Source organism: Collinsella sp. AM12-1 (assembly GCF_003472325.1).
GTDB lineage: Bacteria > Actinomycetota > Coriobacteriia > Coriobacteriales > Coriobacteriaceae > Collinsella.
Genome location: NZ_QRLS01000006.1, coordinates 1 through 115,343 on the forward strand (window position 1 = coordinate 1; position 115,343 = coordinate 115,343).

At 59.0% G+C, this 115,343-nt stretch carries 101 protein-coding genes, 6 tRNA genes, 1 rRNA gene and 1 riboswitch (1 of these 109 running past the window's edge); of the genes, 84 read left to right on the forward strand and 24 right to left on the reverse strand.

Annotated features, from left to right (window positions below):
* Positions 1-160: 160 nt before the first annotated feature.
* From rrf to uvrB, 4 genes are all read left to right on the forward strand, one after another.
* Positions 161-276 (forward strand): 5S ribosomal RNA (rrf, locus tag DW136_RS04125).
* Between the two features lie 193 nt (positions 277-469).
* Positions 470-1,111 (forward strand): dephospho-CoA kinase, encoded by a 642-nt coding sequence (gene coaE / locus DW136_RS04130; protein ID WP_117584264.1) that lies wholly within the window; start codon positions 470-472, stop codon positions 1,109-1,111.
* A complete protein-coding gene (locus DW136_RS04135; protein ID WP_117584265.1) occupies positions 1,104-1,685 on the forward strand; it encodes a lytic transglycosylase domain-containing protein in 582 nt (193 codons plus the stop codon). The genes coaE and DW136_RS04135 overlap by 8 nt, the downstream gene beginning before the upstream one ends.
* Positions 1,686-1,736: 51 nt before the next feature.
* Positions 1,737-3,977 carry an excinuclease ABC subunit UvrB gene (gene uvrB, locus DW136_RS04140; RefSeq protein ID WP_118289138.1) on the forward strand — a complete coding sequence of 747 codons (2,241 nt, stop codon included), beginning with the start codon at positions 1,737-1,739 and terminating at the stop codon, positions 3,975-3,977.
* A gap of 51 nt (positions 3,978-4,028) precedes the next feature.
* On the opposite strand, the gene DW136_RS04145 is transcribed toward uvrB, so the two are convergent.
* The 3 genes from DW136_RS04145 to DW136_RS04155 form a co-directional block, all read right to left on the reverse strand.
* A complete protein-coding gene (locus tag DW136_RS04145; RefSeq protein WP_117716936.1) occupies positions 4,029-5,669 on the reverse strand; it encodes an NAD(P)/FAD-dependent oxidoreductase in 1,641 nt (546 codons plus the stop codon).
* 79 nt (positions 5,670-5,748) lie between these two features.
* Positions 5,749-7,020, reverse strand: coding sequence for an NAD(P)/FAD-dependent oxidoreductase (locus DW136_RS04150; protein ID WP_117584268.1), 1,272 nt, complete (start codon positions 7,018-7,020; stop codon positions 5,749-5,751).
* Positions 7,021-7,851, reverse strand: a complete 831-nt coding sequence (locus tag DW136_RS04155) for an Mrp/NBP35 family ATP-binding protein (protein WP_117584269.1) — start codon at positions 7,849-7,851, stop codon at positions 7,021-7,023.
* A gap of 259 nt (positions 7,852-8,110) precedes the next feature.
* On the opposite strand from DW136_RS04155, the gene uvrA reads away from it, so the two are divergent.
* From uvrA to nrdD, 35 genes are all read left to right on the forward strand, one after another.
* Positions 8,111-10,990 carry an excinuclease ABC subunit UvrA gene (gene uvrA / locus DW136_RS04160; protein WP_118289139.1) on the forward strand — a complete coding sequence of 960 codons (2,880 nt, stop codon included), beginning with the start codon at positions 8,111-8,113 and terminating at the stop codon, positions 10,988-10,990.
* Between the two features lie 134 nt (positions 10,991-11,124).
* Entirely contained in the window at positions 11,125-11,625 is a 501-nt protein-coding gene (gene ybaK, locus DW136_RS04165) for a Cys-tRNA(Pro) deacylase (RefSeq protein ID WP_117584271.1), read from the forward strand.
* A gap of 3 nt (positions 11,626-11,628) precedes the next feature.
* Positions 11,629-13,929, forward strand: coding sequence for a murein biosynthesis integral membrane protein MurJ (gene murJ, locus DW136_RS04170; RefSeq protein ID WP_233505719.1), 2,301 nt, complete (start codon positions 11,629-11,631; stop codon positions 13,927-13,929).
* A gap of 6 nt (positions 13,930-13,935) precedes the next feature.
* Positions 13,936-15,888: an excinuclease ABC subunit UvrC gene (gene uvrC, locus DW136_RS04175; protein WP_117630012.1), complete on the forward strand. Its 1,953-nt coding sequence runs from the start codon at positions 13,936-13,938 to the stop codon at positions 15,886-15,888.
* A gap of 352 nt (positions 15,889-16,240) precedes the next feature.
* The gene (locus tag DW136_RS04180) at positions 16,241-17,854 is read left to right on the forward strand and encodes an ABC transporter substrate-binding protein (RefSeq protein ID WP_117584273.1); all 1,614 of its coding nucleotides are present in this window, start codon (positions 16,241-16,243) and stop codon (positions 17,852-17,854) included.
* Between the two features lie 155 nt (positions 17,855-18,009).
* Positions 18,010-18,966: an ABC transporter permease gene (locus DW136_RS04185; protein WP_055251823.1), complete on the forward strand. Its 957-nt coding sequence runs from the start codon at positions 18,010-18,012 to the stop codon at positions 18,964-18,966.
* A 3-nt stretch (positions 18,967-18,969) separates the two neighbouring features.
* The gene (locus tag DW136_RS04190; protein WP_035138893.1) at positions 18,970-20,985 is read left to right on the forward strand and encodes a dipeptide/oligopeptide/nickel ABC transporter permease/ATP-binding protein; all 2,016 of its coding nucleotides are present in this window, start codon (positions 18,970-18,972) and stop codon (positions 20,983-20,985) included.
* Positions 20,986-21,813, forward strand: coding sequence for an ABC transporter ATP-binding protein (locus DW136_RS04195; protein ID WP_089573612.1), 828 nt, complete (start codon positions 20,986-20,988; stop codon positions 21,811-21,813).
* Between the two features lie 80 nt (positions 21,814-21,893).
* The gene (locus DW136_RS04200) at positions 21,894-22,871 is read left to right on the forward strand and encodes an acetylxylan esterase (protein ID WP_117584274.1); all 978 of its coding nucleotides are present in this window, start codon (positions 21,894-21,896) and stop codon (positions 22,869-22,871) included.
* Positions 22,864-23,715 carry an acetylxylan esterase gene (locus DW136_RS04205; RefSeq protein ID WP_117584275.1) on the forward strand — a complete coding sequence of 284 codons (852 nt, stop codon included), beginning with the start codon at positions 22,864-22,866 and terminating at the stop codon, positions 23,713-23,715. The genes DW136_RS04200 and DW136_RS04205 overlap by 8 nt, the downstream gene beginning before the upstream one ends.
* Positions 23,716-23,783: 68 nt before the next feature.
* Entirely contained in the window at positions 23,784-24,704 is a 921-nt protein-coding gene (locus DW136_RS04210; RefSeq protein ID WP_035138887.1) for a dihydrodipicolinate synthase family protein, read from the forward strand.
* Between the two features lie 173 nt (positions 24,705-24,877).
* Positions 24,878-25,843 (forward strand): ROK family protein, encoded by a 966-nt coding sequence (locus tag DW136_RS04215; RefSeq protein ID WP_117584276.1) that lies wholly within the window; start codon positions 24,878-24,880, stop codon positions 25,841-25,843.
* A gap of 140 nt (positions 25,844-25,983) precedes the next feature.
* Positions 25,984-26,670, forward strand: a complete 687-nt coding sequence (locus DW136_RS04220) for an N-acetylmannosamine-6-phosphate 2-epimerase (RefSeq protein ID WP_022094877.1) — start codon at positions 25,984-25,986, stop codon at positions 26,668-26,670.
* Between the two features lie 100 nt (positions 26,671-26,770).
* Complete coding sequence (gene rapZ / locus DW136_RS04225) at positions 26,771-27,691, forward strand: RNase adapter RapZ (RefSeq protein WP_022094878.1); 921 nt, start codon at positions 26,771-26,773, stop codon at positions 27,689-27,691.
* Between the two features lie 6 nt (positions 27,692-27,697).
* Positions 27,698-28,627 (forward strand): DNA-binding protein WhiA, encoded by a 930-nt coding sequence (gene whiA, locus DW136_RS04230; RefSeq protein ID WP_099431435.1) that lies wholly within the window; start codon positions 27,698-27,700, stop codon positions 28,625-28,627.
* Between the two features lie 193 nt (positions 28,628-28,820).
* The gene (gene gap / locus DW136_RS04235; RefSeq protein WP_022094880.1) at positions 28,821-29,846 is read left to right on the forward strand and encodes a type I glyceraldehyde-3-phosphate dehydrogenase; all 1,026 of its coding nucleotides are present in this window, start codon (positions 28,821-28,823) and stop codon (positions 29,844-29,846) included.
* A 140-nt stretch (positions 29,847-29,986) separates the two neighbouring features.
* A complete protein-coding gene (pgk, locus tag DW136_RS04240; protein ID WP_099431437.1) occupies positions 29,987-31,177 on the forward strand; it encodes a phosphoglycerate kinase in 1,191 nt (396 codons plus the stop codon).
* Positions 31,170-31,937, forward strand: coding sequence for a triose-phosphate isomerase (gene tpiA, locus DW136_RS04245; RefSeq protein ID WP_089572945.1), 768 nt, complete (start codon positions 31,170-31,172; stop codon positions 31,935-31,937). Before pgk ends, tpiA begins: the two co-directional genes overlap by 8 nt.
* Before the next feature lie 5 nt (positions 31,938-31,942).
* Positions 31,943-33,496: a 2,3-bisphosphoglycerate-independent phosphoglycerate mutase gene (gpmI, locus tag DW136_RS04250; protein WP_118289140.1), complete on the forward strand. Its 1,554-nt coding sequence runs from the start codon at positions 31,943-31,945 to the stop codon at positions 33,494-33,496.
* A 164-nt stretch (positions 33,497-33,660) separates the two neighbouring features.
* Positions 33,661-33,915 carry a preprotein translocase subunit SecG gene (gene secG, locus DW136_RS04255; RefSeq protein ID WP_006236144.1) on the forward strand — a complete coding sequence of 85 codons (255 nt, stop codon included), beginning with the start codon at positions 33,661-33,663 and terminating at the stop codon, positions 33,913-33,915.
* A gap of 290 nt (positions 33,916-34,205) precedes the next feature.
* On the forward strand, positions 34,206-35,882 hold the full coding sequence (locus tag DW136_RS04260; protein WP_117584278.1) for an ABC transporter substrate-binding protein: 1,677 nt from the start codon (positions 34,206-34,208) through the stop codon (positions 35,880-35,882).
* A gap of 157 nt (positions 35,883-36,039) precedes the next feature.
* Positions 36,040-37,077 (forward strand): ABC transporter permease, encoded by a 1,038-nt coding sequence (locus DW136_RS04265; protein WP_089572952.1) that lies wholly within the window; start codon positions 36,040-36,042, stop codon positions 37,075-37,077.
* A 14-nt stretch (positions 37,078-37,091) separates the two neighbouring features.
* Positions 37,092-38,027 (forward strand): ABC transporter permease, encoded by a 936-nt coding sequence (locus DW136_RS04270; RefSeq protein WP_117584279.1) that lies wholly within the window; start codon positions 37,092-37,094, stop codon positions 38,025-38,027.
* 2 nt (positions 38,028-38,029) lie between these two features.
* Positions 38,030-39,121 carry an ABC transporter ATP-binding protein gene (locus DW136_RS04275; RefSeq protein ID WP_117564867.1) on the forward strand — a complete coding sequence of 364 codons (1,092 nt, stop codon included), beginning with the start codon at positions 38,030-38,032 and terminating at the stop codon, positions 39,119-39,121.
* Positions 39,122-40,150 (forward strand): ABC transporter ATP-binding protein, encoded by a 1,029-nt coding sequence (locus tag DW136_RS04280; RefSeq protein WP_118289141.1) that lies wholly within the window; start codon positions 39,122-39,124, stop codon positions 40,148-40,150.
* Positions 40,151-40,743: 593 nt separating this feature from the next.
* Positions 40,744-40,833: transfer RNA gene (locus DW136_RS04285), tRNA-Leu, on the forward strand.
* A gap of 59 nt (positions 40,834-40,892) precedes the next feature.
* Complete coding sequence (locus DW136_RS04290; protein ID WP_118289142.1) at positions 40,893-43,238, forward strand: GAF domain-containing SpoIIE family protein phosphatase; 2,346 nt, start codon at positions 40,893-40,895, stop codon at positions 43,236-43,238.
* Positions 43,239-43,316: 78 nt separating this feature from the next.
* Positions 43,317-44,063 carry an anti-sigma factor antagonist gene (locus tag DW136_RS04295; protein ID WP_118066018.1) on the forward strand — a complete coding sequence of 249 codons (747 nt, stop codon included), beginning with the start codon at positions 43,317-43,319 and terminating at the stop codon, positions 44,061-44,063.
* Positions 44,064-44,168: 105 nt separating this feature from the next.
* A tRNA-Gly gene (locus tag DW136_RS04300) sits at positions 44,169-44,244 on the forward strand.
* Positions 44,245-44,278: 34 nt separating this feature from the next.
* Positions 44,279-44,352, forward strand: a tRNA-Cys gene (locus DW136_RS04305).
* Positions 44,353-44,394: 42 nt separating this feature from the next.
* Positions 44,395-44,470, forward strand: a tRNA-Gly gene (locus DW136_RS04310).
* A gap of 522 nt (positions 44,471-44,992) precedes the next feature.
* Positions 44,993-46,726: a glycoside hydrolase family 13 protein gene (locus DW136_RS04315; RefSeq protein WP_233546535.1), complete on the forward strand. Its 1,734-nt coding sequence runs from the start codon at positions 44,993-44,995 to the stop codon at positions 46,724-46,726.
* Positions 46,727-46,868: 142 nt separating this feature from the next.
* Positions 46,869-46,944 (forward strand) — tRNA-Gly (locus tag DW136_RS04320).
* A gap of 3 nt (positions 46,945-46,947) precedes the next feature.
* Positions 46,948-47,022 (forward strand) — tRNA-Val (locus tag DW136_RS04325).
* A gap of 633 nt (positions 47,023-47,655) precedes the next feature.
* Entirely contained in the window at positions 47,656-49,878 is a 2,223-nt protein-coding gene (gene nrdD / locus DW136_RS04330; RefSeq protein WP_118289143.1) for an anaerobic ribonucleoside-triphosphate reductase, read from the forward strand.
* 39 nt (positions 49,879-49,917) lie between these two features.
* Here nrdD and DW136_RS10110 read toward each other — a convergent pair whose 3' ends face one another.
* Entirely contained in the window at positions 49,918-50,187 is a 270-nt protein-coding gene (locus tag DW136_RS10110; RefSeq protein WP_118289144.1) for a hypothetical protein, read from the reverse strand.
* 116 nt (positions 50,188-50,303) lie between these two features.
* Between DW136_RS10110 and nrdG the strand changes: the two genes are divergently transcribed.
* From nrdG to folB, 4 genes are all read left to right on the forward strand, one after another.
* Complete coding sequence (gene nrdG / locus DW136_RS04340) at positions 50,304-50,885, forward strand: anaerobic ribonucleoside-triphosphate reductase activating protein (protein WP_118289145.1); 582 nt, start codon at positions 50,304-50,306, stop codon at positions 50,883-50,885.
* Positions 50,886-50,951: 66 nt separating this feature from the next.
* Positions 50,952-51,509, forward strand: a complete 558-nt coding sequence (gene folE / locus DW136_RS04345; protein ID WP_118289146.1) for a GTP cyclohydrolase I FolE — start codon at positions 50,952-50,954, stop codon at positions 51,507-51,509.
* A gap of 2 nt (positions 51,510-51,511) precedes the next feature.
* Positions 51,512-52,093: an HD domain-containing protein gene (locus DW136_RS04350; protein ID WP_199580163.1), complete on the forward strand. Its 582-nt coding sequence runs from the start codon at positions 51,512-51,514 to the stop codon at positions 52,091-52,093.
* Between the two features lie 43 nt (positions 52,094-52,136).
* A complete protein-coding gene (folB, locus tag DW136_RS04355; protein ID WP_199580165.1) occupies positions 52,137-52,622 on the forward strand; it encodes a dihydroneopterin aldolase in 486 nt (161 codons plus the stop codon).
* Positions 52,623-52,628: 6 nt separating this feature from the next.
* Here folB and DW136_RS04360 read toward each other — a convergent pair whose 3' ends face one another.
* Together DW136_RS04360 and DW136_RS04365 are read right to left on the reverse strand one after the other, a co-directional pair.
* The gene (locus DW136_RS04360; RefSeq protein WP_158571435.1) at positions 52,629-53,405 is read right to left on the reverse strand and encodes a M48 family metallopeptidase; all 777 of its coding nucleotides are present in this window, start codon (positions 53,403-53,405) and stop codon (positions 52,629-52,631) included.
* 74 nt (positions 53,406-53,479) lie between these two features.
* Positions 53,480-54,493 carry a dipeptidase gene (locus tag DW136_RS04365; RefSeq protein ID WP_118289148.1) on the reverse strand — a complete coding sequence of 338 codons (1,014 nt, stop codon included), beginning with the start codon at positions 54,491-54,493 and terminating at the stop codon, positions 53,480-53,482.
* Between the two features lie 120 nt (positions 54,494-54,613).
* Here DW136_RS04365 and DW136_RS04370 point away from each other — a divergent pair, with 120 nt between their 5' ends.
* The 3 genes from DW136_RS04370 to DW136_RS04380 all read left to right on the forward strand — a co-directional run bounded on the left by DW136_RS04370 (position 54,614) and on the right by DW136_RS04380 (position 56,505).
* The gene (locus DW136_RS04370) at positions 54,614-55,042 is read left to right on the forward strand and encodes a peptidylprolyl isomerase (protein WP_035138874.1); all 429 of its coding nucleotides are present in this window, start codon (positions 54,614-54,616) and stop codon (positions 55,040-55,042) included.
* Positions 55,043-55,045: 3 nt separating this feature from the next.
* Positions 55,046-55,624 (forward strand): urease accessory protein UreE, encoded by a 579-nt coding sequence (locus DW136_RS04375; protein WP_118289149.1) that lies wholly within the window; start codon positions 55,046-55,048, stop codon positions 55,622-55,624.
* 83 nt (positions 55,625-55,707) lie between these two features.
* Positions 55,708-56,505, forward strand: a complete 798-nt coding sequence (locus DW136_RS04380) for an HAD-IIB family hydrolase (RefSeq protein ID WP_158571436.1) — start codon at positions 55,708-55,710, stop codon at positions 56,503-56,505.
* 15 nt (positions 56,506-56,520) lie between these two features.
* On the opposite strand, the gene DW136_RS04385 is transcribed toward DW136_RS04380, so the two are convergent.
* From DW136_RS04385 to DW136_RS04405, 5 genes are all read right to left on the reverse strand, one after another.
* A complete protein-coding gene (locus tag DW136_RS04385) occupies positions 56,521-56,901 on the reverse strand; it encodes a Fur family transcriptional regulator (protein ID WP_172677978.1) in 381 nt (126 codons plus the stop codon).
* 61 nt (positions 56,902-56,962) lie between these two features.
* Entirely contained in the window at positions 56,963-57,373 is a 411-nt protein-coding gene (locus DW136_RS04390) for an acylphosphatase (protein WP_117583885.1), read from the reverse strand.
* A gap of 2 nt (positions 57,374-57,375) precedes the next feature.
* Positions 57,376-58,482, reverse strand: a complete 1,107-nt coding sequence (locus DW136_RS04395; protein WP_118289151.1) for a Gfo/Idh/MocA family protein — start codon at positions 58,480-58,482, stop codon at positions 57,376-57,378.
* A 75-nt stretch (positions 58,483-58,557) separates the two neighbouring features.
* A complete protein-coding gene (rnhA, locus tag DW136_RS04400; protein ID WP_118289152.1) occupies positions 58,558-59,094 on the reverse strand; it encodes a ribonuclease HI in 537 nt (178 codons plus the stop codon).
* A gap of 48 nt (positions 59,095-59,142) precedes the next feature.
* A complete protein-coding gene (locus DW136_RS04405; RefSeq protein WP_118289153.1) occupies positions 59,143-60,045 on the reverse strand; it encodes a LysR family transcriptional regulator in 903 nt (300 codons plus the stop codon).
* A 273-nt stretch (positions 60,046-60,318) separates the two neighbouring features.
* On the opposite strand from DW136_RS04405, the gene DW136_RS04410 reads away from it, so the two are divergent.
* The 3 genes from DW136_RS04410 to DW136_RS04420 all read left to right on the forward strand — a co-directional run bounded on the left by DW136_RS04410 (position 60,319) and on the right by DW136_RS04420 (position 63,108).
* Positions 60,319-61,629 (forward strand): O-acetylhomoserine aminocarboxypropyltransferase/cysteine synthase family protein, encoded by a 1,311-nt coding sequence (locus DW136_RS04410; protein WP_118289154.1) that lies wholly within the window; start codon positions 60,319-60,321, stop codon positions 61,627-61,629.
* A gap of 312 nt (positions 61,630-61,941) precedes the next feature.
* Positions 61,942-62,715, forward strand: a complete 774-nt coding sequence (locus DW136_RS04415) for a hypothetical protein (RefSeq protein WP_118289155.1) — start codon at positions 61,942-61,944, stop codon at positions 62,713-62,715.
* A gap of 186 nt (positions 62,716-62,901) precedes the next feature.
* Complete coding sequence (locus DW136_RS04420; protein ID WP_118289156.1) at positions 62,902-63,108, forward strand: hypothetical protein; 207 nt, start codon at positions 62,902-62,904, stop codon at positions 63,106-63,108.
* 108 nt (positions 63,109-63,216) lie between these two features.
* On the opposite strand, the gene DW136_RS04425 is transcribed toward DW136_RS04420, so the two are convergent.
* Both DW136_RS04425 and DW136_RS04430 read right to left on the reverse strand, forming a co-directional pair.
* Positions 63,217-64,131 (reverse strand): ketopantoate reductase family protein, encoded by a 915-nt coding sequence (locus DW136_RS04425; RefSeq protein ID WP_233546536.1) that lies wholly within the window; start codon positions 64,129-64,131, stop codon positions 63,217-63,219.
* Positions 64,132-64,252: 121 nt separating this feature from the next.
* Positions 64,253-65,023: a cyclase family protein gene (locus DW136_RS04430; protein ID WP_118289158.1), complete on the reverse strand. Its 771-nt coding sequence runs from the start codon at positions 65,021-65,023 to the stop codon at positions 64,253-64,255.
* Between the two features lie 162 nt (positions 65,024-65,185).
* Between DW136_RS04430 and DW136_RS04435 the strand changes: the two genes are divergently transcribed.
* From DW136_RS04435 to DW136_RS04460, 6 genes are all read left to right on the forward strand, one after another.
* On the forward strand, positions 65,186-66,376 hold the full coding sequence (locus DW136_RS04435) for an aldo/keto reductase (RefSeq protein ID WP_118289159.1): 1,191 nt from the start codon (positions 65,186-65,188) through the stop codon (positions 66,374-66,376).
* Positions 66,377-66,467: 91 nt separating this feature from the next.
* Positions 66,468-67,487: a Gfo/Idh/MocA family protein gene (locus DW136_RS04440; RefSeq protein ID WP_118289160.1), complete on the forward strand. Its 1,020-nt coding sequence runs from the start codon at positions 66,468-66,470 to the stop codon at positions 67,485-67,487.
* 144 nt (positions 67,488-67,631) lie between these two features.
* Entirely contained in the window at positions 67,632-68,498 is an 867-nt protein-coding gene (locus DW136_RS04445) for a deoxyribonuclease IV (protein WP_118205958.1), read from the forward strand.
* A gap of 147 nt (positions 68,499-68,645) precedes the next feature.
* On the forward strand, positions 68,646-69,506 hold the full coding sequence (locus DW136_RS04450) for an ABC transporter substrate-binding protein (RefSeq protein WP_117583895.1): 861 nt from the start codon (positions 68,646-68,648) through the stop codon (positions 69,504-69,506).
* A 140-nt stretch (positions 69,507-69,646) separates the two neighbouring features.
* Positions 69,647-70,984, forward strand: coding sequence for an ABC transporter permease subunit (locus DW136_RS04455; protein ID WP_233502381.1), 1,338 nt, complete (start codon positions 69,647-69,649; stop codon positions 70,982-70,984).
* 12 nt (positions 70,985-70,996) lie between these two features.
* Entirely contained in the window at positions 70,997-71,749 is a 753-nt protein-coding gene (locus DW136_RS04460) for an amino acid ABC transporter ATP-binding protein (protein ID WP_055251428.1), read from the forward strand.
* A 116-nt stretch (positions 71,750-71,865) separates the two neighbouring features.
* Here the strand turns inward: DW136_RS04460 and DW136_RS04465 are convergent, their stop codons facing one another.
* Positions 71,866-72,285, reverse strand: a complete 420-nt coding sequence (locus DW136_RS04465) for a flavodoxin (RefSeq protein ID WP_118289161.1) — start codon at positions 72,283-72,285, stop codon at positions 71,866-71,868.
* Positions 72,286-72,331: 46 nt separating this feature from the next.
* Positions 72,332-73,036, reverse strand: a complete 705-nt coding sequence (locus DW136_RS04470; RefSeq protein ID WP_117735785.1) for a DUF3793 family protein — start codon at positions 73,034-73,036, stop codon at positions 72,332-72,334.
* Between the two features lie 174 nt (positions 73,037-73,210).
* On the opposite strand from DW136_RS04470, the gene DW136_RS04475 reads away from it, so the two are divergent.
* Positions 73,211-73,594 carry a heavy-metal-associated domain-containing protein gene (locus tag DW136_RS04475; RefSeq protein ID WP_117635436.1) on the forward strand — a complete coding sequence of 128 codons (384 nt, stop codon included), beginning with the start codon at positions 73,211-73,213 and terminating at the stop codon, positions 73,592-73,594.
* Positions 73,595-73,620: 26 nt separating this feature from the next.
* Here DW136_RS04475 and DW136_RS04480 read toward each other — a convergent pair whose 3' ends face one another.
* Both DW136_RS04480 and DW136_RS04485 read right to left on the reverse strand, forming a co-directional pair.
* A complete protein-coding gene (locus tag DW136_RS04480; RefSeq protein ID WP_233502621.1) occupies positions 73,621-74,046 on the reverse strand; it encodes a hypothetical protein in 426 nt (141 codons plus the stop codon).
* Positions 74,039-75,544, reverse strand: a complete 1,506-nt coding sequence (locus DW136_RS04485) for a DNA repair protein (RefSeq protein WP_118289162.1) — start codon at positions 75,542-75,544, stop codon at positions 74,039-74,041. Before DW136_RS04485 ends, DW136_RS04480 begins: the two co-directional genes overlap by 8 nt.
* Positions 75,545-75,770: 226 nt before the next feature.
* On the opposite strand from DW136_RS04485, the gene DW136_RS04490 reads away from it, so the two are divergent.
* The 15 genes from DW136_RS04490 to DW136_RS04560 all read left to right on the forward strand — a co-directional run bounded on the left by DW136_RS04490 (position 75,771) and on the right by DW136_RS04560 (position 91,528).
* Positions 75,771-76,295, forward strand: coding sequence for an iron-containing alcohol dehydrogenase (locus tag DW136_RS04490; protein WP_233546539.1), 525 nt, complete (start codon positions 75,771-75,773; stop codon positions 76,293-76,295).
* 198 nt (positions 76,296-76,493) lie between these two features.
* A complete protein-coding gene (pgi, locus tag DW136_RS04495) occupies positions 76,494-78,188 on the forward strand; it encodes a glucose-6-phosphate isomerase (RefSeq protein ID WP_117564424.1) in 1,695 nt (564 codons plus the stop codon).
* Between the two features lie 236 nt (positions 78,189-78,424).
* Positions 78,425-79,267: a Cof-type HAD-IIB family hydrolase gene (locus DW136_RS04500; RefSeq protein WP_118289164.1), complete on the forward strand. Its 843-nt coding sequence runs from the start codon at positions 78,425-78,427 to the stop codon at positions 79,265-79,267.
* Positions 79,268-79,331: 64 nt separating this feature from the next.
* Complete coding sequence (locus DW136_RS04505) at positions 79,332-79,991, forward strand: HAD family hydrolase (protein ID WP_369831830.1); 660 nt, start codon at positions 79,332-79,334, stop codon at positions 79,989-79,991.
* A 150-nt stretch (positions 79,992-80,141) separates the two neighbouring features.
* On the forward strand, positions 80,142-80,885 hold the full coding sequence (locus DW136_RS04510; protein WP_118289166.1) for a GntR family transcriptional regulator: 744 nt from the start codon (positions 80,142-80,144) through the stop codon (positions 80,883-80,885).
* A 218-nt stretch (positions 80,886-81,103) separates the two neighbouring features.
* Positions 81,104-82,567, forward strand: a complete 1,464-nt coding sequence (locus tag DW136_RS04515; protein WP_118289167.1) for a YfcC family protein — start codon at positions 81,104-81,106, stop codon at positions 82,565-82,567.
* A gap of 9 nt (positions 82,568-82,576) precedes the next feature.
* Entirely contained in the window at positions 82,577-84,160 is a 1,584-nt protein-coding gene (locus DW136_RS04520) for an amidohydrolase (protein WP_118289168.1), read from the forward strand.
* Position 84,161: 1 nt separating this feature from the next.
* Entirely contained in the window at positions 84,162-85,013 is an 852-nt protein-coding gene (locus DW136_RS04525) for a sugar phosphate isomerase/epimerase (protein ID WP_117629752.1), read from the forward strand.
* Positions 85,014-85,075: 62 nt separating this feature from the next.
* Complete coding sequence (locus tag DW136_RS04530) at positions 85,076-86,044, forward strand: SIS domain-containing protein (RefSeq protein WP_022094440.1); 969 nt, start codon at positions 85,076-85,078, stop codon at positions 86,042-86,044.
* A 13-nt stretch (positions 86,045-86,057) separates the two neighbouring features.
* Positions 86,058-86,921 (forward strand): PfkB family carbohydrate kinase, encoded by an 864-nt coding sequence (locus DW136_RS04535; RefSeq protein ID WP_035138847.1) that lies wholly within the window; start codon positions 86,058-86,060, stop codon positions 86,919-86,921.
* Positions 86,922-87,042: 121 nt separating this feature from the next.
* Positions 87,043-87,843, forward strand: coding sequence for a fructoselysine 6-kinase (frlD, locus tag DW136_RS04540; protein ID WP_117637477.1), 801 nt, complete (start codon positions 87,043-87,045; stop codon positions 87,841-87,843).
* A 26-nt stretch (positions 87,844-87,869) separates the two neighbouring features.
* Positions 87,870-88,730 (forward strand): amidohydrolase family protein, encoded by an 861-nt coding sequence (locus DW136_RS04545; protein WP_233546537.1) that lies wholly within the window; start codon positions 87,870-87,872, stop codon positions 88,728-88,730.
* A 2-nt stretch (positions 88,731-88,732) separates the two neighbouring features.
* Positions 88,733-89,161 (forward strand): secondary thiamine-phosphate synthase enzyme YjbQ, encoded by a 429-nt coding sequence (locus DW136_RS04550; protein WP_117735290.1) that lies wholly within the window; start codon positions 88,733-88,735, stop codon positions 89,159-89,161.
* Between the two features lie 33 nt (positions 89,162-89,194).
* On the forward strand, positions 89,195-90,004 hold the full coding sequence (locus DW136_RS04555) for a BtpA/SgcQ family protein (RefSeq protein ID WP_118289170.1): 810 nt from the start codon (positions 89,195-89,197) through the stop codon (positions 90,002-90,004).
* Positions 90,005-90,010: 6 nt separating this feature from the next.
* Entirely contained in the window at positions 90,011-91,528 is a 1,518-nt protein-coding gene (locus DW136_RS04560) for an FGGY-family carbohydrate kinase (RefSeq protein WP_118289171.1), read from the forward strand.
* An 81-nt stretch (positions 91,529-91,609) separates the two neighbouring features.
* On the opposite strand, the gene DW136_RS04565 is transcribed toward DW136_RS04560, so the two are convergent.
* Together DW136_RS04565 and DW136_RS04570 are read right to left on the reverse strand one after the other, a co-directional pair.
* The gene (locus tag DW136_RS04565; protein ID WP_118289172.1) at positions 91,610-92,392 is read right to left on the reverse strand and encodes a TatD family hydrolase; all 783 of its coding nucleotides are present in this window, start codon (positions 92,390-92,392) and stop codon (positions 91,610-91,612) included.
* A 13-nt stretch (positions 92,393-92,405) separates the two neighbouring features.
* On the reverse strand, positions 92,406-93,203 hold the full coding sequence (locus DW136_RS04570; protein WP_118289173.1) for a ThiF family adenylyltransferase: 798 nt from the start codon (positions 93,201-93,203) through the stop codon (positions 92,406-92,408).
* Between the two features lie 459 nt (positions 93,204-93,662).
* Between DW136_RS04570 and DW136_RS04575 the strand changes: the two genes are divergently transcribed.
* From DW136_RS04575 to ettA, 3 genes are all read left to right on the forward strand, one after another.
* Positions 93,663-93,941, forward strand: coding sequence for an autorepressor SdpR family transcription factor (locus DW136_RS04575; RefSeq protein ID WP_118289174.1), 279 nt, complete (start codon positions 93,663-93,665; stop codon positions 93,939-93,941).
* Positions 93,934-94,638 (forward strand): SdpI family protein, encoded by a 705-nt coding sequence (locus tag DW136_RS04580; RefSeq protein WP_118289175.1) that lies wholly within the window; start codon positions 93,934-93,936, stop codon positions 94,636-94,638. The genes DW136_RS04575 and DW136_RS04580 overlap by 8 nt, the downstream gene beginning before the upstream one ends.
* A gap of 184 nt (positions 94,639-94,822) precedes the next feature.
* On the forward strand, positions 94,823-96,502 hold the full coding sequence (gene ettA, locus DW136_RS04585; protein ID WP_118289176.1) for an energy-dependent translational throttle protein EttA: 1,680 nt from the start codon (positions 94,823-94,825) through the stop codon (positions 96,500-96,502).
* A 103-nt stretch (positions 96,503-96,605) separates the two neighbouring features.
* Here ettA and DW136_RS04590 read toward each other — a convergent pair whose 3' ends face one another.
* Complete coding sequence (locus DW136_RS04590) at positions 96,606-97,913, reverse strand: hypothetical protein (protein ID WP_118289177.1); 1,308 nt, start codon at positions 97,911-97,913, stop codon at positions 96,606-96,608.
* A gap of 139 nt (positions 97,914-98,052) precedes the next feature.
* Positions 98,053-99,015 (reverse strand): hypothetical protein, encoded by a 963-nt coding sequence (locus DW136_RS04595; protein WP_118289178.1) that lies wholly within the window; start codon positions 99,013-99,015, stop codon positions 98,053-98,055.
* Positions 99,016-99,150: 135 nt separating this feature from the next.
* Between DW136_RS04595 and DW136_RS04600 the strand changes: the two genes are divergently transcribed.
* The 9 genes from DW136_RS04600 (at position 99,151) to DW136_RS04640 (ending at position 110,565) form a co-directional block, all read left to right on the forward strand.
* The gene (locus DW136_RS04600; protein ID WP_233546538.1) at positions 99,151-99,459 is read left to right on the forward strand and encodes a hypothetical protein; all 309 of its coding nucleotides are present in this window, start codon (positions 99,151-99,153) and stop codon (positions 99,457-99,459) included.
* Positions 99,460-99,774: 315 nt separating this feature from the next.
* Positions 99,775-100,611: a PRD domain-containing protein gene (locus DW136_RS04605; protein ID WP_118289179.1), complete on the forward strand. Its 837-nt coding sequence runs from the start codon at positions 99,775-99,777 to the stop codon at positions 100,609-100,611.
* 281 nt (positions 100,612-100,892) lie between these two features.
* A complete protein-coding gene (locus tag DW136_RS04610; RefSeq protein WP_118289180.1) occupies positions 100,893-102,317 on the forward strand; it encodes a PTS transporter subunit EIIC in 1,425 nt (474 codons plus the stop codon).
* Between the two features lie 72 nt (positions 102,318-102,389).
* Entirely contained in the window at positions 102,390-103,271 is an 882-nt protein-coding gene (locus DW136_RS04615; protein WP_118289181.1) for a Nif3-like dinuclear metal center hexameric protein, read from the forward strand.
* 446 nt (positions 103,272-103,717) lie between these two features.
* Complete coding sequence (locus DW136_RS04620; protein WP_118289182.1) at positions 103,718-105,721, forward strand: NAD(+) synthase; 2,004 nt, start codon at positions 103,718-103,720, stop codon at positions 105,719-105,721.
* Positions 105,722-105,839: 118 nt separating this feature from the next.
* Positions 105,840-107,003 (forward strand): pyridoxal phosphate-dependent aminotransferase, encoded by a 1,164-nt coding sequence (locus DW136_RS04625; RefSeq protein ID WP_117745888.1) that lies wholly within the window; start codon positions 105,840-105,842, stop codon positions 107,001-107,003.
* A 201-nt stretch (positions 107,004-107,204) separates the two neighbouring features.
* Positions 107,205-108,155, forward strand: a complete 951-nt coding sequence (locus DW136_RS04630; protein ID WP_089573042.1) for an L-lactate dehydrogenase — start codon at positions 107,205-107,207, stop codon at positions 108,153-108,155.
* A 133-nt stretch (positions 108,156-108,288) separates the two neighbouring features.
* Positions 108,289-109,449 carry an Mbeg1-like protein gene (locus DW136_RS04635; RefSeq protein ID WP_118289183.1) on the forward strand — a complete coding sequence of 387 codons (1,161 nt, stop codon included), beginning with the start codon at positions 108,289-108,291 and terminating at the stop codon, positions 109,447-109,449.
* Positions 109,450-109,560: 111 nt separating this feature from the next.
* A complete protein-coding gene (locus tag DW136_RS04640; protein ID WP_117583913.1) occupies positions 109,561-110,565 on the forward strand; it encodes a nucleoid-associated protein in 1,005 nt (334 codons plus the stop codon).
* 245 nt (positions 110,566-110,810) lie between these two features.
* Here DW136_RS04640 and dapD read toward each other — a convergent pair whose 3' ends face one another.
* Genes dapD through dapA form a run of 3 tightly spaced genes read right to left on the reverse strand, consistent with a single transcriptional unit; the run spans position 110,811 to position 114,612 of the window.
* The gene (gene dapD, locus DW136_RS04645) at positions 110,811-111,530 is read right to left on the reverse strand and encodes a 2,3,4,5-tetrahydropyridine-2,6-dicarboxylate N-acetyltransferase (RefSeq protein ID WP_117790643.1); all 720 of its coding nucleotides are present in this window, start codon (positions 111,528-111,530) and stop codon (positions 110,811-110,813) included.
* Positions 111,531-111,569: 39 nt separating this feature from the next.
* Positions 111,570-112,310: a 4-hydroxy-tetrahydrodipicolinate reductase gene (gene dapB, locus DW136_RS04650; protein ID WP_199577049.1), complete on the reverse strand. Its 741-nt coding sequence runs from the start codon at positions 112,308-112,310 to the stop codon at positions 111,570-111,572.
* The gene (gene dapA, locus DW136_RS10115) at positions 112,303-114,612 is read right to left on the reverse strand and encodes a 4-hydroxy-tetrahydrodipicolinate synthase (protein ID WP_118289184.1); all 2,310 of its coding nucleotides are present in this window, start codon (positions 114,610-114,612) and stop codon (positions 112,303-112,305) included. The genes dapB and dapA overlap by 8 nt, the downstream gene beginning before the upstream one ends.
* 65 nt (positions 114,613-114,677) lie before the next feature.
* Positions 114,678-114,846: riboswitch (Lysine riboswitch) on the reverse strand.
* 146 nt (positions 114,847-114,992) lie between these two features.
* On the opposite strand from dapA, the gene DW136_RS04660 reads away from it, so the two are divergent.
* Positions 114,993-115,343, forward strand: the 5' end (the start) of a protein-coding gene (locus DW136_RS04660; RefSeq protein WP_118289185.1) for an amidohydrolase. Its footprint extends 837 nt past the window's final position; the window shows 351 of its 1,188 coding nt (coding positions 1-351); the start codon lies at positions 114,993-114,995; its stop codon lies off the right edge, out of view.

Here is a 115,343-nt window from a genome sequence, read left to right on the forward strand (position 1 = left end):
GCCCGAGCTCTTCCGGAACCGCACCTCGCGGCCCGCGGGACTTAGCGCTTGCGCGGTCCGGGCACGAGGATGCCCCCGAGTCACCTTTCCTATGCGCCATGCGGCCCCCAGGGCACGTGTATGCGATACCGGACACCGTAACGGTGGGCGCCGCCCACCGGTCAGCGGCCAGAGCATGGGGGGCACGCCCGGTCCCGTTCCGAACCCGGAAGCTAAGCCCCATCGCGCCGAGAGTACTGCGGGGTGAGCCCGTGGGAGGCCAGGGCGCCGCTGACCGGTGGACGGCACCGAGCCGTCATCGAGATTGAAGGAGGGGGAGGCCTCGCGGCCTCCCCCTTTTTTGCGTTTAATAGAGAGCTGTAATACAAGAACTCGCCTTCGTTTAGCTTGTCTTACTGTTTGGCTGTATTTTGAGTCCTTCTTTTGTATTTGCGCGATAATAACTCCCATTGGCGTTAGGGAGGACTTGATGTTTACCGTTTTTGTCTTGGGCAATATTGCTTCGGGTAAGTCGACTGCCTGCCGCTATCTCGAATCTCATGGCGCCATGCTTATCGATCTGGATGAGCTTGCCAAATCGCTGTACGTGCCGGGGTCGGATATCGTCAATGCTCTTGCTGAAGAGTTTGGCTGGGATATTTTGGACGAGGAGGGCGGCGTTCGACGTAACATCCTCGCTTCTCGAGCTTTTGTCTCTCCTGATGCGGTTGCAAGGCTCAATAGCATTGTGCACCCCGTTCTCGTTGAGCAGCTTTCGCTGAGGATTCTCGATCCTGTCTGCTGTACGGTTTCGTCTCCCCGCTATCCCTTCGCTGCGGTCGAAGTATCTGCTCCGACTGGCTTTGAGGACGCCTTTGGCCTTGCGGATGAAATTATGGTTGTTAGTGCTCCTTTGGCGGTCCGTCGCGAACGTGCCATTCACCGTGGTATGGAGCCATCCGATTTTGATGCTCGCTGCGCTTGCCAACCCGATGAGTCTTCGCTTTGCCGTCTCGCCACAACCGTGATTGATAACGCAGCGGGCGACAACACGCTCTTTGAACAACTGGATGCATGGCTTGCTCGCCATGGCCTTATGGACGCTACGAATAAGGGGGCGACAGATGCCTAAGACGCGTTTCTTTACGTGGTATCGCTTTGTGCCGCTGGCTCTCGTTTTCGTCTTTGGCCTTATCTCGCTCGTTTACTCGTGTGCTCCCGCCGCTTTCTTTAAACCGCTTTATCCGATTGACTATGAGGCGTATGTAAAGCAGTCCAGTATTTCGCATAATCTCGATCCGTATCTGGTGTGTGCCGTCATCAAGTCGGAATCAAACTGGGATCCCGAGGCGGAATCCAACCAGGGCGCCCAAGGTCTCATGCAGCTTATGCCTGAAACCGCTCAGGATATGATCGCCAAGGGCCTTGTCGACGGGGACGAGTATTCTGCCGATAACCTGAATGACCCCGCTACGAATATCGAATTTGGGTGCGCGTACCTCTCGTACCTGCTGACGTATTTCAATGGCTCGACGGATAGTGCTATTGCTGCTTACAATGCCGGAATGGGCAATGTCGATGGGTGGGCGCAGCAAAACACATCGCTCCACAACGCGATTACCTTCCCCGAGACACAAGCCTATTTGATTCGTGTCAATAATGCCTGGGTTCGCTATAAGACCCTCTATCCCGACCGGTTCGTATAGGACTATGCCTGCCGCCTGCGTATACTGCAGATATATGAGTTAGGAGTATCCATGGCGGATTTTGAAGTTGAGCGTGTTGGCGGAGAGCTCAAACGTTTTGGCGTTGAGGGCTCTGATGTGCCGTTTAAGGTCGTGTCTCCCTATGAGCCTGCAGGTTCCCAGCCGAAGGCCATTGAGTCGCTTGTGAAGGGTGTGAGGGACGGAGACCGCTATCAGGTTTTGCTTGGCGTGACCGGTTCGGGCAAGACCTTTACCATGGCCAAGACCATCGAAGCTCTCGGTAAGCCAACGCTGGTCATGGCCCCCAACAAAACCCTCGCCGCACAGCTTGCGAGCGAGCTCAAAGAATTCTTTCCCAACAACGCTGTGGTCTACTTCGTCTCGTACTACGACTATTATCAACCCGAGGCATATGTACCGCAGAGTGATACGTATATCGAGAAAGACTCGTCGATTAACGAAGAGGTCGAGATGTTGCGCCATCAGGCGACAGCATCGTTGCTTTCTCGACGCGATGTGATTGTCGTCGCATCGGTCTCGTGCATCTATGGCATCGGTTCTCCCGAGGACTATGCGGGCTTGGCACCAAACGTCGATAAGAAGGTGCCGCTCGAGCGCGATGACTTTATCCATGCGCTCATCGACATTCAATACGACCGTAATGACTATGACCTGGCGCGTGGTACGTTCCGCGTACGTGGCGATGTCGTCGATGTGTATCCGCCCTATGCGGAGCACCCGTTGCGGTTTGAGTTCTTTGGCGACGAGGTTGAGCTGATTGCCGAGATCGATGAGGTTACCGGTGAGATGTTGCGTGAGTACGAAGCGATTCCCGTGTGGCCGGCTTCGCACTACGTGACCGAGAAGCCAAAGGTGAAGGCGGCCCTGAAATCGATCAGCGAAGAATGCGAAAAGCGCGTGGCGGAGCTCAAAGCGACCGACAAGTTGCTCGAGGCACAGCGCCTGCAGCAGCGGACCGATTATGACCTCGAGATGCTCGAGACGATGGGCTTTTGCAACGGCATCGAGAACTACTCGCGCCATCTGGATGGACGTAAACCGGGCGAGCCGCCGTTTACCTTGATTGACTACTTTCCCAAGGACATGCTCTGCATCATCGACGAGAGCCATGTGACGGTGCCGCAGATTCGCGGTATGCACGAAGGCGACCGATCGCGTAAAGTGACCCTGGTGGAGCATGGTTTTCGCCTGCCCTCGGCGCTCGACAACCGTCCGCTTCGCTTCGATGAGTTTGAGGCGAGGATCCCGCAGTTCATCTACGTTTCGGCTACGCCGGGTGACTATGAGTTGCGCGTGAGTCAAAACGATGTTGAACAGATTATTCGACCGACCGGCCTGCTCGATCCCAAAATCGACGTTCGTCCGGTCCGAGGCCAGATTGACGATCTTGAGGACGAGATTCGCGAGCGCGTGGCCCGCAAGGAGCGCGTGCTGGTGACCACGCTGACCAAGCGCATGGCCGAGGATCTGACCGATCACCTGCTCGATGCCGGCATTAAGGTCAACTACATGCACTCCGATACGGCGACGATGGACCGTGTCGAGATTCTGCGAACGTTGCGCGAGGGCAAGATCGATGTTTTGGTTGGCATCAACTTGCTTCGCGAGGGTCTGGATCTTCCCGAGGTCTCGCTGGTGGCAATTCTCGATGCCGATAAGGAAGGTTTCTTGCGTAACCGCCGTTCGCTGATTCAGACGATTGGCCGTGCGGCCCGCAATGCCAACGGCGAAGTCATCATGTACGCCGACGTCGTGACCGATTCGATGAAAGAAGCCATCGAGGAGACGCAGCGCCGTCGTGAGATCCAGATGGCCTACAACGAAGAACACGGCATTGTGCCCAAGACGGTGCACAAGGCCATCAACGATATTTCGAGCTTTATTGCCGAGGCCGAAAAGACCGTGGGGTCCAAGGGACGCTCGAAGGGCGACTCTCTGGGCCATGGTGCGTTCTATACACCCGATGAAAACGGCGAGGGCGAGGTGCCAGAGACGGTGACGCCTGAACAGACGCTTACCGAGCAGCTGGAAGGGCTGCCGCATGACGAGCTGGTGCGGATCGTCGAGACCATGGAAGAAGACATGCGTAATGCCTCCGCCGCCATGGACTTTGAGGAGGCGGCGCGCCTGCGTGATGCCGTCGTTCAGATTCGGGCGATGCTCGAGGGCGCGCCCGAGGACGAAACGATTGAGCGCCTGCGCTCGCAGGCCCGCAAGGGTTCCACGTTCGCTTCGGGCAGAAAACGCCAGGGCGCGCGATTTAAGAAATAGGGTACAGGCCCCGCGCTTCTCGTTGAGCTCGGGGTCTGTGTCTTTAGTGTGCTAGAGGTCTGCAATCAGGGCTTCGGCGCACCGGATGCCATCAGTGGCGGCGCTCATGATGCCGCCGGCATATCCTGCTCCCTCGCCGCAAGGGTAGAGGCCTGGAGTCGCCACGGCGTGACACGCGCGATCTCGGGTGACGGTGACCGGGGAGCTCGAACGCGTCTCCACGCCGGTAAGCACGGCATCGGGACGGTCGTAGCCCCGTAGCTTTTTTCCGAGCAGGGGAATTCCCAGGCGAAGCGACTCGACGATATGCTGCGGCAGGGCTTCGTCAATTGCCGTCCAGGTCACACCGAGCGGATAGGTGGGCTTTACCTTTCCGGGCGCCTTACTGGCGCGTCCTGCGAGGAAATCTCCGACGAGCTGTGCTGGTGCGTTCCAGTTGGAACCGCCCAGGCGATAGGCGGCCGCCTCGCAGGCACGCTGGAGCTCGATGCCGGCGAGCGGGTCATTGTTGGGAAGGTCCTCAGGCGTGACGTTAACGAGCAGGGCGGCATTTGCGTTGCGTCCGTCGCGGGCATTGAGGCTGGCCCCGTTGACGCACAGGTGGCCCGGCTCGGAAGAGGCGGCGACAACCTGCCCACCGGGGCACATGCAAAACGAGAACACGCTGCGCCCGTTGGGGAGATGGGCGACAAGCTTGTAGGGGGCTGCTCCGAGGGCGGGATGTCCCGCCGAAGGGCCATATTGAGCGCGATCGATATCGAGCTGTGGGTGCTCGATGCGTACGCCCATGGCAAAGGTTTTTTGCGCGAGGGCTACGCCATGGTCCTTGAGGAGCTCGAATACGTCGCGGGCGGAATGGCCGCAGGCAAGGATAAGGTGCTTCGTGGCGATTTGCTCAGTCGCGGCATGTTGAGACGCCTGGACATCGATGCCGGTGATGGCGCCGGACGCGTCGGCGCGAATGTCAACGAGCTTTGTTCGATAGCGGACGACACCTCCGAGCCGTTCGATGCGCTGGGAAATATTGGTGACAACAGTGGGAAGGATGTCGGAGCCAATGTGCGGCTTGGCATCCCATAGAATGTCTCGGGGTGCACCCGCTTCGACGAAGGTGTCCAGGATAAGGCGATGGGCGGGATTTTTGGTTCCCGTATTGAGCTTGCCATCCGAGAAAGTCCCCGCACCGCCCAAGCCAAACTGGATATTGCTCTCGGGGTCGAGGGCGCGCTCCTTCAGAAAGAGGTCGATTGCCTGCGAGCGGCGAAGCGCTGGGTCGCCCCGTTCGATAAGCAAGGGCTTCAGACCTGCTTCGGCGAGGGTAAGTGCGGCGAAAAGGCCAGCGCATCCGGCGCCGACGACGACGGGGCGCTCTTTGGGCGCGCCGGAAACGGGGGAGGGGAATGAAGGCTCATTGTCGTCTATCGTGCGCACGTGTGAGCGGTCGCGCACAGCAACGCTGTCGAGCACTGTCTGCTCGATGTCTGGGCTCGTTAGCTCAACACGAAAGCTCAGGATAAAATGAACGTCTCGTTTCTTGCGGGCATCGATGGACTTGCGGTGGAGCTCGATGGACTTGATCTCGGAGTCTTTGCAACGCAGGACGCGTTTGACGACTCGCTTGCCAACGATAAGGCAAGCTTTTTCATCGCCGGCTTCATCGAGCGACGCATTGACTTGGGTGATTTCGATCATCGAGGTCTCCTTAGATGCAAGAAAGAGGCCGCCCGGTGTCCCAGACGGCCCGAATGCGTTTTGATTATAGACTGCGCAGCTATAGGTTACTGGCAGCGCGAATGCCCGAAAGCCACGCCCATGCAAGGTTGAAGCCACCGCAGTCGGCGTCGATATCGAGCGCTTCGCCGCAGACGCAAAGCGGGGCATAGGCTGCGCCGTTCGCGCGAAGGCCGGGTATCGAGACGGTCTCGATGGGTATGCCGCCACGTATGACCTGTGCCGAGCGCTCCTCGGCCGTTCCCTCGACAAGCAGTTTAAAGTGCTTGAGGATGGAGACCAGATGGATGACGTCGTGCGACCCGGGGTGGCGCTGTTCGAATGCGGCGCAGACAACGCGAGAGAACTGCGGGGCGAGCATGCCGTCGAGCCAGCGGGGGTCGCGGGACGAAAAACCGCCGAGCAACGCAACTCGCTGGTTAAGCATATCGAGCAACTCGTCTTTGGAGAGGTCGGGGAAAACGTCGAGCAGAATCGTGTCGCCGCGCTGGACGCGACGGGAGAGGTTAAAGGCGGCAACGCCCGAGATGCCAAAGGTTCGGAAGAGCACTTCGCCGTCTTCGTGCCAGAGCTCCTCGTGATTGCGGGTGAGCGTCAAACGGGCGCGGACGCGCAGGCCATCCAGTGTCTTGAGCGCAGTCTGGTCGCCGAAGACCGATGCCGACACGGGGCAGAGGACGGGGCGCTGCGGTGTGAGGGGAAGGCTGAACGTCTTCGCGATGTCGGCAGGGCTGCCGCCCGTAGCGATAATCACGGCCTTTGCCTGCAAGGTCATGTTTTTGCGCGGGGTATCGGCGAGCGCCCTCCGAAGCGAGCGGAGCTCCGATTTTCGATCGCCGTGCTTTTTTGCCTTAAGCGCCCGTGCGGGACGGTCTATTTGGAGTGTCCAGCCCTCGGGAGCTTTGTGCGCCATGGCAACGTTGGCTCCGCAGATTAAGGTGACGCCCAGACGATCACAAACGTTGAGAAGCGCGTCGTGCACCGATTCGGCGCGGAGGGAGCGTGGGTACAGTCGACCTTCCTCGGAGGTCGTCATGATGCCCAGCGAGGAGAAGAAGCCCATAAGCTCTTGTTCGGGCCGGGGGCCCATGACGGATTCGACGAAAGCGGGATGGTTGTACCGCCGAGGATCAATCGATTCGTTTGAGAGATTGCAGCGGCCGTTGCCGGTCGCAAGGAGTTTAAGGCCGCAGGCGACATCGCGCTCAACGATGCAGGCGCTTTTGCCAGCGCGTGCGGCCGTGATGGCGGCGGCGAGACCCGAGGCCCCGCCGCCGATTACCAGGACGTCATAGAAGGCGCTCGTGTTCACTTAGGCCTCGTCGGTCTCGTGCGGGGCGATGGCCTCGACGGCAGAGACGGCCTTGGGCAGCATGCCATCGGGCAGCGCGGTCTCGACCTCGCCCTTATCGCAGGCCTCGGCGAGTGACGGATTGATGGGAAGTTGACCCAAGATGTCGAGGTTGTAGCGCTCGGCGACTTCGGGGAGGTTGCTCTTACCAAAGACCTCGATCTTCTTGCCGCAGTCGGGGCACTCGATATAGCTCATGTTCTCGACAACGCCCAGAATGGGGACGTTCATCTTCTCGGCCATGTTGACTGCCTTGGCGACGATCATCGAGACCAAGTCTTGCGGGCTCGTGACGATGACGATGCCATCGACGGGCAGCGATTGGAAAACGGTGAGCGCGACGTCGCCCGTTCCCGGAGGCATATCGACCAGCAGGTAGTCGATGGGGCCCCACGAGGTCTCGCTCCAGAATTGCCTGATGGCGCCCGCTATAACCGGGCCACGCCAAAGGACGGGATCGGTTTCGTTTTGGAGCAGCAGGTTGGAGCTCATGACCTTGACCCCGTGCTCGGAGATCTCGGGCAGCATAAGATTGCCGAGAGCATGGACATGACGTCCGCTCATACCGAACATCTTGGGGATGGAGGGGCCGGTGATGTCGGCATCGAGGATGCCGACTTTGTTGCCGCGGCGGGCAAGCTCGGTGGCGATGGCACCGGTGACGAACGACTTGCCGACGCCGCCCTTGCCGGATAACACGGCGATAACGCGCTTGACTTCGGATAGCGTGTTCTCTTCAAATTCCTGCGGTGCGGTTTGTCCGCCGGCCGCCTGTGCGTGCTCGCAACCCATATCTGACTCCTTTGTATGCGTTGGGGCAAGGCCCCACGATGTGACACGAGCGTCATTGTACCCTCGTTTGCGAACGTGAGCCATTTGTGATGCGCGGCTGGCGATCGATGGCATTCGAAAGCATGGGTCGGGCAGGCGACGTGCGCGCGTCGGATAAATCAAAAGGTCTGCGAATCTTGTATCACGAACATCTGTGCGCGTTGAGTGCGCTAAACTCATCGACGGTGTGATTTGAAGTTATAGGAGGCAAGGAGCTTCCATGTCTGATTCCTCTATCGTTATTCGCGGTGCGCGCGAGCACAACTTGCGCGATATCGATGTATCCATTCCACGCGACCAGCTCGTGGTCATTACCGGCCTTTCCGGCTCGGGCAAGAGCTCGCTGGCGTTCGACACGATCTATGCCGAGGGCCAGCGCCGCTACGTCGAGAGCCTGTCGAGCTATGCGCGTCAGTTTTTGGGCCAGATGGACAAACCCGATCTGGACTCGATCGACGGCCTTTCGCCGGCTGTTTCGATCGATCAAAAGACGACATCCAAGAATCCTCGATCGACGGTGGGCACCGTAACCGAGATTTATGACTACCTGCGACTGCTGTTTGCTCGCGTCGGTACGCCGCACTGCCCCGAGTGCGGTCGCATAATCGAGCGCCAGACGACCGACCAGGTTGCCGATAAAGTCCTGGCTGCGGGGGAGGGCCGCCGCGCGTTCGTGCTGGCACCGGTGGTTCGCGGTCGTAAGGGCGAGTATGCCAAGCTGTTCGAGGATCTTCGCGCCGAGGGCTTTAGCCGCGTGCGCGTCGACGGCGAGGTTCGCTCGCTTGATGACCCTATCGATTTGGATAAGAAATTCAAGCACGATATCGAGGTCGTGGTCGACCGTATCGTGATTCGCGAGAACTCCCTGGGCCGTATTGCCGAGTCCGTTGAACAGGCGACTGCGCTGGCGCACGGCAATGTGAACGTATACTTGCTGCCCGACCGCGACGCTCCCGAGGGGACCGAAGGCGAGTTGCTGGAGTATTCGCTGGCGCTGGCGTGCCCGGAGCATGGGCACTCCATCGATGACCTGCAGCCGCGCGATTTCTCGTTCAACGCGCCCTATGGCGCGTGCCCCGAGTGCGATGGCCTGGGCTTTAAGAAGACGGTCGATGCCGAAGCGCTAATCGAAGACCCCTCGAAGTCGATCGCCGACGGGGTCTTTGGCAGCCTGTTTGGCAACTCTAACTACTATCCGCAGATTTTCGCTGCGGTCTGCAAACACTTTAAGGTGAGCGTCGATACGCCGTGGGAGGATCTGCCTCCGCGGGTGCGTCGCGCGTTTTTAGACGGCATGGGCGACCAGAAGATTTCGGTCGACTATCAAAAGCTCGATGGGCGTCGCAGCCAGTGGGACACCAAGTTCTCGGGCGTGCGCAATATCCTGTACGAGCGCTATAACGAGACGACGAATGAGAACACCAGGGCGCGCTTGGAGAAGTACATTCGCGAGGAGCCGTGCTCGAGTTGCCATGGTGCTCGTCTGCGCCCCGAGATGCTCGCCGTTACCGTAGGCGGTAAGTCCATTTACGAGGTCTGCTGCCTGTCGTGCCGCGAGTCGCTCGAGTTTTTTGAGGGCCTGGAGCTTACCGAGCGCCAACAATTTATCGGCGGGCGCATCGTTAAGGAAATCCTGGAGCGCCTGCGCTTTCTGGTCGATGTCGGACTCGACTATCTGACCCTCGACCGTGCCTCGGCGACGCTTTCCGGAGGCGAGGCCCAGCGCATTCGCCTGGCAACGCAGATCGGCGCCGGCCTCATGGGTGTCCTGTACATTTTGGACGAGCCATCGATCGGCCTCCATCAGCGCGATAACGAGCGCCTGATCAAGACGCTTGAGCGCCTGCGCGATATCGGCAATACCGTCATCGTCGTTGAGCATGATGAGGATACGATTCGTGCTGCCGACTATGTGATCGACATGGGCCCTGGCGCGGGCGTGAACGGCGGACACGTGGTCGCCGCGGGAACGCCTGCCGATATCATGGCGTGCCCCGATTCGATGACGGGTGCCTACCTGACTGGCAAGCGAATGATTCGGGTTCCCGATAAGCGCCGCAAGCCCGGTCGCGGCTGCCTTAAGATCACGGGCGCCCGTGCCAACAACCTTAAAAACGTTACCGCCAAGATTGAGTTCGGTACGCTTACGGTCGTTACCGGCGTGTCGGGATCGGGCAAGAGCTCCCTGGTTACCGACACCATCGCGCCTGCTCTTACGAATGCCATTCATCGCTCGACGCGTCCTGTGGGCCCGTACAAAAAGCTCGAGGGTATCGAGTGCATCGATAAGGTGATCGACATTGACCAGTCGCCGATCGGCCGTACACCGCGTTCCAATCCCGCTACGTACATTGGCCTGTGGGATGATCTGCGCGCGCTGTTTGCGAGCACACCGGAGTCGAAGGCACGCGGCTACTCGCCGGGACGTTTCTCCTTTAACGTGAGCGGCGGCCGCTGCGAAGCATGCAAGGGCGACGGACAAATTAAGATCGAGATGCACTTCCTTCCCGATATCTATGTTCCCTGCGAGGTCTGCGGCGGCAAGCGCTATAATCGCGAGACGCTTGAGGTCACCTACCGTGGTAAGACCATCTCTGACGTGCTCGACATGAGCGTCACCGAGGCGCTGGCTTTCTTTGGCAATATTCCTCAAATTAAGCGTAAGCTCCAGACTCTGTACGATGTGGGCCTGGGCTATGTGAGCTTGGGCCAGCCGGCAACGACGCTTTCGGGTGGCGAGGCACAGCGCGTAAAGCTCGCCAAGGAACTTCACCGCCGTCAGACGGGTAAGACGTTCTACATTCTGGATGAGCCGACGACCGGTCTCCATTTTGAGGATGTCCGCCAGTTGCTCGACGTGCTGCAGCTCCTGGTCGATGCGGGCAACACGGTTCTGGTAATCGAGCATAATCTCGATGTCATCAAGGTCGCCGACCGTCTGATCGATATGGGTCCCGAGGGCGGCAATGGCGGCGGAACCGTCGTGGTCTCGGGTACGCCGGAGCAGGTCGCGGCATGTTCGCAGAGCTACACGGGCAAGTTCTTGGCTCCGCTGCTCGAGCGCGACCGTGAGCGTCAGGCACAACTCGACGCCCAGTAAAGAGACGCCGTCATGCGAGAAGCGCCACCGATTCCTTTCGATTCGGTGGCGCTTCTGTGTGTCGAGATGGCGCATGCTGCTACATTGGACATATACTTAGGCGTTACGTTCGAACGCGAGGGAAGGGGCATGCCATGGCAAAGGCTGCAAAGACGCCGAAAACCAATGCGATGCGCGAGCTGGAAAACGCCGGCATCTCCTATATTCTCCATACGTATGAAGACTATGGCGATGAGTCGGCGGGTTTAGGCGTTGCGATTTCGGAACAACTTGGCGAGGAGCCTGGCCAGGGTTTTAAGACCTTGGTTTGCGTGACGCCGTCCAACGAACACGTTGTGTGCTGTATTCCCGTTGCCGACGAGCTTGACCTAAAGGCCGCCGCGCGCGCCGCTGGTGAAAAGTCGCTGACCATGATGCATGTCAAGGACTTGCTTGCCGCGACGGGGTATGTCCGGGGCGGCTGCAGTCCAGTCGGCATGAAAAAACGCTTTCGGACGCTGATCGATGAGACATGCGTCCTTTGGGATACCATTTTTATCTCAGGCGGTAAGCGTGGCTATCAGCTTGAGCTTGCCCCCGACGACTTAGTTGCATTTTGCGGGGCGACGGTTGCCCCGATCACGAGAGAGGACTGAGCGATGCCGCAGGAAGAATCGAAGCGCGGGGCTCACTTTGCAAAGCGTTCGGCTTCTCAGGCGTCCGCGTCTGAGGCTTCTTCGGTCGACGACCAGATTCGAAACGCCTGGTCCGCTGCTGCAGATCCAGGGGAGACGGCCGTGTATTTGCGTGCTGCCGGTGCTGGTGCGGCGCTTCCTCGTACGATTCTCTCTTCGGGTCGCCCCGATGAGACGGCGGTGTTTTTGGCCGCGGCTCAATCCCGTGCCGGACGGATGCCTGCTGCCGCTGGGGCGTCTCGTGCGCCGCGTCCCGATGAGACAGCAGTGTTCTTGATGGCGGCTCAGGGAAAGGGCACGTTGAAGGGCGCTCCAGCCGATCGTTCCGCAAGGCATGCAACCGACGGGGATGACGAGCAGCTGCTTATGGATGACGAGTGGTCACCGCTCGGCTCGACCGATCCGGTCGAGGGCGTTGCTGTCGACGACGATGATTGGGGCCTTTTGTCGTTTTCTGATCGAACCGCTGCCGCCAGGGAAGTTGACACGGTGTTTGGTGATGATGCCGTAGCTAACGATGGCGCTTCGTTTGACAACGATGTCACGCCTGCTGGCGGCGCTTTTTCTGCCGATGATGCCGTTTTGGTCGACGACCCCTTCGCGATAATCGATGAGCCCGATATCGAGGTTGATTCTCGACAACACACTGAAGTTAGCCCCCAATCGCAGGACGACGTAGATGATATGGGCTCGTCGGATTACTCTACGGTTGGCCGTTCTGCCGGCCTTATGACTGCGCTGACCATCGTGTCGCGCGTCACAGGGTTCATCCGCACGTGGGCTATGGCTGCCGCCATCGGCATGTCGCTGCTCTCATCTTCCTATCAGGTCGCCAACAACCTGCCCAATATGCTCTACGAGCTCGTGATGGGCGGTATGTTGGTTACCGCCTTTTTGCCGGTGTACATGGGCGTGCGTCGTGAACAGGGTCGCGACGCCTCAAACGAATACGTAGGCAATCTGCTCGGCATCCTGCTTTTGCTGCTGGGCGGCATTTCGGTGCTGGGCACCGTGTTCGCTCCGGGCTTTATCTGGACGCAGTCGTTCCTTTCGGGTGACGGCGGCAGCATAAATACAGCCGCGTTCATGTTTCGTTTCTTTGCCATCCAGATTCTGTTCTACGGGCTGGGCTCGGTGTTCTCGGGCGTTCTCAACGCACACCGTGATTACTTCTGGTCGACGTTTGCCCCGGTCCTCAACAATGCGATTGTCATCGCGAGCTTTATGGGCTTTGCTCCTGTGTCCGCACAATTCGGTGAGCGTGCCGGCATCATTCTTATTGCAGCCGGAACGACCTTTGGCGTCTTTGTCCAGATGGCATGTCAGATCCCCGCGCTCGGCAAGCACGGCGTGCATCCTCATATCCATATCGACTTTAAGGATCCCGCGCTGCGCCAGACGATTACGCTCGGTATTCCGACGCTGCTTGCAACGGTGTGCATGTTTGTTTCGACCTCCATCACCAATGCCGCCGCGCTGGTGGTACAGCCCGAGACCGGTCCTTCTGTCATCGCGTATGCGCGCCTGTGGTACACGCTGCCCTACGCGCTGATTGCCGCTTCGCTTTCGACGGCGCTGTACACCGAGCTCTCTCACGATGCGCAGGAGAAAGATTACGACAGTGTTCGTACTGGCATCTCGCACGGTGTCGCCCAGATGCTGTTCTTCCTGATCCCGTTTGCGTTGTACCTGATTGTTTTCGCCCGTCCGCTCAACATGATTTACTGTGCCGGCAAGTTTGATGAGTCCGGCGTGGCGCTGGTATCCGAGTTCCTTGTCTATCTGGCGCTCTCGCTGCCACTCTACGGCGTGGTCGTGCTGATGCAGAAGAGCTTCTCTGCTCTGCTCGATATGAAGCCCTATGGCCGCTATTGTCTCTACTCCGCCATTGGGCAGGCCGGTTCGGTGCTGCTGTTTGGGGTAGCCCTCGGCTACGGCATGCCGGCCATCGCGCTTTCGTATGTCGTCGACTACGTTATCTTGGTCGGTTGTTCACTGTGGTGGCTGCGCCGTCGTCTGCATGGCCTTCAGGTTACGTCCATACTGCACGGAGGCTTCTTTGGCCTTTTGCTTGGAGGGCTGGGTGCGGCGACTGGCGCCGTCGTTATGTGGGCGCTCGAGCACTTTGTCGGAGCGCTCGGCGGCTCGATTCTGGTTACCTTGTGCTATGTTTGCGTTGCGGGCATCGTCTCACTCGCCGTCACCTTTGGTCTGGCCGTCGCCTTTAAGATGCCCGAGGTTTCTGCGTTACTTCGCCGCAAGTAGGTAAACGTGACGGGTCACGATAACATTCCAACCCTTGCCGAACAGGTCTCGCGCGTTCCCACGCAGCCCGGCTGCTACCTTTGGAAAGACGCCAAGGGCGATGTCATCTACGTTGGCAAGGCGAAAAACCTGCGTGCTCGCATGCGTCAGTACGTGACGCTGCAGGACGAGCGCCAGAAGATCCCGCTTATGATGCAGCTGGTGGCGAGCTTCGACTATATCGTTGTGGAGTCCGAGCACGAGGCATTGGTACTCGAGCGCAATCTAATCGGTCAGTACCATCCGTACTTTAACGTCGATCTTAAGGACGATAAGAGCTATCCCTTTATCGCTATCACCAAGAGCGATCTATTTCCCGCTATTAAATACACGCGTGAGCGCCATAAGCCAGGGACGCGCTATTTTGGCCCCTATACCGATAGCCGCGCGGCGCGTGAAACCATCGATACGCTGCGCAAGGTTATTCCCATTTGCTCAGCATCCTGTGCGGAGTGGCGTCGCTGCCGCCGCATCGTCGAGTCCCACAAGGGCGAGGAAGACATCGTCAATATGATTTGCGCGCAAAACGGGCGCCCCTGCTTTGACTACCATGTCGGGCGCGGCCCGGGTGCGTGTGTCGGCGCGATTTCCCCGGCAGACTATGCCAAGAACGTCAAGCGTGTCGAGCGCTTTTTGTCGGGTCATCGCAAGGATGTCGTCGATGAGCTGACATCCGAGATGACGGAGGCCGCCGAGGCGCTCGATTTTGAGCGCGCCGCCCGCGTCAAGCGCCGCCTGGACGTCATTCGGGGCCTGGACGATCGCCAACAGGTTGTCTTTCCATCGAGCGTCGATATCGATGTTATCGGCTTCTATCGCGAAGAGACCATTTCCGCCGCTTGCGTTTTTGTCGTGCGTGAGGGTCGAACGGTTCGAACCTGCGAGTTCATTCTCGATAAGGGTTTGGATGTCGATGAAGAGGAGCTTCAATCGGGCTTTCTTAAGCGCTATTACGACGAGACGGCTGATATTCCAGCTGAGATCAACCTCTCTGTCGAGCTTGAGGATGCGGAGGCGCTGGGGGAGTGGCTTGCAGGCAAGCGCGAGCGCCCCTGTCATCTCCATAGGCCGCAGCGTGGCGAAAAGCACCGTTTGCTCGATATGGCATCCAAAAATGCGCGCCATGCACTCATGCGCTACATGATGCGTACGGGGTATGCCGACGACCGCACCAATCGGGCGCTCTTGGAGCTCGAAAGCGCGTTGGCGCTGCCATCGCCGCCGTTGCGTATCGAGTGCTTCGATATCTCTACGCTGCATGGCACCTTTACGGTCGCCTCGATGGTGGTGTTTACCAACGGCCGCGCCGACAAGAGCCAGTACCGCCGCTTTAAAATCCAGGCCGAATTGGACGAGGCGAATGACTTCGTTTCGATGTCCGAGGTTTTGGGGCGTCGCTATGCTCCCGAGCGGATGGCCGACGAACGTTTTGGCTCGCGCCCCGATCTGCTCGTTGTCGACGGCGGCAAGCCGCAATTGACGGCTGCAATTAAACAACTTGAGGCCCTTGGGCTCGATATACCAGTTTGTGGCTTGGCAAAGGCCGATGAGGAGGTTTTCGTGCCTTGGGACGAGACTCCCGTCGTGCTACCGACCGGGTCCGCGTCGCTCTATCTCATCAAGCAGGTGCGCGATGAGTCGCACCGTTTTGCAATTACATTTCATCGTGAGTTGCGCGATAAAGCCATGACGGTTTCGGTACTCGATGACGTTCCAGGCGTGGGACCCACTAGAAAACGTGCCATATTGCGCCATTTTGGCTCGATGAAGCGTTTGCGCGCGGCGAGCGAGCGAGAGATCGCGGAAGTTCGCGGCATACCTGCCGATGTCGCCAAGGCGGTCCACGAGACGCTCGTCGCATGGAATGCCGAGCGCGCCGAGGCATCGGCTAGCCATTCCGATAGCTCAACACGAGCCTAAACAACTGGTATACATGCTTGCGCGATTTTCAAGCATTTATTTCGCCATGATTACCTGCTGGTTTCGGGTTTTATTAACGCTAAAACGTTTGACTAACCCAAGGAACAGCCCTGCTATCCTGCGGTTTGACGAAGACTGATATCTCACCTCATCGATACATACTGTCTACAGTATCGTTTGTCAACGAATTCGGTGAACGGTAGTAAATACCGTTCAAGCGGATGTATGTATCGGTCGCCGAGCGCGGCACCCAAGTTGGGTTCGTCGGTAGGTAAGGTATATATCGTCCGCAAGTTGCGCGGGGGCACGTCTAGGTGCTCCCGGGTAAGATTCTCTATTGATAGGAGAAGACATGGCCATCATCAACAAGGGTATGTCCAGGCGTTCGTTCCTCGGCCTCACCGGCAGCGTCGCTGCTGTCGCAGGGCTTGGTCTCACCGGCTGCGGTGGCAGCTCTAGCGACGAGGGTTCCGCTTCCGGTTCCACCGATTCTGCCAACCGTGGCGGCGGCGTGATCACCGCTGGTTCCGCTTACGCTCCGTCCAGCTTCGATCCCGCCAGCACCGGCTCCGCTGTGGGCCTGGGTGCTAACTGGCACGTCGTCGAGGGCCTCTACGGCATCGATTACCACGACTACAGCACCTTCAACGAGCTCGCCACCGACGATCCCAAGTCTGTGGACGACACCACCTTCGAGGTCACCATCCGCAAGGGCGCCAAGTTCTCCGATGGCACCGAGGTCACCGCTGACGATGTCGTCGCCTCCTACACCGCTTGCGCCGCTTCCGCTACCTATGCTCCGTTCTTCCAGCCCTTCGAGTCCATCGAGGCCAAGGACGCCAGCACCGTGACGGTCAAGACCAAGGTCCCCAACTTCTCCCTGCTCAAGGATCGTCTGGCCATCGTCCGCGTTACCCCGGCCACCCAGACCGAGGAGGATCGCGCCAAGCAGCCGATCGGCTCCGGCCCCTGGATGTACGACTCTATCTCCGATACCGAGATCACCCTGGTTCCCAACCCCGAGTACAACGGTGAGTATGCTGCCGAGGATAAGAAGATCCAGTACAGCATCCTGACCGACCCCACCGCTCGCGTTACCGCTCAGCAGGAGGGCTCCACGCTCGTTATGGAGCTCGTCACCGCTGACGCCGTCGACCAGCTCGAGAGCGCCGGCTGCAAGATCGACAACGTCCAGGGCTTCGGTACCCGCTTCATTATGTTCAACGTTGCCAAGGAGCCTTGGAACAACGTCAAGGTCCGTCAGGCCGTCATGTACGCGCTCGACACCGAGAAGATGGTCAGCAACACCTTCGCCGGCCTTGCCACCGCTGCCAGCTGCTACCTGCCCAAGAGCTTCACCAACTATCATGAGGCTTCCACGGTCTACAAGACCGACGCCAAGAAGGCCAAGAAGCTCATTGAGGAGTCCGGCATCACCCCGGGTGCCATCACCCTGCGCACCACCGACAACGAGCAGATTAAGGGCATGGCCGCCCAGGTCAAGAACGACCTCGACGCTCTCGGCTTCGACGTGACCATCCAGACCGATACCTCGCCGGCCACCTACGCTGCCATCGACGGCGGCGAGGCCTACGATATCCTCCTTGCCCCTGGCGATCCGTCCTGCTTCGGCGCTGATCCCGACCTGCTGCTTAACTGGTGGTACGGTGACAACGTCTGGATGCAGACCCGTTGCCCGTGGAAGGAGTCCGCTGAGTGGGAGAAGCTCCACGGTCTCATGGACGAGGCTCTTGCCGCCGAGGGCGACGAGCAGCAGAAGAAGTGGAACGAGTGCTTCGACATCATCGCCGACAACGCCGTTCTGTACCCCGTTGTCCACGTTAAGACCGTCTCCGCTTCCTGGGACGATCCGTCCACCGCGCCCAACGGCGAGGCCCTCGATGGCTTCAAGGGCATCGGCACGACGAGCATGTCCTTCAGGGGCGTCGCGACCGTCAAGGCCTAAGACTCGCTTGAGTCATATGTAGGGCGTCGGTCGTAAGGCAACGTCCTCATAGTTGAAACAAAGACCCGGGCGACCTCGATGTCGCTCGGGTCTTGTAATGAGTATCCGTACTCATATACCAGTTGGTCCTACCGACAAAAGAAAGGGGAGAGAACGTGAACAACTTGCTACGTTTGATTGGAAGGCGTCTTGTGGCGCTGCCGATCATGGCATTGGGCGTCACCGTCCTGGTGTTCTTCCTTATGTCGTTCTCCAAGACCGACCCCGCCTACACGGCGTTGGGTGACGGTGCCTCGCCCGAGGCGGTTGCCGAGTACCATGAGAAGTATGGTCTGGACGACCCCTGGCCCGTGCGCTACGTGCGCTATATGGGCGATTTGATCCATGGCGACATGGGCACCTATGGTGCTGCTCGCAACTCCGTTGCCAAGCGCATCTCCACGGCCCTGCCCGTCACGATGCAGCTGACCTTCATCGGCCTTGCCATCGGTGCGGTCGTTTCGTTTTTGCTCGGCGTCATCGCGGCACTGTATCGCGACAAATGGCCGGACCAAGTGATCCGCGTCTTTTCCATCGCCGGCCTGGCAACCCCGTCGTTCTGGCTTGCCGTTCTGTTGATCCTGCTGTTCTCTTCTTATCTCAAGGTCCTCCCGGCATCGGGTGCCCTGCCTCACTTCACCACGAATCCGGCTGGTTATCTGGGCCGCATGATTATGCCCGCCATCGCCTTGGCATTTCCGCTGACGGGCCAGATGACTCGTATCGTGCGCACCGCCATGGTCGAGGAACTCGACAAGGACTATGTCCGTATGGCTCGCGGTGCCGGCGTTCCCGAGAAGGTCGTCGTCGGCATCAACGTTCTTCGCAATGCGCTGATCACCCCGGTCACCACCCTCGGTCTTAAGATCGGTTATCTCATGGGCGGCGCCGTCGTCATCGAGGTTATCTTCAACCTCCCCGGCATGGGCACCGCGATTCTGCAGGGCGTTCAGGGCAACGAGGCGAACCTGGTTCAGGGCGTCGTTATCGTCGTTGCTCTTGCCTTCATCATCATCAACATCGTGGTTGACATGCTCTACCTGCTCATCAACCCGCGCATCAGGACGGTGTAGATTATGGTAAAGATTCGAGAGAAGCAAACCGAGCAGCTCGAGAAGGCTGCCTCCAAGGGGCTCAAGCTCGGTGGCTGGAAGAAGATGACGCTGTCTTCTAAGATTGCCGCCGTCGTGCTGGTGCTGGTCGCCCTGACTGCGATTCTGGCGCCCCTTCTTGCCCCCTATAGCCCGGTCGAGATCTTTACGGCTCGCCAGGCTCCCGGCAACGGATTTATCTTCGGTACCGACGATAAGGGTCGCGACATTCTGTCGCGTATGCTCTACGGTGGTCGTTACTCGCTGATTATCGGCTTTGGCGCCACTGCTATGGCTCTGGTCTGCGGCTCGGTCGTGGGCGCCCTTGCAGCGGTTTCGCGCAAGGCCGTCTCCGAGACGATCATGCGTATCTTGGACATCATCATGTCCATCCCGGGCATCGCCCTCGCGGCCGTCTTCGTCTCCATCCTGGGCAACTCCGTGCCGTCGATCATCTTCGCCATCGGCTTTATGTACACTCCGCAGATTGCCCGTATCGTGCGCGCCAACATCGTGTCCGAGTACGGCGAGGACTATGTCCGCGCGGTCATCGTTTCCGGCGCCAAGGCTCCGTGGATTTTGATCAAGCATGTTCTGCGTAACTGCATCGCCCCGATCATGGTCTTCACCGTTACCCTGGTCGCCGACGCCATCATCTTCGAGGCCTCGCTGACCTTCATCGGCGCTGGTATTCAGGAGCCCACCGCTACCTGGGGCAACATCCTCGCCGACGCCCGCGGCGGCGTGCTCGCCGGCCGTTGGTGGCAGGCGCTGTTCCCGGGCCTGGCCATCATGATCACCTGCCTGGCACTCAACATCCTCTCCGAGGGCATTACCGACGCCATGGCCGCTGCTCCCTCCGCCGCCCTGGATCCGACCGATTCCTCCAAGCGTCGCGAGGCCGACCTGCTGGTCTCTGACCCCGTTCGCGCCTACAAGGAGCAGGCCCAGTCCCTCTCCGCTCGCCTTGGCGCCCTGCGCGATGTCGAGCTCAAGCGTGACGATCGCCATGTGCCCGACGAGTCTGTCGAACCGATCCTTTCGGTCCGCGATTTCTGCATCCAGTTTGAGCATCACGGCGATATCAACGTCGTCGACCATGTCAACTTTGACGTCCGTCCTGGTCAGACCATGGGCCTGGTGGGCGAGTCCGGTTGCGGTAAGTCCATCACCACGCTGGCCATCATGGGCCTGACCGACGATGACGAGCACCTTTCCGGCGAGGTCCTCTGGGAGGGCCGCGACCTGCTCAAGATGAGCAAGAAGGAGTGGTTCGGCCTGCGCGGTACCGATATCGCTATGGTCTATCAGGACGCCCTGTCCTCGCTCAACCCCTCCATGCTCATCTCTGCCCAGATGAAGCAGCTCACCAAGCGCGGCGGCACCCGCAGCGCCGAGGAACTCCTGGAGCTCGTGGGCCTCGACCCCAAGCGTACGCTCGAGAGCTACCCGCATGAGCTTTCCGGTGGCCAGCGTCAGCGTGTCCTGATCGCTATGGCCCTTACCCGCGACCCCAAGCTGGTCATCTGCGACGAGCCCACGACCGCTCTGGACGTTACCGTCCAGAAGCAGGTCATCAAGCTGCTCAACGACCTTCAGGCCAAGCTCGGCTTTGCCATGATCTTCGTCTCGCATGACCTGGCGCTGGTCGCCGAGGTCGCCCATAACATCACGGTTATGTACGCCGGTCAGGTTATCGAGCAGGCGCCCACCAAGGAGCTGCTCACTAACCCGATCCACGAGTATACCCGCGGTCTTCTGGGCTCCGTTCTGTCCATCGAGAGCGGTTCGGGCCGTCTGCACCAGGTGCCCGGCGCCGTTCCGAGCCCGCGCGATTTCCCCAAGGGCGATCGCTTCGCGCCCCGCTCGAGCCATCCGCGCATTGGCCTGGACACCCGTCCGGTCTTCAAGCGCGTGCCCGGCACCGAGCACTTCTATTCCGAGCTCCCCGACGAGGTGCTCAAGGCAAATGGTTTGACCCCTCACGCGGAGGTGATGTAGATGAGCGAGACCGCAGTCAACGGCGTCGAGCCGATCATCTTCCTTGATGACGTCCACGTCACCTTTAGGACCCGTACCGGCTCGATTCTGCACCCCAACCTGGTTCACGCCGTCCAGGGTGTAACGATTAGGCTCATGCCCGGTCAGACGATCGGCATCGTCGGCGAGTCCGGTTGCGGTAAGTCCACCACCGCCAACGTCATGTGCGGCCTGCAGGCCCCCACGAGCGGCAAGGTCTACTTTAAGGGCAAGGACGTAACCAAGCGTACCGCCGAGGACCGTCGCCACATGGGTCGCGTCATCTCGGTCGTGTTCCAGAACCCGGCCACGGCGCTCAACCCCCGCATGGTCGTTCGCGAGCAGCTGCTCGATCCCATGCGCGTCCACAATCTGGGCACCGAGGCCGAACAGGAGAAGCGCGTCAAGGAACTCCTGGAGCTCACCGGTCTGCCCAGCTCCGCCGCCGAGGTTCTTCCCGGTCAGCTTTCGGGCGGCCAGCGCCAGCGCGTCGCAATTGCCCGTGCCCTGTCGCTGAACCCCGATGCCATCATCGCCGACGAGCCCACCTCGGCTCTGGACGTTTCGGTCCGCGCGCAGATTCTGAACCTGCTGACCGACCTTAAGAAGGAGCTCGGCCTGGCCATGGTGTTCATCAGCCATGACATCCAGACGGTCCGCTATATCTCTGACGACATCATCGTTATGAATGGCGGCAAGATCGTCGAGCAGGGCGAGGCCAAGCAGGTCTTCCAGCACCCCCAGGACCCCTACACCAAGATGCTGCTCGGCGCTGCGCCGTCGCTGCTGCATCCCAAGCTCGGCGAGTAGTCTCGCTTTCCCTCCCGTGCGCCCGGTTCCCTTGCCGGGCGCACCTCCGTTGCGATTTCGAAAGGTTGGGTTCACGAGCCATGCCAAGTGCTCAGGAGCTGCAACAGCAATTTGGTGAATATCGAGGCGCCATGCCCCGTCCATCAGATTTCGATCTCTTTTGGAAGGATCGCATGGCCGAGGCCGACGCCGTCGGGCTTGACTATGCGATCGAGACGGCATCGGTCACCGATGCCGTGACCTGCCAGCTTTTCGACCTCTGGTATACCGGCATGTGTGGCGCTCGCCTGCATGCCAAGTACCTTAAACCCGTCTCGGACGAGCCCGTGCCATTGGTACTTCAGTTCCATGGGTATCCGGGTGCAAGCCGCAGCTGGTTTGAGCAGGCGTCGTTTGCGGGCATGGGCATGGCACTCATCGCCCTCGACTGCCCCGGCCAAGGAGGTCCCTCCGAGGACATTGGTGGATTTGAGGGCACAACGGTCGCGGGCCATATCGTCGCCGGTATCGACGGCGACCCGGCCAACCTCTACTATGTCCGCTTGCACCAAGATATTCGCATCCTGTGCCGCATCGTTCGCGAGCTCGAGGGCATCGATCTTGCCCGTGTGTTTGTGAACGGCGCGTCGCAGGGCGGCGGTTTGGGCATTGCGACCTGTGCACTTAACAGCGAGCTTATCAATCGCGCCGCCATCCTCTATCCCTTCCTGTCGGATTTCCGCCTGGTCTGGGATTTGGATGCCGACGACATTGCCTACGAGGGCCTGCGCTATTGGTCTCGCTGGTTTGACGAGGACTCGACTCGTATCGACGTAGCCTATGCCAAGCTGGCGTACTTCGATTCCAAGAACTTTGCCCCTATGGTCAAATGCCCCGTGCTGTTTGGCACCGGCACAGCCGATACCGTCTGTCCGCCAGCGACGCAGTTTGCGGTCTATAACAACCTGACCTGTGAAAAGCGTCATGAGTTCTTTGAAGGCTTTGGCCACGAGGAGATTCAGGATTTTGACGATCTGATCATTCCGTTTTTCTGCAAGGGAGGGGAGGCTTATGTCTAAGTGCGAGAGCAATGTCAATGAGCTGATTGTCTCCGACCTTGTGGGGATTCCCGGAACGGTCTCGTCAAGGCTCGCTGATTTCCGGGATTGGCGCGGTGATGCTTCTGCGGATGTTTCCGAATTAGAGATAGCCGCTTCGGACCTTGAGGTTTGCGGGCCGAGTATTACGGTGATCGATTTCGCCAATCCGTATGCCCGCTACTCCGAGGTTTCCTTTGAGCTTGGTGGCGATGTGGTCCACGCACGCTTGATTGAGCCTGCCGGTCGCGCCCGAGCATCCGAGCTTGTGCCGCTATGTCTGATGTTTCACGACATCGACCGACCCGTGCGGGGATGGCATCACATGACGAGGTTTGCGGCCATGGGATATGCCGTGCTTGCGCTGGACGATGAGGCGATTGGATCCAGCGAGCTGCAGCAGGGGATTGCCTCTCCTGCTTTTGTCAAGCGCGTCCGTTGGGGTTGCGCGATGGCGAAGGTGGCGCGCAATCTTGATGGCGTGGACCCCGACCGCATCTTTGCATGGGGCGAGGGCCTTGGCGGCGGAGTCGCGCTGGCGGTTTCTGCTCTGGACGAGCGGGGCCTCGCCTGCACGGCGGTTGCCAATCCGCTTCCTGGCGGCCTCGAGGCGCTGTCGTCTCGGGTGCGCGGATCGGTGCTCATGGGCACATCGCTTATGGATACCGTGAGCGATCCCAAGGATCAGTTTGCCGTATTCAACGGTCTTGAGTGTGACCGGAGGCATATCATCTATGCAAAATACGCTCACGAGCGCATCAATGCGTTCGAAAACAAAGTCGTCGACTTCTTTAACCAAACGTTCTACCCGTGTTCTTTGGCCTAGACGGCCTGGACACTGCCAACAAGAGTGGGCGGCATAGGGCTGCCCGCCAGACAGCTAAGGAGATTCTTGTGGCAACTCAGAAATTCACCGGCGTTATCCCTCCCGTCGTTGTTCCCGATACCGAAGACCACCAGCTCGATGTTGCCTCCTTTGAGCGCAGCATCAACCGCATGATCGATGCCGGCGTCGATGGCTTGTTCTTCCTGGGCTCCTCGGGCGAGGTTGTCTTCTCCACCGACGAGCGTCGCCGTCAGATCATCGCCGAGGCCGTCCGTATCGTCGACCACCGCGTTCCCGTTCTGGTCGGCATCATCGACACCGAGACCGAGCGCATGATCGAGCACGGCAAGGTCGCTCAGGAGCTGGGCGCCGATGCGCTTGTCGCCACCTGCCCGTTCTATGCTCTGCAGGGCATGACCGAGGTCGAGGAGCACTTCCGCATCCTGCATGAGGAACTCGACCTGCCCATCTTCGCCTACGACATCCCCGTGTGCGTCCACACCAAGCTCCCCTGGAAGCTCCTTGCCAAGCTCGGCGCCGAGGGCGTTCTGGCCGGCGTCAAGGATTCCTCGGGTGATGACATCTCGTTCCGCTACCTCGTTCAGGAGAACGAGAAGAACGGACATCCGATGAGCATCCTCACCGGTCATGAGGTTGTTGTCGACGGCGCCTACCTCGGTGGCGCCGACGGTTCCGTCCCGGGTCTCGCCAACGTTGAGCCCGAGGGCTACGTGCGTCAGTGGAAGGCCGCCCAGGCTGGTGACTGGGCTACCGTCAAGGCCGAGCAGGATCGCCTCAATGAGATTTCGCACATCTGGGATGTCACCTCTGGCGTCCAGGGCTATGCCGGTGGCGTTGGCGCCTTCAAGACTGCTATGAACCTCATGGGCATCTTCGACAGCCCGACCATGCCGCGCCCGGTGAAGGCCATGACCGGCGAGAACGTCGAGGCGATTAAGAAGGTCCTTCAGGACAACGGTCTGCTGTAGTGCTTTCCCAGGCGCCCAACCTCGCGCCTCAACCGTGCGGCCATGACCCATTAGGTCAATGGCCACACGGTTTCTCGGCGATTTCGGGCACCTGGAAAACCTTTACCGCGCTGTGACGGCTAGCCTGACGGCGCATTTCCTGTAGTTGTTTTTTATCTCCTAAGGAGAGCGACATGGAGAACAAGTACGTCTGCTCTGTCGATATCGGCGGAACTAAGATCGCGACTGCCATCATGGAGTACCCGGCTGACGGCAGCGTGCCCCATCCCGTTTTTGAGGCCGAGGTTCCTACCGAGGCCCAGGAGGGCGGCGAGGCCGTATTCCAGCGTATCGAGGCGTCCATCAAGGCTGCTCTCGAGTCGAATCCCGATGTCGAGGTCCTTGGCGTCGGTATCGGTGCCGCCGGCGTCGTCGATCCCAAGACGGGCGCCATCGCGTATGCCAATGAGATCATGCCCGGCTGGTCCGGCGTTCAGTTGGGGCCGCGTCTGCGCGAGGACCTCGGTCTTCCCGTTGCCGTCGTAGGCGACGTGCAGGCTCATGCTCTGGGCGAGGCCCACTGGGGCGTCGGCAAGGGCAAGTTCTCCGTCTTGTGTCTTGGCATCGGCACGGGCATCGGCGGCGCATATGTCGAGAACGGCCGCGTGATGCAGGGCTTCCATGGTGCTGCCGGCCATATGGGCCACATCGAGTGCTCGGCTGCCGCCGGCATTCCCTGCGCCTGCGGGCGTTCCGGCCATCTGGAGTCGGTTGCTTCGGGCACTTCCATTGGTCGAATGTACGATGAGCGTTTTGGCCGCGTCGACCCCAGCCGTCCTTCGGTCGGTCGCGATGTGAACGACCTGTGTCGTGCTGGCGACGCAAAGGCGACCGAGGTCATCCATGACGCCGGCTTTGCGCTGGGCGCCAGCTTGGGCTCGCTTGCCAATATTCTGGATCCAGAGGTCATCGTGCTTTCGGGCGGCGTAATTCATCAGGGTCCCGATTGGCGTTCGCAGACGTGGAAGGACTCGGTGCACGAGGGCTATGCCAGCCAGGCGCTCGACCCGCTTCAGGACACGCCGATCCTCATCGGTTCTCTGGAGGGCGACGCGCCGCTTATCGGTGCCGCCGAACACCTTCTTGCGTCGTTGAAGTAAACATAACTACCAAGTGCGCCTTCTGAGGTGCCGCAGATTGACGTGAAAGAGGAGCGAAGCGTACTTCGGTACGCGAGCGACGGTTTGAACGTCAAGGTGCGGTGTCTCAGAAGGCTGTTTTGAGAAAGGTTGAGTCGCACATGACCGTTGATCCTTTGATTCAATCCCTGAAGGGAAAGCTCGTCGTGAGCGTTCAGGCGTATATGGGCGAGCCGCTTCGTACGCCCGAGACCATGGCTCAAATGTCTCGCGCTTGCGAACTCGGCGGCGCCGCCGCCATTCGCTGCCAGGGCCTTGCCGACATTGCCGCCATTAAGGGTCGCTGTGAGGTTCCTGTTATTGGCCTATGGAAGGATGGACACGAGGGCGTTTACATCACGCCGACGCTGCGTCACGCCCGCGCCTGCGTTGCTGCTGGTGCCGATATCGTGGCGATCGATGCCACCGATCGTCCGCGCCCCGATGGCAAGACGGTCGAGGATACCTTCCGTCCGCTGCACGAGGAGGGTGTGCTCCTGATGGCGGATTGTGCCACCATCGAGGACATTCGCCGTGCGGTTGATATGGGCTTCGACCTGGTATCTACCACGCTCTCTCACGGTGTCGCCGCCATCGACTGCACCATGGCCGATGGCCCCGACCTGCCGCTCCTGCGTCAGGCGACCGAGGAATTCCCCGGCCTTCCCATCATTTGCGAGGGTCGCGTGCATACGCCCGAGGAGGCTCGCGCCGCGATCGATGCTGGCGCCTGGGCCGTTGTCGTCGGCACCGCCATCACGCACCCCACGAGTATTACAAGTTGGTTCAAGGCTGCGCTTGAGGCGTAAGACAGGCCTCGTATCCGCTCGGGGCGGTATACTCAATAAAGCAATTGACCGCGCGGGATCCGGGTTGCTGGGTCCCGTGCTTGTTTTCGGGAGGCAGCACATGCAAAAGGGAGATGCCATGGATGCGGCGGAGCGCTCGGAGCGCATCCCCGATATCGTCATCATCACCGGAATGTCCGGATCGGGCCGCACGCAGGCCATGCACGTGTTCGAGGACATGGGCTATTTTTGCATCGATAACCTGCCTCCGCGTCTGATCGCCCAGCTTGCCGAGCTCGTCGGCATTAATACGGGCGTGGGCAGGCATCTCGCCGTCACCTGCGATTTGCGTAGCCAGGGCTTGTTCGATGAGCTGCTCGATGCGGTCGCCGCGCTCGAAGAGCGCGAGATGAGCTGCGACATCGTGTTCCTGGAGGCTTCTGACGAGGTACTGATTCGTCGCTACAGCGAAAATCGCCGCCGTCATCCCATTGCCAAGCCGGGGGAGACTACGGCCGATGCGATTCAGCGCGAGCGCCTGCAGCTGCAGGGTGTGCGCGATCGAGCCGATATGATTATCGACACGAGCCGCCTACGCACCTCTGCGCTGCGCAACAAATTGCGCATGGCGTTCTCCGAGTTGTCCGACCAGCAGCTCATGGACGTTCACGTGTTCTCGTTTGGCTTTAAGCACGGTATGCCCGTCGAGGCGGACATTATGATCGACGTTCGCTTCCTGCCCAATCCGTTCTACGATCCCGAGATGCGCACCATGACCGGTCTCGATAAAAAGGTCTCCGACTTTGTTCTGGACCATCCCAAGACCCAGGAGTTCTGGAAGGCCTGGACGCAGCTGCTCGATACGGTGATGCCGGGCTATATCGCGGAGGGTAAGCCGCAGCTTTCTATCGCCATCGGCTGCACGGGCGGACAGCACCGTAGCGTCGCCATCGCCGAGGCCACGGCCCGTTACCTGGAAGGCGCCCAGTATCACGTGAGCATCTCCCACCGCGACCTGTCGCGCGCCAACACGAAGGCATAGGCCTGCATGTCGTTTACCGCCGAGGTGCGTGACGAGCTTGCGCGCTGCGAACCCGAATGTGAATACTGCGATTTGTCGACGCTTGCCGCCCTGACGCGTGTGAGCGGTACGCTTTCGTTGGCCGGCTCCGGGCGGTATCGTTTGACGGTCGCGACCGAGACGGGAGCCGTCGCGCGCACGATGATCACGCTGACGCATCGCATTCTTAAGCTCAAAACGGAATTCACCGTTCGTAAATCGGTCTTGCATAAGGTCCGTAACTATCTCATTACCCTGCCCGATCAACCCGACCTGGACAAGGCTCTGGTGCTGCTGGGCATTCTAGACCGCAGGGGAGGGCTCGTCGCTGGTGTTCCCCGACACATCGTTGCCCGTCCCTGCTGCAGGCTTGCCTACATCCGCGGCGCGCTCATCGCGGGCGGCTTCGTGGCCGATCCACGCGGCGATTTTCATTTGGAGATCGCGGTGCAGGGCGAGCAATATGCTAAGGGGCTTTGCGACCTGTTGGGGCAGATTGGGGTCCATGCTCGTGTTAATGCACGGCGGGGGTCATATGCCGTGTACATTAAGAGCGCCGAGGAAATCGAGCATCTATTAAAGCTGATTGGTGCCAAGCGCAGCGTTGCCGAGATTGAGGAGGCGCGCGCGGTCAAGTTGGTTAAGAACGATGTGAACCGTCGCGTGAACGCCGAGCTCGCCAACCAGACCAGAAGCGCCGGTGCTGCCCAACATCAGCTTGCGCTTATCGATGAGCTCGAGCAGCGCGGCCTTCGCGATGCGCTTCCGGATGCCTTGGCGGTCTTTTGCGACCTGCGCGAGCGCTATCCCGATCTGTCGCTGCGTGATTTAGGTGAGATGGCTGACCCTCCCTTGTCGAAGTCGGCCCTCTACCATCGAGTTTTGAGGCTTGAAAAGCTCATTGAAGCAAACCGGTAGTTTAAAGTATCGACTTATATACGGATTTAGCTGCTATTTTATTCTTTAAAACGTTTTAACGTAAATTTGATTTTCAATTTCGACTATTCTCGTGAAATTCAAGTCAAAAAAAAGGTATATTAGGCGAGTGGTTAGTTTGTGGGCCTCAACGGCGGGCGCTGTAGCTTGCGGGGGCCTTACGAAAGGAGACACAATGGCAGTAAAGGTTGCTATTAACGGCTTCGGTCGCATCGGTCGTCTGGCTTTCCGTCAGATGTTCGGTCATGAGGGCTCCGAGATCGTCGCTATCAACGACCTCACCTCTCCCGATATGCTCGCTTACCTGCTGAAGTACGACTCCACGCAGGGCAACTACGCTCGCGATCACGAGGTCGTTGCTGGCGAGGATTCCATCACCGTTGACGGCAAGGAGATCAAGATCTACAAGGAGGCCGACGCCAACAACCTGCCTTGGGGCGACCTCGACGTCGACGTCGTTCTCGAGTGCACCGGCTTCTACACCAGCAAGGCTAAGGCTCAGGCCCACATCAACGCTGGCGCCAAGAAGGTCGTCATCTCCGCTCCGGCCGGCAGCGATCTGCCCACCATCGTGTACAACGTCAACCACGAGACGCTGACCGCTGAGGACAACATCATCTCTGCTGCTTCCTGCACCACCAACTGCCTCGCCCCGATGGCCAAGGGTCTGAACGACTTCGCTCCCATCGTGTCCGGCATCATGACCACCATTCACGCCTGGACTGGCGACCAGATGCCGCTCGACGGCCCGCAGCGCAAGGGCAACAAGCGTCGTAGCCGCGCCTGCGCCGTCAACATCGTCCCCAACACCACCGGTGCTGCCAAGGCTATCGGCCTGGTTCTCCCCGAGCTCAACGGTAAGCTCATCGGTGCCGCCCAGCGCGTCCCGACGCCGACCGGCTCCATCACCAACCTCTACGCTGTCGTTGACAAGAAGGTCACCGTCGACGAGGTCAACGCCGCTATGAAGGCCTACGCTGCCACCATCTCCGAGACCTTCGGTTACAACGAGGACGACATCGTCTCCACCGACATCATCGGCGAGACCCACGGCTCCATCTTCGACGCCACTCAGACCATGTGCTCTGATCTCGGCAACGGCCAGACCCTCGTTCAGGTCACCTCTTGGTACGACAACGAGAACTCTTACACCTCTCAGATGGTCCGCACCATCAAGTACTTCGAGAAGTTCGTTGCTTAATTTAGCTTTTAGCGAATAGCTCGTTGAGCGTCTAAAGAAGGGCGCGGCCTTATAGGGCTTACACCCTAGGGTCGCGCCCTTTTTATAGGAAATCGTCTGCCGTAATGGGAGGCAGACACGTACGAAAGGTAGAAGCAAACATGGCCTTTACCAAGAAGACCGTCCGCGACATCGATGTCGACGGCAAGCGCGTTCTCGTCCGCGTTGACTTCAACGTGCCTATCAAGGATGGCGTCGTTGGCGACACCACCCGCATCAAGGCTGCCCTGCCCACCATCAACTACCTCGTTGAGCACAACGCTCGCGTCATTCTCATGAGCCACCTCGGCCGTCCCGAGGGCACCGGCTTCCAGCCTGAGCTCTCCCTTGAGCCTGTCGCCAAGAAGCTCGCTGAGCTCTCTGGTCTCGATGTTGCCTTTGTCGCCGACACCTACGGCGAGAAGGCTGCTGAGGCTGTCGCCGCCGTCGAGCCGGGCAAGGTCCTCGTTCTCGAGAACGTCCGTTTCGACAAGCGTGAGAAGAAGAACGATCCCGAGATCGCCAAGAAGCTCGCTTCCTATGGTGACGTCTTCGTTCTCGATGCCTTCGGCACCGCTCACCGCGCCCAGGGTTCCGTCGTGGGCCCCGCCGCTTACCTGCCTGCCGTCGCCGGCTTCCTGCTCGAGAAGGAGGTCGACACGCTGACCGGCATCTTCGCCGAGCCCGAGCGCCCCTTCGTCGCTATCGTCGGCGGTTCCAAGGTTTCCTCCAAGATCGGCGTTCTCGATCACCTCATCGACTCCGCTGACACCCTGATCATCGGTGGCGGCATGGCCTACACCTTCTTCCTGGCTCAGGGCCTGACCGTCGGTCAGTCCCTCAAGGAAGAGGACTGGGTCGAGCGCGCCGGCGAGATGCTCAAGAAGGCCGAGGAGAAGGGCGTCAAGATCCTGCTCCCCATCGACAACCGCGTTGCCGATCACTTTGGCGAGGACGCTGTCCCCGAGGTTGTCGCTTCCGACGCTATCCCCGACGATCGTGAGGGCATGGACATCGGCCCCAAGACCGAGGAGCTCTACGCCGAGGCCGTCAAGGGCGCCAAGACCGTGTTCTGGAACGGCCCCATGGGCGTCTTCGAGTTCGACAACTTCGCTCACGGCACCCAGGCTATCGCCGAGGCCGTCGCCGAGGCCGACTGCACCTCGATCATCGGCGGTGGTGACTCTGTCGCGGCTGTCAACAAGTTCAACCTGGCCGACAAGATGAGCTGGATCTCCACCGGTGGTGGCGCTTCCATGGAGCTCGTCGAGGGTAAGGCCCTGCCCGGAGTGGAGGCGCTTCTCGATGCCTAATCGCACCCTTCTTATCGCTGGTAACTGGAAGATGAACAACGACGTCGCCGAGGCCGCCAAGCTCGCCGACGAGCTGGCTCAGGCTCTGCCCGAGGTTCCGGCTGGCGTCGAGGTGCTCGTCTGCCCTCCGACCATTGACATCACCACGGTTCATGACCGCATTCAGGCTGCCCCCATCGCCCTCGGTGCACAGAACGTGTACTGGGAGGCCAAGGGTGCCTTCACCGGTGAGTCCTCTTGCGACATGCTCAAGTCCGCTGGCTGCACCTACTGCATCATCGGTCACTCCGAGCGTCGCGACTACTTCCACGAGACCGACGAGGACCAGAACAAGAAGGCCAAGGCCCTCGTTGCCGCCGGTCTTGTTCCCGTCTTCTGCTGCGGCGAGTCCCTCGAGGTCCGCGAGGCTGGCACCTATGTCGAGCACGTCGTGAACCAGGTCAAAGCTGGCCTTGCTGGTCTTGAGATCACCTGCCCCAAGCAGGTCGTCGTCGCCTACGAGCCCATCTGGGCCATCGGCACCGGCAAGACCGCTACCGCCGAGGACGCTCAGGAGGTCTGCGGCGCTATCCGTGAGACCCTCAAGGAGATGTTTGGCGAGGAGCTCGCCGACGGTATCCGCGTCCTGTACGGTGGTTCCGCTAAGCCCGGCAACATTGCCGAGCTCGTCGCCAAGCCCGACGTTGACGGCGCCCTCGTGGGCGGCGCTTCGCTCAAGGCTGCCGACTTCGCCTCTATGGTCGTCAAGGCAGGCGAGTAGGACATATGGCACAGCGTCATCTTCCTGCACTCCTGATCATCATGGATGGCTGCGGCCTTGCTCCGGCTGATGGCGAGAACGCCGTCGCCGCTGCCAAGACGCCCTTCCTTGATAGCCTGTACGAGAAGTATCCTCACACCACGCTCGGTGCTTCGGGCGAGGACGTGGGCCTTCCCGACGGCCAGATGGGCAACTCCGAGGTGGGTCACCTCAACATCGGTGCCGGCCGCATCGTGTTCCAGGAGCTTTCGCGCATCAACAACGCCATCAAGGACGGCTCCATCGCCAAGAACGAGGTCTTCGTCAAGGCTATGGACGACGTCAAGGCTGACGGCAAGACTCTCCACCTTATGGGCCTTATGAGCCCTGGCGGTGTTCATTCTCACATGAACCACGTCGAGGCTCTGGTCAAGATGGCTGCCCAGCATGGCGTCAAGACCGTTCGCGTCCACGCCTTCATGGATGGCCGCGACGTCGACCCGCAGTCCGGTGCCGGCTACATGAGCGAGTTCTGCGCTTTTCTGGCTAAGATCTCCGAGGAGACCGGTTGCGACGCTCGCGTTGCCACCGTTTCGGGCCGCTATTGGGCCATGGACCGCGACAACCGCTGGGAGCGCATCCAGCGTGCCTACGACGTCATGGTCAACGCGTCCGATGCCGATACCGACCCCGTTGCCGGTATCAAGGCCTACTACGAGAAGGATCCGCGCGGCGACGAGTTCGTCGAGCCCTTTGCTGCCCACAACGAGGGCATTCACGAGGGCGACGCGGCCATCTTCTTCAACTTCCGTCCCGACCGCGCTCGTCAGATGACTCGCGTGTTCACGGACAAGGAGTTCGACGGCTTTGAGCGCGAGCAGATTAAGCTTTCGCACTTTGTGACGATGACCGAGTACGATCCGACGTTTGACGTCGAGGTCGCCTTCCCCAAGACGTTCCTCGAGAACGTTCTGGCCGACGTTATCGCCGCCAATGGCCTGAAGCAGCTGCACACCGCCGAGACCGAGAAGTACGCCCATGTGACGTTCTTCCTCAACGGCGGCATCGAGGAGCCCAAGGAGGGCGAGGAGCGCGTGCTCGTCGCTTCCCCCAAGGTTGCTACCTACGATCTGCAGCCCGAGATGAGCGCTCCCGAGGTTACCGAGAAGCTCGTCGCCGCTATTAACGAGGATCGCGCTGATTTCTACATCGTGAACTTCGCGAACTGCGACATGGTTGGCCACACCGGTGTCTTCGACGCCGCCGTTAAGGCCGTCGAGGCTGTTGACGATGCTCTGTCCAAGGTTGTCCCGGCGATTCTCGCCAAGGGCGGCTTTGCGCTGATTACCGCCGACCATGGCAACGCCGATCACATGTTTGACGTTGCTTCCGACGGTTCCAAGCATCCGTTTACGGCTCACACCACCAACCGCGTGCCGTTCATCATCGTTGATGATAAGGCCAAGCTCACCGGTATCGAGGACGGCCGTCTTTCCGATATCGCTCCGACCATGCTCACCATGGCTGGTATTGAGCCTTCCGCCGAGATGACGGGTCGCGTGCTCGCCACCGAGGCCTAATAGAAAACAAATACCGTTTTCTAGTAAGGGGGTTGTCCACAACCGGACGACCCCCTTTTTGGTATTTCTGCCATTTCTACCCCGTCCCTAAATGGCAGGTGGGGGAGTGTTGAAGGTTGTGGTACAGTACTGGAGTTTGAATTGTTCTATTAAGGAGCTTATCTATGGGTCCGTTCCAGATTCTTCTGTTTGTCGTTTGGGCTGTTTCTGCCGTGGCGCTGACGATTCTCGTTCTGATGCATTCCGGTAAGGGCACCGGCGTTTCGGATATGATCGCTAGCTCGCTGTATAACTCCAGCTCTGCCACGGGCGTCATGGAGCAGAACCTCGATCGCCTGACGGTAATTATGGCCGTCGTTTTTGCTGTGTGTGTCGTTCTGTGCATGTTCTTCTTCCCGCAGGGCATCGTCGGCTACTAAGCATCGGCGTATATACGTTTGTAAAGGGTCCCGCATGTGCGGGGCCCTTTTTGTTTACAGACTTGTAATAGAGTCAAAATATCCCCACATACTTCGCCTAACTAAAGAAATTCTCGACCGTTAACCGGAATTAGCGCCATATTGTGCATAAAATGCGCTACTGTATTGCGAAACGTTGGTCCGCACTGCATAACCAGCCATAACGGCGGACCGCGTTTGAATGGTTCGATCGGGCTGTCTTGACGTTGCCCGGCCGAATTCACTTTGTCCTATCTCATAAGGAGGATGGCATGGCTGATTCTATGTTCCACCAGCCCGTTATGGGTCGTCGCGCCTTTGTTGGCGGCACCCTCGCTGCGAGCTCCATGGCTTTTCTTGCCGCATGCGGCAAGAAGGGCGGCGACGCTTCCGGTTCTGAGTCCGGTTCGACGCTGAACTTCTACATCAACAACCCGGTCTGCATCGACCCCTACAACGTCCAGGAGGATCAGGGCACTCAGGTCGAGTACCAGCTCTTCGACGCTCTGACGGAGTACGATAACGAGAAGGGCGAGATCGTTCCGCTGGCTTGCGAGTCCTTTGAGGCTAACGACGACGCCACCGAGTTCACCTTCAAGATCAAGAAGGCCAAGTTCCACAACGGTGACGACGTTACCTCCAAGTCCTTCAAGCTCGGCTGGGAGCGCCTGGTCAACACTAAGTCGGCCATCGCTACCGAGTATGGTCCTTCCGAGGTCTCCTACCACCTTTCCATGGTCGAGGGCTATGACGATCTGCTTGCCGGTAATGCTACCGAGCTGTCCGGCGTTACCTGCCCGGATGACGAGACCCTCGTCGTCAAGCTGACTTCCGCCTACGCCGACTTCCCCTTCGTCGCCTCTCACCCGGCTCTGTCCCCGGTTCCCGAGTGCGCCGAGACCGATGTCAAGAGCTTCTATCTTGCCCCGGTCGGCAACGGCCCGTTCATGATGGACGGTAAGTGGGAGGATGGTCAGGAGATCAACCTCAAGAAGTTCGACGATTATTATGGCGACAAGGCCAAGATCGACGCCATCCACTTCCAGGTCATCAAGGACGTGGAGACCGCTTACAAGGAGTTCCAGGCCGGTAACCTTGATGTCTGCGACGTTCCCGTTGCTCAGATCGACGCCGCCAAGAAGGACCGCGGCGAGTCCAAGGATGGCTACACCATGAGTGATGGTGCGCGCATGCTGCTCGGTTCCGAGCCTTCCACGTACTATCTGACGTGCAACACCACGGCCGAGCCGTTCAACAACGCTGACCTGCGTAGGGGCATCTCCCTGGCTATCAACCGTGAGGCCATCTGCAAGACCATCTTCAAGGGCACCCGTACCCCCGCTGACGGCATCGTTCCTCCGGGAATCGCCGGCTACAAGGAGGGCGCATGGGAGTTCTGCGCCTACGACGTCGACAAGGCTAACGAGTACCTCGACAAGGTCGCTCCCGCTGGCGCTAACGGCGATCGTGGCATCAATGTGACCCTGTCCTACAACCAGGACGGCGGCCACAAGGAGATCATGGAGTCCATCATCGGCGACCTCGCCAAGGTGGGCGTCACCGCCGTCTCCGATACCCCTGAGTGGTCTGCCCTGCTCGAGCAGTATCAGAACTTCAACTATCAGTTCGGCCGTCTGGGCTGGATCGCCGATTACCCGATCATGGACAACTTCCTGTATCCGCTGTTCCACTCCGACTCCCTGGGTGGCGACAACCGCTCCGGTTACAGCAACCCCGACTTTGACGCCAAGGTTGACGAGGCCCGTGCCACGGTTGACGACGACGAGCGTATCGCCAAGATGCAGGAGGCCGACGCCATGGTCGCCGCCGACTGCCCGGTCATCCCGGTGATGTTCTACACGCACACCATCGCTGGCTCCGACCGCGTCAAGTACCTCTACGTTGATCCGCAGAAGCACGCCGATCTGGGTACCGCTGAGCTCGCCTAAGAGTTTTGCAGCTTCCGTGAGGGTCAAGTATTTACGTAGACCTCATGGGAAACATACAGTTCCCCCTAACCTGGGGTAAACTGGCTGATGGTAATTTTGGGATGCCGGTCTGGCGATCGGCATCCCATTTAGGTTAATCCCTAGATAGGGGAGTGGTATGGGTAAGTACATCGTTAAACGTGTGCTTCAGTTCATCCCGGTGTTTTTGGGCGTCACGCTGATTCTGTTCGCCCTCCAGAATATCGTGCCGGGAGATCCGATCAAGTTGATCGGTGGAGACAAGGCTCTGTCCCCCGAGGTAGAGCTTCAGCTTCGCGTACGCTATCACCTGGTCCAGACGGACGAGGACGGTAACGCGATCCTTGACGAGAACGGCGATCCCGTTCAGACGTCGCTTGTAGACCGTTATCTGTATTACATGAACGGTCTGCTTCATGGCGATCTGGGTAATTCGTACCAGCGCAAGCTGCCGGTTACGGAAATCTTTGCCCAGAAGTATCCGTATACGGTCAAACTCGCCGCGTGCGCCATCGTGCTCGAGGCGATCATGGGTATCGGTGCGGGTATCATTTCGGCGGTAAAGCGTTATTCCTTCTGGGATATTTTGGTAACGCTCACCACGTCGATCCTCGTTGCCGTTCCCGCCTTCTGGCTCGGCATGCTGCTGCAGCTGTTCTTCGGCGTCATCCTTAAGGATCTCACCGGCGGCGCATTCTCCATGCCGATTTCGGGTGCCGGCGGTTCCAGCTCTCAGTATCAGGATTGGATGCACTATGTGCTTCCGACCATTACGCTGGCTTCGGTTTCGACCGCTTATGCTGCCCGCATTATGCGTTCACAGCTGCTTGACGTCATGAACCAAGATTACATCCGTACGGCAAAGGCCAAGGGTCTCTCCAATCGCGCGATCATCATCAAGCATGCGCTTAAGAATGCACTCATCCCCGTCGTTACCTATATTGGTGTCGACTTTGGCGGCATGCTTTCGGGTGCCATCCTGACCGAAACGGTCTTTAACTGGCCCGGTATCGGCTATGAGGTCTATCGCGCCATTAGCATGCGTGACTGGCCCATCGTTATGGGCGGCGTTACGCTCATCGTCGTCGTCGTCATGGTGATCAACCTGCTCGTCGACATTAGCTATGCATTCCTCGACCCGCGCATCCGCCTTGGCGGTCCGTCGGATAAGGCCTAAGGGAGGTACGTCTCATGCAGGAAACTGATTCTCAGTCTCAGGAGCAGGCTACCGCCACCAAGGCCGCATCTGCTCCCGCCAAGTCCCGCACGCTGTGGGGCGACGCTTTTAAGCGTCTTCGCAAGAACAAGCTCGCCGTTATCGGTGTCTGCTGGATCATCGTCGTCGTTTTGGTTGCCCTGACCGCAGATCTGTGGGCTAAGCCCTGGCTCGGTTCGCCGACGGCTTCCGACTCGACCACCATGGCCGAGACGTCGCTGCTGGCTCCGTGTGCCGAGCACCCGTTTGGCACCGACGCCCTTGGCCGCGACATTCTCGTTCGTGTTATCTACGGTGCACGTGTTTCGCTTTCCGTCGGTATTATGGCCACCGCCATCTCCACGGTGATCGGTCTGGTCATGGGCGCCCTTGCCGGTTTCTATGGCGGCATCTGGGATACGATTATCATGCGCTGCGCGGACATCTTCCTGGCGTTCCCGTACGTGCTGTTCGTCGTCGCCATGATCGCCGTTATCGGCCGTGGCCTTCAGAACGTCTTTATCGCCATCGGTATTCTCGGCTGGCCTTCGATTGCGCGCGTCTTTAGATCCGCGATCCTCACGGTCAAAGAGAACGACTATGTTGACGCCGCCCGCGCCATGGGTGCATCCGATGCCCGTATCGTTATGCGCCATATCTTCCCGAACTCCGTTGCTTCCATCGTGGTCTACGCGACCATGAACATCGGCGGCGCTATTCTGACCGAGTCCGCTCTGTCCTTCCTCGGCATGGGCGTTATTCCGCCTACGCCTTCGTGGGGCTCCATGATTCAGGACGGTCAGCAGTATCTTCTGACTGCTCCCTGGATGATGATCATGCCCGGTCTGGCAATTCTCTCGACGGTGCTCGCCTTCACCCTGCTGGGTGACGGTTTGCGCGACGCCCTCGACGTCAAGATGAAGGACGCATAAGGATGAAGAAGAACAAGAACTATGTGGACCTGAAGGACCAGCCGGTTCCCGAGGGCCAGCATCTGCTCGAGGTCGATGACCTTAAGATGTATTTCCACACCGAAGATGGCGTTGTTCGCGCTGTCGACGGTGTCTCCTACACGCTCGATCGCGGCGAGACCCTCGGTGTCGTCGGTGAGTCCGGCTCCGGTAAGTCTGTGACCGCCATGACCATCATGGGTCTTATCTCGATGCCTCCGGGAAAGATTGAGGGCGGCGACGTTCGCTATCGCGGCCGTTCTATCCTCGAGATGACCGAGGAAGAGATGCAGCACATTCGCGGTAACGACATCGCGATGATCTTCCAGGATCCTATGACCTCCTTGAACCCGGTCTATAAGATCGGCAAGCAGGTGGGCGAGGGCCTTCGTCTGCACCGCGGCTACTCCAAGCAGGAGGCGCTCAAGCGCGCTACCGAGCTTTTGGACCTCGTGGGTATCCCCGAGCCCGAGAAGCGCGTCAATGAGTATCCGCACCAGTTCTCCGGCGGTATGCGTCAGCGTGTCATGATCGCTATGGCTCTTGCCTGCGATCCCGATATCCTGATTGCCGACGAGCCCACGACGGCTCTGGATGTTACCATTCAGGCTCAGATTATCGAGCTCATGCAGGAGATGCAGGAGAAGAACGGCAACGCCATTATTATGATTACCCATGACCTGGGCGTCGTCGCCGATATGGCCGATAAGATTATGGTTATGTACGCCGGCCGTCCCGTCGAGTTCGGTACTGCTGAGGAAATCTTCTACGAGAGCCGCCATCCCTACACCTGGGGTCTTATTCGCTCCATCCCGGAGCAGGCCATCGATGAGAAGAAGCCGCTGACGCCGATTCACGGCAACCCGCCTTCGCTCATGAACCTGCCCGAGGGCTGCGTCTTCTCTCCTCGCTGCCCCTATGCGACCGACAAGTGCCGCAAGCAGCGCCCCGAGCGCGTTGTCACCGAGTCCGGCCACTATTCTGCGTGCCATTATTCCGGTGACCCCGAGTTCCTCAAGAACGCCCCTGAGACGTCCCGCACGCGCAAGGATTCCAAGAAGGGAGGCGAGGCGTAAATGGCAGACAATAACGAGCGCACTCCGCTGCTGAAGGTCGAGCATCTTTCTAAGGAGTTCCCCGCAGAGTCCGGCATGTTCGCCAAGCGTTTTTCCAAGCGCGTCGTCTCTGCTGTGAATGACATTTCGTTCGAGATTTATCCGGGCGAGACCTTTGGCCTGGTCGGCGAGTCTGGTTGCGGTAAGTCCACCACGGGCCGCACCATCATGCGCCTGACCAAGCCGACGGCAGGTAAGGTGTTCTTCCAGGGCAAAGACGTTGCCGAGATGAGCAAGCATGAGATCAAGGACATGCGTCGTGAGATGCAGTTCATCTTCCAGGACCCCTATGCTTCGCTCAATCCTCGTATGACCATCGGCGAGATCGTCTCCGAGCCCATGACTATTCATGGCGTGGGCACCAAGGAGGAGCGCATTGAGCGTGTCCGTGAGCTGCTGGACGTCGTCGGCCTCAACCCCGAGCACATCAACCGCTATCCGCACGAGTTCTCGGGCGGTCAGCGTCAGCGTGTCGGCATCGCCCGCGCGTTCGCTCTGAAGCCCAAGCTGATCATCTGCGACGAGCCCGTTTCCGCTCTGGATGTTTCCATTCAGGCCCAGGTTCTGAACCTGCTCAAGGATCTTCAGGACAAGTTCGGTACGGCGTATCTGTTTATCGCCCACGACCTGTCCGTCGTGCAGCACATCTCCGATCGCGTTGCCGTTATGTATCTGGGTAAGATGGTCGAGGTTTCGGACTGGAAGACACTCTATAGCGAGCCGCACCACCCGTACACGCAGTCACTGCTGTCTGCCGTGCCGGTGCCCGATCCGGATATTCAGAAGACCCGCAAGCGCATCATCCTCGCTGGCGATCCGCCGTCGCCGCTAGATCCGCCGACCGGCTGCCGTTTCCACACGCGCTGTCCGATCGCGCAGGGCATCTGCTCCGAGAAGCTTCCTGAGTTTAAGGAAGTTGCCCCGGGCCACTGCTGCGCGTGCCACTTCGCCGAGCCGTTCCCGATCAAGGAATCGCACATCGACCTGTAGTCGGTTGTTCTCGTCCGGGCCCGCCCTGGTGTTACTTTTCAGAACGTCCTCGGACATGCAAGTAACCCCCGCTGCGCACTTCGTGCGGCGGGGGTTACTTGCGTCCTGCGGAATGTTCTGAAAAGTAACACCAGGGTGGACCCTGCGGTAACGCGGCAGGGAGGGGTGCGATTCCTTGATCGCTCACTTAATCTAATAGGAAATTGAGCGAGGCCGGAGCTTTGGCTCCGGCCTTCCCATATAAGGGCTCGGCAAAGCCGAGCCACTAAATTCTTATCAGCCCCAGAATATGTTTAGGAACTTTGCCTGGAGCATGTTAACGTAGGTTCGGAATGGGGGCAGCTTCCCAGCGCATTCCGCAGGGGGCGGTACATTTTGTAGCGCGAAGCGCGGATCAAAATGTACCGCATGCCCGAGGACGCGCTGGGAAGCTGCCCCCATTCCGAACCGGATATACAGATCTACCTGCGCATTTACAAATTCGTAAACTTTTTTCAAAAAAGTGCTTGCACAGTTCTCGAATCATAGGTTATTATCTTCCTCGTTGAACGCGCGGGTCCAACAAAACGAACCGCGAATCAACAACATAGCATGTCGGAGTGGCGGAATTGGCAGACGCGCTAGCTTGAGGTGCTAGTGACCGCTTTTTGGTCATGCGGGTTCAAGTCCCGCCTCCGACACCATCGCATTTGAGAAGCCTCTTCGGAGGCTTTTTTGTTACCGATAGACGGTGAGGTCCACGATGGAAACGCTTGAACGCAACGAGTGGGCAGACGTTGCCCAACTAGTCGAGATCACGAGCGATGCTGTCATCATCTGCGAGCTCGACGGAACCATTCTGCATGTGAATAATCGCTTACTTGGTTTGATGTGCGAGGAACGCGCCGACGTCATCGGCGGAGATGTTAAAGACGTCCTGTACTCGTCCGCTTTTGAACGTGCGACGGAACATCGTCTGCCATTTGAAACTGATGGCTCCGAGAACGAACTGATGCTCAAGCTGAGTGACGGCTCTTTTATTCCCGTCTTGGTTCGTGCGGGCTCCGTAACGCCTCCACACATCTTTGGGCGCCGCGCACCACGTGTCCTGGTGGTGCTTCACAGTATCGAGGAACAGTATTCTCACGACCGGCAACTCAAGCGTGCGCTTTCGGAGCTTAGAGTGGCGAACAAGCGCCTCTCTGGCACGCTCTCGGTCATTATGAGTACCGTGGGCTCCGATGAGCTGCCCAGCCTACTTGATACCGTTTTGAACCAGCTTGTAGGAACGCTCGATGCTTCGGGTGCCGCTATCTATTTTTCTGAGAGCGGTGGTTTTAAACTTCGCGGTGTTTCCAAGGAGCTGTACGACAGCTACCTGCCTGAGTTTTTGCCGTATGGCGCTGGCATTCCGACGTATGTTCTTCGTGAGTCGCGTGCCTGTCGCTTGTCGATTCAACAGGACCTTGAGGGTGATAAGGTCGCCTCCGGTATGTTCATGGATCTGGACAATCGTTCTAAGCACCTGTTGCGCATGCAGGATATGCCTCCGTACCGCAGCGAGATCTGTCTTCCCGTTTTTTACGGTACGCAGATCCTTGGCGTGCTGGAAGTTGGTTGGAAACGCCCTCAGGCACCGCTCGCCTATGACGTTAATGTGCTCGAGGTCATTTGCGATTACCTGTCTATCCAGCTGGTCGGCATGGCATCGAGCCTTCGCTCCCGTCGCACGGCCGAGCTTGGCCGCTCGCTCAATGTCTTGCGTGACGAGTTGTTTACCTTTCTAGACGATTCCGCCGCGGCTACCCAGGCGGTATCGTCCGAGATCTGCAATATGCTCAACTGCCATTTTTGCCCTATTGAGTATGACGCCAGTCTGGATTCCTACGTCATAGATTTTGAAGGCGGCAGCCGCGTTGCTTTGCCGGACGATCCCGAGAAGCTTTTCTTTTCCACGACGGCGCCAGCGGCACGTCTGGGGGCTGGCCCTGATGGCTTTGAGGCATCTGTTTTGGGCGGCACGAGCGCCGAGGACCTTAAACACGTCCGTATAACTCGCGTTGACGAATCGATGCCTATGGGAGGCTGGCTTAGGGCGCATGGCCTGCCTTGCCAGGGTCTCTACGTCGACGCCGGCATCGAGGCGGGGCGCCCGCGCTCTGAGGGCGATGGCAAGCACAGTAACGACGCGATCGTTCCTGCTTCTGTTGCGAAGGGCCCGACGACGCGCGCGCTGCTGCTTCGTGATGGTAGCCAAGAGCCGATTGATGACCTTGAATATGACTACTTGGTGCACTTGGCTCATGACTTTGAACTGATCTATGAAGGCGAATCTCAAAAGCGTGAGGAGCGCCATATCGCTCAGACCCTTCAGATTGGCATGAGAAATTCACTGGGGGATGTTCCGGGAATCGCCGCCGATTCGGTGTACCTGTCGGCCACGAACTCGGCGTTGGTCGGCGGCGATTTCTATACGCTCATCCGTCTTCCCGACGATTGCGCCGTCATGATTCTGGGCGATGTGTCTGGCAAAGGCATTGAGGCTGCATCGATGTCCGCGCTCGTCAAGACGGCCCTGACGGCATATGCCTGGGAGGGCGCTGGGCCGGCCCGCATGGCACGCTCCCTTAACAGCATGCTCATGGGCTTTTCAAGGGTCGAGACGTTCGTGACGGCCTTTATCGCCAAGATTGACCTTAAAGCCGGACGTGCAACGTATTGTTCGGCGGGCCATCCTCCGACCATGGTCATCAGGCCAGAGTCGATGCCGCTGGGTGGCGGCGAGGCCCGTGGGGGGGAGGTCGAGCTGCTTGGATGCCAATCGGGGGTAATCGGTGCCTTTGAGAGCATGGTATACGAGACAGGCGTGTTTACGTTCGCTCCTGGTGACATGCTATTTATGTACACCGACGGAACAATCGAAGCGCGTGACCGCTCGGGTGCTTTCTTTGGCGAGCAGCGCCTTCGCGACCTTCTGCTCTCTGTCTCGGGTGAGGGCGTGTCGGGCATTTGCGGCAAGGTCTTGGGCGAGCTTGACCGATTTACCGAATCGGCGCTGGACGATGACATTGCATTGGTGTCCCTTGAGTTTTTACGGGGTCGTTCATAGACGACGCTGGGCGGGCTGAATCCGTACGGTTGGGGAAACGAATGCATCGAGTGGGCTTTTTTGGGGAACCATGGTCGTATGAATGAGTGGAATGACATAGTGGTTTTGACGCCACCAGGCGATATCGACATCGCCACGGTGCCTGCGCTGCGTCGGCGGTTGGATGCTTTGATTGGCCGCGGCGTGCGTCGTGTCGTCATCAACTGCCAGGCTGTTAGCTTTATCGATTCGACGGGCTTGGCATTCCTGCTTACGCGCGCTCGTGAGCTCATGAGGCGAGAAGGCCTGCTTTCGCTCGTCAATGCATCAGGTGAAGTTGTTCGCTTTTTGGAGATTGCCCGTCTTGTCGATATTCTTCATGTCGCGGGGCCGGCACGGGAGTCTATTCCCGCCATTCCGGTGGGGGAGCTGCCTCGCTGGAGTAAGAGCGTCGAGGTCCGTCAGGGTATCGAGAATCTTCCATACTACCGACATCGCATCGCCGAACTCCTTGAATCGCTTCCGTTGCGCCGTGACGAGCGCTACGATGTCGCGTTGGCGTCGGGGGAGGCGCTGGGTAATGCCTATGACCATGCGGGCGGTATCGGGTGCGTCCTGACGGTTCAGGCCTATGGCGATCGCGTTGTGGTTGAGGTGCTTGATCGAGGTGCCGGCTATTCTATCGATGAAACGAGCGAACCGGTCGCATCAGAGGAGCGCGGCCGTGGTATCAAGCTTATGCGTATGCTCGTCGATAACGTGGAGGTTGCTCGTCGTACGGACGGCGCCGGCACGCGCGTGCAGATGGTGAAGCTGTTTAGCGGAGCGCTGGAGTCGTGTGCCTAGCCAATCGCTTTAGCGCGTTTAGCTACTAAGAACATGCGGCAGACAAGTTTTTTGAAAAAAGTACTTGCGTCTTTTGGACAACTCGCGTAAATTAATAACCCGCAAGCGGACATGGCTCAGTTGGTAGAGCACAACCTTGCCAAGGTTGGGGTCGCGGGTTCGAGCCCCGTTGTCCGCTCCATTGCATTTCTGGACCGTTTAAGCGGTCCTTTTTCGGCGAAGTGGCCAAGTGGTAAGGCAGAGGCCTGCAAAGCCTTTACCCCCGGTTCGAATCCGGGCTTCGCCTCCAGGCAACATCCGGGCGCTCCGGCGCCCGTTTTGTTTTACATATGCGGACATGGCTCAGTTGGTAGAGCACAACCTTGCCAAGGTTGGGGTCGCGGGTTCGAGCCCCGTTGTCCGCTCCAAACGCAGCAGCCCGACTACTACGGTAGCCGGGCTTTTTCGTACCCATCGCTTGGGCTCGAACCCGAGAGGGAGCGAGCGTTAAGCAAACGCGGAGCGTTTGTAGCGAGCTGGCGAGGACGCCGGCAGGCGGCCGAAGCCGGTGCGGATCCGCGAAGCGAATACGCAGACGCCCCGTTGTCCGCTCCAACTATCTTACGCGGTTCTAACGAACCGCGTTTTTTGTTGACGCTGTGCGAGCCCCGGGCACCCCATCTTGCCCCTCAATCGTCGGTCGCGTACATAAAGTACGCTTCCCTCCTCTTTCGCGGCAACTTGGGGCACCCGGAGCCCGCTCGCTGTCGTGGCCGGAGGAGTGGGCCTTCCGTTCTTTTCACTGATCGATCGATTCGTCCCAGGAGACTCGAACCCGAGAGGGAGCGAGCGTTTGGGGCGTGGCTGTGGCGTTGTTTGCCGCGAATGTCCGCTTTGGGCGTATCATCGTGGGCATCTCGCAAAACCTCGTTGCAAGGGAGACTCATCCCATGGCTACAGAAAAGTCCTCGTCGCGCCCATGGATGTCCGATGCCGCGATCTATCAGATCTATCCGCGCTCGTTTAAGGATTCGACTGGTTCGGGTCTGGGCGATATCGCGGGCATTACCCAGCAGATGGACTATCTTGAGCAGCTGGGCATCGAGGCTATCTGGCTGAGCCCGTTTTACCCATCGCCTCTTGTCGATGGCGGCTATGATGTGGCGGACTACTGCGATGTCGACCCACGTCTCGGCTCGCTTGACGACTTCGATGACATGATCGCTGCGGCTCATGCGCACGGCATCAAGGTCATCGTCGACATCGTGCCCAACCATTCGTCCAACCAGCACCCCTGGTTCAAAGCCGCTCTTGCCGCCGGCCCCGGATCACCCGAGCGCGCCCGTTATATCTTCCGCGATGGTCGCGGCGAGCACGGCGAGCTGCCTCCCACCAATTGGAATGCCAACTTTGGCGGCCCCGCCTGGACGCGCGTCGCGGACGGTCAGTGGTATCTGCACATGTTTACGCCCGAGCAGCCGGACTTTGACTGGTCGTGTCCCGAGGTTCATGCGTTCTTTTGCGACGTCCTGGCGTTTTGGAGCGATCGAGGCGTCGATGGCTTTCGCATTGATGTGGCGCACGGTCTCGCCAAGGATCTCGACCGCGATGACCTCGACCGGTGGCATCTCGCCGAGGGCGATGACATGGTTGAGGACGGCACCCATCCGCTGTGGGACCGCAACGAGGTCCATGAGATCTATCGCGAGTGGCGCCGCGTGTTCGACCGTTATGATCCGCCGCGCAGCGCCGTTGCCGAGGCGTGGGTTCTGCCCGAGCGCCAGTATCTCTACGCACGCCCCAGCGAGCTTGGCCAGACATTCAACTTTGAGTTCGCCAAGGCCACTTGGACCTATGATGACATGCACGCTGCAATCGAGAAGGGCTTGAAGGCGGCCATCGAATCCGATTCCGCCTCGACCTGGGTACTCTCCAACCACGACGTGCCGCGCGTGGCGACACGCTATGCCCTGCCGCAAATCAAGGCGACGCGCTACCATCAGATTGCGCTCGACTGGCTCTTACGCGACGGGTCGTCTTATGACGAGGACCGTGAACTCGGCGAGCGCCGCGCGCGGGCAGCCCTTTTGCTTGAGTTGGCGCTTCCGGGCTCGGCATACGTGTATCAGGGTGAGGAGCTCGGCCTTTTTGAGGTGGCTGACATCCCGTGGGCTGCACTCGAAGATCCCACTGCGACCAATACGCACGGACCGAAGCGCGAGAAGGGGCGCGACGGCTGTCGTGTGCCCCTGCCGTGGGTGGCAGCGGACGATCCCGCGCAGGGCGGATCGTTTGGGTTTTCACCGGCGGACGCCGATGCGGCGCCCCATCTGCCACAGCCTGCATGGTTTTCCGATTACGCTGCCGATAGGGAAGAAGCGGACCCGGCATCGATGCTTGCGTTCTATCGCGACGCCCTCTGGCTGCGGCGCAAGCTGCGCGGGTGCGCCAACGATCTTGCGTGGCTCGATCTTGACGGGTGCACCGGCCTTGCGGATGGTGCCGAGGGCGCTGAGGGCGGCGTCATCGCCTATCGCCGCGACAACGGCTGGGCGTGTGTGACGAACTTCGGTGCAGCACCCGTGGAGCTGCCGGCGGGTAGGGTCCTGCTCACCTCATCACCGCTTGCAGATGGCAGGCTCGCGCAGGACAGCTCTGCCTGGATCATGCTCGCTGAGTTGTAGGGGGCCTCTTGCGGCGAGCTTGCGTTTGCCTACACCTTCCGTGGTGGCTGATGTCTTCGCGAGGTTCGCGAGGGCGTCGCAAAACTTTTCAAAAAAAGTTCTTGCATTTGGGTGGATCATCCCGTATATTAAATCCTCGCAGGCGGACATGGCTCAGTTGGTAGAGCACAACCTTGCCAAGGTTGGGGTCGCGGGTTCGAGCCCCGTTGTCCGCTCCATTTGGGCGTTTAGCTCAGGGGGAGAGCGCTTCCCTGACACGGAAGAGGTCAGAAGTTCAAATCTTCTAACGCCCACCAAATGTTCGCAGCTCAGAGGCTATGTCCTCTGGGCTGTTTTGTTTTGCCACCAAGCACGCCGCCAAATAAGCCGCCAAATATTGATCCAAGGTCTGTACGCGATGGTCTTCGCATCCCGTGGGGGCGCCGGCAGATTGCATGTGTCCTGGTCCATCGTGACCGCAACATGTTGGTCAAGCATAATCTTTTGGATTCTTTTGGCGTGAGCGGCTTGGTTTTGGTAGGATTTGTCAGCGGCTTGACTAAGGGGGTTTTATAACTGCCATGCAGGTAGCCGTGTTGGTAACGTTTTACCGACTTGTCCAATGCCCCTCATTTTTAATGCGTCTGCAAAATGACCAATTGCTTTGACCTGCTGAAACACTATATGTTGTGTTTGACCTAAAAAAAGAATACAGGATATAGATGCGTCTTTGTCGTATGATAGATGGCGGACAGAGAACGAGAACCTTATTCGCCCCATTTGGACACGCCTTTGAGCCGCTTGATCGGCCGCGAGGATTGTCCGCATGAGGACCTATGGTTTATCGAGAACACAGATTGCGCGACGGCGCCGCAAGACAGGGGCAAGCCCTGCCGGGCATCGTTTGGCTCTGAAGCGCAATGAGACTACGATGCGAAAGAGGCAAGAGGATGAAGATCATCAAGCGCAGCGGCACCGAGGTTGTCTTTGACATCGATAAGATCGTCAATGCCATCCGCGCCGCAAACTTGGAGGTCGAGGAGAGCTCTCGTCTAACCGACCGTCAGGTGGTTTATGCGGCACAAAATGTTGCCGAGGCATGTGAGAATGCCGGACACACCGTTTCGGTCGAGGAGATCCAGGATTTGGTCGAGGACGAGATCATGCGTCTCGACTGCTACGAGGTTGCCCGCCACTACATCATCTATCGCTATGTTCAGAGCCTGAAGCGCCAAAAGAACACGACCGATGACAAGATCCTGTCGTTGATCGAGTGCAACAACGAAGAGGTCAAGCAGGAGAACTCCAACAAGAACCCGACCGTCAACTCCGTTCAGCGCGACTACATGGCCGGCGAGATCTCCAAAGATCTGACTCAGCGTGTGCTGCTGCCCCAAGAGATCGTGGATGCCCACAATGAGGGCCTGATCCACTTCCACGATTCGGATTACTTTGCCCAGCATATGCACAACTGCGACCTGGTGAACCTGGAGGACATGCTCCAGAACGGCACCGTTATCTCGGGCACATTGATCGAAAAACCGCATAGCTTTTCGACCGCCTGCAACATCGCGACGCAGATTATCGCCCAGGTTGCTTCCTCCCAGTACGGCGGCCAGTCTATCTCGCTGACCCATCTTGCCCCCTTTGTTGAGGTGAGCCGTCAGAAGATTCGCGGCGAGGTTGCCCGCGAGCTTGAGGAGCTCGGCGTCTCTGCGTCTGCCGAGAAGGTCCGTGAGGTCGTTGAGGACCGTCTGCGCGATGAGATTCGTCGCGGCGTCCAGACGATTCAGTATCAGGTCGTGACCCTTATGACCACCAATGGCCAGGCGCCGTTCGTGACGGTCTTTATGTATCTTAATGAGGCCCGTACGCCTCAGGAGAAGCACGACCTTGCCATGATCGTGGAGGAGACGCTTCGCCAGCGCTACGAGGGTGTTAAGAACGAGGCCGGCGTTTGGATTACCCCGGCATTCCCCAAGCTTATCTATGTACTCGAGGACGATAACGTTCACGAGAATTCCCCGTACTTCTACCTGACCCAGCTGGCTGCCAAGTGCACCGCCAAGCGCATGGTGCCCGACTACATCTCTGAGAAGAAGATGCGCGAGCTCAAGCTGTCTAAGGGCGAGACCGCCGGCAACGGCGATTGCTACACCTGCATGGGCTGCCGCAGTTTCCTGACGCCCGACCGCTCGGGCAACGGCTTTAATAACGTTGCCAACGCACTGAACTATGACCCGAGCAAGCCTAAGTACTATGGCCGCTTTAACCAGGGTGTTGTGACCATCAACCTGCCCGATGTCGCGCTGAGCTCGCATCAGGACATGGACAAGTTCTGGAAGATTTTCGACGAGCGCCTCGAGCTGTGCCATCGTGCCCTGCTGTGCCGTCATGAGCGCCTGATGGGCACGCTTTCGGATGCCGCGCCGATTCTTTGGCAGTACGGCGCCCTCGCTCGTCTGAAGAAGGGCGAGACGATCGACAAGCTGCTCGTGGGCGGATACTCCACCATCAGCCTGGGCTATGCTGGCCTGTATGAGTGCGTCAAGTACATGACGGGCCACAGCCACACCGAGAAGGAGGGCACGCCGTTTGCCATGGCCGTCATGCAGCGCATGAACGACAAGTGCGCCGAGTGGAAGGCCGAAAGCGATATCGACTTCTCGCTGTACGGCACCCCGCTTGAGTCGACGACCTACAAGTTCGCCAAGTGCCTGCAGCGTCGTTTTGGCATTATCCCGGGTGTGACGGACAAGGGCTACATTACAAACAGCTATCATGTCCACGTGTCCGAGGAGATCGATGCCTTCGATAAGCTTAAGTTCGAGGGCATGTTCCAGCAGCTTTCGCCGGGCGGTGCCATCTCCTACGTCGAGGTTCCCAACATGCAGGACAACCTCAAGGCTGTCATCCGCGTGATGCAGTACATCTACGACAACATCATGTACGCCGAGCTCAACACCAAGAGCGATTATTGCCAGGTGTGCGGTTACGACGGCGAGATCAAGATTGTCGAGGATGACGGCAAGCTGGTGTGGGAGTGCCCCAACTGCGGCAACCGCGATCAGGAGAAGATGAACGTCGCCCGTCGTACGTGCGGCTACATCGGTACCCAGTTCTGGAACCAGGGCCGAACCGAGGAGATCCGCGACCGCGTGCTGCATCTCTAATAACCATCCCAGGCCGCCCCGTAGCGAGGCCCCGGACCTTTACTCGCTATTTCGACAGTCCTGGCTCACGACGGAGGCGCCACTGGCGCCTCCTGTTCGTGCGGAACTCATATCGAGCAAAGGTCCGGGGCCTCGCTGCGGGACAGCCAAGGTGATGTAGCTGAGATGCGGCATGCGGTCTGCTCGCTCCTCGAAGTTCTTAGCGGAAATGAGTTGAGCTGCAATGACGATCTGCTTGCAATGGCGGCTGAGCTGCAGCTGAGTATTTATTGGACCTCGAACCCTATACTCGATGTTCGCTTCGTTCATTGAGTTACCCTTTGCATGAGGCCGGGACATATCGTCCCGCCCGCAGTTTCGCAGGCCGAAGGCCGAGAATGTTTGAGGACGGGATGATATGTCCCGGCCTCCCGGGAGAGTTACCTATGAACTACGCGAACATTAAGTATTTCGACATTGCTGATGGGGAAGGCGTTCGTACTTCTCTGTTTGTGAGCGGGTGCCGTCGTGGGTGCAAGAACTGCTTTAACTCTGTCGCGTGGGACTTTGCTGCGGGCAAGCCGTTCGATCGTGCCGTCGAGGACAAAATCATCGAGAGTCTCGATCATCCCTTTATTGATGGCCTGACGATTCTGGGCGGGGAGCCCATGGAACCCGAGAACCAGGCGGGGCTCGTTGATTTCATTGAGCGTGTTCGCGCGGCCTATCCAGTGGGGTCGGGGAAGACTATTTGGTGCTTTACTGGCGACGTACTCGAGGAGCTTATGCCGGGCGGTCGTCATCATACCGAGGTGACGGACCGCATCCTTGCCTGCCTCGACATGTTGGTGGACGGTCCGTTTGTTCAAGATCTGTACGATATCTCGTTGCGCTTTAGGGGCTCGAGCAACCAGCGCGTGATCGATATGAACGCTACGCGCGCCCGTGCTGAGCGCGAGGGCGTTGCGCTTTGTGATGCGGTTGAACTTTGGCGCGATGATCCGGTCTATTCGACCCATACTATGTAGCTTGTGGTCGATGCCGGAGGGCGTGGTACCATAGCGCGAACGTGAAATCGGAAAAGTGAGGCCCAGATGGTCGATCAGGAAAAAGTCGAGGCCGCCATTAAGCTGTTGCTTGAGGGCGTAGGCGAGGATCCAACTCGTGAGGGCCTGCTGGAGACTCCGGCGCGCGTTGCCCGTATGTATGGTGAGATCGTCGGCGGTATGGACCAAAGTGCCGAGGAGCACCTGTCCAAAACCTTTGCCGTCGCTTCGAACGATTTGGTTATCGAGCGCGATATCACGTTCTACTCGCTGTGTGAACATCATCTGCTGCCGTTTTATGGCAAGGCCGCCATTGGTTATATCCCTAACGGTCGGGTGGCTGGGCTTTCCAAGCTCGCCCGCACGGTTGAGGTTTATGCCCGCCGTCTTCAGCTGCAGGAGCAGCTGTGTGCGCAGGTTGCCGACGCCCTCATGGAGTATCTCGCTCCCCAGGGAGCGATTGTGTTGATGGAGGCCGAGCATATGTGCATGACGATGCGTGGCGTGCAAAAGCCCGGCACCAAGACCGTGACGCTCACTCGCCGCGGCGTCTTTGAGACCGATCCCGCGCTCGAGGAGCGTTTCTTTAGGATGCTGGGCCGCTAACCATGAGGGTCGTCAACGACTTTACATCGAAGACCGATGAGGGGACGTCGCGTCGCGGCTTTATGGCTTCGGGCCTGGCCCCCTTTGGCGCCATGCCTCGCATTGATTACATTTGTGCCAACGGGCTGTTCCGGCGGCACCTGGGCAACATTGCACAGTTGGAATCGGGGCGCATCTTCTGCCGCCACGGTATTGACCATCTGCTCGATGTCGCGCGCATTATGTGGATCAAGAATCTCGAGGAAGAGCTCGAATTTGACCGCGAGGTCATCTACGCCACGGCACTTCTTCACGATATCGGCAAAGATGAACAGTATGAATCGGGTATATCCCATGATGTTGCAAGCGAACGCGTCGCTGATGCAATTCTTAGCGGCATGCCCGATGACGTGGCGTTTGAGCCGGCCGATGCCGCAGCCATTAAGACGGCCATCTTGGGCCATCGAAAGCTGCGCGTGAACAGCCAACCGCTTGAGCGCCTGCTCTATGCAGCCGACAAAGCGTCGCGTGCCTGCTTTGCGTGCCCCGCGCGCAATGCCTGCAACTGGAGCGATGATAAAAAGAACCTGTCGATTCGCGTGTAGTTAGTTTGCGCGGTCGGGGTTCTAAACGAAGGAGACGATCGCGATGAGTAACAAGAAACTGCCCGAGAGTGCAACCAAGACTGAAGGCGCCGAGCTCGTCCGCCGTGGAAGGGGCGAAATATCCACCGCAACGGCGGTGCCCCACGTGAGCTATGACGACCTGCGCCATGCCGACCGTATTGTCATTGACGGTCTTGAGGTTTTTGCCAACCATGGCGTATATCCCGAGGAGAACGCGCTGGGTCAGAAGTTCATCGTTTCTCTGGTGCTCTATGCCGACCTGCGCGCGGCGGGGGAGCACGATAACCTGGACGCCTCGATTGACTATGGTTCGGTGTGTCACGATGTCGATGGCTATCTGCGCGAGCATACGTTTAAACTCATCGAGGCAGCAGCCGAGGGGACAGCCCAGATGCTGCTGCGCCGTTATCCCTCGCTGCTTGGTGTGCGCATAAAGCTCGATAAGCCGTGGGCTCCTGTTGGCCTGCCCCTGGCAAGCTGCGGTGTCGAGATCGAGCGCGTGCGCTAACCGGTTCTAATACGTCTCTATGGGTGGCTGTTTGAGCCGCTGCGACAGAGCTCTATTGTTGGGGCAGTACGTGTCGAGCAGGGCGTGAAACCGCTGATTGTGGCTTAGCTCGAGCAAGTGGACGAGCTCGTGGGCGACAACCATGTCGAGACACTCGATGGGATAGGCGCCGAGCTCGCGTGCGATGCGAATGGCTCCGGTCTTGGGCGTGCATGATCCCCAACGCGTTTTCATGCTGCGCACGGAGATGCGGGCCACGGTGACGCCCATTGCGATTTCGTACGCGTGCACAATATCGCGCAGCGCCGATGTGACCTCGGACGTATAGAGCTGGTTGATGTGGGTTTGGAGCTCGTCGGACGTTAGGCCGTCGAGGATTGCGCGCCGCTTGGCCTGTGGGCCTTCGTTCGATTCGTCGGTACTCATAAAACTTGCGAAGGTGGCCTGCTTGGGCCGCGGTGCGGGTGATGTAAAGTTGTGATCGAGTGCGTCCTGTACCGTGATGGGCTTGCCCCAAAGTGCAATGATGGACGAGGGGCTGAGCGGCTCTCGCGCCGTCGCCTGACGTTGCTCGCGCTGGGCAAGTCGGCCGATAATCCAGGCGCTGTTGCGCTTCACAAACGCTTCGATACGCTCGCGGCTGGCGCCGAGCGGCGCGCTGGCGCGGACCTCGCCGCTCGATGTGACGCGTAGGTTGAAGTTCTTGACGCGCTTTTTGGTGACAACGACGGGAATGGGCGCCCCATCCGGTCGGGGTACGGAAATCGTAAATTGCTGCGTCAAAAGTGGTCCTTCAGATTGGGGGCGGGCTGGCATGTCGGCCGCTCGGCATGCCAGCCCGCTCAAGGGATGCGAAATTAATAACGCTCGAAGAAGGCAAGCGCGTTGTCGCTGCAGAGCTTCTGCATCACGGTCTTGCCAAAGTGCTTGGAGAGCATGTTCTGAAATTCGGGCATCTTGCTGGCATCGGAGAGGAAGGCGGGCACCGCGGCGCCGTCCCAGTCGCCGCCGAGTGCGATGACGTCTTCGCCACCCAGGTCAAGCCAGTGTTCGATATGGGCCGCCAGCTGGTCGAAGGTGACATCTGCGGCGGTCTCGTCGGTTGCGTCGTTGGATAGGAACTCGCTGCAGTAGTTGAGGCCGACGATGCCGCCCATGTCGCGAATGGTGCGGAACTGGTCGTCGGTGAGGTTGCGCTTGACGCCGCAGACGGTGCGGGAGTTGGAGTGGCTGGCGACGAAGGGGCGCGTGGCGTGGGCGACAACCTCGTTAAAGCACTCGTCGTTAAGATGGGAGACGTCGAGCACCATGCCGACGTGCTCCATCTGCGTAAGCGCCTCGATGCCGGCGGCGGTGAGGCCGGCGTGGGTGTCGTGGCCGCTCGCGAGCGGCCCCTGCGCGTTCCAGCTGAGTGATGACATGAGTACGCCCAGGCTCTTGAGCACCTCGATCAGCGCGGGGTCCTCGGCAAAGAACGTGGCGTTTTCGATGGTGTGGATGCAAGCGACCTTGCCGTCCTTGAGCGCGGGGCGAATGTCTGCCGCGCTGCGTACGTTGACCATGCGGTCGTGGTTGAGCATTGCCTGACCACTCATGTGCGCCATGATCTGCGCCTGGAAGCGCGCGGCGTGGGCGGTGGGAATCTCGTCGGGGACAAACGTGGCGAAGCACTGCGCCCACGGCGTGTTGCCGATCTTTGCGAGCGAGATGGCGCAGGCGTTGCCCTCGATGAGGTCGAAATCTTGCGGATGCGTTTCGTCGCCGGGGAAATAACCGTCGGTGCCGGCGGTAAAGCGCAGGTCGAGATCGAGCGTGGCCCAGCCGATGCGGTCGGCGGTGTCGCAGTGTAGGTCAAATACGGGATATGCCATGGTTCCTCCGGTTGCAGCGTTTCTTTGCAAACTGTCTTTGAATTGTATGACTAGGGTATAGTTAGCGCCATATGTTCATGGCGACCCACGTTGTGCGCCGCCCTTATCACGGAGGTTTCCATGTCCAACCAGGGCAAGAAGGTCAAGACCCATTATCGCGGCACGCTCGACGACGGCACGCAGTTCGATAGCTCCTACGATCGCGGCGAGCCGCTGGAGTTCACCTGCGGCGCCGGTCAGATGATCAAGGGCTTCGACGCCGCCGTTGTCGACATGCAGGTGGGCGAGAAGAAGACCGTGCACATCCCGGCTGCCGATGCCTATGGCGAGCACAATCCCGAGATGGTTTTGACCTTCCCGGCCGAACAGGTTCCCAACATCGAGCAGATCGAGAAAGGCATGAAGCTCTTTCTGTCCACGCCGAGCGGCATGCCCGTCCCCGCCGTGGTCATCGACGTAACGCCCGAGGCCGTGACGCTCGACGCCAACCACGAGCTGGCCGGCAAGGACCTCAACTTTGATATCGAGCTCGTCGAGGTCGAGGGTTAGAGCATGCCTGAACGCTTGGTTTCGACGACATGCTTGGGAAATCTCAACGATCCGTCTTATGAACTCCTGCTTCGCCGGAAGTTGGGCGGCGTCTTTGAAGTTGACGAGCTGCTGCTCGATTGGGACCAGGCTGATGTATGCGCGCTTGTGGGCGTGACGGAGCTGGGGCGCACGGTCGATGTTCGGCTGGATACTGCCGACGGCGGTCGTCTTGCCGACGGTGACGTGCTCGCTATCGACCACACGGGTGCGGTGCCCGTGGTGGTTGTCGTACGTCTGCGCAGCGCCGAGGTTTATTTGGTCGAAGTTGACCGCATGGACCCGATTGCGCTCGCGCATGCGTGCTGGGAGATCGGCAATATGCATACGCCGCTTTTCCGAGGCGATTCGGACGAGCATACCGTGCGCATGTATACGCCGGTGCAGCCTGTTTTGGGCCGCATGCTCCGGGGCGTCGAGGGCGTTCGGCTCTCGACGGTTACCCGTGAACTCGATGCGGACCGGCGCTTTGCGTCGAGTGCGGCGGATGCCGTTGTGAGTATGGCTCCCGACTTTACGATCGTAAAGAAGGCGCGCGGTTAACGTGCGTATAAGTAAGACGGACTTTGAGAGGCAACTATTCAAAGTCCGTCTTTCTGTTGATGAGATGCTGTGGGGGAAAGCATATGGGTCTTGAAGGAATCAAGCTGATTGCATGCGATTTGGACGGCACGTTGCTGCATCCGGGGGAGCGCGAGCCGCGTTCCGAGGCCTTTGAGCTCATCGATGAGCTGCATCGTCGCGGTATCGTGTTTATGCCGGCGAGCGGCCGTCAATATGCGAGCTTGCGCTATCTGTTTGCCCCGGTGGCCGATGAGCTCGCCTATGTATGCGAAAACGGAGCTCTGGTGATGAGCGAGGGACGTGCCGTTGTCAAGCGTTCCATGGAGCGTAGCCTTGCTATGGATATCGCGAATGCCGTGATTGCGTATCCCCATGCCGACGTGACCCTTTCGTGTGAGGGGCACCTCTACACCATGAGCGGCAACGATGCGTTCGTCGATCATTTGCGCTATGAGGTCCACTGCGATGTGGCGGTGGTCGACCGTCCCGAGGACATCGAAGAGGACGTCATTAAGATTGCCTTCCAGACGCCCGAGGTGAATCAGCCGGCGGCGCTGGAGTATTTTGAGTGCCACTTTAGCGATCGAGTCGATGTCATGACATCGGGAACCGAATGGACGGACTTTATCGGCTTTGATTCGGGTAAGGGTTCCGCGCTTGCCGATTACGGTCGTGCCCTGGGTATTTCGCCCGATGAGATGATGGCGTTTGGCGATAACGAGAACGACCGCGACATGCTCAACGTAGTGGGCCATCCTTATCTAATGGAGAGCTGCAATCCCTCTATGCGTGGCATCAACGACCGCGTCTGCTATGTGTACACGGTCGAAGAAGAACTGCGTCGCCTGCTTGCCGAGTAGGCATGTCTCAAACATCTACCGGCAGTCGGGGCAGAGACCCTCGAAGATGGTGTAGTGCGACGTGACGTGCCAGCCGATTTGCTCGGATGCCTTGGCGTCGAGCTGGGCATCGAAGGGGAGTGGTACGTCGATGACGCGGCTGCACGAGGTGCAGATGATATGCGCATGCGGCTCGATCGTGCGATCGAAGCGGCTGCCGCCCGGCGTCTTGATGGAGAGAATCTCGCCGGCGTCGGCCAAGAGATTGAGGTTGCGGTAGACCGTGCCGCGGCTGATTTTGTCATCCTGCGCGCGCACGACGTTGTAGATTTCGTCGGCGGTGGGATGGTTATAGCTTTGGCGCACGGCGTCAAGAACCAGCTTTCGCTGCCTGGTATTCCTTCTTTGCACCGCCATGCGCCTCGCCTCTTTTCTATCAACGGTCGTAGGTAAATGATACCGTATTTAGCACACAATACTAATAACGAGGCGTGAAACCGTCTTCATTGGCAAGTGGGGCTCGGGCCTGGGCGTCTACGAGGCGAAAACGCGTTCCCATGCGCTCGTAGGAGGCATGAAGCGCCTCGAGATGAGATAGGATATTTGCCGGAGCTCCCTGTATCTCCATCTCGACTGAGCCGTCTTCCATATTACGCACCCAGCCGGTGAGCGCGCGTGCCTGCGCGAGGTTGGTGTTGGTAAAGCGAAAGCCAACGCCCTGGACTTGCCCCGCCCAGCGCAGGAAATAGCGCAGGGGAGTGTCTTGAGTGGCCTCGTCGCTTGCGAGCACAGTAAGCCTGCGGCGCAGCTCGAGCTCGACGTTTGATGGTTTTTGAGGCTCTCGACTGCCGCCGGTGACGCTGGAGAAGAACGTATCGAAGAGGCCCATAGCTATGCCTGCTTGCCTGCGTCGGCCGGGAAGGTTATGCCGGCCTGCTGGCGCACGGCATCCATGATGCGCAGTGAGACGAGTGTGACATCGCGGTAGTGGCCAAGCTCGTGGCGTCCCGCCGGGGTCTCCCAAATCTCTTCCTTAACGTTATCGATGCCGCCGATGGCGGTGATAAAGTCTGTGAGTTCGTATTCCATAGTGTTGCTCGATTTGGGCAGGTCGAGCACGCGGCCGTTGTCTCCCTGTTCGCGCGGTGCCTCGGTCGCCGAGCCGCGTACGACGTCGCCGCGATAGTCGATGCGGACGTTGCGGGGCGTGGACAGATGGTCGATCTGGATAGTGCCACGCTCGCCTTCGATCTGCGAGGGCAGCAGGTCATTCGTAATTTTGGAGTGCGCGAGCTCGACGGAGATACGCCCTCCGCCATAGCTGGCGAGAATGGAGCCGCAACCGTCGATGGGGCCATGGGTGAGCTCTTGCGTTGAGGGGTCGAGCAGCGTGGCCATGCTGGTGAGACCGGAGGGCATGCCGAAGATCTCGACCATGGGCTCGACGGTGTAGACGCCAATGTCCATGAGGGAACCCGATGCCATATTGCAGTCGAAGATATTGGTGGCGCGTCCCGCGAGAATCTCGTTGTAGCGCGAGGAATATTTGCCAAAGCGCAATGAGGCGCGGCGGATGGGGGCGATCTCGCCCAGGGCGTCCTCGATGGCGTGGAAAGCGGGGTCGTGGAGGGGACGCATGGCCTCGAGGGCCACGACACCTGCTACCTCGGCAGCGCGGAAGACTTCCAGCGCCTGCGCTTCGGTGGCGCAGAAGGGCTTCTCGACGATGACATGCTTGCCACCGGCGATGCAGGCAAGGGCCTGCTCGTAGTGGAGCGCATTGGGGCTGCCGATGTAGACGGCGTCGACGTCGTCGGCGGACGCAAGCTCGTCAAGTGCGGTGAAGTTACGCTCGCCGCCGTGTTCGGCGGTAAAGGCGGCGCCGCGCTCGGCATCGCGCGAGAGCGTGCCCACAAACGCGGCTTGGTCGTTGGCGTTGACGACCTGGATAAAGTCGTCGGTAATCATGGATGTGCCGATGGTCGCTATACGCAGCATGTATCCCCCTCGTGCCGTTCGGTTTACAGGATGAGTGTAGCGCGAGGGGGCAGGAAATAGCGTGCGAAAACGCCGTTACAGGTCGCTCTCGTTAAAGCCGGTATCGATATCGAGGTTGCTGTCGTCGGCCGCCGTGGTGGCGAGCTCATCGCAGCGTTCGTTGAGCTCGTGGCCGGCGTGACCCTTAACCCAGATGAACTCAACCTTGTGCTTGCTTTTGGCGGTGAGTAGGCGCTCCCACAGGTCGCGGTTCTTGACGGGCTGCTTGTTGGCGGTTTTCCATCCGCGCTTTTTCCAGCCGTCGATCCAGTGCTTGTTAAAGGCGTTGACGACGTACTGCGAATCGGAATGGACCTCGACCTCGCAGGGGCGGTTAAGTGCCTCGAGCGCCACGATGACCGCCATGAGCTCCATGCGGTTGTTGGTGGTCTTGGCGTAGCCGCGCGAAAGCTCGGAGGTGAAGGTCTTGCCGGCGGGGTTGGTGTATTTGAGCACGGCGCCGTAGCCGCCGCGTCCCGGATTTGATCGGGCCGAGCCGTCGGTATAGATGATGACCTTCACGGGCTTCCTTTCGTTGGGTACGTTTCGTGTGAGTGACCATTGTAGCGCCATGCCCGCCGGGGGCTAGCAATCTACGATTTCTACCCCGTCTTCCGACAGTTAGTTGGCATGGATGATGCGGTTGAGCTCGTCGAGGTATTGCTGCAAGAGGGGAGAGGGCTTGCGCTCGTCGTGCATGATATAGCCTACGTGCATCGTTGGGGCGTCTGCTAACGGGATCGATGCCATACCCCATTGCATTTCATTGGAGAGGACACCGGTCGACAGGGTGTAGCCGTTCGACGTGATAAGTAAGTTAGTAAGTGTTCCGCGGTCCGAGATTCGTATGTTGCGGTCGCAAGGGATATAGCTAAAAGGTTCCTCGGCGTAATAGAAGGAGTTTGAGGTTCCCTGCTCAAAGCTGTAGCGCGTATATGGTGTGAGGTCGGCAAGGGACAGCTGCGGGCGGCGGGCAAGCGGGTGGCGCTCGCTAACGAAGACGTGGACCGTCGCGTCGAATAGGGGATGGAAGCTTGCGCGGGCGTCGGCGAAGGCCTTCTGCAGAACGCGGGCGTTAAAGTCATCCAGATACAGAATGCCGATATCACTGCGAAATGCGCGGACGTCATCGATGATCTGCGATGTGGTGGTCTCGCGCATGATGAACTCGAACTTGTCGCCCCGGCAGCGCTCGACGACGTTGGCGAAGGCCTCGACCGAAAAGGCGTAATGCTGGGCCGAGATGGCAAGGCGCGCCTGGGGCGTGCCGCCGTCCTCGTAGCGGGCCTCGAGCATATCGGCCTGCTCTACGACTTGACGCGCATAGCCCAAAAGCTCGGTGCCGTCGTTGGTGAGCGTGACGCCGCGGCTGGAGCGCGTAAAGATCTCCAGGTGGAGCTCCTGTTCCAGGCTTTTGACGGCGTTTGAGATGTTGGACTGAGCGGTATAGAGGCGCTGAGCTGCGGCGTTAATTGAGCCGGACTCTGCCACGGCAATCAGAAAACGAAGCTGCTGAAGGGTCATCGACGCCATCCTTTCGATTGCTATCTATAAAACCGATAACAGGTTAGCGCTTTTAAGTGATTGACCGAGGGAAACAATGCTCGTACTATTCAAAACACACAAAGGCGGTAGGTAATTAAGCCAACCACGGAACCGGGATGCGAAAGGAGGCCCGCATATGAATTGCTTACCAAGACGAATGCCGGGCTCCTGTTTGCGCCCGTCGGCGTGATCAGGAGACAGCGACTTACTTCTCTCTAATTTATTAACTTTTGTTCGATCAAGGAGATCATCATGAGCCAGTTCATCAACAACCCCGAGCACACCTTTGGTTTCGATACCCTGCAGCTTCACGTTGGCCAGGAGAGCGCCGATCCCGCATCCGACTCCCGCGCCGTGCCTATCTACCAGACCACGAGCTATGTGTTCCGCAACTCCCAGCACGCCGCCGACCGCTTTGGTCTTGCCGATGCTGGTAACATCTACGGCCGTCTGACCAACTCCACCCAGGGCGTCTTCGAGGACCGTATCGCCGCACTCGAGGGTGGCGTGGCGGGTCTTGCCGTCGCCTCCGGTGCTGCTGCCATCACCTATACCCTGCAGGCTCTTGCCCAGGCCGGTGACCACGTGGTGGCTCAGAAGACCATCTACGGTGGCTCCTACAACCTGCTGGAGCATACGCTCTCCCAGTTTGGCGTCGAGACCACCTTCGTCGATGCCCACAACCTGGACGAGGTCGAGGGCGCCATCAAGGACAACACCACGGTCATCTATCTCGAGACACTCGGCAACCCCAACTCCGATATTCCCAACATCGACGCCATCTCCGAGGTCGCCAAGAAGCATGGTCTTCCGGTCGTCGTCGATAACACCTTCGGCACCCCGTATCTGTTCCGTCCGCTGGAGCACGGCGCCAACATCGTCGTCCACTCTGCAACCAAGTTTATCGGTGGTCACGGCACGTCGCTGGGCGGTGTGATCGTCGACGGCGGTAACTTCGATTGGAAGGCGAGTGGCAAGTACGCCCAGATCGCTGAGCCCAACCCCTCCTACCACGGCGTTTCGTTTGCCGAGGCTGCCGGCCCTGCCGCCTTCGCGACCTATGTCCGCGCCATTCTGCTGCGTGACGAGGGTGCCTGCATCAGCCCGTTCAACGCCTGGGTCCTGCTCCAGGGCACCGAGACTCTGTCACTGCGCGTTGACCGTCATGTCGAGAACACCAAGAAGGTCGTTGAGTTCCTGACTGGTGACAGCCACGTCGCCAAGGTAAACCACCCGAGCCTGCCTGAGCACCCCGATCACGAGCTCTATCAGAAGTACTTCCCCCGTGGCGGTGCCTCGATCTTCACCTTTGAGATTAAGGGTGGCCAGGAGGCCGCCTGGAAGTTCATCGATCAGCTGCAGGTGTTCTCGCTGCTCGCCAACGTGGCCGACGTCAAGTCGCTCGTCGTGCACCCGGCTACCACCACGCACTCCCAGCTCTCTGCCGAGGAGCTCGCCGAGCAGAACATCACGCCCTCCACGATTCGTCTTTCCATCGGTACCGAGAACGCCGAGGATATCATTTGGGATCTGAAGCAGGCCTTCGCCGCGCTGGACGAGTAAGGCGACTTGTGCAAGGACCCCTTGCGACTCGATAGGTATAACTGCATAAAATGCCTGCTCAAGGCGCCTGTGCAAGCAATGGTTGCGCAGGCGCCTTTTTTGCATAGGGAGGGCGCTATTACAGGGTTTTTGGCATGCTTTATGCATTCGAGTTGTGGAAAACTCCTGTTGAGAGGATGTGAGTTTTACGCAATTGACGTGCGCCTTTTGAGTAAAACCGCAGGTCGCGATTTGCTCGGGGTACTATGCAGCGCAATCGAATCACACGCAGCTCAAACGCAGCAAAAACGCACTACGGAGGTTTCCAGCTACATGAGGATCGATTCACGAAAACCGAAAGCCGCAGCCCTTTCCGCCGCTCTGACCGTGGCACTTTTGGCGGGCGCCGGTGCAACTGATGCCCACGCCGCAACACTGTCCGATACGGTTGGATCTACGCCGTCCGAGACGACGCTGGTACAGCCCGTTGACTATCGCGGCGATGGTTATGGTTCCATGCAGGAGTGGAACGCCTCGATGGAGGCCAAGCGCGATTCCCTGGAGATGCGCGCTCAGATCATCATGAACATGTACGATGACTATGCCACCGATGACGAGCGCGCTGTGCTGCAGGGTTGCATCGACGGTGCGGGTAGCCTGTTGACGATGGGGGAGGTCGACGCGAAGTCGACCGAGCTCGATGAGTTGCGCGCCACGCTCGAGGATGCTAAGCGCGAGGCGCTTGAGCTTGAGGCCGCCGAGGCCGAGGCCGCGGCCGCTCAGGCTTCGTATTACAACGCCGGTTACAGTTCGTCTTACGTTGCCGCTGCTTACTATGCGAACGGCTCGGGCCTGACGCGCTCCGGTGGCGTTAACAACTACAATGGCCGTCGTGAGACCTACTACAGCAGCAACGTGCTGTACCATCACCGCACGGGCGAATGGACGCAGGATTCCGAGGGCTTTTGGCGTGATTCCGACGGCTACTACGTTGTGGCTGCGGGCGATAAGGCCCAGGGCTCGACTTTTACGGGCTCTAAGGGCGAGTGCAAGGTCTACGATTCGGGCTGCGCAGCCGGAACTACCGATTACTATACCGGTTGGTAATCTTCCGGCACCGATTTGATGCGACTGACGGGCGTCTTTACCGAGCTTTCGGGCAACGTAAAGGCGCCCGTTTTATATATGCGCTTGGGTTAACAGAGCCCTTACCGTGGCACTACGTTGGGCATATGGACGCGGGGCACACTAAGTCATGAGAAGCAAGGTCTTTCCCGTGGAGGAAGTGGTCTCATGAACGCTCGAGATATCGCTATTGCCGTCGTCGCGCTTGCACTGGGTTGTCTTGGTCCTACGGCCGCGCTTGTCGCGGGTATGCAGGGCTCGTGTGGAGCTGCTCCTGTCGTTGTGGGGGCCCTGATTGCTGTCGCTGTGCTGGGAAGCGCGGGCGCGACCCTTTGTCGCGATGATGAGGATGAGGTGCGAGACTCGCAACTCTAGCAGCTGCGAAGCTGGTTTTTGCTATAGATGAAGAAGGAAACCGCCGCAAGGGGAGTGTCCCTTGCGGCGGTTTTGCTGTTGAGGCTGTTGGCTGCGGTATGTCGAGCGCTACCAGCTGGCCTCGATTTCGCGGATGCGCGAATAGAGCCATTCGTTTTGCGGCACTTGGATATCGTGCTTGGCCGCGAGGCGGCAGATGGTGCCTGCAAACTCTTCGACCTCGGTCTTGCGTCGTGTGATGCGGTCTTGAGCCATCGAGGGCATACCAGCGGGGTCGATTCCCTCGATGAGGTGCACCATTTGCGTCAGGTCTGCCTCGGTCAGCTCAACGCCCTCGGCGTTGGCGACCGCAATCGTTTCGCGCATGGCGGAAACAAAGCAGCGACGCTGCTCGGAGCCCGGCTCCGTGGCGCTTCCGTAGGTCCCGCCGTAGGCTATGCAGGTCTGGTTGATGCCGTCGTTGAGCATGAGTTTGGCCCACATGCGGTGGGCGATGTCGTCCTCGACGGTATGGGCGATGCCGCAGCGCGTATAGAGCTCGTCGATAGCGGCGACGGTCGCGGGGTCGGTGCCGGCGGCTGCACCAAAGCGGATTTCGCCCGCATTGGTAAAGGTGAGCGCGCCGTCGAGGAATACGGCGTCCATGCCCTGGCAGATACCCAGGACGGTATGCTCCCAGCCAAAGCGTTCGGCAATCTTTTGCTCGCTCGTAATGCCGTTGCACAGCGAGGCGATGAGCGTGTTGGGTCCCACGACACGTTCCATAGTCTTGAGTGCTTGGTCGAGACCGGTGGTCTTGACTGTCAGGATGACCAGATCGGCGGGCGCTGCCTCGCTGGCGCGGACGGACGTGAGATCGCAAGACTTTCCGTTGACGGTGAGCGCATCGCCCGCGTGACGCTCAAAACGGGCGTCATCCATAACGTATTCGACGGCGTCATTGCCGAGGGCCTTGGCAATCATGCTGCCGTAGAGCAGGCCGACGCCGCCCTTGCCGATAAAGGCGACCTTGTTGATCTGCATGTGAATCATCTCCCCATATAAAAGGCGCCCGCGTAAGGGGCGCCTGATGGATTGTATGCTGCCAGGGTGATTGGTGGGTGCGCGGGGGCTGTTATGAAAAAGAAACTATTGCGCTGTGCGCTTATGCCGCGGGGCAGACCGCAAAGACGCGTGCGGGATATCCAACGCCATCGCGCACCTTGGGGAAGGTGCAGAAGATGACGGCGCCCGTGGCGGGAAGCTCGTCCAGATGGTCCATGACCTCGATCTGGTAACGGTCGACCGAGAGGATGTATTGCTCGCCGGGATAGGGGTAGGCATCCTCGCGCGTGGTCACGGATGCGGGGTCGGTGTCTGCCGGTTCGTGACCGATGGCGCCGATGTTGCGCTCTTCTACAAGCCATTTGATGGCGTCGAGGTCCCAGCCGGGGTAGTGAGGCTGGCCGTCCTCGTCCTTGTTTTCGAGGTCAGCGAGCTTGGACCAGTCGGAGCGGAAGGCGACAAAGGCGTCCTCGGGAATGCGGCCGTGCTCGACCTCCCAAGCCTTGAGGTCATCGACGGTCAGGACGAAATCGGGGTTTGCGGCGCACTCCTCATGCTCGTCGATCACGCAGAGCGGATGCATAAACTCGATGGGCTCGATCTCGCCGAGGGAACGGCCGTCAACATGGAAATGCCGCGGTGCGTCGACGTGGGTGCCGTATTGCGAGGCGACCGAATACTGAAAGCAGCGCATGGGCGCGAGCATGTCCCCGGGCGTGTCGGGCAGGTAGTCGAAGAGCTTGGTGGACTCAAACGGCTTAAAGCCAAACCAGTGCGGGGTGTCGCACGAGAGCGTGTGGGTGAGGTCGACCCAGCGATAATCGGTGCTTTTGAGCTGGGATGCGAGGTTCCAAAGGTCGAGCGCGGGCATGGGCGACTCCTTTCATCGGGCTTTTTACTGATGTTAAAGCGGTGCCGTGACGGCCTGATTTCTGCTGCGTTACGATACGTTCTCAATTGCGATTCCGATGTGTTTCGATGACGTGACGGGTTTGTTTCGCCTTGTCAGGGCTTCGATGGGAGGGGAGGGGCCGTGCAATATCGCGTTGACCCCAAAAGCGGCAACCGTATCTCGGCGTTGGGGCTGGGCTGCATGAGGTTTCCCGGTGCGCCGGGACGCCCGGATGCGAAGACCGCCGACGCCATCATCTCCCGTGCGGTGGAGCAGGGGATTAACTACCTGGACACGGCCTATCTCTATCCCGGCAACGAGGCGTGCGTGGGCGCCTCGCTTGAGCGCTTGGGGCTGCGTGACCGGGTGTTGCTGGCGACTAAGTTGCCGCATGCTTCGTGCAAGTGCGCGGAGGATTTCGACCGGTTCTTCGACGAGCAACTGCGCCGCCTGCGGACCGAACATATCGACTATTACCTCATGCACAACATTACCTCGCCCGCCCAGTGGGAACGTGTGGTGGCGTTGGGCATCGAGGACTGGATCGCGCGTCAAAAGGCGGCGGGGCGCATTCGCCAGATTGGTTTTTCATACCACGGCAGCGCGGCGGACTTCCTTACGATGCTTGACGCATATGACTGGGATTTTTGCCAGATCCAGTACAACTATGCCGGCGAGCATTACCAAGCGGGAACGGCGGGACTCATGGCGGCTGCGGAGCGCGGGCTCGCGGTGTTTGTGATGGAGCCGCTGCTGGGCGGGCGTCTAGCGGGTAAACTGCCGCCGCGGGCCCGCGCCGTGCTCGATAGTGCCCGTGACCCGCATTTGCGCACTCCTGCCGCCTGGGGTCTTTCGTGGGTGTGGAATCATCCTCAGGTGACGATGCTGCTTTCGGGTATGACCGATACCGCGCAGGTGGATGAGAACGCGGTGTTGGCCGATCGGGCCCTGCCGGATTCGATGACAGCTACTCAGCTCGATGCCATCGCGCACGTGCTGACGGAGTTTGAAAAATCGAATCGCGTGCCCTGTACGGGGTGCGGCTACTGCATGCCATGTCCCAAGGGTATCAACATTCCCGGCTGCTTTGCCGCCTACAACGCGAGCTATGCGCACAGCTGGTTTACGGGTCTATCGCAGTACTTTACGGCGAGCGCGGTGCGCACAAGCGAGGCCAAGCTGGTGAGCAATTGCGTCAAGTGCGGCAAATGCGCGCGCCACTGCCCGCAGCATATCGATATCCCCGAGCGTCTCGATGACGTGCGCCGACGCTTCCAGCCGGGCCCCGTAACGGCCATGCTTAAAGTCTTCAGCAAAACTCGCTCCTCATGACCCTTTTATATCTTGTGATGGAATAGTTCCTGTTTGCGGCAGAATGGGGCGATAACAGGAACTATTTCGCCGCAACTGATGGGAGGCTATCGTGGGTGACCGAGGTTTACGTAATGATTCGCGTGAGGTTCGTTGGGGCATTTTGGGCGCTGGGCGCATTTCTCATCGATTTGCATCGTCGCTCAAGAAGGTCGACGGGGCACGGCTGGTGGCTGCGGCCGGCCGCACTCCTGCACATGTCGAGGAATTTTGCCGAGCGTTTTCGATTGATACCGCGCACAGCTATGCCACGACTGACGATAGCGGCGATGCGGCTTATGATGCGCTGATTGCCGACTCCGATGTCGACGCAATCTACTTGGCTCTTCCACATGGCATGCATGCGCATTGGGTCTGTCGGGCACTGCGCGCGGGAAAGGCCGTGCTGTGCGAAAAACCGGCCGTTTTGAGTGAGGAAGAGGCTCTATCGATTGCCTCCACCTCTCGCGAGCGCGGCGTACTGTTTATGGAGGCGATGAAGAATCGGTTTTGTCCGATGCATACTCGCGTGAAGGGTTTGCTTGCGTCGGGCGAGCTTGGCCGTATCGTCTCGATCGAAAGCGTGCAAAAACTCGATTATGGTCAGCCGCCTTCGAGTTATCTGCTCGATCCGTTGCAGGGTGGCTGTCTATATGACATGGGCTGCTACGCGGTCGGGTGGTTTGAGGATCTTCTTGCGGGTGCGTGCGATGTTTCGTCTCGTGAAGTTCGCTGGCGTGACGTATCGGGTGGCCGCGTGGATTGGGCCGATGAGATCCATATGAGTGTCGGCGGTATACCCATTCATATGGTGTGCGACGGCAAAGCAGCATGTGAAAGCCGTTTAACGATTGCCTGCGAGCGGGGCTCGTTGGAAATCGAGCGCCTCCATCGCCCCGAGCTCGCCCATGTGAAGTACTCCGACGGACGAATGCTCGAAATAAATGCCCCGTTTGAGGTCGATGATTTCTACGGCGAAATTCATCATGTGACCCAGCTCATCCGGGCGGGGAAACTCGAGAGTCCCGTCATGCCCCTTGCCGCCACACAGCGCTGTGCGCAGATCATTGATGCGATTCGCTTGACGCTCTAGGCTGCGGTGCTGGTGCTCAAGGGGGCTCGGCGGACCTTGCCCCTGATGCCCCTTTTATATCTTGCGGTGGAATACGGTCTGTTTGCGCCAAAATAAGGCACCAATAGACCGTATTTCACCGCAACTGATGAGGGGGAGTTGGAGATGCTAACGATCGGGTGTCATCTTTCGACGACGAAGGGCTATCGGGCAATGGGGGAGACGGCGCTATCCATTGGCGCCAATACCTTTGCATTCTTCACGCGCAACCCGCGTGGTGGCAAGGCAAAAGACCTTGATATGGATGACGTGGCGGCTCTGCGCGAGCTTATGGCGCAAAACGACTTCGGTCCGCTCGTGGCTCATGCCCCGTATACCTATAACCCCTGTTCGGCTAAAGAGCGGGCGCGCGAGTTTGCCTTGGAGGCAATGGCCGAGGACTTGCAGCGTCTGGAAGCGCTGCCCGGCAATTACTACAACTTCCATCCCGGTGCGCATGTGGGACAGGGGGCAGACGCCGGCATTCAGATGATTGTCGACACGCTGTGCCAGGTGATGTTTGAGGGACAGCAGACGACGGTGTTGCTCGAGACCATGGCGGGCAAGGGCACCGAGGTGGGCCGTAGCTTTGAAGAGCTGGCGTGCATTATCGAGGGCGTTGCCGCCAAGTGCCCAGAGCTGTCCGATAAGCTGGGCGTTTGTTTGGACACCTGTCATGTGAGCGATGCCGGCTACGACATCATCCATGATCTGGACGGCGTACTCGACGAGTTCGACCGCGTGGTGGGCATCGATCGCCTGCATGCCGTACACATCAACGATTCAAAGAATCCCTGTGGCGCCCATAAAGATCGTCACGAGTGCATCGGCAAGGGATACCTTGGCAGCGAGGAGTTTGGCGCCGGTATGCAGGTTATGCAGAATATTGTATCGAATAGCCGTTTGCGTGCACTGCCGTTCATTTTGGAGACACCGAACGAACTTGCAGGTTATGCAGCTGAAATCAAACTATTAAAGTCATTGCAGCAGTAATAACTGTCACAAAGTGGAATGCTTCATTCACGTTATGGATTTGTTTCAATCAGTTTTCTAATTGCAGATTCTTACAAGCGGGTGCATAATAGCCCTCAGTTTTTGCAGACCTCTGAATCACGTGGGGTCATTGGAAGGAGACTGATCATGAAGCTTAAGAAGCTTGGCGCATTTGCCGCCACGGGTGCCATGGCACTCGCTCTTGCACTGACGGGTTGCGGCTCGTCCAACGCCACCTCTGGTTCCGATGCCGGTTCCAGCAGCTCTGACGACGCGAAGGTCGAGAAGGTCGATGGCTCCAAGGAGTACGCGCTCGTCAAGGACGGTACGCTGACCGTCGGCACCTCTGCCGAGTACGCTCCGTTTGAGTACAAGGACGACAACGGCGACTACCAGGGCTTTGACCTTGAGCTCATCAAGGCTATCGGCGACAAGCTGGGCCTGGATGTCGAGTATGTCAACAATGACTTTGACACGCTGGTTCCGGGCGTCGCTTCGGGCGCCAAGTATGACGTTTCCATCGCGGCTATCACCGACACGCCCGAGCGTGAGAAGGAAGTCACTTTCTCTGATTCCTACTACATGGACGATCAGGCTATCGTGACCAAGGTCGATAACACCGACATCACGGCCGACAACTACAGCGAGAAGCTCAACAACGCCGACGCTACCATCATCGTCCAGTCTGGCTCGACCGCCGAGGCCTTTGCCCAGGAGAACTTCCCCAAGGCCAAGATTGTTCCCTACAAGGACGCCACCGAGTGCTTCAGCGCCCTGCAGTCCGATAAGGGTGACGCCGTGGTGACCAACCGCTCCGTCGCCAGCCAGCTGACCGCCGAGCAGTTCAACACCTGCCAGACCATCAAGCAGATCAGCACCGGCGAGGAGTACGCCATCGCCATCAACCAGGGCAACACTAAGCTCAAGGACGACGTCAACCAGGCCATCAAGGACCTGACCGATGACGGTACCGTTGACACCCTTATGGCTAAGTACAACATCAAGTAAAATAGCTACTTGATTGCACGCGGGCCCTTTCCGTTTTGGCGGAGAGGGCCTTTGCGTTTCTTGAATGGGCGTCATCCCGCCCCGTTATGTCGGCAACTTAAACGTTAGGAGCCACCTTGTCTCGATTGAACCAAGGAGCCATGGGCAAGAGCCATCCACTGCCCTCGATGCTCCAAAAGCTGGCCTGTGCCCTGGCTGTGGCGCTCGCCCTGGTATGCGCGGGGGCCTGCGTGCCCTCGACTGCTCAGGCACTTGAGACCACAAAGATCACCGCCCGACCCAATACCGGTTCGGGTAGCGACGTGGTCGGTGGCACCGAGACTCGTATCACCTGGGAGGTCCAGGCCGATGCCGATGAGGAGCTGAGCGGTCTTTCGCTGACGTTTGTCGATGGCACGACCTTTGGTGCGGACGACACGCGTCTGACGATGCTCTCGGGCGATGACCTTATGGACCGTACGCCCATGAAGCCCACGTGCAAGGTCGATGGTCAGACGCTCAAGATCGATTTTGGTGAGACGGTGCCCGCCGGCGGTTATTTCCGTGTCGAGGTCTACGGCGTGACCTTCCCCGTCGAGGGCGGCGACGAGGCCTTTAGCGGCACCTACACTTTGGCCGATGGTTCGACCAAGAAGATCTCCAAGATTCCGTCGGTGGAGATCAAGGGCGTGACGGCATTCGATAACTTCCTGGCCGACCTTAAGGAGCAGCCGTGGGTCGAGGCATGGAATTCCAACATGTTCCTTCGCCTGTTCCTGAACCCGGTCATTTTGGTCCAGAGCCTGCCGATCGTCTTCAAAGGCTTCCTCATGTCGCTCTCGATCGTGCTCGTGGCGTTTCCGCTGGCAATTCCCTTCGGTTTCGCCCTGTCGCTCATGCGCATCTCCAAGTCGCGCATCCTGCGTTGCCTTGCCGGTATCTATGTGAATATCATTCGCGGTACGCCGGCGTTCCTGCAGATCTACATCGCGTTCTTTGGCCTGCCGCTGGCCGGCGTCAAGGTTGACGACTATGTGCTGGGCGTCATCGTCATGGCCATGAACTCGTCCGCCTACCTGTGCGAGATCTTCCGTGCCGGTATTCAGTCGATCCCCAAGGGCCAGAACGAGGCTGCGCGCTCGCTGGGCATGAACGCCTTCCAGACACTGCTCTACGTTATGATTCCGCAGACGTTCCGCAATGTCCTGCCAACGTTGACCAGTGAGTTCATCCTGCTTTACAAGGATACGTCGCTGCTCGCGGCCGTGGGCGTGGTCGAGATCGTCATGAACGCCCGCACCATCGTGGCCACGACGGGCTCTATTACACCGTACGTGGTTGCCGCCCTGTTCTATCTGGTCATCACCCTGCCGCTCGCTCGCTTGGTGAGCGGCCTTGAGGCGAGGCTTTTGGGCACGGCCGAAACTAAGAAGAAGCGTCCCGCCAAGAGCGCCGGACAGGTCGTCGCGACGCCCGCCGATCACATCGCCGGTCTGTAAGGAGGTCCTATCATGAGCGAAACCAATAACTCGAACGAGGTCGTCGTCAGCATCAAGAACCTCCAGAAGGCCTTTGGCGATAACGTGGTCCTGCGCGATATCGATCTGGATGTGCACAAGGGCGAGGTTGTCGTAGTTCTGGGTCCCTCGGGCTCGGGTAAGTCGACGATGCTTCGCTGCATCAACCGTCTTGAGCATCCCACGAGTGGCTCGATTGTCGTTGAGGGTGTGGACGTGTGCGCCAAGGGTGTCGACCTTAACAAGGTGCGTACGCATCTGGGTATGGTGTTCCAGCAGTTCAATTTGTTCCCGCACCTCTCAGTCAAAAAGAACGTCATGCTCGCGCAGCAGAAGGTACTCAAGCGCAGCAAGGAAGAGGCCGAGAAGATTGCCGTCGAGGAGCTGACCAAGGTCGGTCTTGCCGAGCGTATCGACTTTATGCCGAGCCAGCTCTCGGGCGGCCAGCAGCAGCGCGTTGCCATCGCTCGCGCCCTGTCGATGAACCCGCACGTCATGCTCTTTGACGAGGCCACCTCGGCGCTCGACCCCGAGCTCGTGCGCGACGTCCTGGGCGTCATGCGCGACTTGGCGCGCGACGGCATGACCATGATCGTCGTGACGCACGAGATGGGCTTTGCCCGCGATGTCGCCGACCGCGTCGTCTTTATGGACGGCGGCGTCATTGTGGAAGAGGGTACGCCGAGCGAGGTCTTCGACCACCCCAAGAGCGAGCGCACCAAGGCGTTCTTGGGAAATATCTCGTAGCCGGTTGATGTAACTGCCGTTACAAAAGAGCGGGGGCTGGACTTGAATCCAGCCCCCGCTCTTTTGTAGGGATGGGGATGCGCTGTGATACAGGCTCTTTTGGAGGCCTGGTTTCGTTACGCGAGTTCGGCTCCGAGGGCCTTGCAGGCCGCCTCGCCCTCATCGTCGGGCGCATCGTAGCAGATGGTGGAGTCCACGACGTTGACGCCGGCCTCGTCGGCGTCGGCCTTCCAGTTGTCCATCCACTCGCCCTCGGCCCACGAATAGGAGCCAAAGAGGACGACCTTCTTGTCGCCGAGAATCTCCTTGACCTCGTCCCACATCGGCTGGAACTCATCGTACTCGAGTTCCTCGGAGCCCATGGCGGGGCAGCCGAAGGCGAAGGCATCATATTCGGCGGCCTTGTCAGCAGAGAAGTCGGCGCAGGGGATGACCTCAGTCTCGGCACCCGCGGACGTGGCGCCTTCGGCGACGAGGTTTGCCATGGCCTCGGTGTTGCCCGTGCCGCTCCAGTAGACGACGGCGATCTTGCTCATGTTGAGTCCTTTCAGTTGTGCGGCAGGTTGCCGCGGCTTCTATGTTCTATCGGGTTGCCTGGGCAAGTTGCGCCAAGCTGCAGCCCTGCTGATAGACAAAGGTGAGGTATTGAGTGCAAGCGCGGTAGGCGTCAAACATCGCAAGCGCTTGCTCGACATCCGTGTAGACCTTCCAAGCTCCAAAGACCTTGTAGTTCTCGCCGCGCTGGACGATAAACTCGTGCACGTCGTCGTAGGGATATCCAAGGAAGTAGCCTATTTCGTGCGGAAACTCGCAGGTGCAGTCGTTGCTGCAGCTAGCTTGCTGGGGTAGTGCGCATCGAGTCTGGCTACAAGCGCATTCCGCGACGTTATTGCTCGCGAGCGTGATGCGTGATGCCAAATGCACAAGGCATGTCGAAAGGTCTCTCGTGTCGTAGCCTTCCGAGGCGAGCGCTGTTTGGGCGCGAGGGTCTGCGAAATAGGTGGCGAGGCTTTTGGCTCGGTACACGTACACGAGTGCTCCGCAGGGCCGCCAGACCAAAACACTCAGGTGGATGCCGAGCGGGTCAAGCTCGCGATTGCACTGGGCGATAACGTCGAGCAGGCGTGCTCGGCGTTCTGCGATGGTTTCGGTTGTGGTCGAGCCGTTCCCGTGGGCGTAGGTGCCTGGATAGGTAAAGAGCGATGCCGGCTTGATGCCCGCGAGCGTGGGAGAGCAGTTGCGCACGACCGCTGCCTGAAACGTTGGGATGTCTATGGTTCGAGTCACGGCGCTCCTTACGGATCTAAACTGTTAGCCTAGGAAAACTTATACACGAAAGTAAGCCATGGTCAACAAAAAAGTTTGAAGAGGGAAACTAATTGACCGAACAGACATGATTTTGGGTTAAGATGGGGACACCCCATGGGGGTATCTAGATAGTGCTACTTGAAAGGGGAGCGCATGAGTGACTTGCTCAACCCTGCGAATCTCATCGTGCTGGCCGTCATTGCCGTCGGCATGTTTTTTGGACTGCGTCGCATTGCCGCTTCGACACACGGGAAGAGTTGCTGCAGCGATGGTACGAGCGGCAAGAAGGCCAAAAAGGTTGTTGTGGTGGATACCGATGCGTCACACTATCCCTATAGCGATGAGCTGCTCATCGGCGGCATGAGCTGTGACGGCTGCGCTCAGAACGTAGCCAATGCCCTCAATGCGCTGGATGGCGTGTGGGCAACGGTGACGTATGCGGACCACACGGCACGCGTGCGCTCTAAGCAGCCGGTTGATCGTGGTGTCCTCGAGACGGCCGTGAAAGACGCGGGCTACTACGTCATGACGCTGTAAGCGCCGCCCTGGATGCGCTTCCTTGGCTAGGCTCGTCCGCGCAGTTCGATGTCTTGGATGTCGTCGAAGTCGATGGCGATGTCTCGGAGCTTGAGGAGCTTGAAGGCGGGGAGCGCCTCGTCGAGGATGCCGGTGCGGCTGCGATAGCCGTATGTATCGTAATAGGTGACACGAACCAAGTCGCCACGTTTGAGACCCTCGAGCTTTTTAGAAAGTACGAGGGCTTTTTCTTCCGTGAGCTCACGTTTTGACTCGACGGTGATTTCCTGCTTGCGCACGAGTTCGTAGTATCCCGTGAGGGCGGCAAAGGGCATAAACTGTGCAGCGCGGTTGGCGCGCACGGCACCGTTGGCAGTGAGCTTGGGGTCGGCGGCGCGGCGTCTGCCCTCGGGGTCCGCCAGGCGCTCGAAGGCGGTCGGCGGGCGCACGGGCTGCTGCTTGGGTTTAGGCACGATGTCCTCCAACTTGGCCGTTGCGTTCGCGCGCGGTGGCGCCGGCGGTAAAGCTTAATCCCTTGACGAGCGCGTTCTTGCCGTACTTGCCTTTCACGGCCAGGACGGCGCGCGCCAGGTCGCGCTCGCGCTCATCGGCCTCGATATCGCTGAACAGATCGATGGTGGTAAATTCCTCGGGCATGAGGTTGCCAAATCCAAGGTTGATGCGCTTGACCGGTCGTTTGGGATCGACAGTCTGCGCCCAGAGCTCATCAAAATAGCCCATGATCCTCTTAAACGAGTTAGTGCGCTCGGGCAGCTTGCGCGAGGCGTTGGAGTGCGCAAAGAGTGCGGCATAGCCACCACGCGGTTTGCCGCCATGCTCTCCCACAAAGATGCCATCGATTGCCTGCGCTTCGCGCACCAGGCGACGCCGTTCGTCATCGCGCTGGACGGGCTTGGGAGCACGGGGCGCGAGCTCGGGGCCATCGGTCGCTGCGGGCTCGATGCCCGAGGTGCTCGAGCGCAGGTGTCCGCAGCCGTCTATATACTGCGCCGTGCCGCTGGCGTTGAGCCGGCGTATGTCGGCGCGCTCGCTCGCGTAGCCCACAAAGAGCGAGATGCTGTCGCAGACCACGTGCTTATCGACTAGATCCAACACGGCGTTGTCGACCATCTCGCGCAAGACGGTGTAGGCCTGCTCGTAGGCATAGCCCTTCGAGAGCACCTGTCCTGTGGTGGTCGAGGTCGCTTGCGGGCGATAGGCTTGGATATCGGCGATGGTTGTCGGCTCGCGCCCGAAGGCGTGGTCGATGAGATATTCGGCATTGACGCCGAGCTCATCGTAAAGCAGGTTTTCGTCGAGCGCGGCGACGCCCATCAGATCGTAGACGCCGTACTTTTCGAGACGGGCCGCCACGCCGGGGCCGATGCCCCAGATGTCGGTGATGGGGCGATGGGGCCAGATCTCCTTGCGAAAGGTCTCGTCGTCGAGTATGGCGATGCGGCTGGGTACGTGCTTGGCGGTAATGTCGAGCGCTACCTTGGCCTGGAATAGGTTGGGGCCGATGCCGACCGTCGCCGTGATGCCGGTGCGCGCGAGGACCTCGTCGCGCAGCGTGCAGGCGAACCCTTCCGCATCTGTGTGATAGAGGTCCAGATAGGGCGTCACGTCGATAAAGCATTCATCGATTGAATAGACGTGAATGTCTTGCGGACTTACGTATTCCAGATAGATGCCGTAGATTTGCGCCGACACCTCCATATAGTGCTGCATGCGCGGTACGGCCGTGATGTAGTCGATGCCATCGGGAATCTCGAATAGGCGGCAGCGATTGTGAATCCCTAAGTCCTTCATGGCCTGCGTGATGGCGAGGCAGATGGTCGTGCGCCCGCGCGATTCGTCGGCAACGACCAGGTTGGTGGTGAGCGGATCGAGCCCACGGTCGACGCACTCGACGCTGGCATAAAACGTCTTGAGGTCGATGCAGATATAGGTGTGCTGCTCGTGCGCCATCCGTGTCCTTTCATCAAACACATGTTCTTATCGAATATCTGTTCGATAATACCCGCTCGTCCGGACATCGTCAAAACCTGTCAAAAAGGGACTGGTTTGTTTTGGTAGGTCATGAATCGGGTTTTAACGCAGCCCTAAAGAGCGCGAAACAGCTCGGAAAAGCTCCCTTCGTAGCATGAGCCTAACGATTGGTACCACCTACATGCACGGAAGGGTTGTGGAAACGATGGTCAACTATGGGTTTGGTATGTCGACGCGCCTTGTCGCGGACGGAGATGTGGCTCGCTGGTGTGGACGATTGGTTGCTCATTATGGTGGGACCAAGGCGTTGGTAGTGTTGGGCGGCGACAAGCATACGCGCGACGAGCTTGTCGCTTTGGCGCTCGGCTCGCTCGACCGGGCCCTGCTCGAGCGTGTGCTTTTCCGCTGCGGCTCGGTTGAGGGCGACGGGGGAGACGAGCTGATCGACGAAGCCGTGGCCCTGGCGACCGACGAAGGCGTGGACTTTGTCCTAGCGATTGGCGATGCCGATACTGCTGGCTTTGCGCGCGAACTCGCGCGTCGCATGGCGGCGCTCGATGCCGGCGAAGACGGTTTTGTCCCTTATGGATGCATTATCTCGGAGGGCAAGGTGCCTGCTGTCGTGGGCGCCGGCGAGGTTCCCGTTTTTGCCATCATCGCGCCCGAACTGCTGGAGGGCATTGGGTCTCCTCTGCGCGAGCTGCTCGGCAGCGTGTGCGCCGCGGCCTAATATTTGGCATAAAGGGATAGGTATTTTTGATTGGTAAAGCGTTTGACCTGCCAAAATAAACCTGTCCCTTTTTGGTCGGTTGCCGTTTGGGGGCCGATTGGCAACGCTCGCTGATTATAGTCTTGACCTGCGCTAGAATAGTGGCATCTGAATGTCCGGGCGCATGGAGGCGTGCGCCCGTATGCTGAGGAGGACTCTATGGCAACTGTTGCCGCACCTATCGATGCTACGTCGACCGCCGCTTGGAAGGCGCTCGAGGCTCATCAGGAGAAGCTCGAGGCCGAGGGTATCGACCTCAAGGCCTGGTTCGCCGCCGATGCCGAGCGCGTGAACAAGCTGAGCTTTGACGCCGGTGACCTGCACTTCGATCTGTCGAAGAACCTGGTGACCGATGAGACCGTCAAGCTGCTGTGCGATCTTGCCCGCGAGGTGAAGCTCGAGGAGCGCCGCGACGCCATGTTCTCCGGCGAGCACATCAACACCACCGAGGACCGCGCCGTCCTGCACACCGCGCTGCGCCGCCCGGCAAGCGAGAAGGGCCAGCTCATCGTCGACGGCCAGGACGTCGTCGCCGACGTGCACGAGGTTCTCGACCGCATGTATGCCTTCGCCGAGCGCGTGCGCTCCGGTGAGTGGAAGGGTGTTACCGGCAAAAAGATCGAGCACCTGGTGTCCATCGGCATCGGCGGCTCCGATCTGGGCCCGGTCATGGCTTACGAGGCCCTGCGTCCCTATGCCGACGCCGGTATCGATTGCCGCTATATCTCCAACATCGATCCCAACGACCAGGCCGAGAAGCTCAAGGGTCTGGATCCCGAGACCACGCTCGTGATCATCGTCTCCAAGACCTTCACCACGCTCGAGACCCTCACCAACGCCCGCGAGGTCAAGACCTGGATGCTCGAGCAGCTCAAGGCTCAGGGCGCCATCGATGGCTCCGATGAGCAGAACGCCGAGGCCGTGGCAAAGCACTTCGTCGCCGTTTCCACCGCGCTCGAAAAGGTCGAGGCCTTCGGTATCGACCCCGCCAACGCCTTCGGTTTTTGGAACTGGGTCGGCGGCCGCTATTCCGTCGACTCCGCCGTGGGTCTGTCGCTGATCGTCGTGCTCGGCCCCGAGCGCTTCCAGCAGTTCCTTGAGGGCTTCCACGCCATCGACGAGTACTTCTGCAACACCCCGCTCGAGAACAACGCCGTCGCGCTGATGGGCCTGCTCAACGTCTGGTACGTCAACTTCTTCGGTTCCAAGAGCCACGCCGTGCTGCCGTACTGCCAGTATCTGCACCGCTTCCCGGCCTACCTGCAACAGCTCACCATGGAGTCCAACGGCAAGCACGTCCGCTGGGACGGCAGCGCTGTGACCTCCGATACCGGTGAGATCTTCTGGGGCGAGCCCGGTACCAACGGTCAGCACGCCTTCTACCAGCTGCTGCACCAGGGCACCGTGGTGGTCCCGGCCGACTTTATCGCTTTCGCCAACACTGCCAACCCCGCAACCGACAGCGGCCAGGACGTCCACGAGCTGTTCCTGGGCAACTTCCTGGCCCAGACCAAGGCGCTCGCCTTTGGTAAGACGGCCGACGAGGTTCGTGCCGAGGGCACGCCCGAGCAGATCGTCCCGGCCCGCTGCTTTGAGGGCAACCGTCCGACGACCTCGATCTTCGGCGACACGCTGACCCCGTTCGCACTCGGCGAGCTCATCGCCCTGTACGAGCACATCACGTTTGTCGAGGGCACGGTCTGGGGCATCGACTCCTACGACCAGTGGGGCGTCGAGCTGGGCAAGCAGCTTGCCAAGCAGATCACCCCGGCCTTCCACGACGACGCCGCCAAGGCCGAGCAGGACGCTTCGACCCAGGCGCTCATCGAGTTCTATCGCGCTCATCGCAAGTAGTTTTTACGGCCGAGTTGGCTTATGGCTGAAAGGGGCCCGTATCCGTTGGGATACGGGCCCCTTGCTATTTGGATAGGATGGAATGTATCGGGAGGCGCCTCGACGGGCATCGCAATCGTCGAAGGCGCGCCGTTCATGTTTGGGACAATATGACATTTTTCCCGTTGCAAACAGCGCCGCCGTGGGTGTTCTGTATGATGGCTCAGACAAGGTTGTTCAATGACAGGGAGGCATATATGGCAATCAAAGCCATCGCAATGGATATCGACGGTACGCTCACCAACGACCAAAAGGTCATCGGCCCGCGTACGCGCGAGAAGCTGCTCGCGGCGCAGGAGTCGGGCATTAAGCTCATCTTGGCTTCGGGCCGTCCCGCATGGGGGTTGCACGCCTTGGCGCAGGAGCTCGACCTTCAAAACCATGACGGTCTGCTAGTTGCCTTTAATGGCGCGCACGTGGTCGACGCTCAGACCGATGATGTCCTTTTTGACCAGGCTATGCCGGCTGACGAACTGCACCGTCTGATTGATCATCTGCAAAACTATGACGTGATCCCTATGATTTCGCTCGGTCGCGATTTGCACGTCGAGGACTCGTACCGCTGCATGATTACGCTGCCGGACGGTTCGCAGAAAAACATCGTCAAATACGAGCGCGATGCGTGCGATCTTAAGATTCGCGAGGTCGAGAGCTTGCATGAGGTCGTGGACACTTATCCCGTGGACAAGCTGCTGACGGCGGGTGATCCGACCTACCTGCAGGCGCATTACGAGGAGATGTATGCGCCCTTTACCCAGACGCTTTCGGGCATGTTTACGGCCGACTGGTACTTTGAGTACACGGCGCCCGGTATCGACAAAGCCCGTGCGCTCGAGGGTGCCCTGCCCAAGCTCGGTATCGATGCCAGCGAGGTCGTCTCGTTTGGCGACGGCCAGAACGACAAGTCCATGATTGAGTGGGCCGGCACCGGTGTTGCCATGGGCAACGCCGTCGATGAGGTTAAGGCAGTTGCCCAGATGGTAACCGCCAATAACAACGAAGACGGTATTGCAGTGGCGCTGGATAAGCTGCTGGGTTAGAATCGCCGATTAATGCATGGTTTGGGCGCCTGCTTGCGGGCGCCCTTTTGTTAGGGAGGGTGCCGTGTCCGCATTTCCGTTCGACGCCGTTATCTTTGACATGGACGGTGTCATTGTCGATACCGAGTATTACTACCTGGGCGAGACTGCCGCGTTTGCCAAGGAGCTTGGGCTTAACCTGACTCAAGAGGAGTTGAATGGGCAAGTCGGTACCTCGCATCAGTTCTTCCTGCATATGCTGGTCGATTGGTTTGAGCGCGCCGGTAAGGGGCATTTCACTGGCGAGGAAGCGTTGGCCCGTTGGGACGAGTGGGCGCATAAGCGTCCGCGCGACTATCAGGCTTTGATTAACCCAGGCGCCGTGGATACGATTCGAGAGCTGCCGCGCCGTGGCGTTCGCGTGGCGCTTGCCAGCTCGTCTCCCATGGATAGCATCGAGGAAGTGCTCAACGCGTGCGGGCTGTCGGATGCCTTTGAGTATGTGGTGAGCGGCGAGCAGTTTAAGGAGAGTAAGCCCGAGCCCGACATCTACCTGCATGCGCTGGACCTGCTGGGGCTGCCCGCGAATCGCTGCTGCTGCGTTGAGGATTCGGTGCCTGGCATCACTGCCGGCAAACGCGCGGGGTTAACGGTGATTGCCAAGCGCGAGGAGCGCTTTGGCTTTAGCCAGGATGCCGCGGACAGGATCATCGACCAGCTGCCGGAGCTGCTTGAGCTTTCTTAGGAGCGCGGTAGTTGCGCGTTTTTCGGGTCTGATGAGTAAATAGCCGACATTTTGGTGCGACACCTAGCATACTTTAAGCTAATGCGGGCTTAAGGACTTGTTGAATGCCCTTAAGCCCGTTTTAGACTTAATTGTGCTTGGAGAGGGTATATGCCACCGACTGAAGGGCTAACTGACGGTAAAGCAGCGATACCGCTGTACCAACAGGTTATCGATATCATCAAAAACGAAATCAACTCCGGTGCTTACAAGGCAGGTGCGCGGATACCCAACGAATTCGAATTGGCTGAGAGCTATAAAGTTGGCCGCGTTACCGTGCGACGCGCTATTGAGGAGCTCGTCCAACAGGGCTATTTAACGAAGCGACAGGGGAAAGGCACGTTTGTCAATGCCCCCAAGCTCAAGCGCAAGATTCGCCAGAAGGATGACGTCCAGAGTTTTTCGGACGCATGCCGCGTTAACGGAATGGAACCGGGGGCGTGTGTCATTTCGAGAAAGATACTGCCGGCGGATTCCACCGAAGCACAGTTCTTTGGTGTTCCCGTTGGAACTGACTTGATCTGCGTTGAGCGCGTGCGTACTGCCGATGGCGTCCCTGTCATGCTCGAGAACAACATATATGTTTACGAGGACAACGCCTATCTATCAACGGCACCTCTATCTAACCAATCCATTTTTGAGTTCATGCGCAACCGGACGGGCCGCACGCCCGCGTTTACCGACCCATGCACGCTTGAGATCGCGTGCGCGTCGCCCGAGGTCGCTCGGTTGTTGGCAGTTCCCGTTGGCGAACCCTTGTTTTATATGGAAGCCTTCTTTTTCGATGAGCAGCGACGGCCGTTTATCATCGGTCGTCAGCGGATCGTTGGGTCTCGCTACGTTTTTGACATCTAGGACATTGCGTATGAAAGCGCCCGGTGGATCATCTCACCGGGCGTTTCCATACCGTTCACGGCGCAAACGCAACCGTTCAACCGCGTTGCGGCAATCAGTTTGAAATTATCTTGATGACGAGAAAAGCTGCTGGTAACCTATAGAACGTCATAGAACGTTTGCCTTGTGCAAACGTTGAAGCGAGATGCGATGCAGTCTCGAGTTCTTTGGAGGTATCTATGTCAGATACGAAGGCGAAGAAGACAAACAGACGTTTTAAGTTCAAATTACCGCATGTCTATACGATCATGTTCTTGCTGATCGTTGTCTTTGCGGTCTTGACTTGGATCGTTCCCTCTGGCCAGTATCAGCGCAAGACGATTTCGACAGCGGCGGGCGAGCGTGAAGTCGCCGTTGCTGGAACCTATGAACAGGTCGATAAGAACTACACCGATTCCGAGACCGGCGAGACCATCAATCTGGGTCAGGATATCTTCGCGGTCCTGCAAGCGCCCACTAAGGGCATCCAGGAGGCTGCCGACGTCGTTGCGTTTGTCTTATTGATTGGCGGATCGTTCGCAATCATCACCAAGACCAACGCTTTGAATGCCGGCATGAGCCGTGTGATTAAAAAGCTCAAGAACAAGGACATCCTCATCATTCCCATCACGATGACGTTGCTGTCCATTTGCGGCACCACGTTTGGTATGTCTGAGGAAGCCCTGCCGTTCTATGCCATCTTCATTCCCATCATGATGGGTATCGGTTATGACTCGATGACGGCATTCATCATCTGCTTCCTTGGTCCTAACCTGGGATATTGTGCTTCGACCATCGATCCGTTTAATGTTCTGATCGCCCAGGGCATCATTGGCATCGAGGGCAATCCGCAACTGTGGCTGCGCGCCGTTTCTTGGGTCATCTTCACTGCCGTCGGTATCGCATGGGCTATGCGCTACGCCATGCGCGTCAAGAAAAACCCCGAGTCGTCCATTACGTACGAGGACGATAAGCTCAAGCGTATCGAGTTTTCCGTGACCGATGTCTCCATCGAGGAAGAGTTCACTACCCGTCAGAAGCTCGTGCTTATCGATTTTGCTTGCGGTATGGGCATTATCGTCTGGGGTCTTGTTACCCAGGGTTGGTACATGAATGAGATTTCCGCCGTGTTCCTTGGCATGGGCTTGCTTGCCGGTATCCTGGGCGGTCTTGACCAGCAGACGATTGCCGAGGAGTTCGTTAAGGGTCTCGCCGACTTTGCGTACGCCGCCATCGTTATCGGTATCGCTCGCGGTATTCTGGTCATCGCCGAGGGCGGCATGATCATCGACACCATCCTCCAGGCGCTCGCTACTGCGCTCGCCGGTGCACCCGCCGCCGTCTACACCACGTTTATGTATATCGTCCTTGGCCTGCTCTCTTTGCTGGTTCCCTCGAGTTCTGGCCTGGCGGCACTCACCATGCCCGTTATGGGCCCCCTGACCGAGCTCATGGGCCTCAATCCCGAGGCGGCCGTTACCGCGCTCCAGTTTGCCAACCAGACCATCAACACCATCAGTCCCGTGGCGGGCATGACGGTTGCCGGCCTTGGCGTGGCTAAGATTTCGTTTGGCCAATGGTGGAAGACCATTTGGAAGTTCTTCACCTTCATGGTCGTGTTTGGCTTGGTCATTACTGCCATTTCTGGCATGCTTCCGGCGTAGGTGATTATAATGTCCGATCGTTTGACGGTCCTGACGTCTAAGAGCGTCTTTACCGGTACGGGGGACCTGCCGTTTGAAGGTTTCGTAGCGGTCCGTGGCAATCGAATTGAGGCGGTTGGCACCAAGTGTGAGGTAGCTTCGTATTTGACCCAGGCGGACGAGGTAGTTGACCTGGGCGACCGCACCGTCATGCCTGGCCTGATCGATGTGCATACCTTCTATACAGGCTGGGCGCTGCGGACGTTGGGGTCTGATCTGTCCGGCATCACTGATGCCAAAGAGGCCGTGTCGCTCTTGCGTGCATGGAAAGAAGATCATCCGGATTGCGCGGCGGCTTTTGGCCACAACCTGCCCGAAATGTTGGCATCGGATGCCGAGAACGCAAATACGGCAGCTGTGTTTGACGATTGTTTTGGCGATATCCCTGTCGTCTGCTTTACACCGGGTGCGGAGACCTGCGTTCTCAATGCTGCCGCCAGTGCGCGATACGGCTTCACACCCCAGGCGTGCTATGCCGAGAAGATCTGGCGCATGATGAGCGATTTCCTCGCGCTGCCCGAGGTACGTGCGGGGTATTCGGACTACATGAGCATGCTTAACGAGCGCGGCGTTACCGCCATCAAGGAAATGGCGTTTGATGACTACTACGGTTTTGCCGACGAAATGGCTCGCCGTGAGGAATCTGGTGAGCTGACGGTTCGCGTCTCTATGATGTCGCAGCCGGTGGGTGCCGGTGCAAATCTGTCATATGCTCGCGAGGCACGAGAGCGCTTCCGGGGTCCGTTCGTTCGTTTTTCTGGCTTCAACCGTATGACCGATCGAGGCGTATGGGCGGGGCTTGCCGAGATGATTGACCCCTATGAGGACACGGCCGATGCGGGCGCTGCCGGCAAGACGGTTGTCGAGGAGCCCGAGTGGGATCTGATTGAGAACGAGCTGCGCGCAATTGATGCTGACGGCTTCCGATATTCCTTGCATTGCCAGGGCGATGGCGCCGTTCGTCGCACCGTGGCGCTCTATGCCTCGCTGCCTCGAGACGAGCATGGACGGTTGCTTCGCCGCCATGCGATTACCGATCTCGAGAACTCTGATCCGACCGATCTTGTCGAGTTTGGCAAGTTAGGTGGAATTTGCGAGGTCTATCCGCAGATTTTGACGCTGGACCGGCGCGAGGATTGCCTGTCGATGATGCGTCGACAAATTGGCGAGACACGACTTTTGCACAGCTGGAATCGCCGCGGCATGGAAGATTCCGGATGCACGGTGTGCTGTGGTACGGATTTGCCGCTGCTGATTCCGAGCCTGGGCGAGTCAATCTACAGCGCGTGCGGCGGATACTTCGACGATGGACTGCCCGTGAATGAGGCCAACGCGCTGACACTTGTCGAGCTCTTGCGCGCTTGGACTGCCGGGGGCGCGTACGATCTGATGCGCGAAGACGAGCTGGGTACGCTCGAGGTCGGCAAGCTTGCCGATATCTGCGTGCTCGATCGGGATGTGTTCGACCTCGATTATCGCGACGCACGCGATCTTTCGGTTGATATGACGATGTCGGACGGACAAATCGTGTTCGATCGAAATAAGGAGGCATAAGATGTCTGAATCCAAACCGACGCTGCGCCGCGAACAGATTGCGGGCATGAATATCCACTACATCATGTGGTCGCTCGATTACTTCCTTGATGTGCAGCAGCGTTTGGGCTTTGAGTCCATTGAGCTGTGGTGTGCAGAGCCGCATGTGACACTCGACCATACGGGCTACTTTGAGGCTGAGGTCCTGGCGAAAAAGGCTGCAGACCGTGGGCTTAGGTATCGTACTCTGTGCCCCGAGAATGTTGTCTATCCTTGGCAGTACTGCGCACGCAAACCGCTGCATGAACAGCGCAGCCTGGCGTACTTTAAGCACGGCATTGAGCTTGCCGAGGTACTTGGGTGCGACCGTATGTCCGTCAACTCGGGCTGGGGCGACTGGGACGAGGACCGCGAGGAAGCCTGGAAGCGCAGCCGCGAGCACTTGTCCATTCTGGCGGAGTATGCCGGCGAGCACGGTCTGGTGCTTACGATGGAAAGCCTGCGTCCCGAGGAGAGCAACCTTGTGACGACGGTTTCCGATGCGAAGCGCATGATTGACGAGGTCGCGAGCCCGTACTTACAGCCCATGGTTGATACAACCGCGATGGGCGTTGCGGGCGAGACGCTCGAGGACTGGTTTGCCGCCTTTGGTGATGGGGCAATTCACGAGATGCACTTTATCGACGGCGATCCGTATGGCCATCTGGTGTGGGGCGATGGCAAGCACGATATGGACGCCTTCGTCGCCACACTCAACGCCCATGGTTTCGACGGCATGCTGGGCCAGGAAATCACGGACGGCCGTTACTACGATGACCCGGCGGCGGCAGATGCCAAGAACATGGCCGCATTCGAGAAATATCTGATTGACTAAAACAACTATCGGCCACGCAGCCAACGTCATTGATTGCGGGCCAAACAAGAAAGGAACTGGATATGAACGCACACGATCTGATCAAAGAGGCAATTGCCGAGAAGGGCAAGTTCGACAGCGTCTACTGGATTGCTTGCGGTGGCTCCATGATCGATTTGATCCCGGCTCATGAGCTTCTGCAGCGCGAGGCAACCACCTTCACTTCGTATATCTATACGGCTCGCGAGTTTGATATCATGCGCCCACGCCGCTTGGGTGAGAAATCCCTGGTCATTGCTTGCAGCCACAGTGGCAACACCCCCGAGGTCGTCGAGGGCTGTGAGATTGCCCTTGCTGCCGGCGCTACGGTAATCGCCCAGACCGACAACGCTGGATCCAAGATTGACTCCGGCAAGTGGACCACGTGGGTCTACCCGTGGGGCGAGGGCGTGCCGCAGGCCGAGGTCCCCGCTGGCATTTCGCTGTCGCTTGCGGCAGAGCTGCTCGATCAGCAGGAGGGCTACGCCGATCTTGCCGATATGTATGCCGGTATCGCCGAGATGGATAAGATTCTTCCCCCGGCACGCGAGAAGGTAAATGCCGAGCTGGGCGATCGTTTTGCCAAGCTTTGCCAGGAGCATGAGTTCTTCTATATTCTGGGCAGCGGTCCCAACTTTAGCCAGACCTACGGTTTCGCTATCTGCTCTCTTATGGAGATGCAGTGGCAGCACTGCAGCTACATCCACTCTGCCGAGTACTTCCATGGCCCCTTCGAGGCTACTCAGGATGGCGTTTTTTACTTCCTGCAGATGGGCTCCAGCGAGTGCCGTGCTATGGACGAGCGCGCCCTGGCGTTCCTTAAGACGCATACCGATACGCTGATGGTGCTCGATGCCAAGGAGTACGGTATGGAAGCCGTGCCGGCGAGCGTCCGTGCCTATCTGGACCCGGTGCTGTTCTACGCCATGAACTGCGAGCTGCGTGCCGCACGCGGCAAGGTGTTTGACCATGATCCCGATTTCCGTCGCTACATGGGCGTCGTCGAGTACTAGAAGGGTAAATACCATGGCATTTAACGTTAACGCGCTCGGATTTGGCGACAACGTCGTCGATCGCTACGAGCATATCCACACTATGTATCCCGGCGGCAATGCGGTGAACTTCGCCGTTTATGCCAAGAAATGCGGTGCCGCACGCTCTGCATACATGGGCATTTTTGGCAATGACGCCGCTGCCGAGCATGTCATTGCAAGCCTCGAGGATGAGGGTATCGAACTTGACAAGTGCGAGCAGATGATTGGCGAGAACGGAGCGGCTCGCGTGACCGTCGTTGACGGTGACCGTGTCTTCCTCGGCTCCAACGAGGGCGGTATCCGTGGCGATGCGCGCTATGTCCTCGATCGCTTTGACCTTTCGTACATGAAGCAGTTCGATGTGGTTCATTCGGGCAACTATTGCTTTACCGAGCGCGAGCTGCCCAAGTTGAAGGCTGCGGGCGTCACGGTCTCTTTTGACTTTTCGGACGACTCCACCGACGAGTACTACGAGCAGATTGCGCCCTACGTCGATTTTGCTTTCTTTAGTGCGGCGGATGCCGCGAGTGAGGACGAGATTCGCGAGCGTCTGGCATGGGTGAAGGGCCTGGGTCCGCGTTTTGTGTCGGCTACGGCGGGCGCCGAGGGCTGCATTGCTTACGACGGCGAGCGTTATTACCGCCAGCTGGCTAAACCGGTAACGGACATGAAGGACACCATGGGGGCGGGCGACTCGTTCCTCACCTCGTTTTTGATGTGCTATCTCGATTCCGCCAAGCGTGGTGAGGATGGCGCCGAGGCCATCGAGCGCGCGCTCGATTTTGCCGCCGGGTTTGCCTCGACCGTGTGCGGCATGGAAGGTTCTTGGGGCCACGGAGCACCAATCGTCGAATAGCTTAAGAAAGCGTACGGCGGTCTGGCTATGAGGCCTTGGACAGCCGATGCAAAACAATAAGCGAAACGCGAAAAGGGGGCTCGTTATGTGGTGGGTCCCCTTTTGAACATTGGAGAAGAGTATGGGTATTAAAGCGTGTGCGGCTGGTTTTTGCTGCGCGGACGTCTATCAAAACATCGGCGTGTTCTATCCGACTGGTAACGGCATTGACTGGGGTATCCATCTTGCACGAATGGGCGTTTCGGTATCCGCCGTGTCGGTTGTCGGCAAGGACGAGTACGGAGACAAGATGAGGGAGGCGCTGGCTGCCGAGGGGTTCGATATCTCACACCTGCGGGTGGAGGATGGCGACACTTCGGTGATGCTCATGGCATTGAAAGACGGCGTCGATCGTGTGCATCTCGAGGCAATCGATGGCGTAATGGAGACATATCGACCGAATGAAGACGACCGGGCGTTTATCCTAGAGCATGACATCATTCATACCGACCTGTTTGGCAATTGTTTGGACCTCCTGCCCGAGTGGCATGATGCGGGCAAGACGGTGGTTATGGACTTCTCGGTGTTCAGCCAGGATCCCGAATATGCCTGCGAGAATCATTTTCCCTACGTTGACTACGCATTTATGTCGTTTGAAGATGACACTCCGGAGCTGCGAGACTGGGTACGTCACGCGCAGGAATTGGGGCCGCGCGTTGCGGTTGCCACGCTTGGCGAGAAGGGAAGCATTGCCTATGACGGTGAGCGCTTCTATGAGTGCGGGATCGTGCCGGCGGAGAAGGTCGTTAATACCGTGGGTGCCGGCGACTCGTATATCGCCGGGTTTACCAAGGGCGTGATCGATGGCCTTGATATTCCGGCGTGTATGAAGGCGGGCGCTGAGCTGTCGTCCCGAGTGATTGGTTCTTTTGAGCCGTACTAGGGCAAATGCCTGGAAAGGAGTACGAAATGGTTATCGACATGTTGGTCCATCCTATGCTCTACGGCGAGATCTGTACGCCGGGTGATGAGCCTGATGGATTCGGTTTTTGGTCACGAGAATTTGGTATGGGGCATATGGGCCCCATGGATTGGGATGAGCTTCAAGTCGAGATGGACGTCTGCGATGTGCAGAAGAGCGTGCTCATGCCGCTCGATGTAACCACGGCATGCGGAGGGCACTTTGGCACCAATGACCAGATTGCCATGCTGGTTGCCGCACATCCCGATCGTCTGTGGGGATTTGCGAGCGTAGACCCGCAGGTGAGCGGTGCCGCAGACGAATTGGAGCGCGCCTTTACCGAGTTGGGGGCAAAGGGGCTTTGCCTGCATCCTGCAAAGCAGGGTTTTGCCCCCGATGATGCTGTGGCCGAGCCGCTTTACGAACTGTGCGAGCGTTATAACAAGCCGGTGGTTTTCCATGCCGGTATGTCTTGGGAGCCGGGCGCAGAGCTCTCGCGCAGTAACCCGCTTGCATTTGAGCACACAATCGCAACGCATCCAAATGTGCGTTTTAGTTTGACCCATTTTGGCTGGCCCTGGGTGCGCGAGACCGTGGCGATGCTGCTCAAGTATCCCAACTGCTACGCGGACACCTCTATCACTTACATCGATTCGCCCGAGGAGATGATGCAGCGTCTTTTCACTGTCGATATGGGGCCGCTGTGGTATGAGCGCGCGCTATCGCACCAAGTGATGTTCGCCAGCAATACGCCGCGCTTCCGTACATTCAAACTCAAGCGGGCGCTCGATACCGTGCCCATGCGCGATGATGCGCGAGAAAGGCTCTACTGGGGTAATGCCCTGCGTTTTCTTGAAGGGGATGAGTGAACATGGTGACGCTCGAGACATTGAGCTATCTATCGACTGCTCCGGACCAGTTCATCGATATTACCGAGGACGTGCACGCTGCCATCGAGCGCAGCTCGGTGACCAATGGCTTGGCGGCGATTATTTTGTCGCATACGACCTGCGGAATCGTGGTAAACGAGGGGCTGCCCTGCGTGGAGACGGATCTTATGGAGACGCTTGATCGCATCGCCCCACTCGATGCCCCCTATGCGCATGCACACTTCCTGCCGAGCTATGGAGCCACCGGTAACAACTCCTGTGGGCATATCAAGAGCATGATTTGTGGAAACAGTTGCTTCTTTCCCGTCCAAGATGGCCACATCGTGTGCGGAGGTGCCCAGAACATCTATCTTGCGGAGTTTGACGGTCCGCAGAAGCGAAAAGTGTACGTCGAGGTGCTGGGGGAGTAACGTCCCTGCAATGACCCTAAGAAGGAGCACGTTATGTCGTTTCTAACCTCGATGTTCAAGACCGAAAAGCCGGTTATCGGAATGCTGCACCTGCGTCCTCTGCCGGGCGATCCACTGTATTACCCGGGCGGAAGCGTGTCGCAGGTCGTGGAAGCCGCCAAGCGCGATCTCGAGGCGTTGCAGCAGGGCGGTGTCGATGGCATTTTGATTACCAATGAGCTCTCGATGCCCTATGAGCAGCATGTTTCTCCCTCAACCCTTGCATCGATGGGCTGTGTAATCGGGGCTCTATCCCATGATCTGTCGACTCCTTGGGGAGCTGAAGCTATTTACGATGGTGATGCCACAATCGAGCTGTGCGCTGCCGTCGACGCGCAGTTCACGCGCTGCAATTTTTGCGGTGCCTGGGCCGGTGATCTCGGGCTGATTAACCGAGATTTCGCTCACACCATGCGTCGCAAGGCGGCGCTGCGCCTGGACGACCTCAAGCTTTTTCACTTCATCACGAGCGAGGGGGAGGTTTATCTCAACGACCGCACGACTGCGGACATTGCCGATTCACTTCTCTTTAATTGCCTACCGGATGCGATGGTCATCGGCGGTTCGGCTGCCGGTCGCGGCGCTTCGGGCGAGCTTGCCGATGAGGTCCGCGAGCGTGTTGGCGAAGTGCCTGTGGTATGTGGCACCGGTTGTCGCGAAAATACCGTGGCTGACGTATTTGCTCACTACGATGGCGCGTTTGTCGGCACGTGCTTAAAGCGCGACGGAAAGCTGGATGCCCCGGTTGATGTTGAGCGGGTAGCTCGTTTTATGGCTGCCGCTCGCACGGCGCGAGGGGAGTAGGCACCTATGGCGCTCTATCTGGGTATTGATATTGGGACAAGCGCCTCTAAAGGCGTTTTAATCGATGATCGATGCAACATCGTTTGCCAGGCCTCTTGTGGACACGAGACGGACAACCCGTGTGATGGATGGTACCAGCATGATGCGGAGGCAGTTTGGTGGGGCGATTTTTGCCGCCTGTCGCGCGAGCTGGTGGCGCGATCGGGGGTTAACGCGGCACAGATCGGATGCGTGGGCCTTTCCGCATTGGGTTGCGACTGTGTGCCGGTCGATACCGAGTGCAACGCGCTGGCGCCCGCGATTTTGTATGGAGTCGATGCACGTTCGAAGCCGCAGATTGACGAGCTTCTTTCCGAATATGGGTCAGATCGCGCGCGCGAACTTTTCGGGCACGATCCCTGTTCGTCAGATATTGCTCCTAAGATCTTGTGGTTTAAGGAGAATATGCCCGAGGTGCACGAACGTGCCGCGAAGTTCCTGACGGCGTCATCGTTTCTGTGCGCAAAGTTGACGGGGCGTTTTACGGTGGACCGTTATTTGGCGGAGGATTTTCTTCCCCTATATGACCGCTACACTTGGAAGGTTGATGCTCGGGAATGTGCTCGTTTCTGCCGGCCTGACCAGATGGCGGAGGTAATGTCGGCTACCGATATTGCCGGGGTGATTACGCAGCGTGCGGCTGAGGCGACGGGGCTCGCGGCAGGGACACCTGTCTTAGTGGGAACGGGCGACTCTGGTGCCGAGGCCATTTCGACGGGTGTATTCCGTCCCGGCGATATGATGGTTCAGTTGGGGAGTACGGCGTATTTCATCTACCTAGCTGATCATATGATCGATGATGCACGTCTGTGGCCAGGGACGTTTATCATTCCCGGAACTTACGGGATCTGCGCGGGGACCAATACGGCGGGTGCGCTCACATCGTGGCTGCGCCAAGAGCTGTATCGCGACGCCGTAGAGGCCGAGGGCCACGGTGGCCCCGATGCATATTCGGTTATGGCGCATGATGCCGCCGATGTGGCGCCGGGTGCCGATGGGCTCCTGTGTCTGCCGTACTTTGCGGGGGAGCGTACTCCGCTCAACGATCCCGAGGCGCGTGGCGTCTTCTTTGGCTTGACCGGAAGGCATACGCGAGCCCATATGGTTCGCGCCGCCTTGGAAGGCGTCGCGTATACCGTTGCATCCCATGTCGACATTATCGAGCGAGAGCATGGACTGCCAATTGGGCGCATTATGCTTGTCGGAGGTGGAACCAAGAATCCAGTTTGGATGCAAGCTATCGCCGACGTATGCGGGCGCGAGGTCTCGGTTGCCAAGGTTACGGTGGGCGCATGCTTCGGTGATGCCATCATGGCAGCTCTCGCAGGTGGCGCCTATGCATCATGGGATGAGCTCGCCCAAGTCCTTGGCGTTGCGCAAACAATCGTGCCCGATATGGCTGCCCACGAGTTATATGCGTCGCGCCGTCACATCTTTGACGAATTGTATGCACGCAACCGTGATCTCATGCACGAATTGGTGTAATGCTGCCGAATTGTACTGGCTTCCAAAATAAGGACTGCGTTGTGCGATTCGCATGTCCCTTGGCATTTTTGCCCACAGGGGTTAGCGAAGGTCAAAAACAGAGTGCGCATTTGCTAAAACTACCGACTCGATGCGCTTTGCGTCACAGTTTTTGAGTGAGGCAATGCGCATCGAGGTCCTTGCGAGCGATTTGATGAGCGACTGCGCGCTTGTTTCTGTGTTTGGCTCGGCCGGCGCATCGGTCTCGAGCAGTAGACGGTCGAGTGGAATCTGTCGGGCATATTCGCGGCCGCGCTTGGTGGCGAGCATACGCTCGTTCACGGAAAAATAGCAGCCTGCGTTTCGCGCGCGGACGAGTTCGTCCGAAGTACCGCTAAACCAGTGGAAGATGATAGCGGGGGAGTCGGGGTTTGGGATGAGTAGTCCATGCGATTCGAGGACGTCCAGTACGGTTCCTGCCGAACGAACGGCGTGAATTGATATCACACGCCCGACAAGAGGATGCTGCACGAGCGCATCGCAGAGCCGGTCAAGCGCCTGTATTTGTAGCGGCTCGCTTCCTGCAAAGCGTGCGGAAAAGTCGAGTCCCACCTCGCCGATAAAACGCTCTTGTGCAGCAACTTCGCAAAGCAGATCGATTTCGGTAGCGCTGCATCGGCCGTCGGCGAGCCACCAGGGATGGAGGCCGACGCCCGCGATGATGCTCGGGCGGTGACTGGCACGTGTTTTTGCTGCCGCGAAGTCGCGTGGGTCGACGCCGCAGTCAAATAGACCCAGACCCAGTGCCCTCGTCTCATCGGCAACGGTATCCGGGCAGGCCATCAAATCAAGATGACAGTGTGCATCAAACAGCTGCGGCTCCATCGCGGCATCCCTGCTAGTCCAAGCGCTGGCCGTCGGCGCGCACGCGCTCGGTGCCGCGTCCGCTGATCTGTCTGATAACCTCGCCGGCAATCATCTGGCCCATGATGGGCGGCATAAAACTGGCGGTGCCCAGCTCGGTACGCTCGTGGATGTTGGAAGGGTCGCGGGGCTGTGTCTTAACCGATTCCTCGCAGCTAAACAGTACATGTAGGCTCTTGATTCCGCGCTTCTTACATTCTTTGCGCATGATGCGGCTCATGGGGTCACGTACCGTATCGAAGATGTCGGCAAAGCGGAGGCACTCGGGATGGAGCTTGTTAGCCCCGCCCATGGAGCTAACCAAACGGATGTCGTGGTCCTGAGCATATTTGGCAATGGCGAGCTTGGCCGAAATGGTGTCGATGGCGTCGATGACGTAATCGAGCTTGCCACCTGTCTGCTCCAAAACGCTCGCGAAGAAATCATCGATGGTGTCGCTCAGCAGGTATTCGGTGCGTTTGATAACGGTGGCAGCGGGATTGATGTCGTTGATCATGGCTTCCATTACATCCACCTTGCGCTTGCCGATGGTGCTGTGAAAGGCGATGGCCTGGCGGTTGATGTTGCTGGGCGCGATGATGTCCTTGTCCAGGATCACAAAATGGCCAATGCCGCCGCGTGCGAGCGCTTCGCAGCAGTTGGATCCCACGCCGCCACAGCCCAGCACCAGCACCGTGGCGTTGGCGAGTTTATTGAGCGCCTCGCGGCCCATGATGATCTCGAGCTTGGTGTCGCGAGTCTCGACGGGACCTGCAGCTGCGGTTTCGGTCATAGATATCCTCCGATGGGGAAGCGGGTCGTGTTTAGCTATCGTCATTATAGGTATTATCGCGATTCCATTTGAGCCCTTGAGGCTTGTTGAAATGAGGTCGGGATTCGCATAAGATGAAGCAGATGGCACCCGTTGCCGCGGGTTAGCCAACTCCGAAACACGTTTATGGCGTGAGAAGTGGCCGTCTTCGCATTACGCGGGGGCGGCTATTTCATTCGACCTCCAATGTGGATGCCGAGCTCAACGGCCGCGATTACAAGCAATAACAACGTCAGAACATCGTCAATACTCATAGTCCATCTCCTTCTTGGTAAGAGGGAGCTGACCCATCTGCTTCTTGGCCCATTGTATCTAAAAACGAACGAATGTTCTATACGTAGTATCAAATTAGATAATTAGACAAACATCTAAATAACGAGTATACTGTGCGCGTCGTGATAGATAGTGAGAGGAGGTCCTATGCCGGGAGAGGGTTTTAAGGCGCTTGCCGATCCAACGCGACGGCGCATTTTGGAGTTGCTGCGCGAGGGCAATTGTACGGCCGGGGAGCTTGCCGAGCATTTTGACATCAGCAAGCCGTCATTGAGCCATCATTTGGCGACGCTCAAAAACGCCGGGCTGGTGACCGACGAGCGCCATGGCCAAAACATCGTTTACGGCTTAAACACCACCGTCATGCAGGACTTGATTGGCTGGTTTATGGGCTTTACGGACACTGAAGGTGATGAGGATGAATAAAGAAAACAAGGGCATTCACGCCACGGGGGTATCGCCGCGTGTATGGGCCATGCTTGTTGTGGTCTGCGCTATTAATGTCGCGGCGCACCTTATGGTGATGCCGAGCTTGCCTGCACAGATTCCCACGCACTGGGGAGCGAACGGCGCCGTCGACGGTTGGGGCCCTAGCTGGATGGCCTCCGCGCTCGGCGTGCTGCCTCTGGCACTTCTTGCAATGTTCTACGTGGTGCCACGCATTGACCCCAAAGGTGAGGCATATCGAACCTCGGGCAAGTTCTATCAGGGCTTCGTAATCGCCTTCACCTTGTTCATGTGTGCCATAAGCTGGTTGGGTGAGCTTACGGTCTGGGGCGTGGTGCCGGCGGTCGGTTCGGTCAACGTGCTGATTTCCGGTGCTATCGGTTTGCTGTTCATCGGCGTAGGCAACTACTTGCCGCGTGTGAAGCAGAACTATACGCTCGGTATCAAGACGCCTTGGGCGCTTGCCGATCCCGAGAACTGGCGCCGTACGCAGCGTTTTGGCGGCGCCTGCTTTATGGTGCTGGGTGTTGGTTTGATTGTGATGGGCGTGGCCGGTAGCGTGCTTTCGAGTGAAGTCGTCGCCGCGGTGATTGCGGTTCTGGCGTTTGGTTCAGCTGGAGCTGCCTACGTCTATTCGTATCTGCTGTGGCGCAAATCGCAGCGAGCTGCTCGTTAAGGTTGCGGAAAACTAGCGTACGCAGTTCATAGTGTGTTAAGGGGGACTTTTCCCAGGTAGTATTAGGGGGTGTGGGCAACCATGCCCCTTTTTCGTTAAGTTTCAGAGCTGGTTTCCTCATTTCGTTTCCACTAAAGCGAATCAAGAATAGGGAAACAGCAGGTAGAAAGGATAAAACAGGCAAATGGCGGAGTTTATCTACCAGATGTATCAGGCTCGCAAGGCCCATGGCGACAAGGTGATTCTTGACGACGTGACCCTGAGCTTCTATCCCGGTGCTAAGATCGGCGTTGTGGGTCCCAACGGCATGGGTAAGTCGACCCTGCTCAAAATTATGGCCGGTATCGAGGAAGTCTCCAACGGCGATGCCAGGCTCACCCCCGGCTACACCGTAGGAATCCTGCAGCAGGAGCCGCCGCTCGATGACGACAAGACCGTCATCGAGAACGTGCGCATGGCGTTTGGCGATATGCTTGCCAAGGTCGACCGCTTTAACAAGATCGGCGAGGAGATGTGCGACTCGGACTGCGACATGGACGCCCTCATGGCCGAGATGGGCAAGCTCCAGGACGAGATTGATGCCGCCGACGGCTGGGATATCGATTCCAAGCTCGGCCAGGCCATGGACGCCCTGCAGCTGCCCGATTCCGACATGCCGGTCAACGTGCTTTCCGGCGGCGAGCGCCGCCGTGTGGCCCTGTGCAAGCTGCTGCTCGAGGCTCCCGACCTGCTGCTGCTCGACGAGCCCACGAACCACCTGGACGCTGAGTCGATCCTGTGGCTCGAGCACTTCCTGCACAACTACCAGGGTGCGGTCCTTGCCGTCACGCACGATCGCTACTTCCTGGATAACGTTGCCGAGTGGATCTGCGAGGTCGACCGCGGCCACCTTTATCCCTACAAGGGCAACTACTCCACGTATCTGGAGACCAAGGCCGCGCGTATCGAGGCGCAGGGCAACCGCGATGCCAAGCTCGCCAAGCGCATGGAGGCCGAGCTCGAGTGGGTGCGCAGCTCGCCCAAGGCTCGCCAGGCCAAGAACAAGGCCCGTCTGGCTCGCTACGAGGAGATGGAGGCCGAGGCCCGCGCAAGCCAGAAGCTCGACTGGACCGACATCCGCATCCCTGTGGGCCCGCGTCTGGGCAACAAGGTGCTCGAGGCCCATCACCTGCACAAGGAGTTCGATGGCCGCGTGCTCATCGACGACCTTTCATTCACCCTGCCGCGTAACGGCATCGTGGGCGTCATCGGCCCCAACGGTGTCGGCAAGACCACGCTCTTCAAGACCATCGTGGGTTTGGAGCCGCTGACTTCGGGCGAGCTCGAGGTGGGCGAGACCGTCAAGATTTCTTACGTCGACCAGAACCGTTCCGGCATCGACCCCGACAAGAACCTGTGGGAGGTCGTCTCGGACGGCCTGGACCACATGATGGTCGGCGAGACCGAGGTCCCGAGCCGCGCCTATGTGGCGAGCTTTGGCTTTAAGGGTCAGGACCAGCAGAAGCGCGCCGGCGTGCTCTCCGGTGGCGAGCGCAACCGTCTGAACTTGGCGCTTACGCTCAAGCAGGGCGGCAACCTGCTGCTCCTCGACGAGCCCACGAACGACCTCGACGTCGAGACGCTGTCCTCGCTCGAGGCGGCGCTGCTCGAGTTCCCGGGCTGCTCGGTGGTCATTAGCCACGATCGTATGTTCCTGGACCGCGTTGCCACGCACATCCTGGCGTGGGAGGGCACCGATGAGAACCCGGGCAACTGGTATTGGTTTGAGGGTAACTTCGAGGCCTATCAGGCCAACCGCATCGAGCGCCTGGGCGAGGACGCATCCCAGCCGCATCGTATCCACAGGAAACTTACCAGGGACTAGTTTGATGTGGCAAAGGGACAGCCCCTTTGTCACACGAACGTATGCTCAACCTGGGAAAATAAAAAAACGCGGCGAACGTATTTGTGACGTTCGCCGCGTTTTGCTATTCGTTGGATTCTTCAACCTTGTCGACGGTCCAGGTGGCTCCGAGGCCTCCGGTGGTGTTGCGGCGGATGCGCACGGTGACTTCGTGGCGCTCGCCGGCCTGCGTGTAGCGCAGGGGGAAGATTGCGCGGTTTCGCGCGGCCTCGATGGTGCCGCGTTCGCGGGCGATCCAGTAGTACTCGCCGACGATGCCGAGCGTGTCGGCGCCGTAGGGGAGATAGGTCGACAGCTGGTGTAGCAACGGGCCGGGGCAGAAGACCTCGGTTGCGAAATCGACGGGGAAGTCCTCGGGGATGGTCGGTGCTGTGGGTGCGGGGGCCGGTGCTGCTGCGGGTACCGAAGCCGGTACCGGTGCGGGAATTTGGTCATAGACAGGTGCGGATGCGGACTCGATGACGGGTGCAGACTCGGGCGCCGGTTCTGGCTTAACTGCGGAATCTGTCGGTTCCACGGAGACGGATGTGTCTTCAGTCTCGGTTTTGGCGTCGGCTTGCGGGGCGTCCTCTGCCTCGACAGACGGCTTTGTCTCGACCGGCGTGGATGCCATGGTGGTGATGCCGGCGTTGGCGTTCTCGGGGTCATAGACGACCGTGAGCGAGATGGCGGGCTGCGGTGCCTCGGGCTCCGATGCCGCCTCGGTAGCGTCCTGTTCTGCGAGTTCTTCGGGCTGATCGTCCTCGGCCTCGTTGCCAAAGACATCGCTGTTTTGGAGCGCAGGCGTCTCGGGTTGGTCAGCGGCTTCTTCGGTTGTCGACTTGGGCGCTTCGTTGAGCTCCACAGTTGCTTCCTGCTCGGATATGACTTCGGGATCGGTCGTGGCGGCGATTTCGGGTTCGGCTTCTGCAGCTGCCTCAATAGCGACTTCGATCTCTGCCTCGGGCTCGGGCTTCGGCACAGCTTCAACCACGGGCTCGGGCTCAGGACGCTTAACGTGCTTGGGGCGCACGGCCTTCAGGTCCTTCTCGCCGCGCTTTTTCTTTTTGTAGGACTGCTTGGCGCCCTTGGCTGCCTTGGGCTTGTCCTCGCCCTTGGCAAGGGCGGCATCCCAGGCCTCGTTGGCGATGACGGTGGCATACAGGCGACCGCCCTTAAAGACGGTCAGCTTAATGCAGTCGTCGAGCTCCTCGAGCAGCTCGCGCGTGGACTCGAAGCCCAGGTCATAAGCGGCCATGCCGCCAGCGGCGAGTGCCTCTTCGACCTGCGTCATAAACGTATGCTTGCCGCATCCAATCGCATCGCGCAGCAGGCGATACAGATAGATGTGGTTGCCCAGCGAAAGCGTGGGCGTAACCATTGTCTTGCTCATGGCAAATCTCCTCTTTACACATGTAAAGCATCTTACCATCGCATGGCGCTCGCCATGACGGCGCCCAAGGTAAACGGGCGCGACCGTTGCCGGTTCGCGCCCGTTGTACAGGTCGGTTATCTATGAGAGGCAAATGTGCTTAGTTGCCCGATGCCGTGCCTTGGCTCGAGTTGCCAGATGCCGTGCCGGACGCGGTTCCGCTCGAGCTGTTCGAGCTGTTGGTGTTACTGCTGTCTGCTGTGCCCGTTCCCGAAGTGGTGTCGCTCGTCTGGTCGCCCGTGCTCGACTGCGAACCGTCAGCCGTTTGGCTTGAGTTGGTCGTGCCGGACGGCGAGCTACTGTTGGCCGTAGAGGAATCGGTGCCCTGCGATTGGTTTTGGGTGTTCGAGGACGAATTGGCAGAGGCAGAGCTGTCTTGCGTGTCGTCCGTCTGTGCCTGCTGATCCTGCGACTGGGTGTTGCCATTTGCATCGCTCTCGGTCGTGCGCGACGACAGGATTGGCTCGGGACGCTCGCCCAGACCCTCACCGGCAGTGGTGATAAGGATGGCACCGGCGCAGGCGATGACCGCGACGATGGCGATAGCGATCGAGAAGACGATGACCTTCTTTTGCGTCTGGCTGCGCTCAGCCGCCGCCTTGGCGCGCAGGCTGTTGGGAGCGACGCGCGCCGTGGTCGCGCGTCCCGCAACCTGGCGCATCTCCTGCGTGGTTGCGGCGCCACCTAGGTGCTCCTCGACATTGGGCTCAACGGGCTCGTAGGCGCCGGCAGGGTAGTCGACAGCGGCATGCGTGCCCTTGATTGCTTCGGCGCTGGCGGAGATAAAGTGGCGATAGACCTGCGAGGACACAACGGTGATGACCGAGCTCACAGCGGCACCAATCACCGAGCCGGCAATGCCGATCTTTGAAGCAAGCGCCACGCTCGTGGCGGCAGCTGCGGCGCCGGCGATGATCTGGGGAATGGAAATGTCGTCGAACAGGCCCTTTTTGGGCGCGATGGCCATGGTCTGTCCGATGGAATGGTTTTCGTGAACGCCGTTGTTCAGTGCGGCGGGAGTCATGACGCGTGTACGCGGCGCGTCGGTGTACTTGGTTGTCATACGGGGTCCTCCCGGTGTAAATCTGCTTCGTTTCGTGTAGCCATCAGGGTACCCACCAGATGTGAATCGTGCGTGACATTTAACAGATACCATCAACTCATCAAGGGGGCTTGCTGTCTTTGGTGCAATAGCTTGATGCTAAACTGGATTTATGTTTGCGAGGTGGTTTACGTGATGTTCCCTTATATGACATTCGAAGATGGTACCGAGGTCATTCATTCTGACCTGATTACAGATAGCGATATTGAAAAGGTTATCGTGCATTTTGAACGGCCGACGGCAGGGGGCTTCGACTCCGCTCGTTGTGAGCTGCCTTCTTACAATTGGACCATGTGGGAGGGGCGTTTCACCGACGAGGAGAAGCGAGGCTTTGAGACTTTTCTGAGCAATAACGCCCATCTGCTGTATCGCTACGCCGCAAGCGGAGGAGCAAAAGCTGCCTAGCCTATTTCTTATTAGCGGCTATCGGGCACTCTTCCTTATGGACGAGATCTCGTTCTACTGCTAAACGCTATTCTGACTTCCCTTTTCCAATTTTAATCATGAGTCTGCCCCGTTAGCACTGATCGCACATGACAGTACAATGGAGGCGACCGCCGCCTGCATCCTCTTGGCTCTGCGAGATACCCTGAAAATGAGAATCAAGGGAGAATCAAGGCTCGCCTCGCGAGGGCCTTTCTCTAGTGGTGCCTGTTGACTGACTTCGATTCCGTGTGAATAATCAACCTCGTGGCACTCCCGTGCCAAGTGGGGAGCAGCATGAAGATTCTTAAGCGAATAAACAACAACACGGTTATCTGCGTCAATGCCAAAGGGCGCGAGCTTGTGGCGCTCGGGCGTGGCATCGGGTTTCCCGACGGCCCCGACGAGGTCATGCTCGACAAGATCGAGCGCACGTTCTACGGCGTCGACTCTCGCTATCTGGCACTCCTCGACGAAATTGACCCGCAGGTGATGGAGTTTTCCGCCCAGATCGCCGATATCGCGCGCTCCAACATCTCGCGTGAACTCTCGGCCAACCTGCCCTTTACCATGGCCGACCACATCGCCTTTGCCATCAAGCGCTGCCGCGAGCACATGTTTGTTCAGATGCCGCTTTCCTATGACGTGCGGCAGATGTATCCCATCGAGCACAAAATTGCAAAGTTTGCGCTTGAGGGCATCAATCGCGAGTTCAACATCAAGATGCCGCCGAGTGAAGCGAGCGGCATCGCACTTTGCATCGTCAACAGCGTGGTGGCATCTTCTTCCAAGGCCAAGTCCAACACGGTCCGCAAGGATGAAGCACTCCTTGAGAAGTTTACCGAGATTATCGAGTCTCAGCTTGGCGTTGGTGTTGATCGCGACGGTTTTGATTTCTGCCGTTATGCCACGCACGTGCGTTACCTGCTTGAGCGCGTGCAGAGCGGCGAGCCCCTCAATACTGAGAACGGCTCGCTCTATGGGCCGCTCTGCGAGCAACATCCCGATGTGGCCGAGTACGTGGACCGCATGGCCGAGCTTATCGCCGAGCGCTTTGGTGCCGAGCTCACCGATGAGGAGAAGGTTTACTTGATGCTCCATGTCAACCGCGTCTGTGCGGGGTCGCGTATGTAGAACGCCGTTCGCCGCTGTATTTTGACCGTTTGCCGGATTGGACAATCCTTTTGGGGCACGCTCTGGCATTCCGGTCTTAAGATTACTCGCACATAAGGTGTTATTCGAGAAGAGTCTCGAAGCATGACGTAGACAGTTCCCTGTCCGTATTATGCTTCGGGGCTCTTCTGTTTTTTGTCATTCTTCCTTCTTTTTGAATCGCCTGATGTCAGGCCTGTCGTTATCGATACGCTCCGCAAGCGCGCAAACGCGGGGCGCTGGAAAAGCAAGGGAGTTCAGCCATGGCTGACAACAAAAAGATTGCAGCAGACGTGCTCGAGGCCGTTGGCGGCAAGGAAAACGTAACGTTTGTTGCGCACTGCATGACGCGTTTGCGCTTCAATCTCAAAGATATCGATGCGCCCGATATCAAGGAGATCAAAAAGATCAACGGCGTGCTTGGTGCCCAGATTTCGGGATCGCAGTTCCAGGTGATCGTGGGCCAGAATGTGCCCAAGGTTTATGACGAGCTCTGTAAGCTCGGCGGCTTTGCCAAGCAAGACGCCGTCGACGAGAATCTTGATAAGCCCAAGGAAAAGCTTACACCCAAGGCAATCGGCAACAATATCCTTAACTACCTGTCGAGCTCCATGGTGCCGATGATCCCCGTTATGATGTGCGCCGGTCTTTTTAAGACCATCGCCGTAGTCCTCGGTCCCACGATGGCCAATGTTATCGCTGAAACGAGCGACCTGTATGTTCTTATGAACATGGTCTATGATGCAGCTTTCTACTTCATCCCCATCTACCTTGGCTATAACGCCGCCAAGAATATCGGCGTGACGCCAGTGCTCGGTGCGTTTATGGGCGGCATTCTCATTGATCCGACGATGATTCAACTGGCTGCGGACGGTGCCCCGTTCTCTGTCTACGGCATTCCCTGCGTTGCGGGCAACTACGCGCAGTCGGTGATCCCCATCCTGCTCTCCGTTTGGGCGATGAGCTATATCGAGCGCCTGTTCAAGAAGGTCATGCCCGATACTCTCTCCACGGTGTTCACCCCGTTCTTTACAATGCTCGTAACGGTGCCGGTGTCGCTTTGCGCTCTTGCGCCACTTGGCTCTTGGCTCGGTAACGGTTTGGCGGCATTCTTTGAGATGCTCGGTTCCACGGGCGGTGTTGTCGCGATTCTCGGCGCCGGCTTGTTGGCGGCAGCTTGGCTTCCCATGGTAATCTCGGGCATGCATGTGGCTCTCATCATGATCGCCATCGCTAACTTTATGGCCACCGGTGTCGACTCGTTTATCCTGCCTGCCACCACGCTGAGCCTCTGGGCGGCATACGGCGCCGAAGTCGCATCTTGGCTCAAGCTCCGAAACAAAGACGAAAAGACCCTCTGCCTGGGCTACGTAATCGCCAATATGGTTGGTGGCGTGGGTGAGCCCTTTATCTACGGTGTGATGCTGCGCTATCGCCGCACTTTTGCCATGGCTATCGCCGGCGCGTTTGTCGCGGGTGCCTTGGGCATGTCTCTCGGTGTGAGCGTCTACGTTGCCGGTACTGCCTCCAATGTTCTCAATCTGCTCGCCTTTGTGGGCGGTGACGTGCAGAACTTCATCAACGCCTGCATCGCCGGTGCTGTAGGGTTTATCGCGGCCTTTGCCCTTACGTTCTTCTTTGGGTTTACCGAGGACGAGCTCGAAAATGGACCTGTTTCCGAGCGCTAGTATCAACTCAGCGATGTTTAAACTTGGAAAGCGGCCTTGCGGGGCCGTTTTCCGCTATCGATAGGAGCACATATGACTATCAACGATGTTATCGAGGCCGTGAAGGGATATTGCTCCAGCATGGATGCCTTTACCGGCAAGCCCATCGATCCGGCGACGACGCGCGATCAGGTGACCTTTGGCGCCGAGGCGCTCGACTGCGCCTGCACGGGCGTTGTGACCTGTATCTGGCCTACGGTCGAGGTAGTGCGCCGTGCGAAGGAGCTAGGCGCCAATCTAATCATCTCGCACGAAGCAATCTTCTGGAACCACGGCGACCATCGCGATGTGGTGGCCGGCAACAGCGCGTTTGCGGCCAAGCTCGCCTTACTCGAGGAGTGGGGCGGCGTGGTCTGGCGTTGCCACGACTACATTCATGCCGGCGTGCCTCTTGAGGAAGACGGCACTTTAGCCGACGGCATCTTCTACGGGCTTGCCGACAAACTCGGCTGGCTCGACTACCGCATCGGGCGCGACTGCATGGACTTTGAGATTCGCGAGATGCCGGTGCGCGAGCTGGCGGCATATATTGTCGAGCGTTTGGGGCTTGCCGGTACGCGTGTGATTGGCGACATGGATGCTCCCGTGCGCCGCGTGCGCATTCCCATGCATATCATGGGACACCCTGTGGGTGATACCGAGACGCTCAACAAGATGGACGCCGAGGGCATCGATTGCCTGCTTGCCATGGAACTTATCGATTTTACGGCGAGCGAGTACGTGCGCGACGCCGCGATGCTCGGCCAGGGCAAGTGCATTATCCACATGGGGCATTTCAACGGCGAGGAACCAGGCATGGAATACATGGCAACCTGGGTGCCGCGTGCGCTCGAGGGGGCGGGATTGGATTCTGCCAAGGTGCCGGTGAGCTTTGTGCCCATGGGGGATACCTATCAGTACGTGCTGGCACGCTAGCTGAGAGTGGGGAGGCGGCTTTTGTGGCCACCTCCCGCTGTACGTATTTCAGGTAACTTTTCGTGCCCCATCCTGCTGTCCTAGTATATGCACAGCGCGCCGGCCGGGAAGGACGGCCAATCCTAGGGCGTCGGTTGGGGACGCTGCATACGTCGATGCGCTCGCTACTCTACGCTTGCACCCGCAGCGGTTTCCATAAGGCAAATCGGGAACATTGTGGCAGTCGAGCTCTTCGCCCGTGGTTTCTTGGGCCTCGGTACCTTGGGCTGTGGAGCGAACTCGGGAAGCTTGTCGTGCGTCCATGTATTTAGTTCCATATGCGCTCCGTCTCTCAAGGATTTGACGAGGCCTATCGTGTCCCGCGGAGCGCGCCTAAAACGACGGCGCGCAGGCAAGGCGCTACAATGGTGCCCATAAGAATCGCCTTTATGCGCAAGGAGCATGCTATGGATACAGAGCTCAACCAGACGGGCGCCGCGTGCGCGAAAGCAAGCGACGGCTTTTTGCGTGTGGCGGCGGCGTCGCCGCAGATTCGCGTGGCCGATGTCGAGGGCAATGCCGAGGTTGCGCTGGGGGCTGTTCGCGAGGCTGCCGAGCGCGGCGTTCGCGCGTTGGTGTTGCCCGAGCTTAATCTGTGCGGCTATACCGCGGCCGATCTGTTCCATAACCGCACACTGCTGCATGCCTGCGAGGCGGCACTTGTGCACATCCTCGATGAAACCCGTGAGTTGCCGGTCGTCTTTACCATCGGTCTTCCCGTTGCAGTTGCCGAGAATATCTACAACTGCGCTGCCGTGTGCTGTGCGGGCGAGCTTTTGGGTCTTACGGCTAAAAAGTATCTGCCCAATTACGGCGAGTTTTATGAGCGCCGCTGGTTTGCTCCGGCGCCCGCAGATCCTGTGTGGGTCGAGTTTGCCGGTCAGGGTCCGGTCCCGCTGGGTTCGGGGCTTGTCTACCGTTGCTGTGATGAAGGCGCCGAGGACCTGGTGCTGGGCGTTGAGGTCTGTGAGGACCTGTGGGTGCCGGCACCCCCTTCGACCGAGATGGCGCTTGCCGGCGCGACGGTGATTCTCAACCCGTCGGCCTCGGACGAGATTATCGGTAAGGCAGATTACCGCCGCAGCCTTATCTCCAATCAGAGCGCGCGCCTGTACTGCGCCTATGCCTACGCGGACGCGAGTGAGGGCGAGTCTACGACCGACATGGTCTTTGCGGGCGAGAACCTCGTCTACGAAAACGGTTCGAAACTCGCCGCGACGAAGCTCCTCACTTGCGATATGGCCGTCGCCGACGTCGATCTTGACCGGTTGGTTGCCGAGCGCCGTCGCTCGACGACATGGACGCGCTCGGACGATGCGCCGGAGGCCGTGACCGTCGAGTTCTCGTTTGAGGGCTCGCTCGCCGAAGAGTCTGTCCTGCGCGATGCGCTCGGCATCGACCGTGTCTTCCCCCGTGCGCCCTTTGTGCCGGCCGACCATGGCGACCTGGCCGAGCGTTGCGAGACCATCCTCGACCTGCAGACCGCCGGCCTCAAGACCCGCCTTGCCCATACGGGTACCAAGGCTGCAGTCATCGGTCTTTCGGGCGGCCTGGACTCCACGCTGGCACTGCTCGTGACAGTTCGCGCCTTCGATGCACTGGGGCTGCCGCGCACCGGTATCACGGCCGTGTCCATGCCCGGCTTTGGCACGACGCATCGTACCAAGTCGAACGCCGAGTCGCTCGCTCGCGACCTGGGTGTGAGCTTCCGCGAGGTTTCGATCCACGCGGCTGTGGAACAGCACTTCAAGGACATAGAGCACGATCCGACCGTGCAAGACGTGACCTACGAGAACAGCCAGGCCCGCGAGCGTACGCAGATTCTGATGGATCTGGCCAACCAGGCTGGCGGTTTTGTCATCGGCACGGGCGACTTGTCGGAGCTGGCACTCGGTTGGGCTACCTATAACGGCGACCACATGAGCATGTATGCCGTCAACGCGAGCGTGCCCAAGACGCTTGTGCGCCATCTGGTGCGCTATGCCGCCGATGTCTTTGGCGGGCGCATTGCCGAGACACTGCTCGACATCCTCGATACGCCGGTGTCCCCCGAGCTTCTGCCGCCCACGGGCGACGGCGAGATTGCGCAGAAGACCGAGGATTTGGTGGGCCCGTACGAGCTGCACGACTACTTCCTCTACTACCTGCTGCGTTTTGGCTTTGAGCCGGGCAAGATCTACCGCATGGCACTCAAGAGCTTTGAGGGCGTCTACGATGCCAAGACCGTCCACACGTGGCTGCGTACGTTCTACCGTCGATTCTTTGCCCAGCAGTTTAAGCGCAGCTGCCTGCCCGATGGTCCCAAGGTGGGCTCGGTGACGCTCAGCCCGCGCGGCGATTGGCGTATGCCGAGTGACGCTAGCTCGCGTCTGTGGCTTGCGCAGATCGACGCGCTCAATCCAGTTGACTAAGGTTGGCTAAATTGAACCAATACGGGGTTTGCAAGCGTTACACTTTTGCAATCTGATGGCCCGTATCGCGCGGCGCTCTTGTCGGAGCGCCGCGTTTTTTATATCGAAAGGTGGCACCATGCAGGCATCGCAGCGTCTCGATCGCTTTGGCGCGGAGGTCTTCGCCTCGCTCAACAACAAACTTCTCGCGCTGAAGGCTCAGGGCAAGACCATTTACAACATGAGCGTGGGCACGCCCGACTTTAAGCCGTACGACCACGTGGTCGAGGCGCTCACGCAGGCGGCCCAAGATCCCGAGATGTGGAAGTACGCCCTGCGCGACCTGCCTGAGCTTAAGCAAGCCGTGTGCGATTACTACGAGCGTCGCTTTGGCGTTTCGGGCATTACGCCGTCCATGGTGCAGTCGTGCAACGGCACGCAGGAGGGCGTGGGTCATTTGGGCTTGGCTCTGCTCGATCCGGGTGACACCATTCTAGTTCCCGATCCGTGCTACCCGGTCTTTGAGGCGGGTGCGAAGATTGCCGATGCCAAGCTCGAGTACTATCCGCTGGTTGCCGAGCACAATTACCTGCCCTATGTGGCGGGCATCGATCCCGAGGTGGCCGATCGTGCCAAGTATATGATCGTGTCGCTGCCCGCGAACCCGGTCGGCTCGGTGGGCACGCCCGAGGTCTACGAGGAGATTATCGCCTTTGCCCGCGAGCATGATCTGTTGATCGTTCATGACAACGCGTACTCCGACATCGTGTTTGACGGCGAGCCCGGCGGCAGCTTCTTGCAGTATCCCGGTGCGCTCGAGGTGGGCGTTGAGTTCTTCTCGCTCTCCAAGTCGTTTAACGTCACCGGTGCGCGTATCGGCTTTTTGGTCGGCCGCGAGGACGTGGTCTCTGCCTTTGCCAAGCTGCGCAGCCAGATCGACTTTGGCATGTTCTTCCCGATTCAGAAGGCCGCCATCGCCTGCCTGAACGGTCCGCGCGATGAGGTCGAGGCGCAGCGTCTGAAGTACCAGGAGCGCCGCGATGCCCTGTGCGACGGTCTTGAGGGCCTGGGCTGGGAGCGTCCCAACGCACATGGCTCTATGTTTGTGTGGGCCAAGCTTCCCGGTGGTCGCACCGATTCCATGGCGTTTTGCGAGGAGCTCATGGAGAAGGCCGGCGTTGTGGTGACGCCGGGCGCGAGCTTTGGTCCTTCGGGCGAGGGACACGTGCGCATGGCGCTGGTCCTGCCGCCCGACCAGATTGCTTTGGCTGTCGAGGCCATTCGCGAGGCGGGCCTGTATTAGAAAGGTATTTCGACTCGTCAATAGCTCGAAACCGATTTCGTGCAGTTATTTTACGATTTCTGCAAACAATTTCGGTAAACGGTCGATTTTTGGCTGCGAATAGGAGCATAATCAAAGTCCCGATTGGATGTATTGGGATTACGGCAAGCCGCTCGGGTCGTTCCCGGGCGGCTTGTTTGTGGAGAGAGATGGGAGTTTCTAATGGTTAACGAGAAGAAGGTCGCTATTGTCGGCTGCGGTTTCGTCGGTTCGTCTTCGGCGTTCGCGCTGATGCAGAGTGGTCTGTTCTCCGAGATGGTCCTCATCGACGTGGACAAGAACCGCGCCGAGGGTGAGGCCCTGGATATCGCGCACGGCATGACGTTTGCCGAGCCGATGAAGATCTACGCCGGCGATTATTCCGATGTCGCCGACGCCGCCATGATCGTCGTCACCGCTGGCGCTGCCCAGAAGCCCGGTGAGACTCGCCTGGACCTGGTCAACAAGAACGTCAGCATCTTTAAGTCCATTATTCCCGAGATTAAGAAGTCCGGCTTCGACGGCATTCTGCTCATCGTCTCCAACCCGGTCGATGTTCTGACCTACGCCGCCATCAAGATGTCCGGCCTGCCCGAGGGCCACGTCATCGGTTCCGGTACCGTGCTCGACACCGGCCGTCTGCAGCAGATGCTTGGTGCCCATGTCGAGGTCGACCCGCGCGATGTCCAGGCCTATGTCATGGGTGAGCACGGCGATTCCGAGTTTGTCGCTTGGTCCAGCGCTCAGGTTGCCGGCGTTCCGCTGAACACCTTCTGCGAGCTTCACGGTCATCTGGAGCATGAGGCTGCCGAGAAGCGCATCGCCGAGGACGTCAAGAACTCCGCCTACACCATCATCGAGAAGAAGCACGCCACCTACTATGGCGTTGCCATGGCCGTCAAGCGCATCTGCACCGCCGTCATGCGCGATGAGCAGACCGTTCTGCCCGTCTCCTCGCTCATGGTGGGCGAGTATGGCCTGTCCGATCTTGCCATCTCCATGCCGACGGTCGTTGGCCGCGACGGCGTTGTCTGCCGCGTCCCCGTGCCGCTGAACGATGACGAGCAGCATGAGCTTACCGCCTCCGCCAAGGCCCTCAAGGACATCATCGACAGCGTCGACTTCTCCTGCTAAATCAAGCTCGCTAGAGCGAAAAGCTACAATGAAGGCGTCCGGGTCCACACGGCCCGGGCGCCTTTTTGGTGCAAAGTAACCTGACCCCAATGCACCATAGTTGCCCCAATGCACCATAGTTGATGGGAGGGCCATGTCGGATTCGCCTAATTTTTTAACCTATGCCCAGACGGCGTTTGATCCGTTTGAGGAGAGGCCGTTCTGCGCGGTGGATAGCCTCGTCTTTGCGTGGTTGTCCTATTTGCGTTTGCCGGGTGATATGGCGGAGCTGACGAACTGGCAGGGCCTAGACGTACGCGAGCTGCTGCGTGCCGAGTGCTACCGGGACATGATTGACGACTTGTGGGACCCGGAGGGGAGCAAGGCCTTGCTGGAGGCCGTGGCAGCAAGTCCTCGCTACCGTGGCGTGCACGTTTGCGGCTATCGTGCCGTGAGCGATGTGGTGGCGACAGAGCAGTTTGCAGCCATGGCGTTCCGGTTTCCGGCGGGGTTTAGCTATCTTTCCTTCCGGGGGACCGACAGCACGATTGTGGGCTGGAAAGAGGACTTTAACATGGCGTTCCGGTATCCTGTGCCGGCCCAGGAATCCGCGGCGCGTTATGTGGACGAGGCGGCGGATGCGATTGACGGGCCGCTTTTGTGCGGAGGTCATTCCAAGGGTGGAAACCTTGCGGTGTACGGTGCGGCGATGTGCTCCGATGTCGCCCGTGCGCGAATCGAACAGGCGTATTCCCATGATGGTCCGGGTTTCGTCGAGGAGTTTCTGAACGGCAACGCCTTTGCCGATCTTTCCGGTCGAATCGACAAGACGCTACCTCGGTCGTCGATCTTTGGCATGATGTTCGAGACGCAGGAGGACTATGCCATCGTTGAGAGCACCGAGTTCAGCCTGCTGCAGCACAATCCCTTTAGCTGGGTGGTTGATGGTCGCGACTTCGTGTACTGTGAGCGCCTGTCCGCCGGTGCTCGATACGTTGATGGCTCCATTCGCGAGATGCTGCTTGCAGTTTCGCCTAGCGAGCGCGAGCGTTTTGTAGATGCGTTGTTCTCCGTGTTTGAGGCTACGGGTGCTGAGCGGTTTGCGGATATCGCTGGGAATCTGCGCGAGAGCCTGCCCGTGATGCTCCAGGCTGCGCAAGGGTTTGACAAGGATACGCGACGCTTTGTCTCGCGGACCATCGTGGCAATTCTTAAGTGTGCGCTGCTGCCCAAACGTCCCGAGTTCAGCGTGCCTTCTAGTGGTAAGAGCCTGGCAGAACAGCTCGAGGTATGGCAGTCCGAGCTCCTGCGCTAGCCATTGGTGCAAAGCAACCTGTCCCCGATGCACCAATCTTCGATGCGCCTGGGGCGGGCTCGACCGCTATACTGGTTCGTGCTCAATTCAATCTAGAACGGAATGCCGTATATGAAAATCAATCATGCGATTCTGCATATCCTGGACTTTGACTCTGCCGTCAACGTTATGAGCCAGCGCGAGCTCGATATCGAGAGCCGTACCGTGCGCAACTTCGTGACCACGCATCTGCGCCGCGCACGTACCTCGGCCGACAATAAACGCGCCGCGTTTGCCGAGAACTCTGCGTTTGGCGGCGAGCTCAAGGGCTATTTCTTTGGCGAGCGCGAGTTCGTAGACCTGTCGCAGCAGATTGCGGAGTTCATTTCCTCCGAGCTTACCAAGGCCGAAAAAGCCGAGTCCACCGATGTGCTCGTGGCCGACTTTGACGACGATGAGGATGCCCGCTGGTTTGCCGTGATGCTGCTGGGCTCCAAGCAGGCCTTTATGCATGAGGTGGGCCGCGAGGAGGGCGAGGTACGCAACGACATCGCGCGCCACTATGCTATCCTGCCGAATCCTTCCCAAAAGGTGCCAAGCTATGCCATCGTGCGTGCGAGCACCATGGAGATCGGCTATGTGGACAAGAAGCGCAAGATTGCCGGCGAAGACCGCATGCTCATTCCCGACGGTCTGCTGCAGTGCGATACGGGCGTGTCGGGCAAGGAGGTCATCGACACCGTGACGCGCGTGGTCGAGGAAGTCGCCGAGGAGCACGGTGCCAATACGGCCGTAGCGCTCGCTAAGGTTAAGGCTGCCGTTGCCGAGAAGGTTGAGGATGACGAGGAGCTTCCGCCCTGGGATATCGTCGATGAGGTCTTTGAGGACGAGCCGGTCATCAAGGAAAGTGTGCGCGCGGCACTGACCGAGGAGAAGGTTCCCGAGCGCGTTCCCGTGGAGCGCAAACAGGTCGAGCGCGCGGCGGTGCGCAATCATAAGATCCGTACCGACACGGGTATCGAAATCAGCTTCCCGGCCGAGATGGGTTCGAACTCCGAGTACATCGAGTTTGTCAACGAACCCAACGGCCTCATCTCCATCGAACTCAAAAACATCGGCAGCATCGAGAATCGATAAGTTGCGTTACGCCTGCAGCGAGAAAGCGAAGGCCGAAGCCCCCTTGGAGCTTCGGCCTTTTTGTTTAGGGCTGAATTGCCCCGCAGGTTGAGCATAAGTCAGCGAAAACGCCCCTAGGCGAGCAAGGTGACGTGAAAGAGGAGGGAAGCGTACTTCGGTACGCGACCGACGATTGAACGTCAGATTGCCGCCTAGGGGCGCTTGCAGCGTCGAGCCGTTACGCGGTTTGGTAAAACCGCGTAACCCTACAGCTGGCGCAGGCCTTCCTCGAGACCGGTCTTGCTGTCGGTCTGGGCGTCGCGCATCTTGATGACGCGGGCGGGGACACCGGCCACGACGGCGCCGGCGGGGACGTCCTCGACGCACACGGCGCCGGCGGCGACAACAGCGCCCTTGCCCACGCGCACGCCTTCCAGGACCACGGCGTTTGCGCCGATCATGACATCGTCCTCGATGATGACGGGCGTGGCGCTGGCGGGCTCCACAACGCCTGCCAGCACGGTGCCGGCGCCGATATGGCAGTTCTTGCCCACGGTGGCGCGGCCGCCCAGCACGGCGCCCATATCGATCATGGAACCCTCGCCGATAACGGAGCCGATGTTGATGATGGCGCCCATCATGATGACGGCACGGTCGCCGATCTCGACGCGGTCGCGGATGATCGCGCCTGGCTCGATGCGGGCGTTGATGCCCTTAAGGTCGAGCATGGGCACGGCGGAGTTGCGGCAGTCGTTCTCCACATCGTAGTAATCGATGGAATCGGCGTTGGCGTCCAGGATGGCCTTAAGCTCATCCCAGTCACCAAAGACGGTCTTGCCACGACGACCGCCGTAGACGTGTGCATTGCCCCACTGGACCTTCATGCCCGGCTTTTCGCGCACGTACAGTTTGACGGGCGTCTTTTTGGGCGCGGTGGCGATGTAGTTGATAATCTCTTGGGCATCCATCTCGGCTGCGTTACTCATATGCTGTCTCTCCTTTGGGTGGATCCGGTTGATACCTGGTTAGGCAAACATGACCTGGTCGAATGTATAGAAGCCGGGTTCGCGGGTGACGAGCTTTTGCGCGGCTGCCAAGGCGCCGTTGACAAAGATCTGACGACTCGTGGCGCGGTGAGTGAGCGTGATCTCCTCGTCCTGGCCAAAGAAACTCACCTCGTGCACGCCGGCGACGGTGCCGCCGCGCAGCGAGTGCATGCCGATTTCCTGGGGGTCGCGCGCGCCGCACATGCCCTCGCGTCCGTAGACGGGGTGGTAGCCTGCCTCGGGCTCGGCCTCGACTATGGCGTCGAGCAGCAGCTTGGCGGTGCCGCTGGGGGCATCAACCTTTTGGTTATGGTGCGTCTCGACGATTTCGCAGTCAAAGCCGGGCAGCTCGCGTGTGGCCTGTGCTACCAGATGACGCAGGGCGGCGATGCCGATGGAGTAATTGCCGGAGTGCATGACGCGGGCGTTCTGACCCAGCTCGCGCAGGCAGCCCATCTGCTCGGGTGTGTAGCCCGTGGTGCCCGAGACTAACGCGGCGCCTGTACGCTTGACATAAGCGACGACGGCGTCAAAGGTCACGACGTTCGAGAAGTCGATGATGACGTCGGCTGCCGGGGCACTCTCGAGTTCGGACAGATCGAAACCGATCTGGGCGACGATGTCGAAAACGGGCTGACCGGCGGCGTCGACAACGCCCTCGGCGGTAGTGCGGATGAGCGAGCCCATGCGGCCCGTTCCCATAATGACGGTCTTAATCAAGCAGACCAGCTCCCTTCAAAGCATCGGTAAGTGCAGCGCGCGTGTCGTTGGCCATGGGGCACAGCGGCATACGGTAGTTTGCCTCGATCATACCCATCTGAGCGAGCGCCTCTTTGACGGGGATGGGGTTGACCTCACTAAAGAGGGCGTTGATGAGCGGCTGACCGGCAATCTGGATATCGCGGGCGCGCTCCACGTCGCCGTCCAGATAGGCGCGGCACATGTCGTGCACGAGCTGCGGCTGAACGTCGGCCCACACACTGATGGTGCCCGAGGCACCCAGGCTCATGAGCGGCACGGTGAGTGCGTCTTCGCCCGAGTACATGCGGAAGTCGTCGGACAGCAGGTGGGCGATTTTGGCCGCGTAGGCGACGTTGCCCGAGGCCTCCTTGATACCCATGATATTGGGGTGCACGGCCAAGCGCTCCACGTTGCGCTCGCTGATGCCGCAGCCACAGCGGCCGGGGATGTTGTACAAGATGCAGGGGATGTCCACGGCATCGGCGACGGTCTTAAAGTGCTGGTAGATGCCCTCTTCGTTAGACTTGTTGTAGTAGGGGGTAATGAGCAGCAGGCCGTCGGCGCCCAGGCCCTGATAGGTGAGCGACTTGGTGAGCATGGTCTGCGTGGAGTTAGAGCCCGAGCCGGCAATAACGGGGACGCGGCCTGCAACCTGCTTGACCACCGCGGCGACAACGGAGTTGTCCTCGTCGTCGGTCATCGTGGCACTCTCTCCGGTGGTGCCCAGGGTGAGGATGGCGTCGGTGCCATTTTGCAGGTGGAAATCGATAAGGCGCTCGAGTGCTTCAAAGTCGACGCTGCCGTCCTTTTTAAACGGCGTGACAAGGGCGACGATTGAGCCCTCGAGATTGCGGATGTCCATGTTCTTCTCCTTCGCTTCCGCGATCTGGATGCGTTTGTTCCATTGGGCAGCGACTGCCAGGCGCTCGTCCTGGGCGCGACGGCGGGCGGCATCGGCGCGCGACTTAGCCAGTAGCTCTCGGCCGTACGACAGCACGTCGAGCGTGGCAAAGTAATCGCCCGGGCGCTCGGCGCGGCGGATGAGGTCGGCCGAGCCATCGGGGCGCAGCAGGACCTCGGCGGAGCGCAGGCGTCCGTTGTAGTTGTAGCCCATGGAGTAGCCATGCGCGCCGGTGTCGTGAATCACGAGCAGGTCGCCCATGTCGATATGCGGCAGCTCGCGATTGATGGCGAACTTGTCGTTGTTCTCGCACAGATTGCCCGTGATGTCGTACGTGTCCGTGACGGGCGCTGCGGTCTTGTCGGCGCCGCCCGGCTGGCCCATCACCGTAATGTGGTGGTAGGCGCCATACATGGCAGGGCGGATCAGGTCGACGGCGCTTGCGTCGACGCCGATATAGTCCTTGTAGATCTGCTTCTCGTGGATGGCCTTGGTGACCAGGCAGCCGTAGGGGCCCATCATGAAGCGGCCCATCTCGGTGCAGATGGCCACGTCGCTCATGCCGGCGGGAACCAGGATCTCGTCGTAGGCAGCGTGTACCCCCTCGCCGATGGCGTGGATGTCGTTTGCCTGCTGCTCCGGCAGGTAGGGGATACCGACGCCGCCGGACAGATTGATGAAGGCGACGTGTGCACCGGTCTCGCGCTCCAGGCGTACGGCAAGCTCAAAGAGGATGCGCGCGAGCTTGGGGTAGTAGTCGTTGGTGACGGTGTTGCTGGCAAGGAATGCGTGGATGCCAAAGCGCTCGGCGCCCTTGGCCTTGAGCGTGCGGAAGGCTTCGAAGAGCTGCTCGGTGGTCATGCCATATTTGGAGTCGCCCGGGTTGTCCATGATGCCGTTGGAGAGCTGGAACAGGCCGCCCGGATTAAAGCGGCAGCTGACCGTCTTGGGAATGGGCCCCGCAACGCGCTCAAAGAACTCGATGTGGCTGATGTCGTCGAAGTTGACGATGGCGCCCAGCTTGTCAGCGAACTCAAAGTCGGCCGCCGGCGTGTCGTTGGACGAGAACATGATGTCATGCCCCGTGATGCCCAGCGAGCGGGCGATCATGAGCTCGGTATAGCTCGAGCAATCGCAGCCGCAGCCGTATTCGTTGAGAATGGAGATGAGCGCCGGGTTGGGGTTGGCCTTGACGGCAAAGTATTCCTTAAAGCCCGGGTTCCATGCAAAGGCGTCGCGCACTTCTTGCATGTTGCGGCGGATGCCTGCCTCGTCGTATAGATGAAACGGCGTGGGGAATTGCTCGACGATATGCTCGAGCGTCTCCTTGTCCACAAACGGCTGCTTGGCCGCATATGCCTCGTTGGGGGTCAATGCCATGTCCCGTAAACCTCGCTATCCAGACGGCGCCATCTGCGCATCGAATCCGCATAGCGTGGACCCAATGTCCGGATAGCGCTCCCGCATTGCTGCAGACAGTCCTGTGGGTGTTTCCTACAGGCCCACCAGGTTGTTCGTGCCCGAAAAACCCAGTTCGGCGGGTTTCGCCTCCCCACGGGGTCAAAGCCTGCCGGCTCGCCCGCGGTTCTTCGTGCCCGCGCCTCTATCAAGTGGTAAAGACCCTACCACGTTGCACTTTACCAAACAAGAGTATTCGTATATAACGTTTAAAAAATGCAAGGATATGCTGGAAATAAGGGTGTGGCAATCTTGCGGCACAATAAGACGGTAACTGGCGCGCACCTATGAAAGGAACCTTTATGACCGAGCTCCAAGAACTCCGTCGCTATCGCCGCGATCTCCATCGCATTCCGGAGCTCGACTTCGATCTTCCGCAAACCATCGCCTATATCGAGGGCGTGCTCGCCCCGCTCGCCTGCGAGGTGACCCATCCGTGCCCCAGCTGCGTCTGCGCTTTCTTCGATGCCGGCACGGGCGCCGCGCATGCCACGGCGATTCGCGCCGACATGGACGCCCTGCCCATCGCGGAGGCAACGGGCGCGGCCTTTGCCTCGACCCATCCCGGTAGGATGCATGCGTGCGGTCACGACGGTCACATGGCCATGGCGCTCGCGGCGGCGACTTTTGTCGACCGCACGATTCGTGAGCAG

Bases quoted from the DNA above. Each gene is read 5' to 3' on its own strand.
- coaE (WP_117584264.1), top strand. From the start codon at position 470: ATGTTTACCGTTTTTGTCTTGGGCAATATTGCTTCGGGTAAGTCGACT.
- DW136_RS04135 (WP_117584265.1), top strand. From the start codon at position 1,104: ATGCCTAAGACGCGTTTCTTTACGTGGTATCGCTTTGTGCCGCTGGCT.
- uvrB (WP_118289138.1), top strand. From the start codon at position 1,737: ATGGCGGATTTTGAAGTTGAGCGTGTTGGCGGAGAGCTCAAACGTTTT.
- DW136_RS04145 (WP_117716936.1), bottom strand. From the start codon at position 5,669: ATGATCGAAATCACCCAAGTCAATGCGTCGCTCGATGAAGCCGGCGAT.
- DW136_RS04155 (WP_117584269.1), bottom strand. From the start codon at position 7,851: ATGGGTTGCGAGCACGCACAGGCGGCCGGCGGACAAACCGCACCGCAG.
- uvrA (WP_118289139.1), top strand. From the start codon at position 8,111: ATGTCTGATTCCTCTATCGTTATTCGCGGTGCGCGCGAGCACAACTTG.
- ybaK (WP_117584271.1), top strand. From the start codon at position 11,125: ATGGCAAAGGCTGCAAAGACGCCGAAAACCAATGCGATGCGCGAGCTG.
- murJ (WP_233505719.1), top strand. From the start codon at position 11,629: ATGCCGCAGGAAGAATCGAAGCGCGGGGCTCACTTTGCAAAGCGTTCG.
- DW136_RS04180 (WP_117584273.1), top strand. From the start codon at position 16,241: ATGGCCATCATCAACAAGGGTATGTCCAGGCGTTCGTTCCTCGGCCTC.
- DW136_RS04190 (WP_035138893.1), top strand. From the start codon at position 18,970: ATGGTAAAGATTCGAGAGAAGCAAACCGAGCAGCTCGAGAAGGCTGCC.
- DW136_RS04195 (WP_089573612.1), top strand. From the start codon at position 20,986: ATGAGCGAGACCGCAGTCAACGGCGTCGAGCCGATCATCTTCCTTGAT.
- DW136_RS04200 (WP_117584274.1), top strand. From the start codon at position 21,894: ATGCCAAGTGCTCAGGAGCTGCAACAGCAATTTGGTGAATATCGAGGC.
- DW136_RS04205 (WP_117584275.1), top strand. From the start codon at position 22,864: ATGTCTAAGTGCGAGAGCAATGTCAATGAGCTGATTGTCTCCGACCTT.
- DW136_RS04215 (WP_117584276.1), top strand. From the start codon at position 24,878: ATGGAGAACAAGTACGTCTGCTCTGTCGATATCGGCGGAACTAAGATC.
- DW136_RS04220 (WP_022094877.1), top strand. From the start codon at position 25,984: ATGACCGTTGATCCTTTGATTCAATCCCTGAAGGGAAAGCTCGTCGTG.
- rapZ (WP_022094878.1), top strand. From the start codon at position 26,771: ATGCAAAAGGGAGATGCCATGGATGCGGCGGAGCGCTCGGAGCGCATC.
- whiA (WP_099431435.1), top strand. From the start codon at position 27,698: ATGTCGTTTACCGCCGAGGTGCGTGACGAGCTTGCGCGCTGCGAACCC.
- gap (WP_022094880.1), top strand. From the start codon at position 28,821: ATGGCAGTAAAGGTTGCTATTAACGGCTTCGGTCGCATCGGTCGTCTG.
- pgk (WP_099431437.1), top strand. From the start codon at position 29,987: ATGGCCTTTACCAAGAAGACCGTCCGCGACATCGATGTCGACGGCAAG.
- tpiA (WP_089572945.1), top strand. From the start codon at position 31,170: ATGCCTAATCGCACCCTTCTTATCGCTGGTAACTGGAAGATGAACAAC.
- gpmI (WP_118289140.1), top strand. From the start codon at position 31,943: ATGGCACAGCGTCATCTTCCTGCACTCCTGATCATCATGGATGGCTGC.
- secG (WP_006236144.1), top strand. From the start codon at position 33,661: ATGGGTCCGTTCCAGATTCTTCTGTTTGTCGTTTGGGCTGTTTCTGCC.
- DW136_RS04260 (WP_117584278.1), top strand. From the start codon at position 34,206: ATGGCTGATTCTATGTTCCACCAGCCCGTTATGGGTCGTCGCGCCTTT.
- DW136_RS04265 (WP_089572952.1), top strand. From the start codon at position 36,040: ATGGGTAAGTACATCGTTAAACGTGTGCTTCAGTTCATCCCGGTGTTT.
- DW136_RS04270 (WP_117584279.1), top strand. From the start codon at position 37,092: ATGCAGGAAACTGATTCTCAGTCTCAGGAGCAGGCTACCGCCACCAAG.
- DW136_RS04275 (WP_117564867.1), top strand. From the start codon at position 38,030: ATGAAGAAGAACAAGAACTATGTGGACCTGAAGGACCAGCCGGTTCCC.
- DW136_RS04280 (WP_118289141.1), top strand. From the start codon at position 39,122: ATGGCAGACAATAACGAGCGCACTCCGCTGCTGAAGGTCGAGCATCTT.
- DW136_RS04290 (WP_118289142.1), top strand. From the start codon at position 40,893: ATGGAAACGCTTGAACGCAACGAGTGGGCAGACGTTGCCCAACTAGTC.
- DW136_RS04295 (WP_118066018.1), top strand. From the start codon at position 43,317: ATGAATGAGTGGAATGACATAGTGGTTTTGACGCCACCAGGCGATATC.
- DW136_RS04315 (WP_233546535.1), top strand. From the start codon at position 44,993: ATGGCTACAGAAAAGTCCTCGTCGCGCCCATGGATGTCCGATGCCGCG.
- nrdD (WP_118289143.1), top strand. From the start codon at position 47,656: ATGAAGATCATCAAGCGCAGCGGCACCGAGGTTGTCTTTGACATCGAT.
- DW136_RS10110 (WP_118289144.1), bottom strand. From the start codon at position 50,187: ATGAACGAAGCGAACATCGAGTATAGGGTTCGAGGTCCAATAAATACT.
- nrdG (WP_118289145.1), top strand. From the start codon at position 50,304: ATGAACTACGCGAACATTAAGTATTTCGACATTGCTGATGGGGAAGGC.
- folE (WP_118289146.1), top strand. From the start codon at position 50,952: ATGGTCGATCAGGAAAAAGTCGAGGCCGCCATTAAGCTGTTGCTTGAG.
- DW136_RS04350 (WP_199580163.1), top strand. From the start codon at position 51,512: ATGAGGGTCGTCAACGACTTTACATCGAAGACCGATGAGGGGACGTCG.
- folB (WP_199580165.1), top strand. From the start codon at position 52,137: ATGAGTAACAAGAAACTGCCCGAGAGTGCAACCAAGACTGAAGGCGCC.
- DW136_RS04365 (WP_118289148.1), bottom strand. From the start codon at position 54,493: ATGGCATATCCCGTATTTGACCTACACTGCGACACCGCCGACCGCATC.
- DW136_RS04370 (WP_035138874.1), top strand. From the start codon at position 54,614: ATGTCCAACCAGGGCAAGAAGGTCAAGACCCATTATCGCGGCACGCTC.
- DW136_RS04375 (WP_118289149.1), top strand. From the start codon at position 55,046: ATGCCTGAACGCTTGGTTTCGACGACATGCTTGGGAAATCTCAACGAT.
- DW136_RS04380 (WP_158571436.1), top strand. From the start codon at position 55,708: ATGGGTCTTGAAGGAATCAAGCTGATTGCATGCGATTTGGACGGCACG.
- DW136_RS04385 (WP_172677978.1), bottom strand. From the start codon at position 56,901: ATGGCGGTGCAAAGAAGGAATACCAGGCAGCGAAAGCTGGTTCTTGAC.
- DW136_RS04390 (WP_117583885.1), bottom strand. From the start codon at position 57,373: ATGGGCCTCTTCGATACGTTCTTCTCCAGCGTCACCGGCGGCAGTCGA.
- DW136_RS04395 (WP_118289151.1), bottom strand. From the start codon at position 58,482: ATGCTGCGTATAGCGACCATCGGCACATCCATGATTACCGACGACTTT.
- rnhA (WP_118289152.1), bottom strand. From the start codon at position 59,094: ATGGCGCTACAATGGTCACTCACACGAAACGTACCCAACGAAAGGAAG.
- DW136_RS04405 (WP_118289153.1), bottom strand. From the start codon at position 60,045: ATGACCCTTCAGCAGCTTCGTTTTCTGATTGCCGTGGCAGAGTCCGGC.
- DW136_RS04410 (WP_118289154.1), top strand. From the start codon at position 60,319: ATGAGCCAGTTCATCAACAACCCCGAGCACACCTTTGGTTTCGATACC.
- DW136_RS04415 (WP_118289155.1), top strand. From the start codon at position 61,942: ATGAGGATCGATTCACGAAAACCGAAAGCCGCAGCCCTTTCCGCCGCT.
- DW136_RS04420 (WP_118289156.1), top strand. From the start codon at position 62,902: ATGAACGCTCGAGATATCGCTATTGCCGTCGTCGCGCTTGCACTGGGT.
- DW136_RS04425 (WP_233546536.1), bottom strand. From the start codon at position 64,131: ATGCAGATCAACAAGGTCGCCTTTATCGGCAAGGGCGGCGTCGGCCTG.
- DW136_RS04430 (WP_118289158.1), bottom strand. From the start codon at position 65,023: ATGCCCGCGCTCGACCTTTGGAACCTCGCATCCCAGCTCAAAAGCACC.
- DW136_RS04445 (WP_118205958.1), top strand. From the start codon at position 67,632: ATGCTAACGATCGGGTGTCATCTTTCGACGACGAAGGGCTATCGGGCA.
- DW136_RS04450 (WP_117583895.1), top strand. From the start codon at position 68,646: ATGAAGCTTAAGAAGCTTGGCGCATTTGCCGCCACGGGTGCCATGGCA.
- DW136_RS04455 (WP_233502381.1), top strand. From the start codon at position 69,647: ATGGGCAAGAGCCATCCACTGCCCTCGATGCTCCAAAAGCTGGCCTGT.
- DW136_RS04460 (WP_055251428.1), top strand. From the start codon at position 70,997: ATGAGCGAAACCAATAACTCGAACGAGGTCGTCGTCAGCATCAAGAAC.
- DW136_RS04465 (WP_118289161.1), bottom strand. From the start codon at position 72,285: ATGAGCAAGATCGCCGTCGTCTACTGGAGCGGCACGGGCAACACCGAG.
- DW136_RS04475 (WP_117635436.1), top strand. From the start codon at position 73,211: ATGAGTGACTTGCTCAACCCTGCGAATCTCATCGTGCTGGCCGTCATT.
- DW136_RS04485 (WP_118289162.1), bottom strand. From the start codon at position 75,544: ATGGCGCACGAGCAGCACACCTATATCTGCATCGACCTCAAGACGTTT.
- DW136_RS04490 (WP_233546539.1), top strand. From the start codon at position 75,771: ATGGTCAACTATGGGTTTGGTATGTCGACGCGCCTTGTCGCGGACGGA.
- pgi (WP_117564424.1), top strand. From the start codon at position 76,494: ATGGCAACTGTTGCCGCACCTATCGATGCTACGTCGACCGCCGCTTGG.
- DW136_RS04500 (WP_118289164.1), top strand. From the start codon at position 78,425: ATGGCAATCAAAGCCATCGCAATGGATATCGACGGTACGCTCACCAAC.
- DW136_RS04510 (WP_118289166.1), top strand. From the start codon at position 80,142: ATGCCACCGACTGAAGGGCTAACTGACGGTAAAGCAGCGATACCGCTG.
- DW136_RS04515 (WP_118289167.1), top strand. From the start codon at position 81,104: ATGTCAGATACGAAGGCGAAGAAGACAAACAGACGTTTTAAGTTCAAA.
- DW136_RS04520 (WP_118289168.1), top strand. From the start codon at position 82,577: ATGTCCGATCGTTTGACGGTCCTGACGTCTAAGAGCGTCTTTACCGGT.
- DW136_RS04525 (WP_117629752.1), top strand. From the start codon at position 84,162: ATGTCTGAATCCAAACCGACGCTGCGCCGCGAACAGATTGCGGGCATG.
- DW136_RS04530 (WP_022094440.1), top strand. From the start codon at position 85,076: ATGAACGCACACGATCTGATCAAAGAGGCAATTGCCGAGAAGGGCAAG.
- DW136_RS04535 (WP_035138847.1), top strand. From the start codon at position 86,058: ATGGCATTTAACGTTAACGCGCTCGGATTTGGCGACAACGTCGTCGAT.
- frlD (WP_117637477.1), top strand. From the start codon at position 87,043: ATGGGTATTAAAGCGTGTGCGGCTGGTTTTTGCTGCGCGGACGTCTAT.
- DW136_RS04545 (WP_233546537.1), top strand. From the start codon at position 87,870: ATGGTTATCGACATGTTGGTCCATCCTATGCTCTACGGCGAGATCTGT.
- DW136_RS04550 (WP_117735290.1), top strand. From the start codon at position 88,733: ATGGTGACGCTCGAGACATTGAGCTATCTATCGACTGCTCCGGACCAG.
- DW136_RS04555 (WP_118289170.1), top strand. From the start codon at position 89,195: ATGTCGTTTCTAACCTCGATGTTCAAGACCGAAAAGCCGGTTATCGGA.
- DW136_RS04560 (WP_118289171.1), top strand. From the start codon at position 90,011: ATGGCGCTCTATCTGGGTATTGATATTGGGACAAGCGCCTCTAAAGGC.
- DW136_RS04565 (WP_118289172.1), bottom strand. From the start codon at position 92,392: ATGGAGCCGCAGCTGTTTGATGCACACTGTCATCTTGATTTGATGGCC.
- DW136_RS04570 (WP_118289173.1), bottom strand. From the start codon at position 93,203: ATGACCGAAACCGCAGCTGCAGGTCCCGTCGAGACTCGCGACACCAAG.
- DW136_RS04575 (WP_118289174.1), top strand. From the start codon at position 93,663: ATGCCGGGAGAGGGTTTTAAGGCGCTTGCCGATCCAACGCGACGGCGC.
- DW136_RS04580 (WP_118289175.1), top strand. From the start codon at position 93,934: ATGAATAAAGAAAACAAGGGCATTCACGCCACGGGGGTATCGCCGCGT.
- ettA (WP_118289176.1), top strand. From the start codon at position 94,823: ATGGCGGAGTTTATCTACCAGATGTATCAGGCTCGCAAGGCCCATGGC.
- DW136_RS04590 (WP_118289177.1), bottom strand. From the start codon at position 97,913: ATGAGCAAGACAATGGTTACGCCCACGCTTTCGCTGGGCAACCACATC.
- DW136_RS04595 (WP_118289178.1), bottom strand. From the start codon at position 99,015: ATGACAACCAAGTACACCGACGCGCCGCGTACACGCGTCATGACTCCC.
- DW136_RS04600 (WP_233546538.1), top strand. From the start codon at position 99,151: ATGCTAAACTGGATTTATGTTTGCGAGGTGGTTTACGTGATGTTCCCT.
- DW136_RS04605 (WP_118289179.1), top strand. From the start codon at position 99,775: ATGAAGATTCTTAAGCGAATAAACAACAACACGGTTATCTGCGTCAAT.
- DW136_RS04610 (WP_118289180.1), top strand. From the start codon at position 100,893: ATGGCTGACAACAAAAAGATTGCAGCAGACGTGCTCGAGGCCGTTGGC.
- DW136_RS04615 (WP_118289181.1), top strand. From the start codon at position 102,390: ATGACTATCAACGATGTTATCGAGGCCGTGAAGGGATATTGCTCCAGC.
- DW136_RS04620 (WP_118289182.1), top strand. From the start codon at position 103,718: ATGGATACAGAGCTCAACCAGACGGGCGCCGCGTGCGCGAAAGCAAGC.
- DW136_RS04625 (WP_117745888.1), top strand. From the start codon at position 105,840: ATGCAGGCATCGCAGCGTCTCGATCGCTTTGGCGCGGAGGTCTTCGCC.
- DW136_RS04630 (WP_089573042.1), top strand. From the start codon at position 107,205: ATGGTTAACGAGAAGAAGGTCGCTATTGTCGGCTGCGGTTTCGTCGGT.
- DW136_RS04635 (WP_118289183.1), top strand. From the start codon at position 108,289: ATGTCGGATTCGCCTAATTTTTTAACCTATGCCCAGACGGCGTTTGAT.
- DW136_RS04640 (WP_117583913.1), top strand. From the start codon at position 109,561: ATGAAAATCAATCATGCGATTCTGCATATCCTGGACTTTGACTCTGCC.
- dapD (WP_117790643.1), bottom strand. From the start codon at position 111,530: ATGAGTAACGCAGCCGAGATGGATGCCCAAGAGATTATCAACTACATC.
- dapA (WP_118289184.1), bottom strand. From the start codon at position 114,612: ATGGCATTGACCCCCAACGAGGCATATGCGGCCAAGCAGCCGTTTGTG.